Annotated in this window: 100 protein-coding genes, 1 tRNA gene, 2 pseudogenes and 1 riboswitch; of the genes and pseudogenes, 88 read left to right on the forward strand and 15 right to left on the reverse strand. The window is 62.2% G+C overall.

Annotated features, from left to right (window positions below; all coding sequences use genetic code 11):
• The 32 genes from tuf to dsbD form a co-directional block, all read left to right on the forward strand.
• A partial coding sequence (gene tuf, locus ACE3UG_RS17500) for an elongation factor Tu (protein WP_374626208.1) occupies positions 1–953 on the forward strand: 953 nt, incomplete at its 5' end.
• Positions 954–1067: 114 nt separating this feature from the next.
• A complete protein-coding gene (gene rpsJ / locus ACE3UG_RS17505) occupies positions 1068–1379 on the forward strand; it encodes a 30S ribosomal protein S10 (RefSeq protein WP_010804138.1) in 312 nt (103 codons plus the stop codon).
• A 205-nt stretch (positions 1380–1584) separates the two neighbouring features.
• Complete coding sequence (gene rplC / locus ACE3UG_RS17510) at positions 1585–2241, forward strand: 50S ribosomal protein L3 (protein ID WP_150613589.1); 657 nt, start codon at positions 1585–1587, stop codon at positions 2239–2241.
• A 2-nt stretch (positions 2242–2243) separates the two neighbouring features.
• Positions 2244–2864 carry a 50S ribosomal protein L4 gene (rplD, locus tag ACE3UG_RS17515; RefSeq protein ID WP_374626212.1) on the forward strand — a complete coding sequence of 207 codons (621 nt, stop codon included), beginning with the start codon at positions 2244–2246 and terminating at the stop codon, positions 2862–2864.
• Positions 2861–3175 carry a 50S ribosomal protein L23 gene (gene rplW / locus ACE3UG_RS17520; RefSeq protein WP_374626214.1) on the forward strand — a complete coding sequence of 105 codons (315 nt, stop codon included), beginning with the start codon at positions 2861–2863 and terminating at the stop codon, positions 3173–3175. Before rplD ends, rplW begins: the two co-directional genes overlap by 4 nt.
• A 2-nt stretch (positions 3176–3177) precedes the next feature.
• Positions 3178–4005: a 50S ribosomal protein L2 gene (gene rplB / locus ACE3UG_RS17525; RefSeq protein WP_017235799.1), complete on the forward strand. Its 828-nt coding sequence runs from the start codon at positions 3178–3180 to the stop codon at positions 4003–4005.
• Positions 4006–4018: 13 nt separating this feature from the next.
• Positions 4019–4294, forward strand: a complete 276-nt coding sequence (gene rpsS, locus ACE3UG_RS17530; protein WP_374626216.1) for a 30S ribosomal protein S19 — start codon at positions 4019–4021, stop codon at positions 4292–4294.
• Positions 4295–4304: 10 nt separating this feature from the next.
• Positions 4305–4634, forward strand: coding sequence for a 50S ribosomal protein L22 (gene rplV, locus ACE3UG_RS17535; protein ID WP_039374941.1), 330 nt, complete (start codon positions 4305–4307; stop codon positions 4632–4634).
• 9 nt (positions 4635–4643) lie between these two features.
• Positions 4644–5447, forward strand: coding sequence for a 30S ribosomal protein S3 (rpsC, locus tag ACE3UG_RS17540; protein WP_374626219.1), 804 nt, complete (start codon positions 4644–4646; stop codon positions 5445–5447).
• Between the two features lie 2 nt (positions 5448–5449).
• Positions 5450–5866, forward strand: a complete 417-nt coding sequence (gene rplP / locus ACE3UG_RS17545) for a 50S ribosomal protein L16 (protein ID WP_010804130.1) — start codon at positions 5450–5452, stop codon at positions 5864–5866.
• 14 nt (positions 5867–5880) lie between these two features.
• Complete coding sequence (rpmC, locus tag ACE3UG_RS17550; RefSeq protein ID WP_010804129.1) at positions 5881–6075, forward strand: 50S ribosomal protein L29; 195 nt, start codon at positions 5881–5883, stop codon at positions 6073–6075.
• A complete protein-coding gene (gene rpsQ / locus ACE3UG_RS17555) occupies positions 6072–6344 on the forward strand; it encodes a 30S ribosomal protein S17 (protein WP_374626222.1) in 273 nt (90 codons plus the stop codon). Before rpmC ends, rpsQ begins: the two co-directional genes overlap by 4 nt.
• Before the next feature lie 265 nt (positions 6345–6609).
• Positions 6610–6978 carry a 50S ribosomal protein L14 gene (gene rplN / locus ACE3UG_RS17560; protein WP_010804127.1) on the forward strand — a complete coding sequence of 123 codons (369 nt, stop codon included), beginning with the start codon at positions 6610–6612 and terminating at the stop codon, positions 6976–6978.
• An 11-nt stretch (positions 6979–6989) separates the two neighbouring features.
• On the forward strand, positions 6990–7298 hold the full coding sequence (gene rplX, locus ACE3UG_RS17565; RefSeq protein WP_374626224.1) for a 50S ribosomal protein L24: 309 nt from the start codon (positions 6990–6992) through the stop codon (positions 7296–7298).
• Between the two features lie 19 nt (positions 7299–7317).
• A complete protein-coding gene (gene rplE / locus ACE3UG_RS17570) occupies positions 7318–7857 on the forward strand; it encodes a 50S ribosomal protein L5 (protein WP_374626226.1) in 540 nt (179 codons plus the stop codon).
• A 7-nt stretch (positions 7858–7864) separates the two neighbouring features.
• Positions 7865–8170: a 30S ribosomal protein S14 gene (rpsN, locus tag ACE3UG_RS17575; RefSeq protein WP_017235792.1), complete on the forward strand. Its 306-nt coding sequence runs from the start codon at positions 7865–7867 to the stop codon at positions 8168–8170.
• 13 nt (positions 8171–8183) lie between these two features.
• Complete coding sequence (gene rpsH / locus ACE3UG_RS17580; RefSeq protein WP_374626228.1) at positions 8184–8579, forward strand: 30S ribosomal protein S8; 396 nt, start codon at positions 8184–8186, stop codon at positions 8577–8579.
• 15 nt (positions 8580–8594) lie between these two features.
• Positions 8595–9128, forward strand: coding sequence for a 50S ribosomal protein L6 (rplF, locus tag ACE3UG_RS17585; protein WP_374626231.1), 534 nt, complete (start codon positions 8595–8597; stop codon positions 9126–9128).
• An 11-nt stretch (positions 9129–9139) separates the two neighbouring features.
• On the forward strand, positions 9140–9505 hold the full coding sequence (rplR, locus tag ACE3UG_RS17590; protein ID WP_374626234.1) for a 50S ribosomal protein L18: 366 nt from the start codon (positions 9140–9142) through the stop codon (positions 9503–9505).
• 13 nt (positions 9506–9518) lie between these two features.
• Entirely contained in the window at positions 9519–10037 is a 519-nt protein-coding gene (gene rpsE / locus ACE3UG_RS17595) for a 30S ribosomal protein S5 (protein ID WP_010804120.1), read from the forward strand.
• An 11-nt stretch (positions 10038–10048) separates the two neighbouring features.
• Positions 10049–10231 carry a 50S ribosomal protein L30 gene (gene rpmD / locus ACE3UG_RS17600; RefSeq protein WP_374626237.1) on the forward strand — a complete coding sequence of 61 codons (183 nt, stop codon included), beginning with the start codon at positions 10049–10051 and terminating at the stop codon, positions 10229–10231.
• A gap of 11 nt (positions 10232–10242) precedes the next feature.
• Positions 10243–10677, forward strand: coding sequence for a 50S ribosomal protein L15 (rplO, locus tag ACE3UG_RS17605; protein ID WP_374626239.1), 435 nt, complete (start codon positions 10243–10245; stop codon positions 10675–10677).
• A gap of 23 nt (positions 10678–10700) precedes the next feature.
• The gene (gene secY, locus ACE3UG_RS17610; RefSeq protein WP_374626241.1) at positions 10701–12038 is read left to right on the forward strand and encodes a preprotein translocase subunit SecY; all 1338 of its coding nucleotides are present in this window, start codon (positions 10701–10703) and stop codon (positions 12036–12038) included.
• 9 nt (positions 12039–12047) lie between these two features.
• The gene (gene infA, locus ACE3UG_RS17615) at positions 12048–12266 is read left to right on the forward strand and encodes a translation initiation factor IF-1 (RefSeq protein ID WP_007869286.1); all 219 of its coding nucleotides are present in this window, start codon (positions 12048–12050) and stop codon (positions 12264–12266) included.
• A 19-nt stretch (positions 12267–12285) separates the two neighbouring features.
• Positions 12286–12402: a 50S ribosomal protein L36 gene (gene rpmJ, locus ACE3UG_RS17620; protein WP_010804115.1), complete on the forward strand. Its 117-nt coding sequence runs from the start codon at positions 12286–12288 to the stop codon at positions 12400–12402.
• A 35-nt stretch (positions 12403–12437) separates the two neighbouring features.
• Positions 12438–12803, forward strand: coding sequence for a 30S ribosomal protein S13 (gene rpsM / locus ACE3UG_RS17625; protein WP_017235786.1), 366 nt, complete (start codon positions 12438–12440; stop codon positions 12801–12803).
• Between the two features lie 17 nt (positions 12804–12820).
• Entirely contained in the window at positions 12821–13225 is a 405-nt protein-coding gene (gene rpsK, locus ACE3UG_RS17630; protein WP_010804113.1) for a 30S ribosomal protein S11, read from the forward strand.
• 152 nt (positions 13226–13377) lie between these two features.
• Positions 13378–14001 (forward strand): 30S ribosomal protein S4, encoded by a 624-nt coding sequence (gene rpsD / locus ACE3UG_RS17635; RefSeq protein WP_374626246.1) that lies wholly within the window; start codon positions 13378–13380, stop codon positions 13999–14001.
• 103 nt (positions 14002–14104) lie between these two features.
• On the forward strand, positions 14105–15082 hold the full coding sequence (locus ACE3UG_RS17640; RefSeq protein ID WP_374626248.1) for a DNA-directed RNA polymerase subunit alpha: 978 nt from the start codon (positions 14105–14107) through the stop codon (positions 15080–15082).
• 155 nt (positions 15083–15237) lie between these two features.
• Positions 15238–15630, forward strand: a complete 393-nt coding sequence (gene rplQ / locus ACE3UG_RS17645) for a 50S ribosomal protein L17 (protein WP_150590313.1) — start codon at positions 15238–15240, stop codon at positions 15628–15630.
• Between the two features lie 192 nt (positions 15631–15822).
• Positions 15823–16155, forward strand: coding sequence for a divalent-cation tolerance protein CutA (cutA, locus tag ACE3UG_RS17650; protein WP_374626251.1), 333 nt, complete (start codon positions 15823–15825; stop codon positions 16153–16155).
• Positions 16148–18136 carry a protein-disulfide reductase DsbD gene (gene dsbD, locus ACE3UG_RS17655; RefSeq protein ID WP_374626253.1) on the forward strand — a complete coding sequence of 663 codons (1989 nt, stop codon included), beginning with the start codon at positions 16148–16150 and terminating at the stop codon, positions 18134–18136. Before cutA ends, dsbD begins: the two co-directional genes overlap by 8 nt.
• Before the next feature lie 231 nt (positions 18137–18367).
• Here dsbD and hemB read toward each other — a convergent pair whose 3' ends face one another.
• Positions 18368–19366, reverse strand: coding sequence for a porphobilinogen synthase (hemB, locus tag ACE3UG_RS17660; RefSeq protein ID WP_374626255.1), 999 nt, complete (start codon positions 19364–19366; stop codon positions 18368–18370).
• A 474-nt stretch (positions 19367–19840) separates the two neighbouring features.
• Positions 19841–20509: a ribosome biogenesis GTP-binding protein YihA/YsxC gene (yihA, locus tag ACE3UG_RS17665; protein ID WP_374626257.1), complete on the reverse strand. Its 669-nt coding sequence runs from the start codon at positions 20507–20509 to the stop codon at positions 19841–19843.
• Between the two features lie 298 nt (positions 20510–20807).
• Between yihA and ACE3UG_RS17670 the strand changes: the two genes are divergently transcribed.
• From ACE3UG_RS17670 to msrQ, 5 genes are all read left to right on the forward strand, one after another.
• A complete protein-coding gene (locus tag ACE3UG_RS17670; protein ID WP_374626259.1) occupies positions 20808–21464 on the forward strand; it encodes a cytochrome c in 657 nt (218 codons plus the stop codon).
• A 166-nt stretch (positions 21465–21630) separates the two neighbouring features.
• The gene (locus tag ACE3UG_RS17675) at positions 21631–23766 is read left to right on the forward strand and encodes a cytochrome c biogenesis protein ResB (RefSeq protein WP_374626261.1); all 2136 of its coding nucleotides are present in this window, start codon (positions 21631–21633) and stop codon (positions 23764–23766) included.
• An 11-nt stretch (positions 23767–23777) separates the two neighbouring features.
• Positions 23778–24962 carry a c-type cytochrome biogenesis protein CcsB gene (ccsB, locus tag ACE3UG_RS17680; protein WP_374626263.1) on the forward strand — a complete coding sequence of 395 codons (1185 nt, stop codon included), beginning with the start codon at positions 23778–23780 and terminating at the stop codon, positions 24960–24962.
• A gap of 198 nt (positions 24963–25160) precedes the next feature.
• Positions 25161–26159, forward strand: coding sequence for a protein-methionine-sulfoxide reductase catalytic subunit MsrP (gene msrP, locus ACE3UG_RS17685; RefSeq protein WP_374626265.1), 999 nt, complete (start codon positions 25161–25163; stop codon positions 26157–26159).
• Between the two features lie 26 nt (positions 26160–26185).
• Positions 26186–26956, forward strand: a complete 771-nt coding sequence (msrQ, locus tag ACE3UG_RS17690; RefSeq protein WP_374626385.1) for a protein-methionine-sulfoxide reductase heme-binding subunit MsrQ — start codon at positions 26186–26188, stop codon at positions 26954–26956.
• On the opposite strand, the gene lysA is transcribed toward msrQ, so the two are convergent.
• Both lysA and ACE3UG_RS17700 read right to left on the reverse strand, forming a co-directional pair.
• Positions 26884–28152 (reverse strand): diaminopimelate decarboxylase, encoded by a 1269-nt coding sequence (lysA, locus tag ACE3UG_RS17695; RefSeq protein WP_374626267.1) that lies wholly within the window; start codon positions 28150–28152, stop codon positions 26884–26886. The genes msrQ and lysA overlap by 73 nt on opposite strands.
• Before the next feature lie 94 nt (positions 28153–28246).
• The gene (locus ACE3UG_RS17700; RefSeq protein WP_374626269.1) at positions 28247–28474 is read right to left on the reverse strand and encodes a lipoprotein; all 228 of its coding nucleotides are present in this window, start codon (positions 28472–28474) and stop codon (positions 28247–28249) included.
• Between the two features lie 57 nt (positions 28475–28531).
• On the opposite strand from ACE3UG_RS17700, the gene cyaY reads away from it, so the two are divergent.
• The gene (cyaY, locus tag ACE3UG_RS17705) at positions 28532–28855 is read left to right on the forward strand and encodes an iron donor protein CyaY (protein WP_374626387.1); all 324 of its coding nucleotides are present in this window, start codon (positions 28532–28534) and stop codon (positions 28853–28855) included.
• A 93-nt stretch (positions 28856–28948) separates the two neighbouring features.
• On the opposite strand, the gene ACE3UG_RS17710 is transcribed toward cyaY, so the two are convergent.
• Positions 28949–31396 carry a penicillin-binding protein 1A gene (locus ACE3UG_RS17710; protein ID WP_374626271.1) on the reverse strand — a complete coding sequence of 816 codons (2448 nt, stop codon included), beginning with the start codon at positions 31394–31396 and terminating at the stop codon, positions 28949–28951.
• 244 nt (positions 31397–31640) lie between these two features.
• Between ACE3UG_RS17710 and ACE3UG_RS17715 the strand changes: the two genes are divergently transcribed.
• The 6 genes and pseudogenes from ACE3UG_RS17715 to ACE3UG_RS17740 all read left to right on the forward strand — a co-directional run bounded on the left by ACE3UG_RS17715 (position 31641) and on the right by ACE3UG_RS17740 (position 39198).
• Complete coding sequence (locus ACE3UG_RS17715) at positions 31641–32690, forward strand: hypothetical protein (RefSeq protein WP_374626273.1); 1050 nt, start codon at positions 31641–31643, stop codon at positions 32688–32690.
• Positions 32687–33352 (forward strand): PilN domain-containing protein, encoded by a 666-nt coding sequence (locus ACE3UG_RS17720; RefSeq protein WP_374626275.1) that lies wholly within the window; start codon positions 32687–32689, stop codon positions 33350–33352. Before ACE3UG_RS17715 ends, ACE3UG_RS17720 begins: the two co-directional genes overlap by 4 nt.
• A gap of 40 nt (positions 33353–33392) precedes the next feature.
• A complete protein-coding gene (gene pilQ, locus ACE3UG_RS17725) occupies positions 33393–36305 on the forward strand; it encodes a type IV pilus secretin PilQ (protein WP_374626277.1) in 2913 nt (970 codons plus the stop codon).
• Positions 36211–36729 (forward strand): annotated as a pseudogene (locus ACE3UG_RS17730) (shikimate kinase); the annotation flags it as partial. The gene pilQ and the pseudogene ACE3UG_RS17730, both read left to right, overlap by 95 nt.
• A 239-nt stretch (positions 36730–36968) precedes the next feature.
• The gene (aroB, locus tag ACE3UG_RS17735; RefSeq protein WP_374626389.1) at positions 36969–38045 is read left to right on the forward strand and encodes a 3-dehydroquinate synthase; all 1077 of its coding nucleotides are present in this window, start codon (positions 36969–36971) and stop codon (positions 38043–38045) included.
• 16 nt (positions 38046–38061) lie between these two features.
• Positions 38062–39198, forward strand: coding sequence for a deoxyguanosinetriphosphate triphosphohydrolase (locus ACE3UG_RS17740; protein WP_374626279.1), 1137 nt, complete (start codon positions 38062–38064; stop codon positions 39196–39198).
• Between the two features lie 139 nt (positions 39199–39337).
• Here the strand turns inward: ACE3UG_RS17740 and ACE3UG_RS17745 are convergent, their stop codons facing one another.
• The 3 genes from ACE3UG_RS17745 to ACE3UG_RS17755 all read right to left on the reverse strand — a co-directional run bounded on the left by ACE3UG_RS17745 (position 39338) and on the right by ACE3UG_RS17755 (position 41851).
• Entirely contained in the window at positions 39338–39715 is a 378-nt protein-coding gene (locus tag ACE3UG_RS17745) for a YqjD family protein (RefSeq protein WP_374626281.1), read from the reverse strand.
• A gap of 270 nt (positions 39716–39985) precedes the next feature.
• Entirely contained in the window at positions 39986–40735 is a 750-nt protein-coding gene (locus tag ACE3UG_RS17750; RefSeq protein ID WP_374626283.1) for an OmpW family protein, read from the reverse strand.
• A 267-nt stretch (positions 40736–41002) separates the two neighbouring features.
• On the reverse strand, positions 41003–41851 hold the full coding sequence (locus tag ACE3UG_RS17755) for an OmpW family protein (protein WP_374626285.1): 849 nt from the start codon (positions 41849–41851) through the stop codon (positions 41003–41005).
• Positions 41852–42050: 199 nt separating this feature from the next.
• Between ACE3UG_RS17755 and ACE3UG_RS17760 the strand changes: the two genes are divergently transcribed.
• The 6 genes from ACE3UG_RS17760 to ACE3UG_RS17785 all read left to right on the forward strand — a co-directional run bounded on the left by ACE3UG_RS17760 (position 42051) and on the right by ACE3UG_RS17785 (position 53290).
• Positions 42051–42752 carry a transposase gene (locus tag ACE3UG_RS17760; protein ID WP_374626287.1) on the forward strand — a complete coding sequence of 234 codons (702 nt, stop codon included), beginning with the start codon at positions 42051–42053 and terminating at the stop codon, positions 42750–42752.
• A gap of 469 nt (positions 42753–43221) precedes the next feature.
• The gene (locus tag ACE3UG_RS17765) at positions 43222–47877 is read left to right on the forward strand and encodes a glutamate synthase-related protein (protein ID WP_374626391.1); all 4656 of its coding nucleotides are present in this window, start codon (positions 43222–43224) and stop codon (positions 47875–47877) included.
• A gap of 97 nt (positions 47878–47974) precedes the next feature.
• On the forward strand, positions 47975–49441 hold the full coding sequence (locus ACE3UG_RS17770) for a glutamate synthase subunit beta (RefSeq protein ID WP_374626289.1): 1467 nt from the start codon (positions 47975–47977) through the stop codon (positions 49439–49441).
• A gap of 524 nt (positions 49442–49965) precedes the next feature.
• Positions 49966–51276 (forward strand): MFS transporter, encoded by a 1311-nt coding sequence (locus ACE3UG_RS17775; protein WP_374626291.1) that lies wholly within the window; start codon positions 49966–49968, stop codon positions 51274–51276.
• 230 nt (positions 51277–51506) lie between these two features.
• Positions 51507–52331 carry an NAD-dependent epimerase/dehydratase family protein gene (locus ACE3UG_RS17780; RefSeq protein ID WP_374626293.1) on the forward strand — a complete coding sequence of 275 codons (825 nt, stop codon included), beginning with the start codon at positions 51507–51509 and terminating at the stop codon, positions 52329–52331.
• A complete protein-coding gene (locus ACE3UG_RS17785) occupies positions 52328–53290 on the forward strand; it encodes an SMP-30/gluconolactonase/LRE family protein (protein ID WP_374626295.1) in 963 nt (320 codons plus the stop codon). The genes ACE3UG_RS17780 and ACE3UG_RS17785 overlap by 4 nt, the downstream gene beginning before the upstream one ends.
• Here ACE3UG_RS17785 and ACE3UG_RS17790 read toward each other — a convergent pair.
• The 3 genes from ACE3UG_RS17790 to ACE3UG_RS17800 all read right to left on the reverse strand — a co-directional run bounded on the left by ACE3UG_RS17790 (position 53218) and on the right by ACE3UG_RS17800 (position 57305).
• Positions 53218–54468, reverse strand: coding sequence for an MFS transporter (locus tag ACE3UG_RS17790; protein WP_374626297.1), 1251 nt, complete (start codon positions 54466–54468; stop codon positions 53218–53220). The two genes, ACE3UG_RS17785 and ACE3UG_RS17790, sit on opposite strands and share 73 nt — an antisense overlap.
• A gap of 105 nt (positions 54469–54573) precedes the next feature.
• Positions 54574–55374 carry an SDR family NAD(P)-dependent oxidoreductase gene (locus tag ACE3UG_RS17795; RefSeq protein WP_374626299.1) on the reverse strand — a complete coding sequence of 267 codons (801 nt, stop codon included), beginning with the start codon at positions 55372–55374 and terminating at the stop codon, positions 54574–54576.
• A gap of 164 nt (positions 55375–55538) precedes the next feature.
• A complete protein-coding gene (locus ACE3UG_RS17800) occupies positions 55539–57305 on the reverse strand; it encodes an ABC transporter ATP-binding protein/permease (protein WP_374626302.1) in 1767 nt (588 codons plus the stop codon).
• Between the two features lie 261 nt (positions 57306–57566).
• Positions 57567–57696: riboswitch (TPP riboswitch) on the forward strand.
• Positions 57697–57853: 157 nt separating this feature from the next.
• Between ACE3UG_RS17800 and ACE3UG_RS17805 the strand changes: the two genes are divergently transcribed.
• From ACE3UG_RS17805 to ACE3UG_RS17820, 4 genes are read left to right on the forward strand one after another with little or no spacing between them, the layout of a single operon-like run.
• Positions 57854–58975 carry an FAD-dependent oxidoreductase gene (locus ACE3UG_RS17805; protein ID WP_374626304.1) on the forward strand — a complete coding sequence of 374 codons (1122 nt, stop codon included), beginning with the start codon at positions 57854–57856 and terminating at the stop codon, positions 58973–58975.
• 16 nt (positions 58976–58991) lie between these two features.
• The gene (thiS, locus tag ACE3UG_RS17810; RefSeq protein ID WP_374626306.1) at positions 58992–59189 is read left to right on the forward strand and encodes a sulfur carrier protein ThiS; all 198 of its coding nucleotides are present in this window, start codon (positions 58992–58994) and stop codon (positions 59187–59189) included.
• 1 nt (position 59190) lies between these two features.
• Complete coding sequence (locus ACE3UG_RS17815; protein ID WP_374626309.1) at positions 59191–60033, forward strand: thiazole synthase; 843 nt, start codon at positions 59191–59193, stop codon at positions 60031–60033.
• Positions 60030–61223, forward strand: a complete 1194-nt coding sequence (locus ACE3UG_RS17820) for a thiamine phosphate synthase (protein WP_374626311.1) — start codon at positions 60030–60032, stop codon at positions 61221–61223. The genes ACE3UG_RS17815 and ACE3UG_RS17820 overlap by 4 nt, the downstream gene beginning before the upstream one ends.
• A 22-nt stretch (positions 61224–61245) precedes the next feature.
• On the opposite strand, the gene ACE3UG_RS17825 is transcribed toward ACE3UG_RS17820, so the two are convergent.
• The gene (locus tag ACE3UG_RS17825; RefSeq protein ID WP_374626313.1) at positions 61246–61740 is read right to left on the reverse strand and encodes a GNAT family N-acetyltransferase; all 495 of its coding nucleotides are present in this window, start codon (positions 61738–61740) and stop codon (positions 61246–61248) included.
• A 341-nt stretch (positions 61741–62081) separates the two neighbouring features.
• Here ACE3UG_RS17825 and ACE3UG_RS17830 point away from each other — a divergent pair, with 341 nt between their 5' ends.
• The 27 genes from ACE3UG_RS17830 (at position 62082) to tatC (ending at position 80865) form a co-directional block, all read left to right on the forward strand.
• The gene (locus ACE3UG_RS17830) at positions 62082–62900 is read left to right on the forward strand and encodes an ABC transporter ATP-binding protein (RefSeq protein WP_374626315.1); all 819 of its coding nucleotides are present in this window, start codon (positions 62082–62084) and stop codon (positions 62898–62900) included.
• Positions 62897–63664 (forward strand): lipid asymmetry maintenance ABC transporter permease subunit MlaE, encoded by a 768-nt coding sequence (gene mlaE / locus ACE3UG_RS17835; RefSeq protein ID WP_374626317.1) that lies wholly within the window; start codon positions 62897–62899, stop codon positions 63662–63664. The genes ACE3UG_RS17830 and mlaE overlap by 4 nt, the downstream gene beginning before the upstream one ends.
• 53 nt (positions 63665–63717) lie before the next feature.
• Entirely contained in the window at positions 63718–64245 is a 528-nt protein-coding gene (gene mlaD, locus ACE3UG_RS17840) for an outer membrane lipid asymmetry maintenance protein MlaD (protein ID WP_374626319.1), read from the forward strand.
• Positions 64246–64251: 6 nt separating this feature from the next.
• Positions 64252–65121: a VacJ family lipoprotein gene (locus tag ACE3UG_RS17845; protein ID WP_374626321.1), complete on the forward strand. Its 870-nt coding sequence runs from the start codon at positions 64252–64254 to the stop codon at positions 65119–65121.
• A gap of 189 nt (positions 65122–65310) precedes the next feature.
• A complete protein-coding gene (locus ACE3UG_RS17850; RefSeq protein WP_374626323.1) occupies positions 65311–65931 on the forward strand; it encodes a phospholipid-binding protein MlaC in 621 nt (206 codons plus the stop codon).
• 4 nt (positions 65932–65935) lie between these two features.
• Positions 65936–66193: a lipid asymmetry maintenance protein MlaB gene (locus ACE3UG_RS17855; RefSeq protein WP_199065073.1), complete on the forward strand. Its 258-nt coding sequence runs from the start codon at positions 65936–65938 to the stop codon at positions 66191–66193.
• A 327-nt stretch (positions 66194–66520) separates the two neighbouring features.
• Positions 66521–67447 (forward strand): ABC transporter ATP-binding protein, encoded by a 927-nt coding sequence (locus ACE3UG_RS17860; protein ID WP_374626325.1) that lies wholly within the window; start codon positions 66521–66523, stop codon positions 67445–67447.
• Positions 67444–68199, forward strand: a complete 756-nt coding sequence (locus tag ACE3UG_RS17865) for an ABC transporter permease (protein WP_374626327.1) — start codon at positions 67444–67446, stop codon at positions 68197–68199. The genes ACE3UG_RS17860 and ACE3UG_RS17865 overlap by 4 nt, the downstream gene beginning before the upstream one ends.
• Before the next feature lie 18 nt (positions 68200–68217).
• Positions 68218–68457: a BolA family protein gene (locus ACE3UG_RS17870; protein WP_374626329.1), complete on the forward strand. Its 240-nt coding sequence runs from the start codon at positions 68218–68220 to the stop codon at positions 68455–68457.
• Positions 68454–69818, forward strand: coding sequence for a UDP-N-acetylglucosamine 1-carboxyvinyltransferase (gene murA, locus ACE3UG_RS17875; RefSeq protein WP_374626331.1), 1365 nt, complete (start codon positions 68454–68456; stop codon positions 69816–69818). The genes ACE3UG_RS17870 and murA overlap by 4 nt, the downstream gene beginning before the upstream one ends.
• Positions 69815–70495 (forward strand): ATP phosphoribosyltransferase, encoded by a 681-nt coding sequence (gene hisG / locus ACE3UG_RS17880; protein WP_374626333.1) that lies wholly within the window; start codon positions 69815–69817, stop codon positions 70493–70495. The genes murA and hisG overlap by 4 nt, the downstream gene beginning before the upstream one ends.
• Complete coding sequence (hisD, locus tag ACE3UG_RS17885) at positions 70492–71814, forward strand: histidinol dehydrogenase (RefSeq protein ID WP_374626335.1); 1323 nt, start codon at positions 70492–70494, stop codon at positions 71812–71814. The genes hisG and hisD overlap by 4 nt, the downstream gene beginning before the upstream one ends.
• 1 nt (position 71815) lies before the next feature.
• Positions 71816–72421 (forward strand): hypothetical protein, encoded by a 606-nt coding sequence (locus ACE3UG_RS17890; RefSeq protein ID WP_374626337.1) that lies wholly within the window; start codon positions 71816–71818, stop codon positions 72419–72421.
• A 29-nt stretch (positions 72422–72450) separates the two neighbouring features.
• Complete coding sequence (gene hisC, locus ACE3UG_RS17895; RefSeq protein ID WP_374626339.1) at positions 72451–73515, forward strand: histidinol-phosphate transaminase; 1065 nt, start codon at positions 72451–72453, stop codon at positions 73513–73515.
• A 27-nt stretch (positions 73516–73542) separates the two neighbouring features.
• Positions 73543–74130 (forward strand): imidazoleglycerol-phosphate dehydratase HisB, encoded by a 588-nt coding sequence (gene hisB / locus ACE3UG_RS17900; RefSeq protein WP_374626342.1) that lies wholly within the window; start codon positions 73543–73545, stop codon positions 74128–74130.
• 102 nt (positions 74131–74232) lie between these two features.
• The gene (locus ACE3UG_RS17905; protein ID WP_374626344.1) at positions 74233–74859 is read left to right on the forward strand and encodes a MarC family protein; all 627 of its coding nucleotides are present in this window, start codon (positions 74233–74235) and stop codon (positions 74857–74859) included.
• The gene (gene hisH, locus ACE3UG_RS17910) at positions 74856–75494 is read left to right on the forward strand and encodes an imidazole glycerol phosphate synthase subunit HisH (RefSeq protein WP_374626346.1); all 639 of its coding nucleotides are present in this window, start codon (positions 74856–74858) and stop codon (positions 75492–75494) included. Before ACE3UG_RS17905 ends, hisH begins: the two co-directional genes overlap by 4 nt.
• Positions 75482–75640 carry a hypothetical protein gene (locus ACE3UG_RS17915; protein WP_374626348.1) on the forward strand — a complete coding sequence of 53 codons (159 nt, stop codon included), beginning with the start codon at positions 75482–75484 and terminating at the stop codon, positions 75638–75640. The genes hisH and ACE3UG_RS17915 overlap by 13 nt, the downstream gene beginning before the upstream one ends.
• Positions 75641–75687: 47 nt before the next feature.
• Positions 75688–76437, forward strand: a complete 750-nt coding sequence (hisA, locus tag ACE3UG_RS17920) for a 1-(5-phosphoribosyl)-5-[(5-phosphoribosylamino)methylideneamino]imidazole-4-carboxamide isomerase (protein ID WP_374626350.1) — start codon at positions 75688–75690, stop codon at positions 76435–76437.
• Positions 76438–76475: 38 nt separating this feature from the next.
• On the forward strand, positions 76476–77249 hold the full coding sequence (gene hisF, locus ACE3UG_RS17925; protein WP_374626352.1) for an imidazole glycerol phosphate synthase subunit HisF: 774 nt from the start codon (positions 76476–76478) through the stop codon (positions 77247–77249).
• A gap of 17 nt (positions 77250–77266) precedes the next feature.
• Positions 77267–77665: a phosphoribosyl-AMP cyclohydrolase gene (hisI, locus tag ACE3UG_RS17930; RefSeq protein WP_374626354.1), complete on the forward strand. Its 399-nt coding sequence runs from the start codon at positions 77267–77269 to the stop codon at positions 77663–77665.
• Positions 77666–77670: 5 nt separating this feature from the next.
• Entirely contained in the window at positions 77671–78027 is a 357-nt protein-coding gene (locus ACE3UG_RS17935) for a phosphoribosyl-ATP diphosphatase (protein WP_374626356.1), read from the forward strand.
• A 55-nt stretch (positions 78028–78082) separates the two neighbouring features.
• Positions 78083–78505 (forward strand): DUF4870 family protein, encoded by a 423-nt coding sequence (locus tag ACE3UG_RS17940; RefSeq protein WP_374626358.1) that lies wholly within the window; start codon positions 78083–78085, stop codon positions 78503–78505.
• Between the two features lie 53 nt (positions 78506–78558).
• Positions 78559–78933 carry a histidine triad nucleotide-binding protein gene (locus tag ACE3UG_RS17945; protein ID WP_374626360.1) on the forward strand — a complete coding sequence of 125 codons (375 nt, stop codon included), beginning with the start codon at positions 78559–78561 and terminating at the stop codon, positions 78931–78933.
• Between the two features lie 278 nt (positions 78934–79211).
• Positions 79212–79457 (forward strand): Sec-independent protein translocase subunit TatA, encoded by a 246-nt coding sequence (tatA, locus tag ACE3UG_RS17950; protein WP_374626362.1) that lies wholly within the window; start codon positions 79212–79214, stop codon positions 79455–79457.
• Between the two features lie 12 nt (positions 79458–79469).
• On the forward strand, positions 79470–80012 hold the full coding sequence (gene tatB / locus ACE3UG_RS17955) for a Sec-independent protein translocase protein TatB (RefSeq protein ID WP_374626365.1): 543 nt from the start codon (positions 79470–79472) through the stop codon (positions 80010–80012).
• A gap of 61 nt (positions 80013–80073) precedes the next feature.
• A complete protein-coding gene (gene tatC / locus ACE3UG_RS17960; RefSeq protein WP_374626367.1) occupies positions 80074–80865 on the forward strand; it encodes a twin-arginine translocase subunit TatC in 792 nt (263 codons plus the stop codon).
• A 220-nt stretch (positions 80866–81085) separates the two neighbouring features.
• On the opposite strand, the gene ACE3UG_RS17965 is transcribed toward tatC, so the two are convergent.
• Positions 81086–82336 (reverse strand): Do family serine endopeptidase, encoded by a 1251-nt coding sequence (locus ACE3UG_RS17965; protein ID WP_374626369.1) that lies wholly within the window; start codon positions 82334–82336, stop codon positions 81086–81088.
• Between the two features lie 18 nt (positions 82337–82354).
• On the opposite strand from ACE3UG_RS17965, the gene ACE3UG_RS17970 reads away from it, so the two are divergent.
• Complete coding sequence (locus tag ACE3UG_RS17970; protein ID WP_374626371.1) at positions 82355–83104, forward strand: Nif3-like dinuclear metal center hexameric protein; 750 nt, start codon at positions 82355–82357, stop codon at positions 83102–83104.
• A gap of 50 nt (positions 83105–83154) precedes the next feature.
• Here the strand turns inward: ACE3UG_RS17970 and mscL are convergent, their stop codons facing one another.
• Positions 83155–83595: a large conductance mechanosensitive channel protein MscL gene (gene mscL / locus ACE3UG_RS17975; RefSeq protein WP_374626373.1), complete on the reverse strand. Its 441-nt coding sequence runs from the start codon at positions 83593–83595 to the stop codon at positions 83155–83157.
• A gap of 416 nt (positions 83596–84011) precedes the next feature.
• Here mscL and petA point away from each other — a divergent pair, with 416 nt between their 5' ends.
• The 6 genes from petA (at position 84012) to ACE3UG_RS18005 (ending at position 88198) form a co-directional block, all read left to right on the forward strand.
• The gene (gene petA / locus ACE3UG_RS17980; protein WP_374626393.1) at positions 84012–84626 is read left to right on the forward strand and encodes a ubiquinol-cytochrome c reductase iron-sulfur subunit; all 615 of its coding nucleotides are present in this window, start codon (positions 84012–84014) and stop codon (positions 84624–84626) included.
• Positions 84627–84628: 2 nt separating this feature from the next.
• The gene (locus tag ACE3UG_RS17985) at positions 84629–86014 is read left to right on the forward strand and encodes a cytochrome bc complex cytochrome b subunit (protein WP_374626375.1); all 1386 of its coding nucleotides are present in this window, start codon (positions 84629–84631) and stop codon (positions 86012–86014) included.
• A gap of 31 nt (positions 86015–86045) precedes the next feature.
• Positions 86046–86765, forward strand: coding sequence for a cytochrome c1 (locus ACE3UG_RS17990; RefSeq protein WP_374626378.1), 720 nt, complete (start codon positions 86046–86048; stop codon positions 86763–86765).
• Positions 86766–86848: 83 nt separating this feature from the next.
• The gene (locus tag ACE3UG_RS17995) at positions 86849–87460 is read left to right on the forward strand and encodes a glutathione S-transferase N-terminal domain-containing protein (RefSeq protein ID WP_374626380.1); all 612 of its coding nucleotides are present in this window, start codon (positions 86849–86851) and stop codon (positions 87458–87460) included.
• Positions 87461–87536: 76 nt separating this feature from the next.
• A complete protein-coding gene (locus ACE3UG_RS18000; protein ID WP_374626383.1) occupies positions 87537–87998 on the forward strand; it encodes a ClpXP protease specificity-enhancing factor in 462 nt (153 codons plus the stop codon).
• A 124-nt stretch (positions 87999–88122) separates the two neighbouring features.
• Positions 88123–88198: transfer RNA gene (locus tag ACE3UG_RS18005), tRNA-Thr, on the forward strand.
• Between the two features lie 179 nt (positions 88199–88377).
• Here ACE3UG_RS18005 and ACE3UG_RS18010 read toward each other — a convergent pair.
• A pseudogene (locus ACE3UG_RS18010) lies at positions 88378–89443 on the reverse strand (IS3 family transposase).
• Positions 89444–89564 lie beyond the last annotated feature (121 nt).

Consider the following 89564-nt stretch of genomic DNA (forward strand, 5'->3'; position numbering starts at 1 on the left):
CCGACTACGTCAAGAACATGATTACCGGTGCTGCCCAGATGGACGGCGCGATTCTGGTTTGCTCGGCAGCCGACGGCCCGATGCCGCAAACGCGCGAGCACATCCTGCTGGCGCGTCAGGTTGGCGTGCCGTACATCATCGTGTTCCTGAACAAGTGCGACATGGTCGACGACGCCGAGCTGCTCGAGCTGGTCGAAATGGAAGTTCGCGAACTCCTGTCGAAGTACGACTTCCCGGGCGACGATCTGCCGATCATCAAGGGTTCGGCCAAGCTGGCGCTGGAAGGCGACAAGGGCGAACTCGGCGAAGTGGCCATCATGGCCCTGGCTGACGCCCTCGACACGTACATCCCGACGCCGGAGCGCGCCGTGGACGGCACGTTCCTGATGCCGGTGGAAGACGTGTTCTCGATCTCGGGTCGCGGTACCGTTGTGACCGGTCGTATCGAGCGCGGCGTGATCAAGGTCGGCGAAGAAATCGAAATCGTCGGTATCGCCATGGACGGCGACAAGCCGAAGATCGACAAGACGACCTGCACGGGCGTCGAAATGTTCCGCAAGCTGCTCGACCAAGGTCAAGCAGGCGACAACGTCGGTATTCTGCTGCGCGGCACGAAGCGTGAAGATGTTCAGCGTGGTCAGGTTCTGGCCAAGCCGGGTTCGATCAAGCCGCACCGCAAGTTCTCGGGTGAGGTCTACATCCTGTCGAAGGACGAAGGCGGCCGTCACACCCCGTTCTTCAACAACTACCGTCCGCAGTTCTACTTCCGTACGACGGACGTGACGGGCTCGATCTCGCTGCCGGAAGGCAAGGAGATGGTCATGCCCGGCGACAACGTGTCGATCAGCGTTGAACTGATTCAGCCGATCGCCATGGAAGAAGGTCTGCGTTTTGCAATCCGCGAAGGTGGCCGTACCGTCGGCGCCGGTGTGGTTGCCAAGATCGAAGCGTAATGATGTTTTGACGGACAGCGGGTGCGCTTGCGCACTCGCTGCCGAAGCGGTGTTTGCTCTTTGTGATTGACCCGGCACCCGAACGAGGGCTGCCACGCTCTTTGGAGAATTTCCATGCAGAACCAAAAGATTCGCATCCGCCTGAAGGCGTTCGACTACCGCCTGATCGACCAGTCGGCGGCCGAAATCGTTGAAACCGCCAAGCGTACCGGCGCGATCGTCAAGGGCCCGGTGCCCCTGCCGACCCGCATCGAGCGTTTCGACATCCTGCGCTCGCCGCACGTCAACAAGACCTCGCGCGATCAGCTCGAAATTCGCACGCACCAACGTCTGATGGACATCGTCGATCCGACGGACAAGACGGTCGACGCACTGATGAAGCTGGATCTGCCGGCTGGCGTCGATGTCGAGATCAAGCTGCAGTAAGGCTTGTGAGCGACTTTTCGCTCGAAAGCCCCGCCAATGCTGACTCGGCGGGGCTTTCGTTATGCGATTTGGCAGTACTTGTCAAGCGGTAAAAGTCCGTCTATAATGGCGGGCTCAAGCGTAGTTTTGAAAAGATGGCCCACGTCCGTGGACCATCCTTTTGTCATTTAGCCCCGGCCAATCGCAGTCGGGAATGGAGAAAATCATGAGCCTTGGCCTTGTCGGTCGCAAGGTTGGCATGACGCGTATTTTCACGGACGACGGCGATTCGATTCCCGTTACCGTGCTCGACGTGTCTAACAACCGCGTGACGCAAATCAAGACGGATGAAACGGACGGCTACACCGCCGTTCAAGTCACTTTCGGTAAGCGTCGCGCCACGCGTGTGACGAAAGCCGCCGCCGGTCACTACGCGAAAGCGGGTGTTGAAGCCGGTGAAATCCTCAAGGAATTCCGCGTCGATGCTGCCAAAGCTGCTGAACTGCAGCCGGGCGCAGCCGTTGGCGTCGATCTGTTCCAGGTAGGCCAGAAGGTCGACGTGCAAGGCGTGTCGATCGGTAAGGGCTACGCCGGTACCATCAAGCGCTACAACTTCGCTTCGGGCCGCGCTTCGCACGGTAACTCGCGTTCGCACAACGTGCCGGGTTCGATCGGTATGGCACAAGATCCGGGCCGTGTGTTCCCGGGTAAGCGCATGACGGGTCACCTGGGCGACGTCACCACGACGGTGCAGAATCTCGAAATCGCGCGCATTGACGCTGAACGTGGCCTGATCTTCGTGAAGGGTGCCGTTCCGGGCGCCAACGAAGGCAAGGTTTTCGTGACCACGGCAGTCAAGGCCAAACTCGCGAAGGGAGCGTAACAATGGAACTGAAGCTCCTGAATGAGCAAGGTCAGGAAGGCGCAGGGGTCAACGCGTCGGACGTCGTGTTCGGCCGTGACTACAACGAAGCGCTGATCCATCAGGTTGTGGTGGCTTATCAAGCCAACGCTCGCAGCGGCAACCGTGCGCAGAAGGACCGCGAACAGGTCAAGCACACGACCAAGAAGCCGTGGCGTCAGAAGGGTACGGGCCGTGCTCGTGCCGGTATGTCGTCGAGCCCGTTGTGGCGCGGCGGTGGCCGTATCTTCCCGAATTCGCCGGAAGAGAACTTCACCCACAAGGTCAACAAGAAGATGTACCGCGCCGGCGTGTGCTCGATTCTGTCGCAGCTCGCCCGCGAAGGTCGTCTGTCGGTCGTCGAGGACATCAAGCTGGATGCGCCGAAGACCAAACTGCTCGCTGAGAAGATCAAGGCCATGGGTCTTGAATCGGTGCTGCTGATTACGGATAGCGTGGACGAGAACCTGTTCCTGGCCTCGCGCAATCTGACTCATGTCGCCGTCACCGAGCCGCGTTTCGCCGACCCGTTGTCGCTCATCTACTTCAAGAAGGTGCTGCTGACGAAGGGCGCGATCGCCAAGATTGAGGAGATGCTGTCATGAGCGACGTGCGTAAAAACGACCATCGTCTGTACAAGGTCCTGCTCGCGCCGGTGATCTCCGAAAAGGCGACGCTGGTGGCCGACAAGAACGAACAAGTGGTGTTCCAGGTTGCACGCGACGCGAACAAGCAAGAAGTGAAGGCTGCCGTTGAGCTTCTCTTCAAGGTCGAAGTCGAGTCGGTGCAAATTCTGAACCGCAAGGGCAAGCAAAAGCGCTTTGGCCGTTTCATGGGGCGTCGCGACCATGAGAAGAAGGCCTACGTTAGCCTGAAGCCGGGTCAGGAAATCAATTTTGAAGCGGAGGCCAAGTAATCATGGCACTCGTCAAAACGAAACCGACGTCGCCGGGCCGCCGTTCGCTGGTCAAGGTCGTCAACAAAGATCTGCACAAGGGCAAGCCGTTCGCCCCGCTGCTCGATACCAAGAGCAAGACCGCTGGCCGTAACAACAACGGTCACATCACCACCCGTCATATGGGTGGCGGTCACAAGCAGCACTACCGTATCGTCGATTTCCGTCGCAATAAAGACGGCATCACGGCGAAGGTCGAGCGTCTGGAATACGATCCGAACCGCAGCGCGAACATCGCCCTGCTGTGCTACGCCGATGGCGAGCGTCGTTACATCCTTGCACCGAAGGGCATGACCGTCGGCCAGCAAGTGGTGAGCGGCTCGGAAGCGCCGATCAAGTCCGGCAACACGCTGCCGATCCGCAACATTCCGGTCGGTACCACGATCCACGGCATCGAACTGCTGCCGGGCAAGGGGGCGCAAATCGCCCGTGCCGCCGGTACGTCGGCAATGCTGCTGGCTCGCGAAGGCACGTACGCTCAGGTGCGTCTGCGTTCGGGTGAAGTTCGTCGCGTGCACATCGAGTGCCGTGCCACCATCGGTGAAGTCGGTAACGAAGAGCACAGCCTGCGCCAATTGGGCAAGGCCGGTGCGAAGCGTTGGCGCGGTATTCGCCCGACCGTTCGCGGTGTGGCGATGAACCCGGTGGATCACCCGCACGGTGGTGGTGAAGGGCGTACGGCGGCTGGTCGTCATCCGGTCAGCCCGTGGGGTCAGCATACCAAGGGTAAGCGTACCCGCTCGACCAAGCGCACCGACAGCATGATCGTTCAGCGTCGCAAAAAGCGTTAATTGGAGCTAGCAAATGACTCGTTCTGTTAAAAAAGGTCCGTTTTGCGACGCTCATCTGCTGAAAAAAGTGGAAGCGGCGGCTGCATCGCGTGACAAGAAGCCGATCAAGACCTGGTCGCGTCGTTCGACCGTTCTGCCCGAATTCATCGGTCTGACGATCGCTGTGCATAACGGCCGTCAACACGTGCCCGTGTACGTGACGGAAAACATGGTCGGCCACAAGCTGGGTGAGTTTGCGCTCACCCGTACCTTCAAGGGCCATGCGGCCGACAAGAAGGCGAAGAAATAAGGGGCCGACCATGGAAGTGAAAGCAATTCATCGCGGTGCACGTATCTCGGCGCAAAAGACGCGTCTGGTCGCTGACCAGATCCGCGGTCTGCCGCTGGAGCGTGCGCTCAATGTCCTGACCTTCTCGCCGAAGAAGGCCGCGGTCATCATCAAGAAGGTGCTCGAGTCGGCCATCGCCAACGCCGAGCACAATGAAGGTGCTGACATCGACGAACTGCGCGTCAAGGGCATTTTTGTCGACAAGGGCACCTCGCTCAAGCGTTTCACGGCGCGTGCTAAAGGCCGTGGTAACAAGATCGAGAAGCAAACCTGTCACATCACTGTGACGCTGGGCAACTAAGGGGTCACGATGGGACAGAAAATTCATCCGACTGGCTTCCGTCTGGCGGTCAGTCGTAACTGGGCTTCGCGTTGGTACGCCAACAATCAGAATTTCGCGCAGATGCTGAAGGAAGACATCGGCGTTCGCGAATATTTGAAGAAGAAGCTGAAGAACGCTTCGGTGGGTCGTGTCATTATCGAACGTCCGGCCAAGAACGCTCGTATTACGATTTTCAGCTCGCGTCCGGGGGTTGTGATCGGCAAGAAGGGCGAGGACATCGAAATCCTCAAGGCCGAGCTGCAAAAGCGCATGGGCGTGCCCGTGCACGTGAACATCGAGGAAATCCGCAAGCCGGAAACCGATGCGCAGCTCATCGCCGATTCGATCGCGCAGCAACTCGAGCGCCGTATCATGTTCCGTCGCGCCATGAAGCGTGCGATGCAGAACGCGATGCGTCTGGGTGCCCAAGGCATCAAGATCATGAGCTCGGGCCGTCTGAACGGTATCGAAATCGCCCGTACCGAGTGGTACCGCGAAGGCCGTGTGCCGCTGCATACGCTGCGTGCTGACATCGACTACGCAACTGCGGAAGCGAAGACGACGTACGGCATCATCGGTATCAAGGTGTGGGTGTACAAGGGTGACACGCTGGGCCGCAACGACGCTCCGGTGGCTGAAGAGCCGGCCGAAGAAAAGCGTCCGCGCCGCAACGCGCGTCCGGGCGATCGCCGTCCCCGTCGTGACGATGCTGGCGACAAGGCCGGCGCGAAGCGCGGTGGTGCACGCCGCCCGGCTGGCAAGCCTGAAGGCGACGCCAAGACTGGAGAATAATCATGCTGCAACCGAAACGCAGAAAGTATCGCAAAGAGCAGAAGGGCCGTAACACTGGCGTTGCCACCCGTGGCAATGAAGTGTCGTTCGGCGAATTCGGCCTGAAGGCGGTCGGTCGTGGACGTCTGACGGCTCGTCAAATCGAAGCCGCGCGTCGTGCCATGACTCGCCATATCAAGCGCGGTGGCCGTATCTGGATCCGTATCTTCCCGGACAAGCCGATTTCGCAAAAGCCGGCAGAAGTGCGTATGGGTAACGGTAAGGGTAACCCGGAGTACTACGTCGCCGAGATTCAACCGGGCAAGATGCTGTACGAAATGGACGGTGTGGATGAAGCGCTGGCGCGCGAGGCGTTCCGCCTGGCTGCTGCCAAGCTGCCGATTCAGACGACGTTCTTCGTACGTCGCCTTGGCGCCTGAGGGGAGAATTTGAAATGAAAGCATCCGAACTTCGTGCCAAGGATGTCGACGGCCTCAACAAGGAACTGTCGGATCTGCTGAAGGCCCAATTCGGTCTTCGCATGCAAGCGGGCACCCAACAGCTGAGCAATACCAGCCAGCTGAAGAAGGTGCGCAAGGACATCGCGCGTGTGCGTACCGTGTTGACTGAGAAGGCGAGCCAGAAATGAACGATACCGCTAAGACCTCGCTGAAGCGTACCCTCGTGGGTAAGGTTGTCAGCGACAAGATGGACAAGACGGTGACCGTGCTGATCGAGCGTCAAATGAAGCATCCGCTCTACGGCAAGTACATCGTGCGCTCGAAGAAGTACCACGCGCACGATGAGGCTAACCAGTACAAGGAAGGCGACATGGTCGAGATTCAAGAATCCCGTCCGCTGTCGAAGACCAAGGCCTGGACGGTCTCCCGTCTCGTGGAAGCCGCCCGCATCATCTAAAGCGCGCTGAAGCGAAGGCTTGACTTGCAAGTCCGGAATTATCGTTGTATAATTCCGGACTTTCCGCTTCTTTCGCTAAAACCGGTCTTTGGTTTCGCAAGGGAGTGGATGGCTTCCGAAGCCGATTCGTATCCTCTACGAGTCAGGTTGAGGTAGCAAGGTTGTCCACTTTTGAACGACTCAACCCAAACAGCACTCTTTGGTGCTGACGGGGACCAAGACTGACCGACGCCTATGTGTCGGATTAAGTTGGGAAGATAACACCATGATTCAAACTGAAACCCGGCTCGAAGTAGCCGACAACACCGGTGCGCGTGAAGTGATGTGCATCAAGGTGCTGGGCGGCTCCAAGCGTCGCTACGCCGGCATTGGCGACATCATCAAGGTCAGCGTGAAGGATGCTGCTCCGCGTGGTCGCGTCAAGAAGGGCGAAATCTACAACGCAGTGGTCGTGCGCACCGCCAAGGGCGTGCGTCGCCAGGACGGCTCGCTGGTCAAATTCGACGGCAACGCCGCCGTGCTGCTTAACACCAAGCTTGAGCCGATCGGCACCCGTATCTTCGGGCCGGTTACGCGGGAACTGCGTACCGAACGCTTCATGAAGATCGTGTCGCTGGCCCCGGAAGTGCTGTAAGGAGCCGACACATGAACAAGATTCGTAAGGGTGACCAAGTCATCGTGCTGACGGGTAAGGACAAGGCCAAGTGTGGCACGGTCCTGGCCGTTGATGGCGACAAGTTGGTCGTCGAGGGCGTGAACGTTGCCAAGAAGCACGTCAAGCCGAACCCGATGAAGGGTACGCAAGGTGGCGTGGTCGACAAGACGATGCCGATCCACGTGTCGAACGTGGCGCTGGTGGATGCCAATGGCAAGCCGTCGCGCGTCGGCATCAAGGTCGAAGACGGCAAGAAGGTCCGCTTCCTCAAGACGACCGGTACGGTCGTCGGTGCCTAAGTCGCAGGGAGTATAGATAATGGCCCGTTTGCAAGAATTCTATAAGGACAAAGTTGTTGCCGATCTGACTAAACAGTTCGGTTACAAGTCTGTCATGGAAGTGCCGCGCATCACCAAGATCACCCTGAACATGGGCCTTGGTCAAGCCGTCGCTGACAAGAAGATCATTGAACACGCCGTTGGCGACCTGACGAAGATTGCCGGTCAAAAGCCGGTGGTGACGAAGGCTCGCAAGGCTATCGCCGGTTTCAAGATCCGCGAAGGTTACCCGATCGGTACGATGGTGACGCTGCGCGGCGAGCGTATGTTCGAATTCCTGGATCGTTTCATCACCGTGGCCCTGCCGCGCGTGCGTGACTTCCGCGGTATTTCGGGTCGTGCGTTCGACGGTCGTGGCAACTACAACATCGGTGTGAAGGAACAGATCATCTTCCCCGAAATCGAGTACGACAAAATCGACGCGCTGCGTGGTCTGAACATCAGCATCACCACGACCGCGAAGACTGACGAAGAAGCCAAGGCTCTTCTGTCGGCGTTCAAATTCCCGTTCCGTAACTGAGGTAATCGTGGCTAAACTGGCACTTATCGAACGCGAAAAGAAACGCGCCCGTCTGGCGCAGAAATTTTCTGCCAAGCGCGCCGCCCTCAAAGCGACCATCGAAGACACCAGCAAGTCGGAAGACGAGCGTTATGAAGCACGCCTGGCGCTGCAACAGCTGCCGCGTAACGCCAACCCGACGCGTCAACGCAATCGTTGCGACCTGACCGGCCGTCCGCGCGGTACCTTCCGCAAATTCGGCCTGGCCCGTAACAAGATCCGTGAAATCGCCTTCCGTGGCGAAATCCCGGGCGTGACCAAAGCAAGCTGGTAATAGGAGAAGCACCATGAGCATGAGCGATCCTATCGCCGATATGCTGACTCGCATCCGCAACGCTCAGATGGTTGAGAAAGCATCGGTGAAGATGCCCTCGTCCAAGCTGAAAGTCTCGATCGCCAAGGTCCTCAAGGACGAAGGCTACATCGACGACTTCGCGGTTGAAGCAGAAGAAACGAAGCCGGTGCTGAACATTGCACTGAAGTACTACGCTGGCCGTCCTGTGATTGAGCGCCTTGAGCGCGTGTCGCGTCCGGGTCTGCGTGTGTACAAGAGCCGCAACGACATTCCGCAGGTCATGAACGGCCTCGGCGTTGCTATCGTCTCGACCCCGAAGGGCGTGATGACCGATCGCAAAGCACGCGCCACTGGCGTGGGCGGCGAAGTCATCTGCTACGTGGCCTAACCGAGGAGAGTTGAAATGTCTCGAGTAGGTAAGAGTCCCATTGCACTGCCGAAGGGTGTTGAAGCAACGCTGGCTGGCAATGTGCTGACGATCAAGGGCGCCCTGGGTTCACTGACCCGCGGCATCAACCCCCTGGTGATCGTCAAGATCGATGACGGCACCGTCACCTTCGCACCGGCCGACGAAAGCCGCGAAGCGAATGCGCTGTATGGTACCGAACGTGCACTGGTCGCCAACATGGTGACGGGTGTGAGCAAGGGTTTCGAAAAGAAGCTGCAACTCGTTGGCGTGGGTTACCGTGCCAAGGCTGAGGGTAACAACCTGAAGCTCGAGCTGGGTTTCTCGCACGATGTTGTGCATGCCATGCCGGAAGGCGTGAAGGCCGAAACTCCCACGCAGACTGAGATCATCATCAAAGGCGTTGATAAGCAACGCATCGGACAAGTGGCTGCGGAAGTTCGCGGTTACCGTCCGCCCGAGCCTTACAAGGGCAAGGGTGTCCGCTATGCGGACGAGACGGTGATCCTCAAGGAAACCAAGAAGAAGTAAGGGTGCGAAACATGGACAAGAAAACATCTCGTGTGCGCCGCGCTCGCCAGACTCGTATCAAGCTGGCAGCGCAGAAGGTGCATCGCCTTTCCGTGCATCGCACCAACGTGCACATCTACGCGCAAGTTTTTTCGGAAGACGGCACGCAAGTGCTGGCCAGCGCTTCGACGCTGGAAGCCGAAGTGCGCAAAGAACTGGGCGACAAGGAAGGCAAGGGCGGCAACGCTGCTGCTGCTGCGTTGATCGGTCGCCGTATCGCCGAGAAGGCGAAGGCTGCCGGCATCGAAAGCGTGGCTTTCGACCGCTCGGGCTTCCGCTATCACGGTCGCGTCAAGGCTCTGGCCGACGCTGCCCGTGAAGCCGGCCTCAAGTTCTAAGTAAGGATCCGTCATGGCAAAGATGCAAGCGAAAGTTCAGGCTGACGAACGCGACGACGGCCTTCGCGAGAAGATGATCGCGGTCAACCGTGTCACGAAGGTTGTGAAGGGTGGCCGTATTCTCGGATTTGCCGCGTTGACCGTGGTTGGTGACGGCGATGGCCGCATCGGCATGGGCAAAGGCAAGGCGAAGGAAGTCCCGGTTGCCGTTCAAAAGGCAATGGAACAAGCCCGCCGCAATATGTTCAAGGTGCCTTTGAAGAACGGCACCCTGCAACACAACGTTCTCGGCCAGCATGGCGCCTCGCGCGTCCTGATGTCGCCGGCGAAGGACGGTACCGGCGTGATTGCCGGTGGCCCGATGCGCGCGGTGTTCGAGGTGATGGGCGTGACCAACGTGGTGACGAAGAGCCTGGGCTCGACGAATCCGTACAACCTGGTCCGCGCCACGCTCGATGGCCTGAAGAAACAATCGACTCCTGCTGACATCGCCGCCAAGCGTGGCAAGTCGGTGGAAGAGATCCTCGGCTAAGGGTGATCAATATGTCGCAGCAAACTGTGAAAGTTAAGCTGGTCAAGAGCCTGATCGGTACGCGTGAAGAACATCGCGCGACCGTCAAGGGTCTGGGCCTGCGTCGCCTCAATTCGGTCAGCGAGTTGCAGGATACGCCCGCTGTGCGGGGCATGATCCACAAGGTTTCGTACCTTGTGAAGATCGTTGACTGAGCGAGGGCAAAATGGAATTGAATTCGATTAAGCCGGCAGAAGGCGCCAAGCACGCCAAGCGCCGCGTTGGCCGTGGCATCGGTTCGGGTCTGGGTAAAACCGCCGGCCGTGGTCACAAGGGTCAGAAGTCGCGTTCGGGCGGCTTCCACAAGGTGGGCTTCGAAGGCGGTCAAATGCCGCTGCAACGTCGTCTGCCGAAGCGTGGCTTCAAGTCGCTGACGCGTCGTTTCGTGGGCGAAGTTCGCCTGTCGGACCTGAACAACCTGCCGGTCGACGAGATCGATCTGTTGGTTCTGAAGCAGGCCGGTCTGGTGAGCGAGCTGTCGCTGTCGGCCAAGATCATCGCCTCGGGCGAGATCAGCCGCAAGGTTGTCGTGAAGGGTCTGGGTGTCACCAAGGGTGCGCTCACGGCAATTCAGGCGGCCGGCGGTTCGGTCGCTGAGTAAGTTAGGACATCCCGGAGCCAGCATTGGCCAAGTCTCCTAATCTCGCTAAGCCTGGTACGCAGGGCCCGAAGTATGCGGATCTGCGCCGGCGGCTGGTTTTCCTGCTGCTGGCGTTGATCGTCTACCGAATTGGTGCGCATATCCCGGTACCGGGCATCGACCCCGATCAGCTGGCGCAGTTGTTCCAGCGCCAGTCGGGCGGGATCCTGGGCATGTTCAACATGTTCTCGGGTGGTGCGTTGTCGCGTTTCACGATCTTCGCACTGGGGATCATGCCGTACATTTCGGCGTCGATCATCATGCAGTTGCTGGCGATGGTTTCGCCGCAGTTGGAAGCGTTGCGCAAGGAAGGCCAGGCCGGACAGCGCAAGATCACGCAGTACACCCGGTATTTCACGGTGGTGCTTGCGCTCTTCCAGGCAGCGGCGATCGCAGTGACGTTGGAGAGCGAGCCGGGACTCGTCGTCGATCCAGGCATGCTGTTCCGTCTGACGACGGTCATCACGCTCGTGACCGGCACGATGTTCCTGATGTGGCTCGGTGAGCAGATCACCGAACGCGGCCTCGGTAACGGTATTTCGATCATCATCTTTGGTGGTATCGCTGCCGGTTTGCCAAACGCTGTGGGCGGTCTGTTCGAGCTCGTCAGCACCGGTTCGATTGGTCCGTTCTCGGCCATCGTGATCTGTGCCCTCGTGGTGCTCGTGACGTTCTTCGTCGTGTTCGTCGAACGGGGTCAGCGCAAGATCCTCGTGAACTATGCCAAACGGCAGGTCGGCAACAAGGTGTACGGTGGTCAGGCATCCCACCTGCCGCTCAAGCTGAACATGGCAGGCGTGATTCCGCCGATCTTTGCATCGTCGATCATCCTGTTCCCGGCAACGATCGCGAATTGGTTTGGCGCTGGTGACAGTACGCGCTGGCTCAAGGACATCGCGGCAAAATTGTCGCCGGGTCAGCCGATTTACGTGATGCTCTACGCACTGGCGATCGTGTTCTTCTGCTTTTTCTACACCGCTCTGGTGTTCAACAGCAAGGAGACGGCCGAGAACCTGAAGAAGAGCGGTGCGTTTGTGCCGGGTATCCGTCCGGGCGACCAGACGGCAAGGTATATCGACAAGATCCTGACACGCCTGACGCTCGCCGGCGCAGCTTACGTCACCCTGGTGTGTTTGCTGCCTGAGTTCCTGGTGTTGCGCTGGAATGTCCCGTTCTACTTCGGTGGAACCTCACTGCTGATTATCGTGGTGGTGACGATGGACTTCATGGCGCAGGTGCAGTCGTATGTGATGTCGCAACAGTATGAATCGCTGCTTCGTAAGGCGAATTTCAAGGGCGGCAATAACATGACGGTTCGCTGATCTGGGATCATGTCGAAAGACGACGTAATTCAAATGCAGGGTGAGGTCGTTGAAAACCTCCCCAATGCCACCTTCCGGGTAAAGCTGGAAAATGGCCATGTAGTACTCGGACATATTTCCGGCAAGATGCGGATGCATTACATCCGCATCCTTCCCGGAGATAAGGTGACGGTAGAGTTGACGCCCTACGATCTGTCGCGTGCGCGGATCGTCTTCCGGGCGAAGTGATTAGAGAGAGGGAATTGTCATGAAAGTTTTGGCATCGGTTAAGTGCATCTGCCGTAATTGCAAGTTTGTGAAGCGCAAAGGCGTGCTGCGCGTGATCTGCAGTTCGGATCCGCGTCACAAGCAACGTCAGGGCTAATCGGCCTTTAACGCTATTTAGTTGGGGAATTACGAATGGCTCGTATCGCAGGGGTTAACATCCCGAACCACCAGCACACCGCAATCGGCCTGACGGCCATTTACGGTGTCGGCCGCACGCGCGCTCGCCAGATTTGCGACGCCGCCGGTGTGCCGTTCTCGAAGAAGGTCAAAGACCTCGACGACGCTGATCTCGAAAAGCTGCGTGATCAAGTCGGTCAACTGACGGTCGAAGGCGACCTGCGCCGTGAAGTGACCATGAATATCAAGCGCCTGATGGATCTGGGCTGCTATCGTGGTATGCGTCACCGCAAGGGCTTGCCGCTTCGCGGTCAGCGCACCCGTACCAATGCGCGTACCCGCAAGGGCCCGCGTAAGGCCGGCGTCTCGCTGAAGAAGTAACCAGAGGATAGGAACTCATGGCTAAGCAACAGAACAACGCCGCTTCGCAGCGCGTTCGCAAGAAGGTCAAGAAGAGCGTTGCAGAAGGCGTCGTGCACGTCCACGCTTCGTTCAACAACACCATCATTACGATCACCGATCGTCAGGGCAACGCGCTTGCATGGGCGACCTCGGGTGGCCAGGGCTTCAAGGGTTCGCGCAAATCGACCCCGTTCGCTGCCCAGGTTGCTGCCGAGTCGGCTGGCCGTGTGGCACTGGAATACGGCGTGAAGAACCTGGAAGTTCGCATCAAGGGCCCGGGCCCGGGTCGCGAATCTGCGGTTCGTGCACTGAATGCGCTGGGCATCAAGATCACGGCCATCTCGGACGTGACGCCGGTCCCGCACAACGGTTGCCGCCCGCCGAAGCGTCGTCGTATCTAAGACGCAGAAGCAAATCCTGCTATAATCGCGGGTTCGCGCACGACCTTGGTCGTGCGCGTAGCAATTTCTAAGACCACCGTCCGGTACATCGGTGCCGGACTTGCGTGGTGGACAAAGTCCGCCGCGTCAGATTTTGAGATAAAGGAACAACCGTGGCACGTTATATCGGCCCGAAGGCCAAACTCTCCCGTCGTGAAGGTACTGACCTTTTCCTGAAGAGCGCACGTCGCTCGCTCGCCGACAAGTGCAAGCTGGATAGCAAGCCGGGTCAACATGGCCGTACGTCGGGTGCTCGTACGTCGGACTATGGCAACCAGCTGCGCGAAAAGCAGAAGGTCAAGCGTATCTACGGCGTGCTTGAGCGTCAGTTCCGTCGCTATTTCGCGGAAGCCGACCGCGTCAAGGGCAACACGGGTGAGAACCTGCTGCAGCTGCTTGAGTCGCGCCTGGACAACGTCGTGTACCGCATGGGCTTTGGCTCGACGCGCGCTGAAGCGCGCCAGCTGGTCGGCCATAAGGCGATCGTGCTGAATGGGGTTGTGTCCAACATCCCGTCGATCAAGGTCAAGGCCGGTGACGTGATCACCGTGCGTGATTCGGCCAAGAAGCAAGTGCGTATTCAAGAAGCGCTGTCGCTGGCCGAGCAAGTCGGTTTCCCGATCTGGGTTTCGGTTGACGCCAAGAAGATGGAAGGCACTTTCAAGGCACTGCCGGAACGTAGCGATATCGCGGGCGACATCAACGAAAGCCTGATCGTCGAATTGTATTCGCGTTAATCCGTATGCTGACGCGCCTCACGGCGCGTTTTTGCGTTCCGTGCAGGTTGTCACCCATCAGCCTTATCGGTGTAACGAGCCGAGGGTATTGAAAAGGAAACCTATGCAAACCAGTTTGTTGAAGCCCAAGATCATTGCGGTTGAGCCGGTCGGTGAGCATCACGCCAAAGTCGTGATGGAGCCGTTCGAACGTGGCTACGGCCACACCTTGGGTAACGCGCTTCGCCGCGTGCTGTTGTCGTCGATGCCGGGCTATGCCCCGACCGAAGTGACGATCGCCGGCGTTGTGCATGAATACTCCACCATCGATGGTGTTCAGGAAGACGTCGTCAACCTCCTTCTGAACCTGAAAGGTGTGGTGTTCAAGCTGCATAACCGTGACGAAGTCACCGTTACGCTGCGCAAGGAAGGTGAAGGTGTGGTGCGCGCTTCGGATATCGAAGTGCCGCATGACGTGGAACTGATCAATCCGGACCACGTGGTTGCGCATCTGGCCAAGGGCGGTAAGCTCGACGTCCAGATCAAGGTCGAGAAGGGTCGTGGTTATGTCCCGGGTAACGTGCGTCGTTACGGCGACGATTCGGCCAAGGTGATCGGCCGTGTCGTTCTCGATGCGTCGTTCTCGCCGGTCAAGCGTGTGAGCTATGCGGTCGAATCGGCCCGTGTGGAGCAACGTACGGACCTGGACAAGCTCGTGATGAACATCGAAACCAACGGTGTGGTGTCGCCGGAAGAAGCGATCCGTCAATCGGCTCGCATCCTCGTCGACCAACTGTCGGTGTTCGCCGCGCTGGAAGGTACGGAAGCCGCCAGCGAAGCGCCGTCGCGTGCGCCGCAGATCGATCCGATCCTGCTGCGTCCGGTGGACGATCTCGAGTTGACGGTGCGTTCGGCCAACTGCTTGAAGGCCGAAAACATCTATTACATCGGCGATCTGATCCAGCGTACCGAGAACGAATTGCTCAAGACCCCGAATCTGGGTCGCAAGTCGCTCAACGAGATCAAGGAAGTGCTCGCCTCGCGTGGTCTCACGCTCGGCATGAAGCTCGAAAACTGGCCGCCGGCCGGTCTCGAGAAGTAATGTGTGGTGACATGGCCGCCCTCGGGCGGCCATGTGGCTACGTAAGTGCGGCGCGTCGGAGGGTTCCGATACGGCCGATAGCGAAGGTACCGGCCCGCGGTGTTTGTCACCGATAGAAGAGCTTGGTCGAAAACTCTGTTTAAAGGAAAGTTGAAATGCGTCACCGTCATGGTCTTCGTAAACTGAACCGTACCAGCAGCCACCGTCTGGCAATGCTGCGCAACATGTCGAACTCGTTGATCCAACACGAAGCGATCAAGACCACGCTGCCGAAGGCCAAGGAGCTGCGTAAGGTCGTTGAGCCCCTCATCACGCTCGGCAAGAAGGACTCGGTTGCCAATCGCCGTCTGGCATTCAACCGCCTGCGTGATCGTGACATGGTCACGAAGCTGTTCAACGAACTCGGCCCGCGTTTTGCCAACCGTCCGGGTGGCTACCTGCGCATCTTGAAGATGGGTTTCCGCGTGGGCGATAACGCACCGATGGCTTTCGTCGAACTGCTGGATCGTCCGGAAGTCGACACGGAAGCGCCGGAAGTCGCTGAGTAAGCGATTCGCGCAACGGCCGATTCAAGGCCGTCAGCCGTCAGAAGAAGCCAGGTCGACGACCTGGCTTTTTTCTTTTAGGGTGTTGTCCGACGCAGGATTGGCCTCGCTCTGGAAATGACGGCCGATTGCCCATGTTTCGCGGTGTCGGTGTACAGTGAGCGATCCTCACGCCTGAACGGTACAGCGCATATCATGGATGCCCTTCTTATCGTCATGACAACGTTTCCCGACGAGTCCAGCGCCGAAGCTGCCATCGACGGCATGCTGACCGAGCGGCTCGCGGCGTGCGTGCAACAAATGCCGCCCGTGCGTTCAAGTTATCGTTGGCAAGGCAAGCGCGAGACGAGCGTGGAGGTGCCGCTCATGATCAAGACCACTGCCGCGCGTTATAGCGCGCTTGAGCAATACATCAAAGAACATCATCCTTACGACACGCCCGAGATCGTTGCATGGCCCGCGTCGGCCGCGTTGCCTGCCTACGGGCGCTGGGTCGAGAACGAGACGCGGGGGAAATTGCATGTCTGAAGTGAAGGCGATGACGCAACAGGCGATCGCGAAAGCCAGTGTCGGCGCGCCGGCGTCGATACGACATCGAGCCTTGCAGATCGGGTCGTTCGCGCTAATGGCCGTGGCCGTGGTGCTTTCGCTGCTGGCGGGACACGCCCGTGCCGCCGACGACTTTCTCGATCCGGACGCGGCCTTCAAGGTATCGAAGACAGAGCAACCGGGCGAAGTGGTGCTGCATTTCGACGTTGCCAAAGGCTATTACCTATATCGTGAGCGGTTTGCCTTCGCACCCGACAATCCCGGCGTCACGCTCGGTACGCCGGTATTTCCGAAGGGAGAAGTCAAACACGATGAAACCTTCGGCAAAGACATGGAGGTGTATCACGAGCCCATCGATGTCCGCGTGCCCGTCAGCGGGGCCCGTGCTCCGTTCACGCTGAACGTCACCATGCAGGGCTGCGCGGAAAAAGGGCTGTGCTATCCCCCGATGGACAAGCCGCTGAAGATTTCCGCGGCCGCCATTGGCGGCGCACCCGGCGGGAATTCGAGCGCCGTGCCCCCCTCCGGGTTAGCGGCACAAGCATTGCTCGGTGGCAATCCGCCATCGCCGAGGGGCGCGGCTGATAGCGCGGCCGCGCCGGCCTCGCCATCTGCCAGCACAGCCCGCGGATGGCTATCGGCACGAGAGGACTACAGCGAGGCCGAGCGCATTCTCTCCGGGGGCAGCTTCGCGCTGGCCCTGGCAATTTTCTTCGTGCTGGGTGTCGCGCTCGCGTTCACGCCGTGTGTGTTGCCGATGGTGCCGATTCTCCTGTCGATTGTCGCGGGGCAGGGGGCAGGCCGAAGCAAGGCCATTCGCCTGGCGATTGCCTATGTGCTTGGCATGGCGCTGGTGAATACCGTCATTGGCGTCGCCGCGGGATTGTTGGGGCAGGGTCTCATCGCCTTCCTGCAGGCACCGTGGGTGCTGGTCCTGTTTGCGCTGCTGATGGTCATGCTGTCGCTGTCGATGTTCGGGATGTATGAAATCCAGTTACCGTCGGCATTGCGTGCTCGAATCGACGATGCCGCCCGCAAACAGAAGTCCGGTCAGTGGATCGGTGCGGCCATGATGGGCATTCTGTCGGGGCTGATCGTCAGCCCCTGTGTGACCGCCCCGCTGGCGGCCGCGCTCGCCTTCATTGCAAAGACAGGTGATGCGGTCTTTGGTGGCGCGACGCTCTTTGCATTGTCCCTTGGCATGGGATTGCCGCTCGTGATCCTTGCCGGCGGTGGCGGCGCGTTGCTACCGCGCGCCGGGGCATGGATGGACGGCGTGAAGCGTTTCTTCGGCTTCCTGCTCCTCGGCGTGGCACTGTGGATCGTGCGGCCGTTGCTGGCGACACCTGTCTTGTTGCTGGGATGGGGCATCCTGCTGTTGGTCGCGGCCACATTCGCGCGCGCGTTCGACGACCTGCCCGATGACGCGCGCGGTGCACGACGCCTTCTCAAGGGACTCGGCGTTGCCGGTGCCCTGCTTGGCGCTGTGGCGCTCGTCGGCGCAGCGGCTGGCGCGCGAGATCCGCTGGCCCCCCTTGCCGGGTTGACAACGGCAGTGTCGGGGAACGCCAACGGCAGCGCTTCAGTGTCCGAGGGCATCGGGTTTCGGCGGGTGCGAAGCGTTGCGGAGCTCGACCAAGCGATTGCGACGGCCGGGCGTCCAGTGATGTTCGATTTCTACGCGGACTGGTGCATTAGCTGCAAGGAAATGGAGCGATTCGTCTTCACGGATCCGCGTGTGAAGGCGCGCCTCGATCGGATGGTGCTGCTGCAGGCCGACGTCACGGCCAACAATGCAGACGATCAGGCGTTGCTCAAGCGCTTCGGGCTGTTCGGCCCACCAGGCATCGTTTTCTTCGACGGCGATGGCAAAGAGGTGCCGGGTACGCGCGTGATCGGCGCACAGTCGGCGGACCAGTTCCTGCGCAGCCTGGACAAGGCCTTCGGCCCCGGCGCCTGAGCTTGAACGGAGATCCGCCGCAGGCTCGCACGGCCTGATGCAGACGTTGCGGACGATGCCGACAATGTGGGCCTGCGCCGGAGTCCATCCTCGATGCAAAAACGGCCAGCCTGGATCAGGCCGGCCGTTTTCATGTTTGAGACAAGGCGCTGGCTGGGCGCGGACGCCATAGCTACCGCGATGCCACGACCTGCTCCATCCCGCGCGCCGATCTCAACGTTTGCGTACCGCTCAGGCTTGTGCGCGGATCAGGCGCGCCGCGTCGAGCGCGAAGTACGTCAGGATGCCATCGGCACCAGCGCGCTTGAAGGCAAGCAGCGACTCCATCATGACCTTGTCGTGATCGAGCCAGCCGTTTTGCGCGGCGGCCTTGAGCATCGCATACTCGCCGCTGACTTGATACGCGTACGTGGGGAAGCGGAACTCGTCCTTGACGCGGCGCACGATATCCAGATACGGCATGCCGGGCTTGACCATCACCATGTCGGCACCCTCCTCGATGTCGAGCGCCACTTCACGCAGCGCTTCGTCCGAGTTGGCAGGGTCCATCTGGTACGTCATCTTGTTGCCTTTGCCCAGGTTGGATGCCGAACCGACGGCGTCGCGGAACGGACCATAGAAGGCGGACGCGTATTTGGCCGCATACGCCATGATCCGCGTGTGGATATGACCTCCAGCTTCGAGGGCTTCACGAATCGCGCCGATGCGCCCGTCCATCATGTCGGACGGTGCGACGATGTCCACCCCAGCGTCTGCCTGCGTGAGGGCCTGCTTCACGAGTATGCTGGTCGTCAGGTCGTTGATGACATATCCGTGTTCGTCGAGTACGCCATCCTGACCGTGGCTCGTGTACGGGTCGAGGGCAACGTCGGTCAATACGCCGAGATCGGGGAAGTTGCGCTTGATTTCACGTACGGCGCGGGGAATCAGACCGTCGGGATTTGTCGCTTCGATGCCGTCAGGGGTCTTGAGGGATGTCTCGATGTTCGGGAACAACGAGATGACGGGGATGCCGAGCGTGACGCAGGTGTCGGCTACGCGCAGCAGTTCGTCGACCGAGACGCGTTCGACGCCAGGCATCGACTCGACGGGTTCGCGACGATGTTCGCCTTCGAGCACGAACACGGGATAAATGAGGTCGTCGCAAGTCAGGCGATTTTCGCGCATCAGACGGCGCGAGAAGTCATCGCGTCGCATGCGGCGCGGGCGAAGCAAGGGGTAGGAACTCATGCGATCGGTCCTTTGGACGAAGAATGGCGCGTCGAACCTTCCCGTGATATCGGTCGTGCGGACGTCCCGAATACGCGGCGTCGTTGCGGCTGGGGCAACGTTTCCGTCAGCGGGAAGGTGCGCAAAAAGCGGCACTTGCCGGGAAACTTTCGAACGCATGGTATATCATACCAACCGGATGTTCGCACTGCGTGCGAGGTCCCCCGCTTCTCCTCCCTGAGCGGGCGCCTGTCGTTCTACGATAAGGCTTATTTGAACCCGCCGTGCCTACACGGCGGTTTTTTTATGTGCGCGCGAATCGTCGCGACAAGCCTCGGAGGGCCGCGCCCTCAGGCGGATTCGAGCCCCCTCGTCCGTTCGGACGAGGGGGGCTTCACCGCTGTCTTCTGGTGCATACGCCCGATTCACCACAATTTCATGAAACGCCGCCGCCGCTTGCCGCGACGATTTGCCGCGCCCAATCTCCAGGCTGCGTCACTTCTTTGCCGTGCCGCGTGCCGGAATGGCGAGCCAGTCTTCGAGCCTTTGTTGTGCGGCATCGACACCGGTGCGATCGAGCGACGAGAACAACTGGGCGGTGAATTGCGGCGGGGTCGCGGGATCGTCGGACGGCAGACCGTCGGTGCGCGCCAAGCTCGACAGGCGCTTTTGCGTCTCGCGCAGCACGATCGTCGATTGCTGGCGTGTGAGCTTGTCGACCTTGGTCAGCAATACATGAATGGGACGTCCCGTTGGCAAGAACCAGTCGATCAACTTGCAATCGAGATCCGTAAACGGTCGACGGGAGTCCATCAAGAGAACGAGGCCGCGCAACTGCGGACGCTGCACCAAATATTCCCCGAGCAATTGCTGCCAGTGTACTTTCACGCCACCGCCAACTTCGGCGTAGCCGTATCCCGGCAGGTCGACGAGATAGCCGTACAGCGTGTCGAGATGCGCGATCTCGAAGTAGTTGATATGCTGCGTGCGGCCCGGCGTCTTGCTCGAGAACGCCAGCCGCTTCTGGTTGCACAGGATATTGAGCGCGCTGGACTTGCCCGCGTTCGAGCGACCCGCGAAGGCGACCTCCGGCACGGCTGTGGGGGGCAGGTCGCGCAGGTGATTGACGGTCGTAAAGAAGCGAGCTTGATGAAGTAGGGACATGGCGTACACCGGGGGAGCGCCGCAGCCACGGGAATCGGGCTGCAACGCGGGCGGAGGCACGCAAAACGGTGAGTTCGCAGCCCACCGGCGATAGCCCGGGAAGCCCCGTTCTGCGGCCTTCTACATGGAAATCCCCTAAAGTCGGGGAAAAACTTTATTGTACAATATGAAAGTTAACCTTGGCCTCGCCAAGGCTTGTCCGAACGTCTCGCGCGCCGTGAGGTTGGAGGAGAAACACGGTGCCGGACGGTGAGTTCGAACGACCGATTTCCCGACAAAACAGATATAAGGTGTGCGAATGAACCGAGGAGTGTGGAAGTCTCTCGCTGCAACACCGTTGGCGCTGGCATGCTGGCTTATGAGCGGTGCAGGACAAGCCGCCGAGGTTCAGGCGCCGGCCAAACCAGACCTGAACCGGGGACAGGCGATTGCCAGTCAGGTGTGTGCCTCCTGCCATGGGGCAGACGGCAATAGCACCGGCGGGGCTTATCCGAAGCTCGCGGGGCAGCACGCCGAATATCTCTACAAGCAACTCACCGAATTCAAGGCCCAGCCCGGCAAAACGCCCGCGCGTAACAATGCCATCATGGCGGGCATGGTCGCCGCGCTCTCCGAACAGGACATGCGCAACGTGTCTGCCTATTTCGCGTCGCAGACCGCCAAGCCGGGTGCCGCACACAACAAGGACACGGTGCCGCTGGGCGAGAAGATCTATCGCGGCGGACTGGCCGAAAAGGGCGTTCCCGCCTGCGCGTCATGCCATGGTCCGACCGGCGCCGGCATGCCGTCGCAATATCCTCGTCTGTCCGGCCAATGGGCCGAATATACCGCAGCTCAGTTGGTGGCCTTCCGGGACGAGACCCGCAAGAACAGCGCGCCGATGCAGACGATAGCCTCGCGTTTGTCGGACAAGGAAATCAAGGCAGTCGCCGATTACGTTGCCGGATTGCGCTGATCGGCAGCCCCGTCCTGACATCATGTGAACGTCAGAGTATATTCGCTGACTTATAACGAAACCAGCCGCGGCGCCGCAGAGCGACCGGATCGAACTGGTTTAGCATACACAGGGTGGCGGGCGCGTGCGATACGCGTCCCCGCCCTTTTTTGTTGTCGGACACAGGATGACCATCAGTACTTCCGGAATGCAGATCAAGGGTGCGCAACGCTGGGTGCGCGACGGCGTCGAGCTGGTCAGCTCGATGCGTTTCGCCATCAGCCTGCTGACGGTGCTCGCGATCGCCAGCATCGTCGGCACCGTGCTCAAGCAGGGTGACCCTTACCCCAATTACGTCAACCAGTTCGGTCCGTTCTGGGCCAGCGTGTTCCGTTCGCTCGGGCTGTACACCGTGTACAGCTCGTGGTGGTTCCTGTTGATCCTCTTCTTCCTGATGGCGTCGACGACGCTGTGCATCGTGCGCAATGCGCCGAAGATGATCGCTGACATCCGCAACTGGCGCGATCAGGTTCGCGAGGGCAGCCTGCGCGCTTTCGGCCACAAGGGCGAGTTCACCGGACCGACGTCGCGTGCCGAGCTCGTGCCGCGCCTTACGGGCTACCTCGGCCGCCGAGGCTACCGCTTCGTCGTGCGCGAGCGCGACGGGGCGACGCTGGTTGCAGCTAAGACGGGCGCGATCAACAAGATCGGCTACATCTTCGCCCACAGCGCGATCGTCATCATCTGCCTGGGCGGACTGGTCGACAGCGACCTGCTGATTCGCGTTCAGATGGCGCTGTTCGGCAAGTCGCCGATGCAGGGCAACGCGGTGATCGCACAAATTCCGCCGACACATCGCCTCTCGCCCAACAACCCGGCGTTTCGCGGTTACGCATTCGTGCCGGAGGGCGGCAAATCGACTACCGCGATTCTGACGTTCCAGGATGGCTCGGTGGTGCAGGACCTGCCGTTCTCCATCGAATTGAAGAAATTCCATGTCGACTATTACTCGACGGGCATGCCCAAGCTGTTTGCGAGCGACATCGTGGTTAGCGACCCCGAGACCGGCAAGTCGGTAAGCGCAACGGTGAAGGTCAACGAGCCGTTCGTCTATAAGGGCGTGGCGATCTATCAGTCCAGCTTTGAGGACGGCGGCAGCAAACTGAAGCTGACCGGTTATCCCATGCGCGGTGCGTCGGATCGGACGTTCGCGTTCTCGGGGGACGTGGGGGCTTCGACACAACTGCGTGGCGGCGCTGCCGGAAAGGACGAATACACCGTCGAATTCAGCGATTTCCGCGCGATCAACGTAGAGAACATCAGCAACGGCGGCGGCGAGCGCGACGTGCGCGGCGTGGCCCGCAAATCGCTGCGCGACGATCTGAGCGCACAACTGGGCTCGGGCGCGCGCACCGATCTGGGCAAGGATCTGCGCAACGTCGGGCCGTCGGTGCAGTACAAGGTGCGCGATCGCAGTGGGCAGGCGAAGGAGTACCGCAACTACATGTTGCCGATTCTGGTCGGCGACGGCGAGCGGGTCTTCATGACCGGCGTGCGCGATACGCCGGACGGACCGTTCCAGTACCTGCGTATTCCGGCGGATGCGGACGGCTCGGTCAAGCAATGGATGTTGCTGCGTGCCGCCCTCCAGGACGACGGCGCCCGTACCGAAGCGGCTCGCCGGTTCGCCGCGCAATCGCTGACGTCGCAAACGTCGGACGCGTTGCGAAACCAGTTGCAGGAGAGCGCCAAACGCGAACTGGATCTGTTTGCGGGTGCCATTCCGGCCAGCAAAACCAGCCGGGCGAAGGGCGGTCTGCAGGCGATTGCGGAGTTCGTCAACGAGAAAGTGCCGCAGGACCAACAGTCGAGCGCGGCAGATATGTTCCGGCGCATTCTCGATGGCACGGTCTGGCAACTGTGGCAGGTCGCCCGCGAGCAGGCTGGGCAGCCTGCGGTGGCCCCCACGCCTGAGAACGAGCGTTTCGTGCATTCGGCCACCAATGCGCTGTCCGATAATTTCCTGTACGACGCGCCGGTCTTCCTCCAGCTCGATTCGTTCGATCAGGTTCAGGCGAGTGTCTTCCAGCTCACGCGCTCGCCGGGTAAAAAGATCGTGTATCTTGGCAGCTTGCTGTTGGTGTTGGGCATCTTCTCGATGTTCTATGTGCGCGAGCGGCGGCTGTGGCTGTGGTTGAAGGACACGCCGGACGGTGGCAGTTCGGTATTGATGGCGGTGTCGACCACGCGCCGCACACTGGATTTCGAAAAGGAATTCGCCCGTACGAAGGCGGAGATGGACGAGATCGTCACAAAACGATGAGGGTGAGACAGATGGAGTTATCGCAAAGCTATTCGGAAGTCTCGTGGCTGCGCCGCCGCAGTGTCGGCGACTGGCTGTTCGCGCTGGCGCTGGCGATCGGTGCGGGCCTTGCCCTCAATCGCTATGGCCACTACATGGATTACTACGAGCACACGATTCTCGTGCTCTGCGTCCCGGCCTTTGCACTGCTTGGCTGGCACTGGCGTGCCGTGCGGTGGCTGATGGCCGGGATCGCAATCCTCGCACTCTCGGGCATCGGGCTATATCACCACGATCTGGCGCGCGCCGATCAGGTGTTTCTCCTTAAGTACTTCCTGTCGAGTCAGTCGGCCATCCTTTGGATGAGCGCGTTGTTCTTCCTGTCGACGATCTTCTACTGGGGCGGTTTGGTCGCGCGCTCGCCCTTCGGCGCGAGCGTCGGCTCGACGTTGTGCTGGGCGGCGGTGTTGCTCGGGTTCACCGGCATGATGGTGCGTTGGTACGAGTCGTATCTGGTGGGCGCTGACGTCGGCCATATCCCGATTTCGAATCTGTACGAAGTCTTCGTGCTCTTTTGCATGATCACGGCCCTGTTCTACCTGTATTACCAGCATCATTACGAAACGCGCTCGCTTGGGCCGTTCGTGCTGCTCGTGATCAGTGCGGCCGTGGGCTTCAATCTTTGGTACAGCGTGGCGCGCAGTGCTTATGAGATCCAGCCGCTGGTGCCGGCGTTGCAAAGCTGGTGGATGAAGATCCACGTGCCCGCGAACTTCATCGGTTACGGCACGTTCGCGCTTGCCGCGATGGTTGCGGTGGCATATCTGCTCAAGTCGGGCGAGAACAAGCGCCTGGCGGCGGCCGGCCGGCCGCTCGACACCGGATTCTTCTCTTCACGCCTGCCGTCGCTCGAATTGCTCGACGACGTGATGTACAAGGCGATTGCCGTCGGATTCGCGTTCTTCACGATCGCCACGATTCTTGGCGCGCTGTGGGCGGCCGATGCGTGGGGCGGTTACTGGAGCTGGGACCCGAAGGAGACGTGGGCGCTGATCGTCTGGCTGAACTATGCGGCGTGGTTGCACATGCGTCTGATGAAAGGCTTGCGTGGCGCGGTGGCGGCGTGGTGGTCGCTGACCGGCTTGTTGATCACGACGTTCGCATTCCTCGGCGTCAATATGTTCCTCTCGGGTTTGCACAGCTACGGTCAGCTTTGAGACGGATGGCCGCGCCGGGTCGGCTCGGAAAGCCGCCGCACTCCGGTGCCGGCGGCTTTTTTCATCGTGCCGTATGATTTCTCGCACCGGCACGGTGGGAACGACGCCGTGCCGGCGCCAGTCTCAATCGACAACAGCATCTGCAACGCTGCGGACTCGTCAACAGTGACAGAACGGGCAGGTTAGGAGGGACGCATCATGAGCACGAGCAAGTCGAACTTGCGTGGGGCGGACATTCCGTCGAGCGACATTACGCCGCGTGAGATCGTGACCGCGCGGCGGCGCTTCCTGCGCGCGTCCGGCGTTGGATTGACGGGGCTGGGCGGCGCTGCGCTCGGTGTGCTGCCGCAAACGGCTGCCTTCGCGGCGGACAGTCCCGGCACCGGTCTGGCGAAGCTGACGGCTGTGCCCAACACCCGTTACGTCGTTCCGGACAAGCCGACCCCCGTCAAGGATGTCACCACGTACAACAACTTCTACGAATTCGGCACTGACAAGTCCGATCCGTCGCGCAGGGCAAGCACGCTCAAGCCGCGCCCGTGGCAGGTCGCCATCGAGGGCGAAGTCAAGCAACCGAAGGTCTACGACATCGATGCGCTGCTCAAGCTTGCGCCGCTCGAGGAGCGCGTGTATCGCCACCGATGCGTGGAGGGCTGGTCGATGGTGATCCCTTGGGTCGGCTACTCGCTCTCCGAACTCATCCGACAGGTGCAGCCGACGGGCAACGCCAGGTATGTGGAATTCGTCACGCTGGCCGACCCGAAGCAGATGCCGGGGCTGTCGTATCCGGTGCTGAGTTGGCCGTATGTGGAGGGGCTGCGCATGGACGAGGCGATGCATCCGCTTGCCCTGCTGACATTTGGTTTGTACGGCGAGGTGCTGCCGAACCAGAACGGCGCGCCGGTGCGCATGGTCGTGCCGTGGAAGTATGGGTTCAAGAGCGCCAAATCCATCGTCAAGATTCGCTTCGTCGAGAAAATGCCGCTCACGAGCTGGAATCGTGCGGCGCCCGACGAGTACGGTTTCTATTCGAATGTGAATCCCGATGTCGATCATCCTCGCTGGAGTCAGGCGACCGAGCGTCGCATCGGCGACGGCGGCATTTTTACGCCCAAGCGCAAGACGCTGATGTTCAACGGCTACGGAGATCAGGTTGCCCGGTTGTATCAGGGCATGGATCTGCGCAAGTTCTTCTGAGCTGACGCGTCGCGCCGATGCCGATGATGCCACCCGATCCACACAACGCGCCCGCTGGGGGGGCCGGGGCGTCGGGGCTCGCACCCGATACCGTCGTGCGACATGCCCGTCGTCCAATGGAGCGTCGGCAACGCTGGCTGCCCTGGGCGAAAATCGCTGTTTTTCTGCTGGCGCTCGCGCCATTGTTGCGGCTTGTCGTGTATGGGCTGACGGACCGGTTGGGTGCGAATCCGGTCGAATTCATCACCCGTTCGACGGGCACCTGGACGCTGGTCATGCTCTGTGTCGTGCTCGCGATCACGCCGGTGCGCCGGTGGTTCGGGCAGTCATGGCTGCTGCGGTTTCGCCGCATGCTTGGCCTCTTCGCGTTCTTTTATGGCGCGTTGCATTTCGCGACGTATGTCTGGCTCGACCAGTGGTTCGACTGGATGAGCATGCTGCACGACGTGTCGGGCAAGCGGCCGTTCATTACCGTGGGGTTTGCAGCGTTTGTGATGATGATCCCGCTGGCGCTCACTTCGCCGCACGTCGTGGCACGACGCATGGGCGGGCGGCGCTGGCAGCGGCTGCATCGCCTGATCTATGCGACGGCAGTGCTGGCGATCCTGCACTATTGGTGGATGAAGGCGGGCAAGAACGATCTTGCCCAGCCGGCGATCTATGCGATCGTGATGGCAGGCCTGCTCGGCGCCCGTGTTCAATGGGCGCTTCGCCGGCTGCGGACTCAGGCGCTCTCGGGCAGCAGCCGTTCGCCAGCGAACAGCGACTCGACCGTTTCACGTTCGCGAACGAGGTAGGCGTCATTGCCGTCGACCATGACTTCGGCGGCGCGCGGACGGGTGTTGTAGTTGGAACTCATCGTGAAACCGTAGGCACCCGCCGAGCGAATCGCGAGCAGATCGCCAGGGGCGATGGCCAACGTGCGCTCACGGCCGAGCCAGTCCCCGCTTTCACACACAGGGCCCACGATGTCGTAGGTCGTTGCATTGGTGGCACGACGCTCGACCGGATCGATGGCGTGAAAGGCCTCGTACATCGCCGGACGCGCCAGATCGTTCATCGCCGCATCGACGATGGCGAAGTTCTTCGTTTCACCGTGCTTGAGAAATTCCACGCGGGTGAGCAGCACGCCGGCATTTCCGACGAGCGAGCGGCCCGGCTCGAACAACACTTGACGATGACCATGGCCGCGCTCGGCAATGCGATCGAGCAATGTGGTGGCGAACCCCGTGATGTCGGGCGGGGTCTCGTTCGTGTAGGTAATGCCCAGGCCGCCGCCGACATCGATGTGATGAAGCGAGATACCTGCGGCATCGAGCTTTTCGACGAGATCGAGAACCTTGTCGGTGGCGTCGAGATAGGGCGAAATTTCCGTGATTTGCGAGCCGATATGGCAGTCGATGCCGACGACTTCGAGGTTCGGCATGGCGGCGGCGGCGAGATAGGCGTCGAAGGCTTCTTCGTAGGCCACGCCGAACTTGTTGCCGCGCAGACCCGTGGAAATATAGGGGTGGGTCATGGCGTCGACGTTGGGATTCACGCGAAGCGATACGCGAGCGCGTTTGCCCGCCAGCCCGGCGACTTCATTGAGGCGGTCGAGTTCCGGACGCGATTCCACGTTGAAGCAGAAAACATCCTTTTCCAGCGCATAGCGCATTTCGTCAGCGTGCTTGCCGACACCTGAGAACACGGCGCGCTTCGGATCGCCACCTGCGGCGATCACGCGGGCCAGCTCACCGGCCGACACAATGTCGAAGCCCGCGCCAAGCTTGGCGAATACGCCGAGCACGGCGAGATTCGAGTTGGCCTTGGCAGCGTAGTGCACGGCAGCATTACGGCCCTCACAGGCCTTGGCGTAGGCGAGATAAGCGCTGGTGAGCGCCGCTTTCGAATAGACATACAACGGCGTGCCGAAACGCTCGGCGAGGGTGGGCATAGCAACGCCCTCTGCGTGGAGTACGTCGTCGCGGTAAGTGAAGGTGGCGTCGGACATTGCAGAAACTCGGTAATCAATTAGGGTAGGCCGATGCGGCCGATCTGCGCCGGCCCATTCAGGCCTGTTCCGGCATGTGCTGACCTATTCCGACCTATTCCGGCTTTGCGGCGGGCAAGGAAGCGGCTGGCGGCACGTCGACCGACGGTCCGCGTTGTGGCTCGGGCACGAGCGGCGGCGCAGGCAGCGGTGCGCCCGGAGGCGGCGTCGGCTTTATCGGACGCGCTGGAATGTAAAGCGGCCCGGCCTGGCCGCAGCCGGCCAATACGCTCAAAAGGGCAATCGACGCTACAATCGCGCAGGTTCGAATAGGGGCAGTCATGGGGATATCGCCGCGTGGTGCGGCATGCAAACGATGACGCAAACGATGGAGTTTAGCATGACCGAAAGTGAATTCCTGGCGCTCGCCGAAGCGGTGCTGGCGCGCGTGGAGGCAGCTGTCGAAGAGAGCGAAGTGGACATCGATTGCGAGCGGACGGGCAATGTTCTGACGCTTGAATTCGACGACGGCAGCAAGATTATCGTCAATCTGCAGACGCCGATGAGCGAAATCTGGGTGGCCGCCCGCTCAGGTGGCTACCATTTCCGCCTCAAGGGCGACGAGTGGCGCGACACGCGCGACGACGCCGAACTGTTCGGCGCCCTGTCGCGCTTCGCGTCGCAGCAGGCGGGCGAAACGGTGACGCTGCAGCCCAACGGATAGGAAAGCCCCAGCGCAGGGCCCTCGACATCAGTGAGGGCGCTGCGCAGCCGCGCGATCGTGCACCTTCGTGGAGCGACGGCTCACGCTGGCCCGTCAGGGCTTGTTGTTGAACATGTCCAGGATGCGCTGGCGCTCCTGACGGTCCACCGGTGCCGGCATCGGATTCGACTGGGCGGGCATCTGGCCGGGAAGTCCTCCTGCCGACGGACCAAGGGCAGCAGAGCCCTCCGGGGCGGTATCGGCACTCAGTCCGACGGTACTCACCGCGCGTCCCGGCGGATAGTCATCGTAAAAGTAATCGCCGTTGGCCTGAATGACCCCCGGCGGCATCGCACGGGGCGATTCCGGCACGCCGCGCAAGGCTTTCGACATGTAGTCGATCCAGATGGGCAGCGCCAGACCGCCCCCGGTTTCGCGATCGCCCAGATTGCGCGGCTGATCGAAGCCGATCCATGCCACACCGACCAGCTGCGACTGATACCCGGCGAACCAGGCGTCGTGCGAGTCGTTCGTCGTTCCCGTTTTGCCTGCCAGATCGGTCCGCTTGAGCACGTTCGTCTTGGCCGCAGTGCCGCGCGTTGCGACGTCGTGCAGCATCGAATTCATAATGAACGCGTTGCGCGCCGAAATGGCTCGGATCGACTCGTCGCCCGCCGTGGACGGTTTCTCCTCCATGAGGACGTTGCCCTTCGAGTCGGTGATGCGTGCCACGATGAACGGATTCACGCGGAAGCCACCGTTGGCAAACACGGCGTAGGCGCCGGCCATCTGCAGTGGCGTGACCATGCCGGCCCCTAACGCCATGGGGAGATAAGCCGGATGTTTGTCTGCTTCGAAGCCGAAGCGTCCGATGAACTTCTGGGCGTAGCCGGGTGTGATGCTCTGCAGAATACGGATCGACACAAGATTTCGCGAGCGCATCAGGGCCACGCGCATTGGCATCGGCCCTTCGAAGCCGCCACCGTAATTCTTCGGCTCCCACGGCTGACCGCCCGTCTGCGCCGCCGTAAAGTAAAGCGGTGCGTCATTGATGATCGTCGCCGGCGCGAAGCCCTTCTCGAGCGCGGCCGAATAGATGAATGGCTTGAAGCTCGAGCCCGGCTGGCGCCACGCCTGTGTGACGTGGTTGAACTTGTTCCGATTGAAGTCGAAGCCGCCGACGAGCGAACGAATGGCGCCGTTCTGCGGATCGAGCGAGACGAACGCCGCTTCGATATCGGGCATCTGCACGATCCGCCAGTTATCCTTTGCGTCCTTGGTCACCCGAATCACGGAGCCCTGGCGAATCTTCTGCTTCGGCTGGGCTTTTGCGCTCAACCCGGCGGCGGCAAAGCGCAGGCCTTCACCGGTCACGGTGACGTCGTCGCCGTTCAGGAGCACCGCTTTGACCTGCTGCGGCGAAGCGGAAAGCACCACGGCGGCCACCAAATCGCCGCTGTCCGGATGCTCGACCAGCGTTTCGTCGATCAACTGCTCACGCTCGTCCTGGTCGTTCGGCAGGTCGATATTGGCTTCTGGCCCGCGATAGCCGTGACGCAATTCGTAGGACATGACGCCCGCGCGCAGCGCCTCGTAGGCGGCTTCCTGATCGGCCGAATTGATGGTCGTGTAGACGTTGAAACCGCGTGTATAGATCTCGTCCTTGAACTGGGCGTAGAGCAACTGGCGAACCATCTCGGCCACGTACCCGGCATGCACGCTGAACTCGCTGCCCAGTCCGCGAACCACCAGTTCCTGTGCCATCGCCTGGTCGTACTCGCTTTTCGAGATATACCCGAGGTCGTACATTCGTTTGAGAATGTACTCCTGACGCACGCGGGCGCGCTTGTAATTGACGATCGGGTTATACGCTGACGGCGCCTTCGGCAGACCGGCGAGCATGGCGGCTTCAGCGAGCGTGATGTCCTTCAGGTCCTTGCCGAAATAGACGCGTGCGGCGCTCGCGAAGCCGTAGGCGCGTTCTCCGAGATAGATCTGATTCATGTACAGCTCGAGAATCTGATCCTTCGTGAGTCGCGATTCGATCTTGTAGGCGAGCAGGGCTTCGTAAATCTTGCGCGTGTAAGTCTTCTCGCTGGACAGGAAGAAGTTGCGCGCGACCTGCATCGTGATGGTACTGGCGCCCTGCGACGAACCGCCGCGCGCGACGTTGGCGATGCCGGCTCGGAAGATGCCAATGAAGTCGACCCCGCCGTGCTGATAGAAGCGGTCGTCCTCGATCGCGAGCACGGCTTTCTTCATCACGTCGGGGATATCGGCGAAGCGCACCAGATTGCGACGCTCCTCACCGAATTCGCCAATCTGGATTTCGTCGGCGGTGTAGATGCGCAGCGGAATCTTCGGCCGGTAGTCGACGATCGTGTCGAGCGAGGGCAACTGAGGTGTCATCACCACCAGGACGTACCCCGCGAGCAACGCGCCGCATACGCCCATCGCCGCGACCAGGCCAACGAACCACAGCGCGATGCGCAGCCAGAGAGCGCGGCGCGGTTTGGGTCGTCGCTTGTCGCGGGGTGTCTCGGTTTGGGGTGTGCTTGCCATGGGGGAACCGGAGAAATCGATGGGCCAATTATAACGAACGACCCGAACCCTCCCGCCGAGGCTCCCCGAAATCGGAGTTCTCGCCTAAGGGCTATAGGCGTAGGACGAGAAAAAAACGGCACCGATTCCTAAACCGCATCTCGTTGGCCCCGCCGTCGCCCTGATTCGGACTGGTCCGATTGGGCGCGCACGCCGTGCTGGATAGCATCCATGACATCGACAAGTTGAGAGACGGGAGGACGTCATGATCGAAGCAGTCCTGCGCGGCGTACGCCACATGGGAAATCAACTGGCGGCGGTGCTGCCGCGTACCGGGGGTGGCGGTTGCGGTATTCATTTCGACGCTGGCGGCGTGCATTTCGTTCGCCTGCGGCGCGTGGCCGGCCTTGCGCGGTTGCGCCTGGACGCCTATGGGAGCGTTGTGCTCGACGACGACATCTTGCGCGGGGCGCTGATCGTCAAGCCGGAGGCTGCGGCGCGACGTTTGGGAGAGTTGCTCGAGCGGATCGGCATCAATGCACAGGAATTGCAGGGCGACACGATTGTGCTTGCACTCCCCGCCCATGGCCTCAAAACACAAGTCGTCGATTGTCCGGAGGACCTGCCACCACGCGCCCCGCGTGCGTGGTGCGAGCGGCGCGCCGCCCTGCTATTGCCCGGCGACGGCGATCCGGCCCAGCGAAATCGTGTGGGAGTGGCTTGGGCCGACCGAGGCAATCATCGTCTGCGTTTGTACGCCTGTGAGGCCGAATTGGTCGATGGCCGTGTCGGCGTGCTCGAGATGTTGGGGCTTCGGGCGCATGCGATCGATGCGGCGCACGAGGCCGGCCGACGAGCGTTCCGGTGGGCATGGCCGGCCGACGGTGACACCTGCACGCCGAAGCGCACTGATCTGCCCACCGCGCTGTTGCAGGTCGACGCCCAGGATCTCGATCTGGCGGTGTTCGACGCAAACACCTGTGTGGCCGATGTGCGAGAGCGTTTCGACGGTGTTGGCGGCCATCCAGACGCGTTGGCAAGCGTAGTGCGTGAATGGGCCGCCAAGGTGCCAACCGCCCCAGGCGTCCTGTACGTCGCTGCCCAAGGGGCAAGCCCCGGCGGACTCGTGGCGATCTGCGACGCTCTCGGTGCGGCGTGCGGTATTCCTGTACGGCCATTCGATCCCTTGCGGCGATTCGAAACATCGAGTCAGGTTGGGCCACAACGTCACACTTTTGCGCAGCGCTCGGCGCTTGCGGTGCCATGCGGGCTCGCGCTGCGCGCAATGGCAATGCAGGGGGTGACATGCGAATGAGCGTGGAATTTGCGCCACTCGACTTCCTTCCCACGCTGGCCCAGCGTCGGCGGCGCGAGTTCCGGCGGCAATGGCGCATATGGGCATGCGTGGCTGCGTGCGGCGCACTGGCGGCGCTGGCGCCAATCGCATATGACGTCTACCAGCGCCAGGAAGCGAAGGCGCACGTGGCGGCGTTACACGCGGCGAGCGAGCGGCTGAGCGGCGAGGTGGCAGCGTTCGACATGACCGCGCGCAAACTCGCCATCATGGACGCACATCGCCGGGCGGCAACCGCATTGATCGAGCGTCGGCAACCCGTGGCGAATCGATTGCTGGACATCATGCGCGCCTGTGCCGACGGCGTGCGATTGACGTCCGTGAAGGCTGGCGAGGATCAACTGCGTATCGAGGGCTACGCAACGACCCAATCGCGCGTGCGAGAAACGCAGAAGCGAATCAGGGCGCTGCCGTGGGTGCGCAAAGTCGCGGAAGTCGAATCGAGCGTGGTTCCGGAGAGCGTCAGGCGGCAGTGGGTGGACGGCGCGATGCAGGCCTCCGTGCCGAACGTTCGCCGTTTCACCTTGCGTATCGAACTGAAGCCGGTACCGAAGCCTGTCGCACGGATGGTCGATGTGGCCAACGAGGTGCTGTCGATCGAAGAGGTGCCGGATGTACGTTGAACGCTCTGCGCCTGACGACGTCCGGGACATTTTCCGCGATGTGACAGACCGCTGGCGCGCGCGGTGGGCGGCATGGACATCGGTTTCGCCGATCGAATGGACACCGTCGGTGCGTTGGGGGCTGGCAACGCTGGCCGCGCTGATCGGTCTCGTGACGGCGTGGTCGATCTGGTGGCTGGTGGACTTGCCCGCGCGGGCGACGTTGCGGAAGGACCTCGGCGTCGAGCAGCAAACATTGGTTCGGGCCCAGGACGCGTCGCGTCGTTTGCCTGCCTTGATGACCGCACTTCGTGACGCAGAGGCCGAGACGACGGCGTGGCATCGCTTATTGCCGCTCGCCGACACGGGCGAAGGACGAGAAGGAAGCGAGGGCGGCGCGGACGGCGATAAGGTTGAGGCGGCAGAGAAAGGTGAGAAAGGTGAGAGAGGTGAGAGAGGTGAGAGAGGTGAGAGAGGTGAGAGAGGTGACATAGGCAAGGACGCTGAGGGACGCGACGCGTTGTTTCCGGACCACCGGGAGGTTTCGCTGTCCGACTCTGCCGACGACGTGCATGCGGTGTGGCGCGCGGATCTTGAACGGCTCGTGGCGCGCACTGGCCTGACGCTGGAGGCTGCTCGACCGGGGCCTTCCGCATCTGGGGGGAATGTCGACGTCGAGCGTGCCGAAATGCGCGTCAGAGGGACCGTTGCAGATCTACTCGGCTGGCTCGCCGAGATTGACGCAATGCCGCGACATCTGGCAGTCGAACGTCTGTCGCTTCAGGGGCCGAGCATGGCGACGCAGGGTGCCGTAGAGACGGGCGAAGCCGAGGCTGTACTCACCGTCACGGTGGCGGCCTACCTCTGGCGCCGTCCCGCCAGCCTGCCCAGTGCGCCAGCCGCGCAACCCTTGCCCACGTTACCCGTGTCGGCTCCGCGCTGGCACATGCCCGTGGACACGATCGATGTATTTCGTACACCGCTCACGCGTCGGTCCGCCCAGGATGCCGTGACGATCGGCGTGTCCAGGGCGCAGGCGCCGGTCGACGATGGGGCGCCCGTCGGATCGATGCGCGCGGGATCGAGGCAAGTCGTTTTTCGCCGGACGCCGTCTGCCGGCTTGGCGGCGACTTGGAGTGACGTGCCGTCGCGACGGGGAAGCACCGCCGGAAGTCTGGACGCTGCGAACGTTGACGTAACGCTTCACAGCGTCGAGGCAGCGGATGCGTTGCGGGCGTTCGCGCGCCTGACAGGGCGCAGCGTGGTGATCGGCGAGCGCGTTGTCGGGCGTCTCGACATGGACGTCCAGGGCGTGTCGCCGGCTACGGCGTTCGACGTCATGATCCGGAGCGCGGGTCTTGGTGTTCACGCCATGAACGGAATCGACTGGATTGCGCCGCGTGCCGACCTGTTGGCCGACGAGCGGACGCAACTGGAGGCTGCCGCGAAGCGCGAGGCATTGCTCCCATTGGCTAGCCGTCGCTTCGTGCTGAACTATCCGCGTGCGTTGGCGCTACGGGAAATCATCATGGGCGAGAAGGACAGCAGGGGACAGCGACTGTTGTCCTCACGAGGCAGTTTGATTGCCGATCCGCGTACGAACCAGTTGTTCGTGACCGACTTGCCGGAAAAGCTCGATGCGCTTGACTCGTTCATTGCGCGGATCGACGTACCCGTGCGACAGGTGTTGATCGAAGCGCGCATCGTCGAGGTCGACGATCGGTTCAGTGAATCGCTAGGGGTGAGGCTTGCTGGATTCAATGGACGCGGCGAAGGCGCGAAGCAAAACGGCAAGCGGTCTGCGGTGGGGGATTCGCGCGGGCCCACAGACGCGAAGTCAGGGCTTGAGGCGCCATCGGGCAGCACGCTCGACATCGGATTGCCTGCGGCGGCGCTGGCCGGTGTGGTGCCGCCCAGTCTGGCGATCACGCTCTTCGGTCGCTCGGCAACGCGCTTTCTGCAACTGGAACTCTCGGCGCTGGAGACCAGCGGGCGCGGGCGTGTCGTGTCGCGCCCTCGTGTGGTCACGGCGGACAAGATTCAGGCGCTCATCGAGCAGGGCACGGAGTTGCCATACCTGACCCGAAACGATCGCCGCAGCGGGACGTCCGTCCAATTCCGCAAGGCCACCTTGAGACTCGAAGTGACGCCACTGATCACGCCAGACGGTCAGGTGATTCTGGACGTCGACGTGCGCAAGGACAGTGTCGGGCAGGCAGTGACGCAAGGATTTGCCGTGGACACACGGCACGTGAAAACGCAGGTGCAGGTCGAGAACGGCGGGACGGTCGCTATCGGCGGGATCTACCAGGAAGAGCGACGTGACAGCCGTGCCGGCGTGCTATGGCTGGGTGAGTTGCCTTTGCTGGGCGCGCTGTTTCGTAATCGCGCCAACGAAGACCGACGCACGGAGCTGCTGGTGTTTCTGACACCCAGCGTGGTGCCCGAGGGTGCAACTGAGGCCACCGCCACCACCGCCACCACCGCCACCACCGCCACCACCGCCACCACCGCCACCACCGCTGACACGGCTGACACGGCTGACACGGCTGACACGGCTGACACGGCTGACACGGCTGACACGGCTGCCTCGCCATCGTCTGACGGCGGCGAGCAAGCGGTGCCTGCCGAAGCGCCTCCGACGCGCGAGCCGGTCCGGGTGTCGGGGCCGACGCAAGCGCTGGCCCCGAATATCGTGCGTCCTCGCGCCGCGCCGCAGGTGCCCGGCACGTCGCCGGAAGTGTCTCCGGTGCCTGCAAATAACGATGGGCCGTCAGGCCATCCCCGGCTCACGGGGGTCTTCCCTGAGTTGACGCGTTCCGCACGCCCGACGCATATCCCGGTATCATCAGGGGCTGGAACCCAAATATCAGCGATTTATGCTGGAAAACGTAATACTTGTCGGACTGATGGGGGCGGGCAAGACCACGGTTGGACGCGCAGTGGCACGACGTCTCGGACGGCCGTTCTATGACTCCGACCATGAAATCGAGGCCCGCACGGGCGTGCGCATCCCTATCATCTTCGAGCACGAAGGCGAAGACGGCTTTCGTCAGCGCGAAGCCCAGACCATCGACGAACTCACCCAACGCCGCGCAATCGTACTCGCCACTGGCGGGGGGGCTGTGCTGCGCGCGGAAAATCGCGAGCACATCAAGGCTCGCGGCACGGTGGTCTATTTGCGCGCCACTCCGCACGATCTTTGGCTGCGCACGCGTCGTGACAAGAACCGCCCGTTGCTGCAAACCGCTGATCCGCGCGCGCGTCTCGAGCAGTTGTTTCGGGAGCGCGACGCGCTTTATCGCGAGTGCGCCACCTTTGTCATTGAAACTGGCCGCCCGAGTGTCAACGCGCTCGTCAATATGGTGATGATGCAACTGGAGGTCGCGGGTATCGTTCCCAATGCCGCCGGGGCGTCTCCCGAGGCGCCGGACGTGCCGGAGAACTTGCCAGCCGGTGCTCCCGAAGGCACGAATGAAGCCGCAGACCCGGCGAGCGGTGGCGGCGAGGATCTGACGCAAGCCGTTCGCGATGACGCCATGCAGACAACGCCCGTGCGTGTTGTCGGCACGTGATACCTTTCCTCGCTGATATCGGTTGAGATCAGCCGATATCGATGAACATGACAACCAGCGGCATGATTACCCTCAAACTCGATCTGGGCGAGCGCGCCTATCCGATCCACATTGGCACCGATCTGCTCACGCAGGAGGCCTTGTTTGCGCCGCACGTGCGCGGCACGCACGCCGTGATCGTGACGAATACGACCGTCGCGCCGCTTTACGCGGAGCGCGTCAAGGCAACGCTTGAGCGGCTCGGCAAGCGCGTGGTCACTGTCGTGCTGCCCGATGGCGAGGCGCACAAGAACTGGCAAACGCTCAATCTGATTTTCGACGCACTGCTCGGCGCACAGGCTGATCGCAAGGCGACGCTGATTGCGCTGGGCGGGGGCGTCGTCGGCGACATGGCAGGGTTCGCTGCCGCTTGCTACATGCGCGGCGTCCCCTTCGTGCAAGTGCCGACGACGTTGCTCGCGCAGGTGGATTCGTCGGTCGGTGGCAAGACCGGGATCAACCATCCGCTTGGCAAAAACATGATCGGCGCATTCTGGCAGCCGAGTGCCGTACTCGCCGACATTGGCACACTGTCCACGTTGCCTGATCGCGAGTTGGCGGCAGGGATGGCGGAAGTGATCAAGCATGGCGCGATTGCCGACGAGAAGTACTTCGACTGGATCGAAGCACATATGTCGGCATTGAATGCCCGTGACACGGCAGCACTCTCGTACGCCGTGCAACGGTCGTGCGAAATCAAGGCGGCCGTCGTCGCCAGCGACGAGCGCGAACAAGGCGTGCGCGCCACGCTGAACTTCGGTCATACCTTCGGCCACGCCATCGAAGCGGGACTTGGGTACGGCGAATGGCTGCACGGCGAAGCCGTGGGGTGCGGTATGGTGATGGCGGCCGATCTGTCCGCGCGGCTGGGTTTCATCGATGAAGCGTTCGTGAATCGCATCAAGGCGCTGATCGCATCGGCCAAGCTGCCGGTCACAGGGCCGGATCTCGGCGAGGATCGCTATATCGACCTGATGCGCGTCGACAAGAAGGCGGAAGGCGGGGACATTCGCTTTGTGCTGCTCAATCGGCTGGGGCAGGCGTTCATGACGAGCGTTCCCGACGCCGAGCTTCGCGCCACTTTGCGCGCCAACGTCTGAGGAAGGAGGGCTGGCGATGATCGATTATGAAGCGTCGCTTGCTCCCTACGCGGCGCGCTCAAGCGCGTCACGCGGACGGCGGTTCGCAGAGCCCGCGCCCGCAACGCGCTCTGAATTCCAGCGAGACCGCGACCGGATCATTCATTCGACAGCGTTTCGCCGGCTCGAATACAAAACGCAGGTTTTCGTCAATCACGAAGGCGATCTGTTCCGCACGCGGCTGACACACAGTCTGGAAGTGGCTCAGATCGGCCGGTCGATCGCGAGAAATCTGCGCGTCAGTGAAGACCTCGTCGAGGCGATTGCATTGGCCCATGATCTGGGGCACACGCCTTTCGGCCACGCCGGGCAGGACGCACTCAACACCTGCATGCGGGACTACGGCGGGTTCGAGCACAATCTGCAGAGCCTGATCGTCGTCGACGAGCTTGAAGAGCATTACGGGGGCTTCAACGGACTGAACCTCTGCTTCGAGACGCGCGAAGGCATTCTCAAGCACTGTTCTCGCGCGAACGCGCGAGGACTCGGAGAGCTTGGCGAGCGATTTCTCAAGGGGCGGCAGCCTGGTATCGAAGCGCAGATTGCGAATCTTGCGGACGAGATTGCCTACAACAATCACGATATCGACGATGGTGTGCGTTCCGGCTTGCTCTCGCTCGACCAGCTCGAGGACGTGCCGCTCTGGAAGCGCTATTGCGCAGAGGCTCGCCTCGCATGGCCGGAGATCTCCGGACGGCGTCTGGTGCACGAAACAACGCGGCGGATTATCAATGCGCTGATCGTCGACCTGATCTCGACCACTCGGCAACGTGTGGCAGACGCTTCGCCATCGTCGATGGACGACGTGCGCAGCGCAGGGCCGCTGGTGGCCTTCAGCGCAGAGATGCGAGAGCAGGCGGGACAGCTCAAGCGGTTTCTGTTCGATAACCTGTACCGGCACTATCTCGTGATGCGTATGGCGGCGAAAGCGCAACGCATCGTCCAGGAGCTGTTCGACGTATTTCTCGCCGATCCGCGCCTGCTGCCACCCAACTATCGGACCGAGAACGCGGCAGATCAGCCGCGTTGGATTGCGCACTACGTCGCCGGGATGACGGATCGCTATGCCATCAAGGAGTACCGCCGGCTCTTTACCATCGAGCCGACGCTCTGAGGCATCCGTTGGGGTTGGGACGAAGCAGCCGGCACTTGCCGGCTGCTTTCATTTCGAGCGTGGCGACCAAGGGGCAGATGCCGTCGTCTGCCAAACGCAAGGTCGGGTCGGGACGTGCCAATGGCACGTCGGCGGGGACTTAGCTGCGGCCCGCAATGAAGCCGAGCATCAGCGCAACGGCTGCCACGGTGCCAAGGGTTTGCCATGGGCGCTCGTGAACATAGCCGTCGGCTTCTTCCCAGACTTCGTTGGCGCGGCGGCGCAGGTTGGCCCGAGCATCGCCGAATTCGCTGCGTGCCTGACGCAGCTTGTCGCCGATCTCGGCGCGTAGGGCCTCAACGTCTGAAGCCGACTTCGCGTTGGACAGCGCGTGGTCCAGATCGTCGAGCAGATCATGGACCCGCGACGAGACGTCGCTACCCGCCAGACGTGCGGCGCGTGCCGTACGCCGGCCAGCGAAGCGTGCGTCTTCCAGGCCGCTGTTGAGTGCGGTTTCCGCTTTCGAGGTAATTCCCATTTTCAGACTCCCAAAAGGTGGTATTGAAATGCGGCGTCCGTTGGACCCGGGGGAGACCGACGCCGGTGGAACCCTGAGGCGAGCGGCCATTATGGCGCGACCGTTCGCGTGCGTACACACTTAGAGACCTTGGGAGAAGAAAGAAAGTTGCGGTGTGTTGGCGGAAGATCGGGTAGGAATGCGCCGACTTCGATGCGGGAAACGCGAAAACGCCGCACGAGGCGGCGTTTTCTGGATTGCGTGGTGCGCGTTTCGTCGCGCCGAGGCGGGTTAGAAGCGGTAACCGAGCGACAGGAACGTGACCACCGGGTTCAGCTTGACCTTGGCTTCGCTGGTGGTGGTGATCGGGCCGCGGGTCGTCGTCAGCTTGGCCGTGGTGCTGACCGGGATATACGACACGGAGAGCGCGAGCGTCCAGTGCTTGTCCATGTTGAAGTTGATACCGGCATTGAACACCGGCGCCCACGAGTTGGTCAGCTTGGCCGTCGTGTTGCCGCCCGGGCCACCCGTCAGCGCGTTGCTGGCCAGCGACTGGAAGCCGGGCGTCAACTCGATGTTCGAGTAGAAGAAATAGCTGGCACCGATACCCACGAACGGACGCCACTTATCGTTGGCCTGTCCGAAGTAGTACTTCAGCAACAGTGCGGGGCTCCACTGCTTGGCCGATGCCAGCGAGCCGCCACCGGGCAGCGCGAGATTGCCCTGACCGTAGAGGCGGAATTTCGGCGGAATACCGAAGACGCCTTCGACAGCGATGTTGTCAGTGAAAAAGTGTGCGAAAGTCAGGCCCAGCGTGTCGGCGTCGTCAACTTGCGCGCCTGTGTTGCCAAGGCGGCTGTTCACCAGCGCAGGCAGGCCCGGAACGTTCGATCCGGTGACATGGAGCGGGTCGCTCGAAACCTGGGGCGAGAGGTGGAACCAGCCAAGATTGACAACGTTATCGCCGGCTTGCTGTGCAAACGCGGCCCCCGATGCCGTCAACATGGTCACGGCAGCAATCGTCAAATGCTTCAACTTCATCGATTCGTCTCCTGCTCAAGATTCTTTATTGTCGAGAATTTCGGTAAATGAAATTCAGGGTCATTATGCCGACGGTGCAAAGTGGCGGATAGCAAGAGTCTGGAGGCCGCGCTCTAAAGGTGTTGTTTCCATGCATCGGTTCATGGAATGCCCTAAGACGAAAGCGCTGGACGAAAGAAAAGCGCACCTTTATGTATCAGGCGCGCTTTTAGGAATTCACTGCGGAGTCCGATATGCCGGACGTATTATGCGTCCCGCACGTTGAGTTTAGAACTTGTAGCCGAGCGACACGAAGGTCACAATCGGATTCAGCTTGATTTCGGCGTCGGACGACGAGAGGACGGTTCCGTCCTGCGCCTTGATCTTGATGTTCGCCGTGGTCTTGAGTGGCAGGTAGGAGACCGAGGCGCTTGCGACCCAGTGCTTGTCGAAGGCATAAGAAAAGCCCGCATTGAACACCGGTTGCCACGACGCCGACGATTTTGCTTCAACGGTCGTCGGTCCGTTATGTCCGGAGGTAAAGGCAAGCACACTGCCGAAATTCTGATTGAGGGCCGCTTCGAAATTCGGATTCAGACTGACGTTCGTGAAGAACGTATAGCTCACGCCGACCCCCAGAAAGGGGCGCCATGCGGAATTGGCGTGTCCGAAGTAATACTGCAGCAGGAGCGCCGGGCTCCATTGGCGGACGCTTTGCACGATCGGATTGTTTTGCGAGGCGCCGAGGTCGATGCTGGTGAGCGCGCCGGCCAGACCCGGCGGCGCGATGACGCCCTCTCCGGTAAGCTTGAACTTGGCGGGAACGCCTGCCACCGTCTGCACGGCGATGTTGTCGGTGAAGAAGTGGGTGACAACGAGGCCGAGCGTGTCGGCGTTACTGACCTTCGCGCCGCTCCCGGGGGATGTGAAGTTCGACGGCACCAGGCCGGGGGTCAGCCCCTCCTGTGTGACGCTGGTGGTCATCGGCTTGCTGGAGTCCTGCGGCGCGATGTGAAACCAACCGAGGTTGACGACGTTGTCGCCGGCTTGTTGAGCGCTGGCGCTGGTGGACGCCAGGGAAATGCCGAGTCCGAGCGCGCACAAGCACGCCGCGGACCGATAGGTCCGAGTTGCCATTTGTCTATCCTCCCAAGATTATTTATTTATTTTTCGATGCATTATGCGCTTGGGATTTCGCGACGCAATCGTCGGATCTAGAGTTTTTGTACGAATCAACGGGGTTTGGCTAGATATCAGTATTTAAAGAGATTTTCCATGGGGAAACCCTCTCGCCGATCGTGATATCGAGCTCTAAAAGAATTACATTTGAATCCGCATGGCCCGATTACCGCGACTTTATATTCCGCGCCAACCGCAGCACGTGATCCTGCGCGGCAACAACCGGCAGGCGATCTTCGTGGACGACGAAGACAGGCGCGTATTTCACGACCGACTGCGCGAGGCATCGCGCGCCAACGGACTGGCGATCCACGCGTGGTGCATGATGCCGAACCACCTGCATCTGGTCGCCACACCGTCCGACGAGCGTAGCCTTCCTGCAACGTTGCAGGCGGTGGGTCGCTATTACGTGCTGTATTTCAATCGGCGCCACCAGCGTACCGGCACCCTATGGGAGGGCCGATATCGCGCAACCGTGATCGAGGCCGAACACTACCTGCTGCTCGCCAGCAGGTACGTCGAGCTCAATCCGGTGCGCGCGGGACTGGTGGACGCGCCGGGTCGTTATGTGTGGTCGAGTTACAACCATCACGTCGGCCTCACGGTCGACAGCCTGGTGACAGACCACGCGCTGTACTGGGCGCTCGGCAATACGCCTTTCGAGAGGCAACGTGCCTACGCGGAGGGGTTCTCGATTCCGCTGCCGGCGCACGAAGTCGACGCACTGCGTACAGCAACGCAGAAGGGCTGGCTACTCGGCGGGCCGGACTATCAAGCGCGCATGTCGCTCGCTGCCAATCGGCGAGTGAGTCCGCTGACCCGCGGACGTCCCCGCAAACAGGTGTCCGACGCCTTCTGAGGTGTTCACACAGCGGGCCGACTCCGGCCTGCTGTCGGTCTTCTAAGTCTCTGAAATTAAAAATTTTCCCGGCCGGATGCGGTTGCGCGCCGTTAATCTGACCCTAATAAAATCAAGCATCGTTTCAGTGTGGTTTTTAATGTGTATCTGACCCCATTAAAATATTTTGTCATTGTGAATTTCATGGCGTATATTCCAACTTCGGCCGATTGGTGCGATGCGCAAAAGCGTGCGCGCTGAGTCGACCGCTGTGGCAACGCCGAAGCGCGATCTTCGGCGCGCGCGAAAGCGCGGCCCTGCGCAGCCCTGGCCCACCCGGCCGCCCCCCACTTAACCCGGTCGACCGCGACGAGCATGCGCGCGGCGGCCTCGCCAAGAGACGGTGTAACTCGTGGAAAAGAAACAGCAACCGATAGCGACGGCAGCAGCGCTGCCGGGTGAGGCGTACTTGGCGCCGGACGCGCAAGGCATGTATGACCCGGCCAACGAACACGATGCCTGCGGCGTCGGTTTCGTGGCCCACATCAAGGGCGTGAAGAGCCACGCCATCGTCGAGCAGGGTCTGAAGATCCTCGAAAATCTCGATCACCGGGGCGCCGTCGGTGCCGACCCGTTGATGGGCGACGGTGCCGGTATCCTGCTTCAGATTCCCGATCAGTTCTATCGCGAAGAGATGGCCAGGCAGGGCGTGACTTTGCCGCCTGCGGGCGAATACGGCGTCGGCATGATTTTCCTGCCGAAGGAGCACGCGTCGCGTCTGGCCTGCGAGCAGGAGCTGGAGCGCACCGTGAAGGCCGAGGGGCAGGTCGTGCTGGGCTGGCGCGATGTCGCGATCGATCGCGACATGCCGATGTCGCCCAACGTGAAGGCCACCGAACCGGTGATCCGCCAGATCTTCATCGGCCGCGGCCAGGACATCATGGTGACGGACGCCCTCGAGCGCAAACTGTACGTCATCCGCAAGACCGCCAGCCACCGCATCCAGGCACTCAAGCTCAAGCACGGCAAGGAGTACTTCGTCCCCTCGATGTCGGCGCGCACCGTCGTCTACAAGGGGCTGCTGCTGTGCGATCAGGTGGGACGCTACTACCGCGATCTGGCCGACCCGCGCACTGTCTCGGCGCTCGCCCTGGTTCACCAGCGTTTCTCGACGAACACCTTCCCCGCATGGGAGCTGGCGCACCCATACCGCATGGTGGCGCACAACGGTGAAATCAACACGGTGAAGGGCAACGTCAACTGGATCAACGCCCGCACGGGCGCGATCTCGTCGGCGGTGCTCGGCAGCGATCTGCAGAAGCTGTGGCCGCTGATCTATCCGGGCCAGTCGGACACCGCATCGTTCGACAACTGCCTCGAAATGCTGACGATGGCCGGCTATCCGCTCGCCCATGCCGTGATGATGATGATCCCGGAAGCCTGGGAACAGCACACGCTGATGGACGAGAACCGCCGCGCATTCTACGAATACCACGCTGCGATGATGGAGCCGTGGGACGGTCCTGCCGCCATCGCGTTCACCGACGGCCGTCAGATCGGTGCGACGCTCGACCGCAATGGCCTGCGCCCGGCGCGCTTCGTGATTACCGACGACGACATGGTCATTCTCGCGTCGGAGTCGGGCGTGCTGCCGATTCCGGAGTCGAAGATCGTCAAGAAGTGGCGTCTGCAGCCGGGCAAGATGTTCCTGATCGACATGGAACAGGGCCGCATCATCGACGACAAGGAACTCAAGGACAACCTCGCCAACGCGAAGCCGTACAAGAGCTGGATCGACGCCGTGCGCATCAAGCTCGACGAGATCGAGCCGAAGGTCGAAGAGGCGGGCGTGCATCACGACACGGCCACGCCGCTGCTCGACTTGCAGCAGGCGTTCGGCTACACGCAGGAAGAAGTGAAGCTGCTGATGACGCCGATGGCGATCAACGGCGAAGAAGCCGTGGGCTCGATGGGCAACGACAGCCCGCTCGCGGTCATGAGCAACAAGAACAAGACGCTCTACCACTACTTCCGCCAGCTCTTCGCTCAGGTGACGAACCCGCCGATCGATCCGATCCGCGAGAACATGGTGATGTCGCTGGTGTCGTTCATCGGCCCGAAGCCGAACCTGCTCGACACCAACAACATCAACCCGCCGATGCGTCTCGAGGTGTCGCAACCGGTTCTGGACTTCAAGGAAATCTCGAAGATCCGCCACATCGACAAGTACACCGGCGGCAAATTCCGCTCGTATGAGTTGAACATCTGCTATCCGGTCGCCTGGGGCAAGGAAGGTATCGAAGCGCGCCTCGCGTCGCTGTGCGCCGAGGCCGTCGATGCGGTGAAGTCGGGCTACAACATCCTCATTGTCTCGGACCGGCTGACGAATCGCGAGCAAGTCGCGATCCCGGCGTTGCTCGCCACGTCGGCCGTGCATCAACATCTGGTCGCGCAAGGTCTGCGCACCAGCACCGGCCTCGTGGTGGAGACCGGCTCGGCGCGTGAAGTGCATCACTTTGCATTGCTTGCGGGCTACGGCGCGGAAGCCGTGCACCCCTACCTCGCGATGGAGACGCTCGCACAGATCGCCCGCAAGCAGGGCGGCGACCTGACGCCGGAGAAGGCGATCAAACACTTCGTCAAGGCGGTGGGCAAGGGGCTGCACAAGGTCATGTCGAAGATGGGCATCTCGACGTACATGTCGTACACGGGGGCGCAGATCTTCGAGGCCATCGGCCTGTCGCAGGAACTGGTCAAAAAGTACTTCCAGGGCACGGCGTCGAACGTCGGCGGTATCGGCATCTTCGAGGTGGCTGAAGAGGCGGTGCGTCTGCATCGCGACGCCTTCGGCGACAACCCGGTGCTCGCCAACATGCTCGACGCCGGTGGCGAATACGCGTTCCGCATTCGTGGCGAGGACCACATGTGGACGCCGGACGCCATCGCCAAGCTCCAGCACTCGACCCGTTCGAACTCGTACCAGACGTACAAGGAATACGCGAACCTTATCAACGACCAGAGCAAGCGCCACATGACGCTGCGCGGTCTGTTCGAGTTCCGTGTCGATCCGCAGCGTGCCATTCCGCTCGATCAGGTGGAATCGGCCAAGGACATCGTGAAGCGTTTCGCCACTGGCGCCATGTCGCTCGGCTCGATCTCGACCGAAGCACACGCCACGCTGGCGGTTGCGATGAACCGTATCGGCGGCAAGTCGAATACGGGTGAGGGCGGCGAAGATCCGCGCCGCTATCGCAACGAGCTCAAGGGCATTCCGATCAAGAAGGGCGAATCGCTCGCATCGATCGTTGGGCGTGATGTCATCGAGTCCGACATCGAACTTCAGGACGGCGACTCTCTGCGCTCGAAGATCAAACAGGTCGCGTCGGGCCGCTTCGGCGTGACTGCCGACTACCTGGTTTCCGCCGATCAGATCCAGATCAAGATGGCGCAGGGCGCTAAGCCGGGCGAAGGCGGACAGTTGCCGGGTCACAAGGTGACGGAATACATCGGCAAGCTGCGTTATTCGGTGCCGGGTGTGGGCCTGATTTCGCCGCCGCCGCACCACGACATCTACTCGATCGAGGATCTGGCGCAACTCATCCACGATCTGAAGAACGTGAACTCGTCGTCGTCGATTTCGGTGAAGCTCGTGTCCGAAGTCGGCGTGGGTACGGTCGCCGCCGGTGTCGCCAAGGCCAAGGCCGATCACGTGGTGATCGCCGGTCACGACGGTGGCACGGGGGCATCGCCGCTGTCGTCGGTGAAGTATGCCGGCACCCCGTGGGAGCTGGGTCTGGCAGAAACGCAGCAAACGCTGGTGCTCAACCGTCTGCGGGGTCGCATCCGCGTACAGGCCGACGGTCAGATGAAGACGGGCCGCGACGTGGTGATCGGTGCGCTGCTCGGCGCAGACGAGTTTGGCTTCGCGACGGCGCCGCTCGTCGTCGAGGGCTGCATCATGATGCGCAAGTGCCACCTGAACACCTGCCCGGTGGGCGTGGCAACGCAAGATCCGGTGCTGCGCAAGAAATTCCAGGGCAAGCCGGAACATGTCGTCAATTACTTCTTCTTCGTGGCCGAGGAAGTGCGCGAGATCATGGCGCAACTGGGCATCTCGAAGTTCGACGACCTGATCGGCCGCGCCGATCTGCTCAACACCCGTGCCGGCGTGGAGCATTGGAAGGCGAAGGGTCTCGACTTTGCGCGCATCTTCTATCAACCGGAAGTGGCCGCCGACGTGCCGCGTATGCATGTGGAGTCTCAAGATCACGGTCTGGCCGCCGCACTCGATCACGCGCTGATCGAGAAGGCGCTGCCGGCGCTCGAGAAGGGCGAGCATGTCTCGTTCATCCAGCCGGTGCGCAACCGTAATCGTACGGTCGGCGCGATGCTCTCGGGCGAAGTGGCCAAGCGTTACGGTCACGACGGTCTGCCGGACGACACGATCCATGTGCAGCTCAAGGGCACGGCGGGGCAGAGCTTCGGCGCGTTCCTGGCGCGCGGCATCACGCTCGATCTGGTGGGCGACGGTAACGACTACGTGGGCAAGGGCCTATCGGGCGGGCGCATCATCGTGCGTCCGACCAATGACTTCCGTGGCAACGCCGAAGACAACATCATCGTGGGCAATACCGTGATGATTGGCGCCATCGAAGGCGAGGCTTTCTTCAACGGTGTGGCTGGCGAACGCTTTTGCGTGCGCAACTCAGGCGCAACTGCCGTGGTGGAAGGGACGGGCGATCACGGTTGCGAATACATGACTGGCGGTACGGTGGTCGTGCTGGGCGAGACCGGCCGTAACTTTGCGGCGGGTATGTCCGGCGGGGTGGCGTACGTGTACGACGCCGACGGTTCGTTCGCCGCCAAGTGCAACACGGCGATGGTCGCACTCGATCCGGTGCTGCCGCACGGCGAGCAGGAACGCACGGTGAGCCAGGGGCTGTGGCATCGCGCTCAGACGGATGAAGCGCAACTTCGCGACATGATCGAGCGTCACTTCCAGTACACGGGCTCGACGCGCGCGAAGGCGCTGCTCGAAGACTGGGACGGCGCGCGCCGCAAGTTCGTGAAGGTGTTCCCGAGCGAATACAAGCGCGCCCTGGGCGATATGGCCAAGGCCAACGACAAACAAGCACTGGCGGCCTGACGCCGTTAGCGCGGCAGCGCCACGGGGTGAGGGCCCTGCTGGCGCTGCCGCGCGCGGGCGAGGCACGGTAACCACAAAACTTTCCGGCTGAAGAAACATGGGCAAGGTCACAGGTTTTCTCGAATTCGAGCGCCAGAGCGAGTCGTACGAAGCGCCGCTGGCACGCGTGAAGCATTACAAGGAGTTTGTGCTCGCACTCTCCGACGAACAGGCAAAGGTGCAGGGCGCACGCTGCATGGACTGCGGCATTCCGTTTTGCAGCAACGGTTGCCCCGTCAACAACATCATTCCCGACTTCAACGATCTCGTGTATCGCCAGGAGTGGAAGTCGGCGATCTCCGTGCTGCACTCGACGAACAACTTCCCGGAGTTCACGGGCCGCATCTGCCCGGCGCCGTGTGAAGCCGCCTGTACGCTGAACATCAACAGCGACGCAGTGGGCATCAAATCGATCGAGCACGCGATCATCGACAAGGCGTGGAGTGAAGGCTGGGTCGAGCCGCAACCCGCGAAGCACAAGACCGGCAAGACGGTCGCCGTTGTCGGTTCGGGGCCGGCGGGCATGGCCGTGGCGCAGCAGCTCGCGCGCGCCGGTCACGACGTGACGGTGTTCGAGAAGAACGATCGCGTGGGCGGTCTGCTCCGCTACGGCATTCCCGATTTCAAGCTGGAGAAGTGGCTGATCGATCGCCGCATGCGCCAGATGGAAGCCGAGGGCGTGACGTTCCGCACGGGGGTCTACGTTGGCAAGGAGGCGCCCGAAGCGCACATCAATAACTTCTCCAAAGAGACGATCTCGCCGGAGCAGTTGCAGGCGCAGTTCGACGCCGTGGTGATCGCGGGCGGTGCGGAGCAGCCGCGCGATCTGCCGGTGCCGGGACGCGAGCTGGACGGCATTCATTTCGCGATGGAATTCCTGCCGCAGCAGAACAAGGTCAACGCGGGCGACAAGCTGGCGAATCAGACGATGGCCACGGGCAAGCACGTGATCGTGATCGGCGGCGGCGATACCGGCTCCGATTGCGTGGGCACGTCGAACCGGCACGGTGCGAAGAGCGTGACGCAGTTCGAGTTGCTGCCGCAGCCGCCCGAGCAGGAAAACAAGCCACTGGTGTGGCCATACTGGCCGACCAAGCTGCGCACGTCGTCGAGTCACGACGAGGGTTGCGAGCGTGACTGGTCGGTGGCGACGAAGCGCTTCGAAGGCAAGAACGGCAAGGTCGAGAAACTGATTGCCGTGCGACTTGAGTGGAAAGACGGCAAGATGCAGGAAGTGCCGGGTTCGGAATTCGAACTCAAGGCCGATCTGGTGCTGCTCGCCATGGGCTTCGTCTCGCCGGTCCAGACAGTGCTCGAGGCGTTCGGCGTCGACAAGGATGCGCGCGGCAACGTGCGCGCCACGACCGACGGCGAACGCGCCTACACGACGAACCTGCCGAAGGTGTTCGCGGCCGGCGACGTGCGTCGCGGTCAGTCGCTGGTGGTGTGGGCAATTCGTGAAGGCCGTCAGTGTGCCCGTGCGGTCGACGAGTTCCTGATGGGATACTCGGAACTGCCGCGCTGAGCACGACGGCACGCGCGCCTCGGGCGCGCACCAGGCGATTGGGTTGCGCCTGCCAAAACCACAAATACGGGGTTGAGAGGAGGGGGCGCGGAGGTAGGCGTCTGCGTCACCGTGAAGAAACCGTCCGGACGGCAACGTCCGGGCGGTTTTTTCTTGCCTTCCCGATCTTCCCGATCTTCCCGATCTTCCCGATCTTCCCGATCGTCGCGATCGTCGCGATTCACAGGCAGCGGCCCAAGCCGCATCCGACGAGCGGCCATGAAACATCGGTAGCTCTCAAATATGTGACATCCTACAACATGGGTGTTCATATTTCGCAAGCACGCGATGAAACGGTCGCGGCACGCGTAAAAGTTAATGTATATAAGCCTTAAACGTCGGAAGGGATCGGCCTCGAAGCCGTCAGGGATTCCCCGTAAACCGCGCAATCGACCCTTGTCATCGTACATCATCTAACGTAGGATGCCTCTCCATGCGAGGCCACGCACTCGCAATAAAAGCATTGATGGAGAGAGACGACCCTCATGGCACTGAAGATCAAAGGCCTTCGTTGGTGGATGATCGGCCTGCTGACGCTCGGCACGGTCATGAACTACCTTGCGCGCAGCTCACTTGCCGTTGCGGCTCCCACGGTAATGAGCGATCTCCACATTACCACGCAGCAATATGGCTGGATCACCGGCGCGTTCCTCGTGCTGTATCCGATCGGCGGTCCCGTGACCGGATACCTGATGGACCGCATCGGTCTGCGCACGGGCTTCTTGCTGTGCGGTGTGATGTGGTCGGTGGTGTGCATGCTGCACGGCCTCGTGCACGGCTGGATCGGTCTGTTCGTTTTGCGCGGCCTGCTGGGTCTGGCCGAAGCGTCGTTCATCCCGGCCGGCATGCGCGCCGCCGCATTCTGGTTTCCGTCGAAGGAGCGTGCGCTCGCGGCGGGCATCTTCAACGTTGGCACGTCGGTGGGAGCGATTCTTGCGCCGCCGCTGATCGCTTGGTCGATCATGCGTTACAACTGGGAGACGGCGTTCGTGATCGCCGGGGCGCTCGGGCTCGTGTGGGGCGGGCTGTGGTTCGCGTTCTACCGTCACCCGACCGACCATCCGGCGCTCACGAAAGCGGAGTCCGACTATATCAACGAGGGCCATGTCGTCGACGCGGCGGCAGATGCGCGTGCGCCGAATCTGATCTCGATCTTGCGCCAGCGCAATTTCTGGGGCATTGCATTGCCGCGTTTCTTCGCCGACCCCGTGTGGGGCACCATCGTGTTCTGGATGCCGCTGTACCTCAGTCAGGCGCGCGGTTTCGATCTGAAGACGATTGCGGCGACGGCATGGCTGCCGTTCGTGGCGGCAGACATCGGGTGCCTGATGGGCGGCACGATTTCCGTGTGGCTGAACAAGCATTTCAGGATCACGCTCTTCAACGGCAAGCGCGTCGTGTTCACGATCGGCGCCATCATCATGACGGCGATGTGCGGCGTGGGTTTCGTCAAAGATCCCATGATGGCGATCTTCCTGCTGTGCCTTGGGGGCTTTGCCCATCAGACACTCTCGATCAGCGTGATCTCGATGTCCGCCGATTTGTTTCCACGTAACGAAGTGGCGACCGTCACCGGTTTGGCGGGGCTGTCTGCCGGTATCGGCAATCTGCTCTTCACGCTGGTGATCGGCACCTTCGTGACGGTGGTCGGTTACGCCCCGTTCTTCGTGGCCCTTGGCGTGGGCGACCTGATCGGCGCGGCGATTCTGTGGGCCGTGGTCAAGCCCGGCTTCACGGGCGCGGGCGTACGCTCGTCGCTCAAGCGTGTCGATGCGACGCACACCGCCAAGGCGTAGCGGCAACTGCAGACATCGAGCGTATCCGACGCGTGTCGCATGCTCGACGCCGTGGACCGTGGACCGTGGACCGTTGGACGTGGCTTGGCTTGGCGATGCGGGACCGCGCGCCGCCCGATGATTTGACCTACGACGCGTGGCATCCCCCGAGCCGGGGCGGCGCGTCGCCGGCTTTGTTGTCGCGATGCATCGCTGCATGCATTGCGATCTACCGATGAACAAGGAGTGACATGAGCCAGACCTCAGGCAAACCCTTCCGCCGGCTGTTGCTGACCGGCGCCGCGGGTAATTTGGGCAAGCAATTGCGGGGCAAGCTCGCCGAATGGGCGGACATCGTACGCGTGAGCGACATCGCGCCGATCACGGCCGACGCGCCACACGAAGAAGCGATGCAGGTCGACCTCGCGGACCGCGCAGCAGTACACGCGCTGCTCGAAGGCGTCGACGCGCTGGTGCATCTGGGCGGCATCTCCGTCGAAGCGCCCTTCGACGACATTCTGCAAGCCAACATTCTCGGCGTGTACAACGTCTACAGTGCGGCGCAGAAGCAGGGCGTGAAGCGTATCGTCTACGCCAGCTCGAATCACGCGGTTGGCTTCCATCCGGTCACGCAAGTGCTCGACGTGGACACGCCACACCGTCCCGATGGCATGTACGGCATCTCGAAATGTTTCGGCGAAGACCTGTCGCGATACTACTTCGATCGCTTCGGTCTCGAGACCGTGTGCCTGCGCATTGGCTCGTCGTTCGAGCAGCCGAAGAATTCGCGCATGATGGTGACGTATCTGAGCTATCGCGATTTCGTTGAACTCGTACGTTGCTCGCTGTTCACGAACCGGGTGGGACACGCCATCGTCTACGGGGTGTCGAACAATCCCACGCTGTGGGTCGACAACACCAAGGCGGCGTTCCTCGGCTATCGTGCGCAGGACAGCTCTGCCGAATTTGCGGACCTGTTTCCGCTGCGGGCACCTGATCCGCAAACGGACGATGTGACGCAGCGCTACCAGGGCGGGCCGTTCGTATTGATGGGGCCGATGGAGTCCAAGGCATGAGCGTGTCCATCGAGCGCCTCGAGCCGTCGCGCGAAGCGCCGCATGCCGTCGGTGAAAGCCCGCTGTGGCGCGCGGACGAACAGGCGCTCTACTGGGTCGACATTCCTGCGAAGCAACTGCATTGCGTGACGCCGGCCGACGGCGCGCATCGCCAATGGACATTCCCGGAGCAGGTCGCGTGCTTTTCGTTCGACGCATCGGGCGCGTTGTTGGCGGGCTGCGAAACGGGGTTGTTCTCCGTGCGGCTGGGTCAGCCCGGCACGGTCGCGCCCGACGAGTGGCGGCGCGTGGCTGCGCCGATGTTTCCGGCGGCGGGCATGCGCTTCAACGACGGACGCTGCGACCGCCAGGGCCGCTTCTGGGCGGGCACGATGGTGCAGGACATGTCGCTCGCGAGCGACGCGGGGGCGCTCTTTTGTCTCGACGAGCAAGGCGGTCTCTCCGCCCCGCTTGTCGAAGGCCTTGTTACACAGAACGGTCTGGGTTTCTCGCCCGATAGCCGCACCCTGTATCTGAGCGATTCACACCCCACGCGCCGTCGCGTGTGGGCGTTCGACTTCGATGCCGAGAGCGGCGCGCTCAGCGCGCGGCGGTTGTTCGTCGACATGAATCAATACCCTGGCCGCCCGGACGGTGCCGCGGTCGACGCCGACGGCTGTTACTGGACCTGTGCCAACGACGGCAGCCGGTTGCTGCGCTTCACGCCCGCTGGAACGCTCGAGCGTGAGATCGTGCTGCCGGTGTCGAAGCCGTCGATGTGCGCATTCGGCGGACGAGACTTCGACACCTTGTTCGTCACGTCGATTCGTCCCGGGGCGGGCGCGAATGCGCATGACGGCCACGTCTTCGCCGTTCGTTGCGGCGTGCAGGGACTGGCAGAGGCGCCCTATGCCGGCTCGGTGAGCGACCTGCCGCGCGTCTCGGGGAGCAGCAGCGCACAGACGACCACGAGCAAATAGCCACCGCCCGCGACCATGCCGATGGCCTTCACAAGTGAGCCGGTCTGGGCAAGCATGCCGACCCCGATGGGGAAGAAGGAGCCGATGCCGCGCCCCAGGTTGTAGCAGAAGCCTTGCCCGGAGCCGCGAATGTGGTTCGGATAAAGCTCCGTCAGATACGCACCGATGCCCGCGAAAATACCTTGCACGACGATGCCGAGCGGGAAGCCGAGCAGCAGCATCGCGCTGTCGGTGATCGGTAGCATCGTGTAGACCATGCCGAGCACGAACGAGGCGATGGCGAAGAAGACGAACGTGCCGCGCCGTCCGAGCTTGTCCGAGAGGATCGCGCCGACGATGTACCCCACGAACGACCCGACGATCAGCACGATCAGGTAGGCGCTCGTGTTGAACACCGAGAGGCCGCGCACCGTCTTCAGATAGGTCGGCAACCAGGTGGTGATCGCGTAGTAGCCACCGAGCATGCCGGAGCACAACAGGCTGCCGAGGACGGTCGTCTTCAAATGCTCGGGGGCGAAGATCTGCATGAAATTGCCGTTCAGTTTGCCCTCGGCCATCTTGCGGCGGGTCTGCGTGAAGATCTCCGGATCCGACACGTTACGTCGCACGTAGGTGATCCATAGCGCCGGCACGATGCCGATCCAGAAGCACGCGCGCCACGCGGTGCCTTCGTCGAGCGTGGCAAAGAAGAACCAGTACAGTAGCGCCGCAGCGGCCCAGCCAACCGACCAACTGCTTTGCACCGTGCCGACCGCCTTCGCGCGATGTTGCGGCGAGCGGATCATCTCGCCCATCATCATGGTGACGACCGTCCATTCACCGCCGAAGCCGATGCCCTGCAACGTTCGCGTGATGAGCAACTGCCAGAACGAGTTCGTGAAGCCCGAGAGGAACGTGAACAGGCAGAAGGTGGCAATCGTCCACTGCAACACGCGCACGCGACCGAAGCGATCCGCGAGAATGCCGGCGAGCCATCCGCCCACGGCCGATGAAATGAGCGAACTGGTTGCAATCATGCCCGCTTCGCTCTTCGTCATTCCCCATGCAGCGATGAGCGTGGGAATCAGGAACGAATAGATCATGAAATCGAACGCGTCGACGGCATAGCCGCCGAAGCCCGCGTACAGGGCCTTGCGCTCCTTGGTGTTGAGTTCCTTGAACCAGGAAAAAAATGCCATGAAGACTCCTCGATGGATCGTGCGCTCGTCGTTGTGTTTGTGTTGCGTGGTTTTATTGATTGTCCGGATTGTCCGGATTGCCCGGACGGCCACCCCGCGCAGGGTTCAGAGCGTCAGGCCGCCGTCGACGTGAATCACCTGCCCGGTGATCTGCCGCGCGTGAGGCCCGAGCAGAAACGCGGCGAGTGCGGCGATGTCGTCGGGTTCGCAGAGGCGTCCGGTCGGCGTGGCTTCGGCTGCGCGTTGCCATGCGGCGGGATCGATAGCCGAGTGGCCGCTGTCTTTTCTCGTATAGCCGGGGGCGACGCAATTGACCGTGACGCCCGCGCGCGCGTATTCGGCGGCGGCGCTCTTCGCGAGCGCTTCGATGGCGGCTTTGGCGGCGGCAGTCGCGGGAAAGCCTGGCTGGTTCGGCGCGAACCGATGCGCCACGAAAGAGCTGACGGCGACGACGCTGGCCTGTGCCGAGCGCTGCAAATCGGGTAACGCACAGCGCAGCAGCGCGGCAAACGCCCCCGGCATCGCCGCGAGCGTGCGTGCGAAGGTGTCGTCGTCGATGTCCGCAACGCGCTGGCGTGTCGCGAACCCGGCATTGCTCACGAGTTGATCGATGGGGCCGAAAGCGTCGCGGGCGGCGTCGATCAGACGCGCGGCAGACGACGCCTGAGCAAGGTCGCCGAACCAGACGGCGCACTGCGCACCAAAGGCCTCGCACGCGTGACGCACATCGGCCAGCCGCGCCTGACTCGCGTCGGACACGCCACGCGTATGCAGCAGCAATCGAGTCTCGGGGGACGCCAGCCGGCGGGCGATCGCGGCGCCGATGCCAGAGGCGGCGCCGGTGACGACGATCGTGCGTCCGGCACGGAGCTGGGCCTGGCCTGACGAGGAAGAGAGAGTAGTCACAATGAGCCCGACCGTGGCAAAGGAAGCGTAGGGTGTTTGTGATTATGCCAAACGCCCTACGGGCCGGGACAGGTGCGTCAATATTATTTAGGAGGTGAATGAATTGGCGGGCGCCGGCGCCTCACGTCCGCTTCAGCGCCGCTTCATTGCCGCTACAGTTCCCGCTAGGCCGCGCCGACCATCTGTGCCGGCTCGACCTCGCTCGCCGCATGTAACGTCATGGTGTGCTGATGGAAGCTGCCGAGCGTCTCGCGATGGGCGACGCTCACGAGGGTCGTGCCGGGCAGACGTGTGTGCAGCGCTCGATAAACGGCTTCTTCGGTCTCCACGTCGAGCGCGCTGGTCGCTTCGTCAAGAAACAGATAATCCGGCTTTTGCAGCAAGGCGCGCGCTGCTGCGAGCCGTTGCTGCTCGCCGCCCGAGAGTCGCCGCGCCCAGTGCGCCACCGTTTGCAGTTCGTCGCCGTATTGGCTGAGATTGACGGCCGTTAGTGCGTCGCGGCATTCGGCGTCGGTAAATGTGTCGGCAGACGACGGGAATGCGAGCGCGGCCTTGAGCGTGTCGATGGGGAGGTAGCTTTGTTGCGGGAGGAACAGCACCCGGGCATTGGGCGGCACTTCGATGCGTCCGCTGCCGAACGGCCACAAGCCCGCAAGTGCGCGCAGCATGGTGCTCTTGCCGCAGCCCGAGCGCCCGCGTATGAGCCAGCGCGAGCCGGGCGCGAACGTGAACGACCCCGCCACCGCGAGCGGTGCGCCGTTCGGCAGCGCGAGTCGCAAATCCGTCGCGGTGTAGGCCGCGCCGGGCGCGTTGCCGGCCGTCACGAGGGTGATACCGCCTTTACGGGGGACCTGCGGGAGTTCGTCGATCACCCGCGCGAATTCGCGCAGACGGTTGATCGTCGCTTTCCAATCGGCGAGCGTCGAGAAGCTGTTCACAAACCACGAGAAACCGTCGCTCACCTGCCCGAACGCACCGATGATCCGCATGAGCACGCCAAGCGTGAACGCGCCCGCGAAGTAGCGGGGCGCGGCCGCCATGATCGGGAAGACGATGGCGATTTGCCCGTAGATCGAGTTCGCGAAGATCAGGCGCTTCGTCACGACCATGATCTGCCACCAGTTCTCTCGTACGGCACTGAACGCCGACTTCAGACGCGACAACTCGGCCGCTTCGCCGCGATAGAGGGCGACCTGCTCGGCCGATTCGCGCAGACGCACCAGCAGAAAACGAAAATCCGCTTCCACCTGCTGCTGACGATAGCTCAACCCGACGAGCGGGCGGCCGACCTTGAAGATGAAGAACGAACCCACGAGCGCGTAGAGCGCGGCGACCCAGACCATATAGCCAGGAATCGTCACGTTCATGCCGCCCAGCGCAAACGACACTGCGCCCGAGATCGTCCACAGAATCGTGACGAACGAGAACAGCGAGACCAGCGTCGTGAGCAGATCGAGCGATAGCGCCAGCGATGAACTCACGAGCGTGCGGATATCTTCCGAAATACGTTGGTCGGGGTTGTCCGCCAGATGGTCGCGCTCGATGCGGTAGTACGCCTGATGGGCGAACCACTTCGCAAGGTTCGTATCCGTGACCCACTGCCGCCATCTGATTTCCAGCATCTGGCGGAAATAGGTGCGGAATGTCGCGATGACGATGTAGCTGAACGCGAGCACGGCGAATTCGGCCAGCGATGACTTGAAGACCGGCCAGTTGCGCTTGTCGAGCGCATCGTAAAAACCGGCATTCCACGCGTTCAGGCGCACATTGATGAACACGACCGCAAGGTTGAGCGCCACGACGAGCGCGAGCAACCGGCGTCCCTGCCAGCGCTGCTCCGACACCCAGTAGGGCCGGATCAACTGCCAGGCGCTCGGGTGCTTCGGGGGTCTCGGGGCGGGGGCGCCGGTCGGCGGCGTTTCGGGGGGCATGGAAGACATCGGCGTGTGGACCATGGTCGTCTGGCGGGGCTGCCGCGGTGATGCAACGTGTTTTTGGGGAGATGGGACATTTGACCGCAGTTCCGGCGCGGGCGTTGCACGAATTCCGCTCCGAAACCCGCGTCACGTCGGAATTCAGTTTACGTCCGGTTACAAGGCCCGAGGGATTCGTCAAAAAACGAGACGCAAGGAGAGTGTCACCGTTCACGAGCCCAGCTTGCACGGGCGTTGGCATCTATGTTGTAATGGCTGCGGGCGAAACAGGGGTGCTCCGTGTCGAACGCAGTTGTTGACCATGCGTGACGATGTAACACGGGGCTGAGAGAGACCCTTAGCACCCGACCCGGGTAATACCGGCGTGGGAAGTTTCCGACTCCTCCAGTGGGGTAAGGTGTCCAACACCGTTTCGTCCTTTTGCGTTCATGAGGAAAGGACCCCATGCGTTGTCTTGCGCAGATCCCTGCGATTATTCCTTCGATTATTCCTTCGATGACCTCCGAGTGCCCGCGCGCCGTCCTGGCTTGCGCGGCGGTGCGTGTATGAGCGCTTCGACTTCGCGTGCCGACGTCGCCGTGCTTGGCGGAGGGCTGTCCGGCCGCCTGCTCGCGTGGCAACTGATTCGCGACGGTGCGCGCGTGGCGCTCTACGAGCGCGGTGACGCCGACGGGTCGTCCGCCGCCGGCTGGGTGGCCGCGGCCATGCTCGCGCCGCTGGCCGAAGCGGCCGTGGCCGAACCCAGCATCGTCGAAATGGGTGCCGTCGGCCTGACGCGTTGGCCGGCATTGATCGACGGCCTGCCGGAGCATGTCTTTTTCCAACGTAATGGCACGCTGGTCGTGTGGCATCAGCCCGATCGCGCCGAAGCCGTGATGTTCGAGCGGCGCATGCGGGCGAATGCTCCGCCTGCGTTGTTGCGCGATGGCGTCGAACGGGTGACGGGGGCGCAATTGGCCGATGTCGAGCCCGCGCTCGCGGGGCGCTTCCAGGAAGGCTGGTTGTTGCCGAACGAAGGTCAGCTCGATAACCGTCAACTGTTGCGCGCGCTGGCGGCCGGTCTGGCGAAGGCCGGGGCCGAACTGCATTGGCATACCGAGATCGCGGAAGGGGCGTATCCCGATGCCGGTCTCGTCGTCGATTGCCGTGGACTGGGCGCGCGCGCGGTGCTCACGCAATTGCGCGGCGTGCGCGGCGAGGTGGCGCGAATTCACGCGCCGGGCATCGGGCTGCGCCGGCCGGTGCGCCTGTTGCATCCGCGCTATCCGATCTACATCGCGCCCAAGGAAAACGATCTGTATGTGATCGGCGCGACCGAAATCGAGTCGGACGATATGTCGCCGATGACCGTGCGCTCGGCGCTCGAACTGCTCTCGGCGGCGCACTCGTTGAACCCGGCCTTCGGCGAGGCGCGCATTGTCGAGCTGAACGTCAACTGCCGTCCGGCGCTGCCCGACCATCTGCCGCGTGTGCAGTGGGACGGTGCTCGGCTGCTGCGCGTGAACGGCCTGTACCGGCACGGCTATCTGCTCGCGCCGGCAGTCACGGGAGAGGCCTGCGCGCTGGTGCAGGCGTTGATGCAAACGACGGGCGCGGCACCGCACGCGTTCGACTGGGAGACGTGGCGAGCCAGCCGGCCGTGGCCGGACCTGTTCCGTCAGGCATGAGAGGGAGTGGTAGGCGATGGACATCCATATCAATCAACAGACGCTGAACGTGGGCGAGGCGGCGACGCTTGCCGAAGCGCTTGCCGCTTATGGCGCCAAGCCCCCGTTCGCGGCGGCCATCAATGGGCAATTCGTGCCCAAGACCCAATACGCTGCGCGAACGCTCGCACAGGGCGACAAGGTCGACGTGGTGCAACCGGTGGCGGGAGGCTGACATGAACGCATTCACCGAATCGTCCAACCTGGCCGCCGGCGGCACGCGCGACGCGCTGACGTTGTACGACACCCGCTTCGGCAGCCGCTTCCTGCTGGGCACGGCGCGCTATCCGTCGTTGCAGGCACTCAACGATTCGATCGACGCCGCCCGCCCAGGCATGGTGACGGTGGCGCTGCGCCGCCAACTCTCGGGCGCCGGGGCGCAGGCGTCGGAGGGGCATTTCTGGGACACGCTGCGCCGGCTCGCGGTGCCGGTGCTGCCCAACACCGCCGGCTGCCACTCGGTGCAGGAAGCCGTGACGACGGCGCAAATGGCACGCGAAGTCTTCGAGACCGACTGGATCAAGCTTGAACTGATCGGTGACGATTACACGCTCCAGCCCGATCCCTTTGGCCTCGTGACGGCCGCCGAGCAACTGATTCGCGAAGGCTTCAAGGTGCTGCCTTATTGCACGGAAGACTTGGTGCTGTGCCGTCGTCTGCTCGACGTCGGTTGCCAGGCGTTGATGCCGTGGGGCGCGCCGATCGGCACCGGTAAGGGCGTCATCAATCCGTACGGCTTGCGGCTGCTGCGAGATCGTCTGCCCGACACGCCGCTCATCGTCGACGCGGGCCTGGGCCTGCCGTCGCACGCGTGTCAGGTGATGGAGTGGGGCTACGACGGCGTGCTGCTCAATACGGCCGTGGCGCTTGCTGCCCAGCCGGTGGAGATGGCCGGCGCGTTCGCCGCCGCGATCAAGGCGGGCCGCGCAGCCTGGCTCGCCGGGCCGATGGCCGAGCGCGAGAGCGCCCAGGCCAGCACGCCGGTGGTCGGGGTGCCGTTCTGGCATCAGACGTCGTGACCTCGCACACCGGCGCCGCCACGCTGACGCATGTGCAATGCCTGCCTGCGGACGCACCCCTCGCAGCCGCATGGCGGCAAGCCGCCGCCGAACTCCGCGCGCGTCTCGCGCCGTGGCCGCCGGACCCGACAGCAGCTCACTGGCGTGTGCATGCGCAAACACCCGGTGCCGTCGGTAAGGGGGACGTGATCTGGTGGCCACTCTCGCCGTCGGGCGTGCCGGGAACGGCCGCATCCGCGCAGATCGACGCATGGCGCGCGGCGGGTGCCGTCGTGCTTTGCTCGCATGCGCTCGCCCAAGGGCGGGTGGAAGACACGCTGTATACGCGCGATGCCGTTTATCGCGTGGCGGGCGCGGACGATGCGGCCTTCGTCCCTGCGTTCATCGCATTTCTCGACTGCGGGTTTGCGCCGCATGACGCGCTCGTTCTCGCTCGCGCCTGGCGTACCGACGGCAGCCACGCTCGCGCGGAAGATGCCGACGCGCTCGGGGCATGGCCGACGGTGCTCGAAACATTCCCCATGGTGCTCGGACAGGTGCCGTCGCCGGGGCGCTTCCCGCCGTGCCCGTCGCGCCTCGGTCTATACCCGGTGCTACCGAGCGCGGACTGGTGCGAGCGCATGGCCGAACTTCAGGTCGGCACCGTGCAGTTGCGCATCAAGGATCACGCGTATCCGACGCTGCGCTCCGAGATCGAGCGGACGGTGGCGGCGGGGCGACGCGTGACGCACGACAGCGCATGGTTCATCAATGACCATTGGCGCGAGGCGGCGCAGGCGAAGGCGTACGGCGTGCATCTCGGACAGGAGGACATGGCGGCGCTCACGGCCGACGAGGTCGCGACGTTGTTTGCCACCGGCATGCGGCTGGGCATCAGCACACATGGCTATTACGAGATGTTGGCGGCGCATCACTTCCGACCCAGCTATCTGGCCGTTGGGGCCGTTTTCCCGACGACGACCAAGGTGATCGCAACCGCGCCTCAGGGACTGGCGAAGCTCGCACGGTATGTGAAGCTCGTCTCGCCGTATTACCCGCTCGTCGCGATTGGCGGCATCGACGAGGCCAATCTCGCCCAAGTGCTCGACACCGGGGTGGCGTGCGCCGCCGTGGTGCGTGCCGTGACGCAAGCGGCGGATGTAGGCGCGGCGGTGCAACGGATGCAACGTGAGTTTGCGCAACGCGGGTGATGCCCGCAGCACGGGTGTGCGGTTACAAGTCGCGGGTCATGAATACGGCGCCGTCGCCGTATCCGGCCAGCTTGGCGGCCATCGACGGCGAGACGTCCGCTGACGTCACATAGCCGAAGCGTGCCCAGAACGTCTGCGATTGCTGCACTGCCACCAGCGCCGACGTTCTCATCCCCAATGATTGTGCCGAAGCCAGGGCTGCCGCATAGAGCTGGCCGGCCACGCCTGCGCCGCGCGTGCGGGGGGCGAGCGCCATGTCGTGCACGTACCAGCAGTCGGGCACGTCGGGCAGCGCGTCAAGGACGGTGTCCAGCGGCGGCGGGGCGCCGATGCGCCAGGGGTGCGTCAACAGATAGCCGGCCACGCCCGCCCGTGCCGAGCCCGCATCGACTGCGACCCAGCAGGTGCGCGGCGACAGCGCGCAGCGCGACGCGAGCGCAGCTTCCGACTCGTGCATGGGATCGCGATATGCCTGTGCCTGAATCGTCAAGACGTGGGGAATATCGCCAGCTTGCATCGGACGAATCCGAAATTTTGGCGTGCCCGTAGATTGCGGCAGAAGGGAGCGGAAAGGCGTTTGCACGGGGCGGGACATCCGGGTCAATGATTAATTGCGTGAAACGCCGTATTGTAGCAACGGCACAACATCCATACTCGGGCAGGTCCCGGTAAGTCCTTGCTGTCGTTACGTTTTTCGTTCGTTACGTCCATTGGAACGCCGCAGGGGGAATGGGCGCAGGCCCTGTAGAATGCCGCAGGGCAGCGCCGATCCTCGGTTTCACGCACTGTCCGTGGGCGGCATCGATCGGCATTCCCCCCTATAATTGGCGTTTTGCGCCGCACTATAAGACCCGAAACGTGCCTACCCCGAATCCGGAAAATTTGCTCGAATTGCGCGATGTCAGCTTTGGTTATGGCGAGCGGCTGGTGCTTTCCGGGCTGAATATGCGGTTTGCCCGCGGCAAGGTCGTTGGGGTGATGGGCGGTTCGGGCTGCGGCAAAACGACCGTGCTGCGCCTGATCGGGGGCCTCGTCCATGCCAGCCGCGGCACCATTGAATTCGACGGGACCGACGTCGCTTCGCTCGATCGCGACGGCTGGTACCGGTTGCGCCGCCGCATGGGCATGCTGTTCCAGTTCGGCGCGCTCTTTACCGACATGACGGTGTTCGACAACGTGGCGTTTCCGCTGCGCGAGCATACCCGGCTCGACGATGTGCTCATTCGCGATCTCGTCCTGATGAAGCTTAACGCGGTGGGCCTGCGAGGCGCGCGCGACATGAAGCCGGCCGAGATCTCGGGCGGGATGGCGCGCCGTGTGGCGCTCGCGCGAACGATGGCGCTGGACCCGGACCTCATCATGTACGATGAGCCGTTCACCGGTCTGGATCCGATCTCGATGGGCATCACGGCGAACCTGATCCGCAAGCTCAACGACGCGCTGGGTGCCACGTCCATCATTGTTTCGCACGATGTTGCGGAGACGTTTACCATCGCCGATTACATTTATTTCATCAGCGAGGGCCGCATCGCCGCCGAGGGTACCCCTGAGGCGCTGCGTGCCTCGAGCGACGCGACCGTGCGCCAGTTCATCGACGCGCAGCCGGACGGGCCCGTGAAGTTTCAATATCCCGCGCCGCCCCTTGCAGAAGATTTCGGCATTGGAGCGTCGGCATGATCACGGCCATTGGCAGTTTCGCCCGCCGGCATGTCGAGCGCCTGGGGTACGCCGCGCGTATGTTTTTGCGTATGCTCGCGTCGAGTGGCGCGCTGCTGCGCCGGCCGCGTCTGGTGACCGATCAGATTCACTTTGTCGGCAACTATTCGTTCGTCATCATTGCCGTCTCGGGTTTGTTCGTCGGTTTCGTGCTGGGCCTGCAAGGCTATTACACGCTCAACAAGTACGGCTCGGAGCAGGCGCTGGGGCTGCTTGTGGCGCTCTCGCTGGTGCGTGAACTGGGCCCGGTGGTCACCGCGCTGCTGTTCGCGGGACGCGCCGGCACGTCGCTGACGGCCGAAATCGGGCTGATGAAGGCGGGCGAGCAATTGACCGCCATGGAGATGATGGCGATCGATCCGATCGCACGTGTGGTGGCCCCGCGCTTCTGGGCGGGCGTGATTGCCATGCCGATTCTCGCGGCGATCTTCTCGGCAGTGGGTGTTTTTGGCGGCTATCTGGTTGGCGTGAAGCTGATTGGGGTGGACCCCGGCGCGTTCTGGTCGCAGATGCAAGGCGGCGTGGACGTGTGGGCGGACGTCGCCAACGGCGTCATCAAGAGCATCGTGTTCGGCATTGCCGTCACGTTTATCGCCCTGTATCAGGGGTTCGAGGCGCACCCGACACCGGAAGGCGTGTCGCGTGCCACGACACGCACGGTGGTACAGGCGTCGCTTGCCGTGCTCGCCCTCGACTTCCTGCTCACGGCCCTCATGTTCAGCTGACGGGCCGATGTGCCCGTCAAGACATAGACAGACAGTTTGCGCATACTGACACAATGAAAAAACACCCCCTCGACTTCTGGGTTGGCCTGTTCGTGGTTCTCGGCTTCGCAGCGCTGCTGTTCCTTGCGCTCAAGGCGGGCAACATGAGTTCGCTGTCGTTCTCGAGTACGTATCCGGTGACGGTGCGCTTCGACAACATTGGCGGCCTCAAGCCGCGCGCGCCCGTCAAGAGCGCGGGCGTGGTGGTCGGTCGCGTGGCGTCGATCAAGTTCGATGACAAACGTTACGTGGCCGACGTGACGCTCAATATCGAATCCCAGTATCAATTCCCGAAGGACTCGTCGGCGAAGATCCTGACGTCGGGTCTGCTGGGGGAGCAGTACATCGGGCTCGACGCCGGCGGCGACGATCAGATGCTCAAGAGCGGTGATACGATCACGCTCACGCAATCCGCGATCGTGCTGGAGAATCTGATCGGCCAGTTCCTGTACAACAAGGCGGCAGATGCCGGGGGCGCCCAGGCGGGCGGCGCATCGGCCGCACCAGCCGCCGGGGCAGCACCGGTAACCCAAGGGAAATAAAAGAAAATGACCAGCTTCCGAACTTCGGCAGTGCTGGCCGCTGGCGCGATGGCGCTGGCAGGTTGCGCCACTGTCACGAATCCGAATCCCGCCGACCCCATCGAAGGTTTCAACCGTTCGGTGTACACGTTCAATGACACGCTCGACAAGACGGTCATGACGCCGGTGGCAAAGGGCTACCGCTTCGTAGTACCGGAACCCGCTCGTGACATGGTCACGAACTTCTTCTCGAACGTGGGCGACGTGTACAACTTTGCCAACAACCTGTTGCAGTTGCAGGTCACGGCGGCCGCGCAGGATTTGATGCGTTTGACGATCAACACGGTGTTTGGCATCGGCGGTCTGGTCGACTTCGCGACACCCGCCGGGCTCCCCAAGCACAGTCAGGACTTCGGCGTGACGCTCGGCAAGTGGGGCCTGCCGGACGGCCCGTACCTCGTGCTGCCGTTGTTCGGGCCGAGCACGGTGCGTGACACCGTCGGGATGGCCGGCAACATGTTCATCGACCCGACGTCTTACATCAAGCCGGACTGGGTGAGCTATTCGATCTTCGGCGTTCGCCTGGTGAACACGCGGGCGAACCTGCTCGATGCATCGAACCTGCTCGAAGCCGCTGCGCTCGATCCGTATTCGTTCACGCGCGATGCTTATCTGGCGCGTCGCAAGTACCTGATCAACGGCGGTGCGTCGGGCAACGCTGCGCTGCCGAATTACGAAGACGACGGGGGCGCTGCCGGTGCCGCCGGCGGCGCCGCGACCGATGGCACGAGCGCTCAGCCGATGCCTGCTTCCGGCGTTCAAGCCGAACCGGATGTGCCGCAGGGTTCGCCGGTTCCGGGCAAGATCGTGCCGGGCGGTCTGCCGTTCCGCCGTTGATCGGCGAGCGTCGCGCACCGTACGGCATCGATATCGTCAACATGACAGTGCGCCCCGCTCGACGGGGCGCTCGCGGCAGGGGTTTCGGGCAACAGTTTGTTACACGACACTGCCGTCATTCCGAGAACTCACGACGCAACGCGGGTATCCAAACTCGCAACACTCGTCACTCGAAAGAGGAAGTCCACAATGAAGAAGTTCTGGCTCATTCCCGTCATGGCTTTTATGACATACACCGCCGCCGGGTCTGCCATGGCGCAGGCTCAGGCACCGGATGCACTGGTCAAGCAGACCGTGACCGAAGTGATGGCGGCGGCCAAGTCCGATCCGAACATCCAGAAGGGTGATCTGAACAGCATCACAAAGCTGGTCGAGCAGAAGATCCTGCCGCACGCCGACTTCGCCAAGACGACCCAACTGGCGACCGGCGCCGCATGGCGCAATGCCACGCCGCAACAGCGGCAGCAACTGACCGAACAATTCAAGACGCTGCTGCTGCGCACGTATGCGGGCGCCATCGCGCAGATTCGTGACCAGGAGGTCAACTACAAGCCGTTCCGTGGTCAACCGGGCGATTCCGATGCCGTGGTCTACACAGATGTCCTCAACAACGGTCAGCAGATCGAACTCGATTACCGTCTGTACAAGACCGCCAGCGGCGAATGGAAACTGTATGACCTGAACGTGCTGGGCGCGTGGCTCATCCAGACCTACCGCAACCAATTCGCCGAGCAGGTGAACAAGTCGGGCGTCGATGGCCTGATTCAGTTCCTGACGCAGCGCAACCAGCAACTGGCTGGCGGCAAGTAAGCGCATGCTCGCGTTGCAGACCGACCTCACGCACGACACCGCCGGCGACGTCCTCGCGCAGGCCATCGATCGCATCGACGCGGGCGAGACCCAGATCGATTGCGCCGGGCTGAAGCATTTCGATTCGTCGGCGCTTGCCGTATTGCTGGCCCTGCGCCGCCACGCGGTCCGGCGTGGTGCGACGTTGGCGTTCACTAACTTGCCAACGGGGCTGGCCAGTCTTGCGCTGGTGTACGGTGTGGACCATCTGCTCTCGAGCTGACGCGTCTGGCCGGACTGCCGCCCCCGTGAAAGCGCCGTCTCACCGGCGCTTTTTTTGTGGGCGATGCGGTGACGCGCGCCAGCCGCCATGCGCTACAGGGGCCCATGGCCGGGAAGGCGCGCCAGGGCCGCTCGGCCGACACGCAGCACGGCCGCCATCGGCTTCCTTTATAATCCGGGGTTTTCTGCCAACTTTTGGGCAGTTACCCCCATCCGGGCATCGTCGTTGCCGACATGGCTGCTGCCGCAATCTCAGCGGTCTGCGCATACGGCTGGCCGTGGCCGGAAAATACAATGGCGTACCCGCCACGGCGGGTGCGTGCAGTCCATGGCCGCCATCGAAATCCGTAACGTCAAAAAACGCTATCAAGCGTTGCAGGCGCTCAAAGGCGTCAGCTTTTCGATCGAAGAGGGGGAATTCTTCGGTCTGCTCGGTCCCAACGGCGCAGGCAAGACCACGCTGATCAGCATTCTCGCGGGCCTCGCGCGCGCGGATGCGGGCAGCATCAGTGTGCTCGGCCACGACGTGGTGCGCGACTACCGCAATGCCCGCCGCAAGCTCGGCGTGGTGCCGCAGGAACTCGTCTTCGATCCGTTCTTCTCAGTGCGCGAAACGCTGCGTATCCAGTCCGGCTATTTCGGACTTGCGCGAAACGACGACTGGATCGACGAAGTGATGGCTAACCTCGATCTGACCGACAAGGCCGACGCGAACATGCGTCAGCTCTCGGGGGGGATGAAGCGCCGCGTGCTTGTCGCGCAGGCGCTCGTGCACCGCCCGCCGGTGATCGTGCTCGACGAGCCGACCGCCGGGGTCGATGTCGAGCTGCGCCAGACACTCTGGAAATTCATTTCGCGTCTGAACCGCGAAGGCCACACCATCGTGCTGACCACGCATTATCTCGAGGAAGCGGAAACGCTGTGCGACCGCATTGCCATGCTCAAGCGCGGCGAAGTCGTGGCGCTCGAGCGCACCGCTGCCTTGCTGCAGCGCTTCGCGGGCACACGTCTCGTGCTGCGCTTCAGGCAAGGCACACTGCCCGACGCGCTGCGCCCGTTGCTGGTCGACGCTCAGAACGCAGACGGGCACCAGTTCGCACTGCGTTTGGCCGGGTGCGACGAGGTGGAGTCGATTCTCGCCACCTGCCGGGCCGCGGGCTGCATCGTCGAGGACATCGATATTCAGAAGGCCGATCTCGAGGACGTGTTCGTGCAGATCATGTCCGGTTCGCGCGCGCAAGAGGTGACTGCATGATCGGCTTTCGTACGCTGTTCTACAAGGAAGTGCTGCGTTTCTGGAAGGTCAGTTTTCAGACCGTGGCGGCGCCGGTGCTGACCGCGCTGCTGTATCTGATGATCTTCGGCCACGTGCTCCAAGACCGCGTGAAGGTCTACGATCAGATCGCGTATACGTCCTTCCTCGTGCCGGGTCTGGTGATGATGAGCGTGTTGCAGAACGCGTTCGCCAATAGCTCGTCGTCGCTGATCCAGTCCAAGATCACGGGTAACCTCGTGTTCGTGCTGTTGCCGCCGCTTTCGCACTGGGAGATGTACGGCGCGTACGTGCTCGCCGCCGTCGTGCGTGGGCTGTGCGTGGGCTTGGGGGTGTTTGTCGTGACGGTCGTGTTCACCCATCTGACGTTTGCCGCACCGCTGTGGATTCTCGGCTTCGCGTTCCTTGGGGCGGCGATTCTCGGCACGTTGGGATTGATCGCGGGCATCTGGGCGGAGAAGTTCGACCAACTCGCGGCGTTCCAGAACTTCCTGATCATGCCGGCGACGTTCCTTGCGGGCGTGTTTTACTCGATTCATTCGCTGCCGCCGATTTGGCAAGCGGTCTCGCACTTCAACCCGTTCTTTTACATGATCGACGGGTTCCGTTACGGCTTCTTCGGCGTGTCCGATGTGGCTCCGCAGACCAGCCTTGCCGTCGTGGGTGCGACTTTTCTGATACTCGCAACCGTGGCGTTGAATCTGCTGCGCCGCGGGTACAAACTGCGTCACTGAACTTCTCTAGGATCGGCAATGCTGCCTACCCCCGAACAAATCAAACAGTACATCGAAGCCGGTCTGGCTTGCGAACATGTCGCCGTCGAAGGCGACGGCCAGCACTTCTTTGCGACCATCGTGAGCGCGCAGTTCGATGGCAAGCGTCTCATCGCGCGTCATCAACTCGTATACGCCGCGCTGGGCGATCGCATGAAGGCGGAAATTCACGCGCTGTCCATGAAGACCCTCACGCCCGCGGAGTATCAGGCGCAATGAGGATTACGCAAGAAAGCGCTGGCGCAGCCGTAGCCGCAGCCGTAGCCGTATCCGGTAACGGCGAGGCGCTCGCCGGCGAGCGCGCGGGCGCAGAGCACCTCGAGATCGAGGGCGGCGAGCGGTTGGCCGGCGAGATGACCGTCTCGGGGGCCAAGAACGCGGCCCTGCCGATTCTGTGTGCCAGCCTGCTGACGGCCGAGCCGCTGGTGCTGGGGAACGTTCCCGATCTGCACGACGTGCGCACCATGCTGACGTTGCTCGCGCGCATGGGTGTGAAGGTCGAGCGTCGTGGCGAATCGGTGACGCTCGACGCGTCGCAGATCGCCGAGCCGGCGGCTCCGTACGAACTCGTGAAGACCATGCGGGCGTCGATTCTCGTGCTGGGCCCACTGCTGGCCCGCTGCGGCGAGGCGCGCGTGTCGCTGCCGGGGGGCTGCGCGATCGGCGCGCGGCCTGTCGATCAGCACATCAAGGGCCTGCAGAAGATGGGCGCCGAGATCACGCTGACGCATGGCGACATCGTCGCAAGGGCGTCGCGCCTGCGCGGTGAGACGCTCGTGACCGACATGATCACCGTCACCGGCACCGAAAACCTGCTCATGGCGGCGGTGCTTGCCGACGGCGTCACCGTGCTGGCCAACGCCGCGCGCGAGCCCGAAGTGACGGATCTGGCCCATCTGCTGGTGAAGATGGGGGCGAAGATCGCGGGCATCGGCACGGAGCGCCTGGTGGTGACCGGTGTGCCGCGCCTGCACGGGGCCACGCACGACGTTGTCCCCGACCGGATCGAGGCCGGCACATTCCTGTGTGCTGCCGTGGCAACGCGTGGTGACATCACGCTGCATCGCGTGGTGCCGGCGACGCTGGACGCCGTGATCGAAAAGCTGCGTGAAACCGGCGCGAACGTGAGTGCCGGTGCGGATTGGTTGCGTGTGACGATGGACCGGCGCGCGCGGGCCGTCAGTTTCCGGACGTCGGAATATCCGGCATTCCCGACCGACATGCAGGCCCAGTTCATGGCATTGAACTGTGTGGCCGAAGGGGCGTCGCAGATCGTCGAAACGATTTTCGAGAACCGCTTCATGCACGTGCAGGAGTTGTTGCGTCTGGGTGCGAAGATCGGCATCGACGGCAACACGGCGCGCATTTCCGGCGTGGATCGTTTGTCGGGTGCGCATGTGATGGCGACCGACCTGCGCGCTTCCGCCAGCCTGATTGTCGCGGGCCTGACGGCCGACGGCCGCACGCGCGTCGACCGCATCCACCATCTCGATCGCGGCTATCATCGTATCGAGGCCAAGTTGCGCGCCGTGGGCGCGCGAATCCGGCGTGTCGAAGCACGCCAGGGAGACATTGCATGAGTTCCGCCAAGCCGGCCCAGCCGCTCACTCAACCGCTGACGCTGGCGCTCTCGAAAGGGCGTATCTTTACCGAGACGCTGCCGTTGCTGGCGGCCGCCGGTATCGAAGTCACGGAAGACCCTGAGACCTCGCGCAAGCTGATTCTGCCGACCACAGACCCGAACCTGCGCGTTATCGTCGTGCGCGCGACCGACGTGCCGACCTACGTGCAATACGGTGCGGCCGACTTCGGCGTGGCCGGCAAGGATGTGCTCATCGAGCACGGCGGCGGTGGGCTCTATCAGCCGATCGATTTGAACATTGCGCGTTGCCGCATGTCTGTCGCTGTACCGAAGGGCTTCGATTACGCGAATGCGGTACGTCAGGGCGCGCGCCTGCGTGTGGCGACCAAGTACGTGCAGACGGCGCGCGAGCACTTCGCGGCCAAGGGGGTGCACGTCGACCTGATCAAGCTGTACGGCTCGATGGAGCTGGGTCCGCTCGTGGGCCTGGCCGACGCCATTGTCGATCTGGTGAGTACCGGCGGCACGCTGCGGGCCAACAATCTGGTGGAGGTGGAAGAGATCATGGATATCTCGTCGCGCCTCGTGATCAACCAGGCTGCACTCAAGTTGAAGCGCGAGTCGTTGCAGCCTATTCTGGAAGCCTTCGAGCAGGCCTCCCGGCAAAACGCATGAAACTCGATATTCGCAAACTCGATTCCTCTGCCGACGGCTTCGCGACGCAACTGCGCGAGGTGCTGGCGTTCGAGGCGAGCGAAGACGCCGCCATCGATCGCGCGGCGGCCGAAATTCTCGCCGACGTGAAGGCACGCGGCGATGCGGCCGTCATTGAATACACCAACCGGTTCGACCGTCTGAGCGCGCCCGATATGGCGGCGCTGGAGCTGCCGGCCGAAGCGCTGGCCGCCGCGCTCGAGAGTCTCGAGCCGAAACGGCGCGCCGCGCTCGAAGCGGCGGCGGCGCGCGTTCGGGCCTATCACGAGAAGCAACGCATCGAATGTGGCAGCCATAGCTGGCAATACACCGAGCCGGATGGCACGGTGCTGGGCCAGAAAGTCACGCCGCTCGATCGCGTGGGCATCTATGTGCCGGGCGGCAAGGCGGCGTATCCGTCATCCGTGCTGATGAACGCCATTCCGGCGCGGGTCGCGGGGGTGAAAGAGATCATCATGGTGGTGCCCACGCCGGATGGGGTGCAGAACCCGTTGGTGCTCGCCGCAGCGCATATCGCCGGCGTGGACCGCGTATTCACCATCGGCGGCGCACAAGCGGTCGCAGCGCTGGCCTATGGCACCGGAACGGTGCCAGCGGTCGACAAGATCGTCGGCCCGGGCAACGCCTTCGTGGCAGCCGCCAAGCGCCGTGTGTTCGGCACCGTCGGCATCGACATGATCGCGGGGCCTTCCGAAATTCTCGTCATCTGCGACGGTACGACCGAGCCCGACTGGGTCGCCATGGACCTGTTCTCGCAGGCCGAACACGACGAGCTCGCGCAGTCGATCCTGTTGTGTCCGGACGCCGGGTACATTGCGCGCGTGCATGCGTCGTTGGAGCGTCTGATCGACGAAATGCCGCGTCGCGATGTGATCGCCGCGTCGTTGCGAGGCCGTGGCGCGCTGGTCAAGGTGCGTGACATGACCGAGGCGTGCGAGATCGCCAACGTGATCGCCCCGGAGCACCTCGAAATCTCGGCCGAGTCGCCGCAGCAGTGGGGCGACAAGATCCGCCACGCCGGCGCCATCTTCCTCGGCAAGTACACGAGCGAGAGCCTGGGCGATTACTGCGCGGGCCCCAACCACGTGCTGCCGACGTCGCGTACCGCACGTTTCTCGTCACCGCTGGGCGTGTACGACTTCATCAAGCGTTCGAGCCTCATCGAAGTGAGCGAGGGCGGCGCCCGCATGCTCGGCGAGATCGCCGCAGAACTCGCTTACGGGGAAGGCCTGCAAGCGCATGCGCGCAGCGCCGAATACCGTTTGCATCACCAGTCCTGACATGCGCGACGACGCCCTGCGGCCCGCGTATCGTCCATCGACGCCGGCCTCCGGCTGGCGTCGCATCCGCGCAAACGCGGCGTCTGCGTTGGCCGTTGCGTTTTTGCGCTCGCGTTTGTTTTCGCATTCGATTTCGATTTCGCTTTCGCTGCCAGCCCGCCTCGCGCGGGCTGCGTTGGGCGCTGCCGCCGTGCTCGCCCTGGCGGTGACGGTCAGTTCCGCCGCCCACGCCGCCAGTAACTATTGCCAGCGTGCCACGTTCGATGGCGCGTCCAGCGAGCGCATGACCGTGTGTGTGCACCGTCAGGCGTTCGATAACGACATCTACGTGCTGCGTCTCGGTGGCAGGACCGCGCTGCGCGGCACGGACGACGAAGTCGCCCACGGTCTGTTCGGACGTGTTGGCAACCGGCTGGTGGCCATGCGCTGCGAGGTCGAGGCGTCGCCCGCGCACGTCAGTCCGGCAGTGGCGCAAGCGCTGTCGTGGCAGACCGGCGTGCGGTTGCAGCGCATTACCGATGCGCTCGGCAGCGTCGAGACCGGCCGCCGGTGCACCGTCAAGATCGACGGGGCCGACGCCGGACTGCTGACGTTCGTCTTTAACTGATCCGTTTCGCACGATCCTCATCCATTGCCATGTCCGTCGACCAAGTGATCCGCCCCGATGTGCTCGCCATGAGCACTTACCTCGTGCCCGACGCCAGCGGCTTCTTCAAGCTCGACGCGATGGAGAACCCCTACGGCCTGCCGGACGCGCTGCGCAGTGCGCTGGGGCAGCGTCTGGCCGACGTGGCGCTCAATCGTTACCCGGCGCCGCGTGCGCAGGCGTTGCTCGAAAAGCTCGCTCGCACCATGGCGGTGCCTGCCGGGGCCAGGCTGCTGCTGGGCAATGGCTCGGACGAGATCATCAGCATGATCGCGATGGCCACGGCCAGGCCGGGCGCCGCCGTGATCGCACCGATGCCGGGCTTCGTGATGTATGAAATGTCGTCGCGCTTTGCGGGCATCGAGTTCGTTGGCGTGCCGCTGCGCGCCGACTTCTCGCTCGACATGCCGGCGATGCTGGCCGCCATCGCGGCGCATCCGGGCGCGGTGGTTTATCTGGCGTATCCGAACAACCCGACGGGCAATCTGTTCGCCGACGACGATATCGAGACGCTCGTGCGCGCCGCCAGCCACGGCCTCGTGGTGATCGACGAGGCGTATCAGCCGTTCGCGCAGAGGACTTGGATGCCGCGGCTGCCGGAGTTCGCCAACCTGCTGGTCATGCGGACCGTCTCGAAGCTCGGTCTGGCGGGCATCCGGCTGGGCTATGTGGCGGGCAGTGCGGAATGGCTCGACCAGATCGACAAGGTGCGTCCGCCCTACAACGTGAATGTGCTCACGCAAGCGTGCGCCGAGTTCATGCTCGATCACCTCGACGTGCTCGACGCGCAAGCGGCCGACTTGCGGGCCGAACGCACGCGGCTGGCCGCCGCCGTGGCGGCGCTGCCTGGGGTGACCGTGTTCCCGAGCGATGCGAATTTCCTGCTCGTTCGCGTGCCGGATGCCGACAAAACCCACGCTGGCTTGCTCGCGCATAAGGTGTTGATCAAAAACGTGGGTAAAATGCACGTATTGCTGGCCAATTGCTTGAGATTGACGGTCGGCACCCCCACGGAGAATGCGGCCATGGTCACGGCCCTGACCGCATCGCTCTAACAAGCCATACGACGAGAACTCACCATCATGCGCATTGCGGAAGTCGTTCGCGATACCAGCGAAACGCAAATACGCGTCAAGATCGACCTGGACGGCACCGGCCGCAAGACGCTCGATACCGGCGTGCCGTTTTTGGACCACATGCTCGACCAGATCGCGCGCCACGGCCTGATCGACATGGAAGTCGAGGCCCGCGGCGACACCGTCATCGACGATCACCACACGGTGGAAGACGTCGGCATCACGCTGGGCATGGCAGTCGCCAAGGCCATCGGCGAGCGGAAGGGCATCGTGCGCTATGGTCACAGCTATGTGCCGCTCGACGAAGCGCTCTCGCGCGTGGTGATCGACTTCTCGGGCCGCCCCGGTCTCGAATTCCACGTGCCGTTCACGCGTGCGCGTGTGGGCAATTTCGACGTCGACCTGACCATCGAGTTTTTCCGTGGCTTCGTCAATCACGCGGGCGTCACACTGCATATCGACAATCTGCGCGGCATCAACGCCCACCACCAGTGCGAAACGGTGTTCAAGGCGTTCGGCCGCGCGCTGCGCATGGCGGTCGAGATCGATCCGCGTGCGGCAGGTGTCGTGCCGTCCACGAAGGGAAGCCTGTAACGCGAGACTGGCCGGCGTTGTCTGCCGGATAGCCCGTCGGCCCGCAAGGCCGGCGCTCCTGCGACGAATCGACCGGCCGGACGCCGGCGCCGTGTGCCCCCTATGACGCTCGACGCCTTCAAGTTCTTCATTTCGCTGCTGGCCCTGATCAATCCGCTCGGGGCGATTCCGCTATTCATCAGCCTGACGTCTTCGCAGACGCGCGAAGAAAAGCGCCATACGATCAAGGTTGCGGCGATTGCCGTTACCCTGGTGGTCGCGGTTTCTGGACTGTTCGGTGAAGCCATCATTCGCTTCTTCGGCATTTCGATTGCATCGCTGGAAGTCGGTGGCGGGATCATCATGTTGCTCATGGCGGTGAACATGATCAACGCGCAGACCGGTAACACACGCTCGACGGCGGAAGAGCGCGACGAAGCGGAGGAGCGGCCGAATATCGCCGTGGTGCCGCTCGCGATCCCGCTGCTGACCGGGCCGGGTACGATCAGTACCGTGATCATTTACTCGGGCCGTGCGCACGGCTGGGCGCAGATTCTGTCGCTCATGGCGATCGGCGTGGGCCTGGGCGTCGTGTGCTGGGTGGCATTGCGCAGCGCGGGGCGCATTGAAGGCTGGCTCGGGCGTACGGGCATCAATATCGGCACGCGGCTGATGGGGTTGATCCTCTCGGCGCTGGCCGTGGAATTCATGATCGATGGTTTGAAAATACTGCTGCCGGGTTTGAGATGAACAAGATTGCGATTGTCGACTATGGAATGGGCAACCTGCGCTCGGTCTATCAGGCGCTGCGTGCGGCTGCGCCGGAGGCCGACGTGAGCATCAGCAGCGACGCCGCCGAGATTCGCGCCGCCGACCGCGTGGTGTTGCCGGGGCAGGGCGCGATGCGCGACTGCATGGGCTGTCTGAACGAGTCCGGCCTGCGCGAAGCCGTGGTCGACGCTGCGGCCACCAAGCCGATGTTCGGCGTGTGCGTGGGCGAGCAGATGTTGTTCGACGTGTCGGACGAGGGCAACACACCCGCGCTCGGTCTGCTGCCGGGGCGCGTAGTACGCTTCGATCTCGAGGGCCAGGTGCAGGACGACGGCTCGCGCTTCAAGGTGCCGCAGATGGGCTGGAACCGTGTGCGCCAGACGCATCGCCACCCGATCTGGGCCGGCGTGCCCGACGACAGCTACTTTTACTTCGTGCACAGCTATTACGTGGTGCCCGCCAAGCCCGAACTGACGGTTGGCGAGACGGTCTACGGCGTGCCCTTTACCTGTGCGGTGGCCCAAGATAATATCTTTGCCACCCAGTTCCACCCGGAAAAGAGCGCTCAGGCCGGCCTTGCCCTGTATCGGAATTTTGCGCAGTGGAAGCCCTGAACGCCGCCCGTTGGATGCCTTTGCTTCAGGGTGTCGCGCAGAGCGTGCCCGCCGTCCCGGCTTATACTGTGAACGATGTTGATGAATCCGATCCCGAGGTGCCGATGCCCGGCAAGGCAGGGATCGGTTTTGCGTTATCCGCGTAATTTGCGAATCCCTTTTACTTCCCACTAGCGACGTTTCACGATTGCCTATGCTGCTCATTCCGGCCATCGACCTTAAAGACGGTCAATGTGTTCGCCTCAAACAGGGCGACATGGATCAAGCCACCGTATTCTCGGAGGACCCCGCCGCCATGGCTCGACATTGGGTCGAGCAAGGCGCGCGCCGCCTCCATCTGGTGGACTTGAACGGCGCATTCGTCGGCAAGCCGCGCAACGAAGCGGCCATCCGCGCCATCATTCAGGAAGTCGGGGCCGATATTCCGGTGCAACTGGGGGGCGGCATTCGCGACCTGGCCACCATCGAGCGGTATCTCGACGACGGCCTGTCCTACGTCATCATCGGTACGGCGGCGGTGAAGAATCCCGGTTTCCTCCGGGACGCGTGCAGCGCTTTTGGCGGGCACATCATCGTCGGCCTCGACGCCAAGGACGGCAAAGTCGCCACTGACGGCTGGAGCAAGCTCACCGGCCACGAAGTCGTGGATCTGGCGCGCAAGTTCGAGGACTACGGTGTCGAGTCGATCATCTACACGGATATCGGCCGCGACGGCATGCTCCAGGGCATCAATATCGAGGCGACCGTGCGGCTCGCGCAGGCGGTGACCGTGCCGGTGATCGCGAGTGGCGGGCTGTCGAATCTGGCCGATATCGATGCGTTGTGCAGCGTCGAAAAGGAAGGCATCGAAGGCGTCATCTGCGGCCGCGCGATCTACTCGGGCGACCTGAATTTCTCGGCGGCGCAAACGCATGCCGACGAGCTTTTGCAAGGAGCGGCATAAGCGAGACTGCGGCTTCGGCCGGCTCGCCTGCCAACATCATGGCTCTCGCTAAACGCATCATCCCGTGTCTGGACGTGACGGCCGGTCGTGTGGTCAAGGGCGTCAATTTCGTCGAACTTCGCGACGCGGGCGACCCCGTCGAGATCGCCCGCCGCTATGACGAGCAGGGTGCTGACGAACTGACGTTCCTCGACATCACGGCGACCTCCGACGGGCGCGACCTCATTTTGCCGATCATCGAGGCCGTGGCCGCGCAGGTCTTCATTCCGCTGACGGTGGGCGGTGGCGTGCGCGAGGTGGCCGATGTGCGCCGCCTGCTCAATGCCGGTGCCGACAAGGTCAGCATGAATTCTTCCGCCGTGGCGAACCCGCAACTGGTAGCTGACGCGGCGGCCAAGTACGGCGCGCAGTGCATTGTCGTGGCGATCGACGCCAAGCGTGTTTCGGCCGATGGCGAAGCGCCGCGCTGGGAAGTTTTCACGCACGGCGGCCGCAAGGGCACCGGGCTCGACGCGGTGGCCTGGGCCAAGCAGATCGAAGCCCTTGGCGCGGGCGAAATCCTGCTGACGAGCATGGATCGCGATGGTACGAAGAGCGGCTTCGACCTGGCGCTCACGCGCGCGGTGTCCGACGCCGTGAGCATTCCCGTGATCGCCTCCGGCGGCGTGGGATCGCTGGCCGATCTGGCGAACGGCGTGACTGAAGGCCACGCAGATGCCGTCCTCGCCGCGAGTATCTTCCACTACGGCGAGCACACCGTCGGCGAGGCCAAGCGCTTCATGGCCGATAAGGGCATTTCGGTGCGGCTCTGAACGGGAATCGACGGATCATGACGCAGGATTGGCTGGACAAGGTGAGTTGGGACGCGCAGGGCCTCGTGCCCGTCATCGCGCAGGAGCTCGGCAGCAACGACGTGTTGATGTTCGCCTGGATGAACCGTGAGGCGCTCTCGCGCACGGTCGAGACCGGCGAGGCCGTCTACTATTCGCGCTCGCGCAAGCGCCTGTGGCACAAGGGCGAGGCGTCGGGGCATGTGCAGAAGGTGCACGAGATTCGTCTGGATTGCGACGAAGACGTGGTGTTGCTCAAAGTGGAACAGATCGACGGCATTGCCTGCCACACCGGCCGACATTCCTGTTTCTTCCAGAAGTTCGAGGGCAGCGCCCACGATGGCCGTTGGGCCACGGTGGAGCCGGTGCTCAAGGACCCGCACGAAATCTACAAGTGAGTCCCATGAACGATACGCTTGAGCGTGTTGCCGAAGTGATTGCGTCGCGCAAGGGGGGAGACCCCGACAAGTCGTACGTCGCGCGTCTGTTCCACAAGGGTGACGACGCCATCTGCAAGAAGATCGGTGAAGAGGCCACGGAAGTGGTGCTCGCGGCGAAGGACATTCGCATTGGCGGGGCCGAAAACCTGCGTCAGAAGCTCGTCAACGAGACCGCCGACCTGTGGTTTCACTGCATGGTGCTGCTCGCGCACCACGACCTCGGCCCGAGCGAGGTGCTTGCCGAGCTGGCACGCCGCGAAGGGTTGTCGGGGCTCGTCGAGAAGGCGCAGCGCGGCACGCGCGGCGAGCACGCCGACTGATGCCCTTGCCCGTTATGGTTGAATGGCCGTGCAAGCTTACGCGAGGAGACGCCTCATGAACGATCCGCAGCCCCCCGGGGCTACCGGCTCGCCCGGCAGCTCGGGCAATCCGTACGTCATCGACGCACCGCTTGGACTCAGTGCCGAGCAGGAGCGTGCGTTGCGCAAGCTCACGCATGTGCTCTACGCGCTTTATGCGCTGTTCTGGCTCACAGGTGGTGTGACCGCCGTCGTGGCGATCATCATCAACTACATCAAGCGCGACGACGCGGTCGGCACGCTCTACGCCTCGCATTTCACCTGGCAGATCCGCACTTTCTGGTGGTCGGTGGCCTGGGGCGTGCTCGGCGTGGCGCTGGCCGTGGTGATGGTCGGCTTCGCGATTCTCTGGGTGCTTGGCATCTGGACGCTGTACCGAATCGTCAAGGGCTGGCTCTATTTGAACGATAACAAGCCGATGTACGCCGCGCGCGCCTGAACACCTTCAGGCCGCGTGCGATGCATTGGCGCACGCGAGAGGAAGACACACGCATGACGCATGACAACTGTATCTTCTGCAAGATCATTGCCGGACAGATCCCGAGCGCGCAGGTCTATGCCGACGACGATGTCGTGGTGTTCAAGGACATCAATCCGGCCGCCGACCTGCACCTGCTCGTGGTGCCGCGCAAGCATATCGCGACGCTGCAGGAATGCCAGCCGGAAGATCAGGCGCTGCTTGGCAAGATGATGCTGCTCGCACCGAAGCTGGCGGCCGACCAGGGCTACCGGTTTGACGGCGATGCGTCGAACATCGACGGCAACGGGTTCCGGGTTGTCATGAACACTGGGCCGGGCGGGGGGCAAGAGGTTTATCATCTTCACATGCACATTCTGGCCGGACCGCGGCCGTGGAAACGCATGTGACTGCCGGTGCCGGGACGGCCTGACGATTTGCCGCGTCGTGCCGTTGAATCGTGCAAGCGTTGCGCATTGGGATAGTTTTCACGAAACATTTATTTCTACCCGGTGCGCAGCCCGGTTACGATGCAGGACGTGACGCGCGATGTGCCACAATGGGGCATGTTGCTGCGGATACGTAGGCAAATAGAGAGCGCAGTCCTGGGCTGAGACGCCGGGGCAATGAGGCTGGACAGGACCCTGTTGCGATGCGGCAGGGGTGGGGAAACGCAAGGAGAGTGGTCATGGGTTCGTTGAGTATTTGGCACTGGCTGATCGTGCTGGTGATCGTGATGATGGTTTTCGGCACCAAGAAGCTGCGTAACATCGGCAGCGATCTGGGAGGGGCCGTCAAGGGGTTCAAGGAAGGCATGAAGGAGGGCGAAGGCGCCCCGGCCGCCAAGGAAGACCCGACTGCTGCCAAGGAACTGCGCGATTCGACGACCATCGACGTGCAGGCCAAGGACGCGAGCAATCAGAAGCAAGGCTAAGCCGGCGTCGACATGATCGATCTCGGTCTTTCCAAACTGATGTTGATCGGCGTTGTCGCGCTGGTCGTGATCGGTCCTGAGCGCTTGCCCAAGCTGGCCCGTACGGCGGGTGCGCTCTTCGGTCGCGCACAGCGCTATATCAACGACGTGAAGGCCGAGGTGAGCCGCGAGATGGAGCTCGACGAGCTGCGCAACATGCGCACTCAGTTCGAGGACGCGGCCCGCAGCGCCCAGAACACCATTCAGAAGCAGTTGCACGAGCAGGAAGCGTCGCTCAACGACGCTTGGGCGAGTGCCACGGGGACATCGACTGGCGAAATCGCCGGCGGCGGCACAGATGCTGCCACCGGATATTCCGACAGCTATCTCGCCACGCCGATGGTGACGTCGGGGATACGCGCATCGACCAAGCGCCGCAATTGGCGCGTGCGCCGGGCCGCCACGCCGATGTGGTTCAAGCAGGCCAGCACCACGCGCACGCGAGTGCAGTCGGGGGCGGCGCGTGTGGCGCGCCACACGCCGGCCAAGCTGCGTCGGCCCGTCAAGTTCTTCTGAGGCGCTTGCGCCCCCCTTCCTGCCATCAGGCACTGTGCCGGCCATTCCTGGATAAGTCGACGTGAGCGACGACAAGCAAAGCCCCGAAGGGGGCACCGAAGAGACCTTCATCTCGCATCTCATCGAGTTGCGCAACCGCATCATTCGCGCGGGTGCGTCGGTGATCGTGGTGTTCCTCTCGCTGGTCTACTGGGCGCCGGACATCTTCCGTCTGCTCTCCCGGCCGCTGATGCAATCGCTGCCTGCGGGCGGCAAGATGATCGTTACCGACATTACCGGCTCGTTTTTCGTGCCCATGAAGGTCACGATGATGGTGGCGTTCGTCGTTGCGTTGCCCATCGTCCTGTATCAGGCATGGGCGTTCGTGGCGCCGGGCCTGTATCAGCACGAGAAGAAGCTGGTGATACCGCTGGTCGTCAGCAGCTACACGTTGTTCCTCCTCGGCATGGCGTTTGCCTACTTCCTGGTGTTCCCGACCGTGTTTCACTTCATGGCGCATTACAACGCGCCGTTGGGCGCGGAGATGAACACCGATATCGACAATTATCTGAGTTTTGTGCTCACGATGTTCCTATGCTTCGGGGTGACCTTCGAAGTGCCGGTCGTTGTCGTGGTGCTTGCGCGCATGGGGGTGGTCAGCATCGAGAAACTCAAGCAGGTGCGTCCGTACGTGGTGGTGGGTGCCTTTGTGCTGGCCGCCGTCGTCACCCCGCCGGACATGCTCTCGCAACTGATGCTGGCCATTCCGCTCTGTATTCTTTATGAGCTTGGCCTGATCGCGGCGCGCCTCTTCGTCAAGCAAGGACGGCCGGAGGGTGAGGAGAGCGAGGGGAATGGGCAAGCGGCGCCGTAACTTGACATGATCCGCCGCAGGGCAACCGGCTGGCGCTAGCGCTAGCGGTAGACGCAGCCACAAAAAAGCACGGGCCGAAGCCCGTGCTTTTTTGTGGGTCGCCTTCGATGACAATCGACGGGCGGGGTGCGATGACGGGCATCTTGCCGACGAAATCGGTCGCGCCGAGAAGCGTAGCCGCGCTGTCGCGCTGTGTTTGCCGGCACCCGACCCGATGCGCTCAGTAGGCGTTGCTCCCGTCGGTGCCGTCGCCACCGTCTGTGCCGTCGCCACTGCCACCGCTACCGTCGTCCTGCACCGGTCGCTTGGGGGGCGGGGGTCGCTTACCGATCGTCACGGTGAGATCCATGCCTTTCTGCTTGCGCGTGACATTCAGCTTGGCTTGGGTGCCCGGCTTGATCTGGGCGATGACGTTGAGCAGTTCGGTCGTGTCGCGAATCGACTCGCCGTTCACCTTGGTCAGGATATCGCCGGGCTGGACGCCCGCCTTGTCGGCCGGCCCACCCTGTACGACGCCTGCGATGATGACCCCCGAATCCTGCTGCAAGCCAAACGACTCGGCGATATCCGAGGTGATGTCCTGCGGCTCGACCCCGACCCAGCCACGGGTGACCGTGCCGGTGGTGATGATGCTCTCGAGCACCGAGCGGGCGGTCGACACCGGAATCGCGAAGCCGATGCCCATATTGCCGCCGCTGCGCGAGTAGATCGCGGTGTTGATGCCCAGCAGGTTGCCGTTCACGTCGACCAGCGCGCCGCCCGAGTTACCCGGGTTGATGGCGGCATCCGTCTGAATGAAGTTCTCGAACGTGCTGATATCCAGGTGATTGCGGCCCAGCGCGCTGATGATGCCCATTGTGACCGTCTGGCCGACGCCGAACGGGTTGCCGATCGCGAGCACCACGTCGCCCACGCGCACCTGTTCCATCCGGCCAAGCGTGATCGTGGGCAGATTGTCGAGCGTGATCTTGAGAACGGCCAGATCGGTCTCGGGATCGCTGCCGACCAGCTTGGCGCGGGCTTTGCGGCCGTCGGCGAGCGCGACTTCGATCTCGTCGGCGCCGTCCACCACGTGATGATTCGTGAGAATATAGCCGTCGCTGCTCACAATCACGCCCGAGCCGAGGCTCGACACCGGGTCTTGCCGCACCGTGCCGCCGCCGTCGCCGAAGAAATAGCGGAACAGCGGGTCATCGAGACGCGGATCGCGATTCTGCTTTTGCTCCTTGCTGGAAAAAATGCTGACGACCGCAGGCATGGCCTTTTGCGCGCCATCCGCATACGAGCCGGCGGCCGGCTTGTCGGACAAACTCGGCGCGACTTCCTGCAGCGCGATGATCGGATTGGCCAGTTGCTTGCCGAACGAACCCTGGCGTTGCAGCCACTGAGGCTTGAGGGTGGCGACGATGAAGAGCAACGCAAGCAGCACGGTGACCGCTTGCGCGAACAGTAGCCAGAAGCGTCTGAGCATGAAAGAGCGAGGCCTTATATGAATCGTGTTGAACTCGAATTGTATCTGAACGATACCCTGCAAATCGCGCAATTTCGCGATTACTGCCCGAACGGCCTACAGGTCGAAGGGCGCAGCGGCATCGAGAAAATCGCCAGCGGCGTGACCGCCAGCCTGGCCTTCCTCGAAGCCGCCCGAGATTGGGGCGCCGATGCCGTGCTCGTCCATCACGGCTACTTCTGGAAGAGTGAAGATGCCCGAATTACCGGCATGAAGCGACGCCGGCTAGGGGTGCTGATCGGAAACGACATCAACTTGTTCGCCTATCACCTGCCGCTCGATGCGCATCCGGAACTGGGCAACAACGCGCAGCTCGGGAAGTTGCTGGGTTTCGTCGACGATGGCGGCCGTTTCGGGCCTGATCAACTCGGATGGCTTGGCAAGCCCCCTGAGCCGACGACGTTGGCAGCGCTCGCAGGGCACGTCCGGGCGAAGCTGGGCCGCGACCCGCTGATACTGGGCGAGCCGAGCCGCGAAGTGCGCCGTGTGGCTTGGTGCACCGGCGGGGCGCAAGGCTTCTTCGAGGCGGCCATCGCGGCCGGGGCCGATGTGTATATCAGCGGTGAAGTCTCCGAGCCGACCCAGCACCTTGCGCTCGAGAGCGGGGTCGGCTATCTGGCCGCGGGGCATCACGCAACGGAGCGCGGTGGCGCCAAGGCCGTTGGCGAACACATTGCCGCGCGGTTCGGGCTTGAGCATCGATTCTTCGATATGCCGAACCCGGCCTGACCTGCGGTGCGAGCGAGCGGGGCGGCGTACGGTCCGCCCTGTGTTCGACGTTACCCGTTCTGCTTCTTGAGGCTGTCGCGGATTTCGCGCAGCAAAACAATATCTTCCGGCGTTGCCGCCGGGGCAGCCGGTGCGTCCGGGCGCTTGAGCCGATTGATCTGCTTGACCATGAAGAAGATGATGACGGCCAGGATCAGGAAGTTGAGGGCGACGGTAATGAAGTTGCCGTAACCGAAGACGGCTACGCCGGCTTTGGTGAGATCGGCGTAGGACGTCGGATTGCCCTTGAAGTCAGGCGGAACCGTGCCGAGCAGAATGAACTTGCTCGAGAAGTCGAGGCCACCGAAGATGGCGCCGACGATCGGCATGATCAAGTCTTTGACGACCGAATCGACGATCTTGCCGAAGGCCCCGCCGATAATCACACCGACGGCCAGATCGATCACATTGCCTTTGACGGCAAATTCCTTGAATTCCGACATGAAGCTCATGCCATTCCTCCGCTGTTTTGATGAGTGGTCAGGCGGAACATTGCTGCGCCGGCCCTCACGAATGGGTATGGATTGACCGGCAGTGCCATGCGGGCCATGCGGCGGCTGCGTCGGTCGCGTCGATCAATGTCACGCGATTGCCACCGTCCGTGCGCGATGTTACTTGGATGAGACAACGGAAATGATGACTAAATGTCGTGCATACGTCAACGAAAGCGGCGATCATAGCGGTTCTCGTGCAGCATCCCAGAAGCGAAACCCCGGGTGAGCGCTAGCCACCCGCAGGGTACGTTAATCCTTTGAAAATACGCGAAAACCACTAGGAGACTGGGGCGTTTTGCCGTTGTTTCAGGCATTTGCGCTCGCGTATGATTTAAGGTTGACGGAAATACCAATTCAACCGTGTGGGGCTTGTGATGAGTGACAATCAAGAAAAGGCCGTCGACAGTAGCCGCCGGAATCTGTTGATTGCAACGTCCGTAGCTGGAGGCGTGGGCGGCGTTGCAACACTGGTTCCTTTCGTCAGTTCGCTCGAACCCTCGGAGCGCGCCAAGGCAGGCGGGGCGCCCGTCGAGGCCGACATCAGCAATCTCAAGCCGGGCGAGAAGATGACCGTAGCCTGGCGCGGCCTGCCGGTGTGGATCGTGCGCCGTACGCCGGAAGAGATGGCTTCGCTGTCCAAAGTGACGTCGGAGTTGGCTGATCCGGACTCCAAGGAAACGTTTTCCTACCCGATGCCCGACTACTGCAAAAACGCGTTCCGGGCGCGTGCCGAGCACAAGGATCTGCTCGTGGTGGTCGGCATCTGCACGCATCTCGGCTGCATCCCTTCCGGCCCTTACGAGGCAAATACCAACGCTGCGCTGGGTGTCGACCCGGGCTTTCTGTGCCCGTGTCACGGTTCCACCTACGACATGTCGGGGCGCGTGTTCAAGAACAAGCCGGCGCCAAAGAATCTCGACGTTCCTCGTTTCATGTTCGTGAACGACACCAAGGTCGTGATCGGTAAAGACGAAAAAGGAGAAGCGTAATCATGGCCGCCGACAAACAGGTCGACACGACGGGCTTGCTGGGCTGGATCGATCGCCGCTTTCCGCTCAGTCAGCTCTGGAAGGAGCATGCGTCGGAGTATTACGCTCCCAAGAATTTCAACTTCTGGTATTTCTTCGGATCGCTGGCCATGTTGGTGCTGGTGATTCAGATCCTCACCGGTATTTTCCTGGTGATGAACTACAAGCCCGACGCCAATCTCGCGTTCTCGTCGGTCGAGTACATCATGCGCGAAGTGCCGTGGGGCTGGCTCATTCGCTATATGCACTCGACGGGTGCGTCGATGTTCTTCGTCGTGGTGTACCTGCACATGTTCCGCGGGCTGTTGTACGGTTCGTACCGCAAGCCGCGGGAGCTCGTGTGGGTGTTCGGGTGTTTGATCTTTCTGTGCCTGATGGCAGAAGCGTTCATGGGTTATCTGCTTCCCTGGGGGCAGATGTCGTATTGGGGGGCGCAGGTGATTGTGAACCTGTTCTCCGCGATCCCGTTCATCGGTCCGGACCTGTCGTTATGGATTCGCGGCGATTACGTCGTGTCGGATGCCACGCTCAACCGGTTCTTCGCCTTCCACGTGATTGCGATTCCGCTGGTGCTCATTGGGTTGATTGTCGCGCACATCATCGCGCTGCACGAAGTGGGATCGAACAACCCCGACGGTATCGAGATCAAGGACAAAAAAGACGCCAACGGCCGGCCGCTCGACGGTATTCCGTTCCATCCGTATTACACCGTGCACGACATCATGGGCGTGGGGGTGTTTCTGATGGTGTTTTCGGCGATCGTGTTCTTCGCGCCGACAATGGGCGGTTACTTTCTGGAAGCGAACAACTTCATTCCGGCCGATTCGCTCAAGACGCCGCCGCACATTGCGCCGGTGTGGTACTTCACGCCGTTCTACTCGATGCTGCGCGCCACGACCGATGACTTCAAGCATGTGCTCATGGGGCTGGCGGTGATCGTCACGGCGATCTGGTGGATCAAAGGCAAAGCGGCGGCTACTACGAAGGTCGCGGCGTCTGGCGGCGTGGTGCTGCTACTGTTGGCGATGTATCTCACTGAGGCCAAGTTCTGGGGCGTGGTGGTGATGGGTGGCGCGGTGGTCACGTTGTTTTTCCTGCCGTGGCTGGACCATAGCCCGGTGAAGTCGATTCGATACCGTCCTGGCTTCCACAAGGTGCTATTGGGTATTCTCGTCGTCGTTTTTGCTGTGCTGGGGTATCTGGGAATCCAGGAGCCGACGCCCGTGAAGACCGCGATCTCGCAGGTCGGCGCGCTGTATTACTTCGGATTTTTCTGGCTGATGCCGCTCTGGAGCAAACGGGGCACTTTCAAGCCGGTGCCGGAGCGCGTGACCTTCGCGGCGCATTGAGCGAACGCAAACGACGACTAGGGATATCAAGATGAGAAAACTGCTGCTTATCCTGGCGCTCTTGAGTGGTTTCGCGGCGCCGGCCTTCGCTGAAGAGGGGGTGACGCTCGACACGGCGCCCAATCGAATCGACGATCTCGCATCGCTGCAACGGGGCGCGAAGCTGTTCGTGAATTACTGCTTGAATTGCCATTCGGCGTCGTCGATGCGGTATTCGCGCCTGAAGGATCTCGGATTGTCGGACGCCGAGATCAAGAGCAATCTGCTTTTCACGACGGACAAGATTGGCGACACGATGACCGTGGCCATGCGCGCGGCGGACGCCAAGGAGTGGTTCGGGGCGGCACCGCCGGATCTGTCGGTCGAGGCGCGGGCGCGGGGTACGGACTGGCTGTACACCTACTTGCGTACGTTCTATCGGGATGGCACGCGTCCGACGGGGTGGAACAATTTGGCGTTTCCTAATGTGGGGATGCCGAATCCGTTCTGGCAGTTGCAGGGACAGCGCGAATTGAAGCATGTGGACGGTGCGGAGCATGGTGCTGCGCAGTTCGTGCAGATTACGCAGGGGACGATGAAACCGGTGGAATTCGATGCTGCCGTGGCTGATCTGGTATCTTATCTGGATTGGATGTCGGAACCGGCGCAACGCACGCGTCGGCAGTTGGGTGTCTGGGTTTTGTTGTTCTTGGGACTCTTTACGGTACTTGCCTGGCGCCTGAATGCGGCCTATTGGAAGGACGTGAAGTAAAATAACGTCTGTACGACGGGGCCAGGGTTTGGGAAGCGTCGATTTCCCGCCCCGGCCCCGTTGGTTTTTAAGGAAGACGCGCTATGATGGTTTTGTACTCGGGCACTACGTGCCCCTTCTCCCAGCGTTGCCGGCTGGTTCTGTTCGAAAAGGGCATGGATTTTGAGATCCGTGACGTCGATCTGTTCAACAAGCCGGAAGACATTGCGGTGATGAACCCGTACGGTCAGGTGCCGATTCTTGTTGAGCGCGACCTGATTTTGTACGAATCGAACATCATCAATGAGTACATTGACGAGCGGTTCCCGCATCCGCAGTTGATGCCGGCCGATCCGGTGCAGCGTGCGCGTGCGCGGTTGTTCCTGTTCAATTTCGAGAAAGAGTTGTTCGTGCATGTGAGCGCGCTCGAGAACGAGAAGGGCAAGGCGGCGGAGAAGACGCACGAGAAGGCGCGTGCGTCGATTCGCGATCGTTTGACGCAGCTTGCGCCGATTTTCGTGAAGAACAAGTACATGCTGGGCGAGGATTTCTCGATGCTCGACGTGGCGATTGCGCCGTTGTTGTGGCGGCTGGATCACTATGGCATTGAGTTGTCGAAGAATGCTGCGCCGTTGATGAAGTATGCTGAGCGGATCTTTAGCCGCCCGGCGTACATTGAAGCGCTGACGCCGTCCGAAAAGGTCATGCGTCGCTAATGCGTTGATTTACCCGCTGGCGAGGCTGGCCTGCCGATGATGGGGGGCGGGTTTCGCGGCGGGGCGAGTTGGTCATATGCCTGAAACATCTACCAAGCCTTACCTACTGCGCGCGCTGTACGAGTGGTGTACCGACAATGGGTACACGCCGTATTTGGCCGTGCATGTCGATGCCAAGACACGCGTTCCGCGAGAGTTTGTGAAAGACGGGGAGATCGTGTTGAACATCAGCTTTGACGCCACGAGCGGATTGCAGATGGGCAACGACTGGATTGAATTTAGCGCGCGTTTCGGCGGCATTTCCCAGAAGGTGGAAGTGCAGGTGCCGAACGTGTTGGCGATTTATGCTCGCGAGAACGGTCAGGGGATGGCGTTCCCGGTCGACAAGCAGGCGTCTGCGGACGAGGGGGGCACCGAGTTGGAAGCGGTGCCGTCGGCGCCGGCGTCGGGTGATGACGATCCGGACCCGACGCGACCGGGTGGCAATGGCGCAGTTGGCGGCAGCGCCGGCCGTGCCCGTTTGAAGGTGGTGAAGTAATTCGCGACAGCGGGCGAACGGGCGGTGTCGTTTAAGCATTGCCCTGAGTGCCTGCGTCGAGGGATGATTTTGCACCGTCAGACAGTCGCCAGTGACTGACGAATCGGATACAATACACGACTTCGCCGGCTTAGCTCATCTGGTAGAGCAGTTGATTTGTAATCATCAGGTGGCGGGTTCGAGTCCTGCAGCCGGCACCAAATCCCATGCGGGTCCCAGAAACGGGACCCGTTTTTTTTTGTTCTCCAAATCAAGCGCAGTACTATAAAAAATCTAGTTGCGTGCCCGCGATATCGCATCGGGGATATCAACCATGACCTCCGCCCCCTGGATAACAGAGCACTTTGGCCTAGAGATTCCCGGCTTCAAGGTGGGCAAGTCAGAACGCATCCGGAGTCAAATCGCCTAGCGAACTCTGGGGTCTGAAGTCGTTGTAATCCTGTCGCTAGCCTTCGATCTTTTCTCGGGCATCGGCCAGTGACAGAAGCCAGTGCACGTTCAGGCATTCATCCCGAAGACTACCGTTAAGTGACTCGATGAACGGATTGCCCGTGGGTTTGCCGGGACTGGAGAAGTCCAACGTTATGCCATTTTCATACGCCCAGTGATCCAGCGCATGAGAAATAAATTCGCTCCCATTATCGACCTGTGTCCGTTTCGGGGTACCTCTCAGCGCATTTAGATGTCCCATCGTTGCCACCACATCGGCAGCCTTCAAAGCGTAATCGACGGTAATCGCCAAGCTCTCCCGACTAAAGTTATCGACCACAGTTAAGGCCCGGATTTTCTGCTCGTTGAACAACTGATCGGCCACGAAATCCATGCTCCAGCACGTATCCACCGTAGAGATTTCGGGGCGCTCCATACGGTGTGCGGCAGCGACACGACGGCGAGGCCGCTTGCGCCTCAGGTTCAGCCCCTCTTCACAGTAGATTCGGTAGGTCATCTTGTGATTGATCAACCAGCCTTCGCGTCGCAGTAGAACGTGAATGCGCTCTACGCCCTAGCGTATCCGAGTTTCGGCAATCTCCCGGATGCGCCGACGCTCAGCACGGTCATCACGCGGGCTCGGCACATAGAAGTGCGTGGCCTGGCGTAGCTGCAATAGTGCTGTGGCACGCCGGATGCTCACCCGATACGCTTGAATCATAAAATCAGCCAACTCGCGCTTATGGGCTGGCTTCACAGCTTTCTTGCACCACCTCCTGAAGCATTTGCTTGTCGAGGCTTAGGTCGACCACCATGCGATTGAGTCGGGCGTTCTCCTCTTTGAGTTGCTTTATGCGCCGCAACTCGGAAACCCCGAGGTCGCCGTACTTCTTCTCCCAGTTGTAGAGCGTGGCGTCGCAAATACCCATCTTCCGACACACTTCCGCCACCGTGGTACCCAGTTCGGCCTGCTTCAGCGCAAACGCGATCTGCTCTCCCGTGTACCTAGATGTCAACGCCGGTTCAAATCTGACCCACCTTCCGGCATATCGCCGAAGTAAATCTGACCCACCCGGGCTTCGTATCATACGGCGGCTTTCGCGCCGGCCCGCGTGGTTTGTCCAGCCTTCCGTTTGT

This window comes from Pandoraea sp. (genome assembly GCF_041919235.1).
Classification (GTDB): domain Bacteria; phylum Pseudomonadota; class Gammaproteobacteria; order Burkholderiales; family Burkholderiaceae; genus Pandoraea.

Coding starts and splice junctions, on each gene's coding strand:
- cutA (WP_374626251.1), top strand. CDS start 15,823: ATGGATGCCCTTCTTATCGTCATGACAACGTTTCCCGACGAGTCCAGC.
- rpsS (WP_374626216.1), top strand. CDS start 4,019: ATGACTCGTTCTGTTAAAAAAGGTCCGTTTTGCGACGCTCATCTGCTG.
- rpmC (WP_010804129.1), top strand. CDS start 5,881: ATGAAAGCATCCGAACTTCGTGCCAAGGATGTCGACGGCCTCAACAAG.
- ACE3UG_RS17890 (WP_374626337.1), top strand. CDS start 71,816: ATGCGCGACGACGCCCTGCGGCCCGCGTATCGTCCATCGACGCCGGCC.
- ACE3UG_RS17845 (WP_374626321.1), top strand. CDS start 64,252: ATGACCAGCTTCCGAACTTCGGCAGTGCTGGCCGCTGGCGCGATGGCG.
- ACE3UG_RS17720 (WP_374626275.1), top strand. CDS start 32,687: ATGAGCGTGGAATTTGCGCCACTCGACTTCCTTCCCACGCTGGCCCAG.
- rplC (WP_150613589.1), top strand. CDS start 1,585: ATGAGCCTTGGCCTTGTCGGTCGCAAGGTTGGCATGACGCGTATTTTC.
- ACE3UG_RS17670 (WP_374626259.1), top strand. CDS start 20,808: ATGAACCGAGGAGTGTGGAAGTCTCTCGCTGCAACACCGTTGGCGCTG.
- ACE3UG_RS17710 (WP_374626271.1), bottom strand. CDS start 31,396: ATGGCAAGCACACCCCAAACCGAGACACCCCGCGACAAGCGACGACCC.
- ACE3UG_RS17700 (WP_374626269.1), bottom strand. CDS start 28,474: ATGACTGCCCCTATTCGAACCTGCGCGATTGTAGCGTCGATTGCCCTT.
- ACE3UG_RS17785 (WP_374626295.1), top strand. CDS start 52,328: ATGAGCGTGTCCATCGAGCGCCTCGAGCCGTCGCGCGAAGCGCCGCAT.
- ACE3UG_RS17780 (WP_374626293.1), top strand. CDS start 51,507: ATGAGCCAGACCTCAGGCAAACCCTTCCGCCGGCTGTTGCTGACCGGC.
- rplQ (WP_150590313.1), top strand. CDS start 15,238: ATGCGTCACCGTCATGGTCTTCGTAAACTGAACCGTACCAGCAGCCAC.
- rpmJ (WP_010804115.1), top strand. CDS start 12,286: ATGAAAGTTTTGGCATCGGTTAAGTGCATCTGCCGTAATTGCAAGTTT.
- msrP (WP_374626265.1), top strand. CDS start 25,161: ATGAGCACGAGCAAGTCGAACTTGCGTGGGGCGGACATTCCGTCGAGC.
- ACE3UG_RS17675 (WP_374626261.1), top strand. CDS start 21,631: ATGACCATCAGTACTTCCGGAATGCAGATCAAGGGTGCGCAACGCTGG.
- aroB (WP_374626389.1), top strand. CDS start 36,969: ATGATTACCCTCAAACTCGATCTGGGCGAGCGCGCCTATCCGATCCAC.
- ACE3UG_RS17755 (WP_374626285.1), bottom strand. CDS start 41,851: ATGGCAACTCGGACCTATCGGTCCGCGGCGTGCTTGTGCGCGCTCGGA.
- rpsH (WP_374626228.1), top strand. CDS start 8,184: ATGAGCATGAGCGATCCTATCGCCGATATGCTGACTCGCATCCGCAAC.
- ACE3UG_RS17940 (WP_374626358.1), top strand. CDS start 78,083: ATGAACGATCCGCAGCCCCCCGGGGCTACCGGCTCGCCCGGCAGCTCG.
- ACE3UG_RS17640 (WP_374626248.1), top strand. CDS start 14,105: ATGCAAACCAGTTTGTTGAAGCCCAAGATCATTGCGGTTGAGCCGGTC.
- hisA (WP_374626350.1), top strand. CDS start 75,688: ATGCTGCTCATTCCGGCCATCGACCTTAAAGACGGTCAATGTGTTCGC.
- hisD (WP_374626335.1), top strand. CDS start 70,492: ATGAAACTCGATATTCGCAAACTCGATTCCTCTGCCGACGGCTTCGCG.
- hisC (WP_374626339.1), top strand. CDS start 72,451: ATGTCCGTCGACCAAGTGATCCGCCCCGATGTGCTCGCCATGAGCACT.
- tatA (WP_374626362.1), top strand. CDS start 79,212: ATGGGTTCGTTGAGTATTTGGCACTGGCTGATCGTGCTGGTGATCGTG.
- ACE3UG_RS17865 (WP_374626327.1), top strand. CDS start 67,444: ATGATCGGCTTTCGTACGCTGTTCTACAAGGAAGTGCTGCGTTTCTGG.
- hisB (WP_374626342.1), top strand. CDS start 73,543: ATGCGCATTGCGGAAGTCGTTCGCGATACCAGCGAAACGCAAATACGC.
- rpsK (WP_010804113.1), top strand. CDS start 12,821: ATGGCTAAGCAACAGAACAACGCCGCTTCGCAGCGCGTTCGCAAGAAG.
- murA (WP_374626331.1), top strand. CDS start 68,454: ATGAGGATTACGCAAGAAAGCGCTGGCGCAGCCGTAGCCGCAGCCGTA.
- mlaE (WP_374626317.1), top strand. CDS start 62,897: ATGATCACGGCCATTGGCAGTTTCGCCCGCCGGCATGTCGAGCGCCTG.
- hemB (WP_374626255.1), bottom strand. CDS start 19,366: ATGAGTTCCTACCCCTTGCTTCGCCCGCGCCGCATGCGACGCGATGAC.
- rplB (WP_017235799.1), top strand. CDS start 3,178: ATGGCACTCGTCAAAACGAAACCGACGTCGCCGGGCCGCCGTTCGCTG.
- rpsC (WP_374626219.1), top strand. CDS start 4,644: ATGGGACAGAAAATTCATCCGACTGGCTTCCGTCTGGCGGTCAGTCGT.
- hisI (WP_374626354.1), top strand. CDS start 77,267: ATGACGCAGGATTGGCTGGACAAGGTGAGTTGGGACGCGCAGGGCCTC.
- ACE3UG_RS17855 (WP_199065073.1), top strand. CDS start 65,936: ATGCTCGCGTTGCAGACCGACCTCACGCACGACACCGCCGGCGACGTC.
- ACE3UG_RS18000 (WP_374626383.1), top strand. CDS start 87,537: ATGCCTGAAACATCTACCAAGCCTTACCTACTGCGCGCGCTGTACGAG.
- ACE3UG_RS17750 (WP_374626283.1), bottom strand. CDS start 40,735: ATGAAGTTGAAGCATTTGACGATTGCTGCCGTGACCATGTTGACGGCA.
- rplR (WP_374626234.1), top strand. CDS start 9,140: ATGGACAAGAAAACATCTCGTGTGCGCCGCGCTCGCCAGACTCGTATC.
- ACE3UG_RS17850 (WP_374626323.1), top strand. CDS start 65,311: ATGAAGAAGTTCTGGCTCATTCCCGTCATGGCTTTTATGACATACACC.
- ACE3UG_RS17990 (WP_374626378.1), top strand. CDS start 86,046: ATGAGAAAACTGCTGCTTATCCTGGCGCTCTTGAGTGGTTTCGCGGCG.
- yihA (WP_374626257.1), bottom strand. CDS start 20,509: ATGTCCCTACTTCATCAAGCTCGCTTCTTTACGACCGTCAATCACCTG.
- ACE3UG_RS17770 (WP_374626289.1), top strand. CDS start 47,975: ATGGGCAAGGTCACAGGTTTTCTCGAATTCGAGCGCCAGAGCGAGTCG.
- petA (WP_374626393.1), top strand. CDS start 84,012: ATGAGTGACAATCAAGAAAAGGCCGTCGACAGTAGCCGCCGGAATCTG.
- ACE3UG_RS17985 (WP_374626375.1), top strand. CDS start 84,629: ATGGCCGCCGACAAACAGGTCGACACGACGGGCTTGCTGGGCTGGATC.
- mscL (WP_374626373.1), bottom strand. CDS start 83,595: ATGAGCTTCATGTCGGAATTCAAGGAATTTGCCGTCAAAGGCAATGTG.
- ACE3UG_RS17715 (WP_374626273.1), top strand. CDS start 31,641: ATGATCGAAGCAGTCCTGCGCGGCGTACGCCACATGGGAAATCAACTG.
- rpsJ (WP_010804138.1), top strand. CDS start 1,068: ATGCAGAACCAAAAGATTCGCATCCGCCTGAAGGCGTTCGACTACCGC.
- rplE (WP_374626226.1), top strand. CDS start 7,318: ATGGCCCGTTTGCAAGAATTCTATAAGGACAAAGTTGTTGCCGATCTG.
- ACE3UG_RS17935 (WP_374626356.1), top strand. CDS start 77,671: ATGAACGATACGCTTGAGCGTGTTGCCGAAGTGATTGCGTCGCGCAAG.
- rplD (WP_374626212.1), top strand. CDS start 2,244: ATGGAACTGAAGCTCCTGAATGAGCAAGGTCAGGAAGGCGCAGGGGTC.
- ACE3UG_RS17965 (WP_374626369.1), bottom strand. CDS start 82,336: ATGCTCAGACGCTTCTGGCTACTGTTCGCGCAAGCGGTCACCGTGCTG.
- ACE3UG_RS17945 (WP_374626360.1), top strand. CDS start 78,559: ATGACGCATGACAACTGTATCTTCTGCAAGATCATTGCCGGACAGATC.
- ACE3UG_RS17970 (WP_374626371.1), top strand. CDS start 82,355: ATGAATCGTGTTGAACTCGAATTGTATCTGAACGATACCCTGCAAATC.
- rplW (WP_374626214.1), top strand. CDS start 2,861: ATGAGCGACGTGCGTAAAAACGACCATCGTCTGTACAAGGTCCTGCTC.
- ACE3UG_RS17860 (WP_374626325.1), top strand. CDS start 66,521: ATGGCCGCCATCGAAATCCGTAACGTCAAAAAACGCTATCAAGCGTTG.
- rplP (WP_010804130.1), top strand. CDS start 5,450: ATGCTGCAACCGAAACGCAGAAAGTATCGCAAAGAGCAGAAGGGCCGT.
- ACE3UG_RS17825 (WP_374626313.1), bottom strand. CDS start 61,740: ATGCAAGCTGGCGATATTCCCCACGTCTTGACGATTCAGGCACAGGCA.
- ACE3UG_RS17800 (WP_374626302.1), bottom strand. CDS start 57,305: ATGCCCCCCGAAACGCCGCCGACCGGCGCCCCCGCCCCGAGACCCCCG.
- hisG (WP_374626333.1), top strand. CDS start 69,815: ATGAGTTCCGCCAAGCCGGCCCAGCCGCTCACTCAACCGCTGACGCTG.
- hisF (WP_374626352.1), top strand. CDS start 76,476: ATGGCTCTCGCTAAACGCATCATCCCGTGTCTGGACGTGACGGCCGGT.
- ACE3UG_RS17805 (WP_374626304.1), top strand. CDS start 57,854: ATGAGCGCTTCGACTTCGCGTGCCGACGTCGCCGTGCTTGGCGGAGGG.
- lysA (WP_374626267.1), bottom strand. CDS start 28,152: ATGTCCGACGCCACCTTCACTTACCGCGACGACGTACTCCACGCAGAG.
- rpsM (WP_017235786.1), top strand. CDS start 12,438: ATGGCTCGTATCGCAGGGGTTAACATCCCGAACCACCAGCACACCGCA.
- mlaD (WP_374626319.1), top strand. CDS start 63,718: ATGAAAAAACACCCCCTCGACTTCTGGGTTGGCCTGTTCGTGGTTCTC.
- cyaY (WP_374626387.1), top strand. CDS start 28,532: ATGACCGAAAGTGAATTCCTGGCGCTCGCCGAAGCGGTGCTGGCGCGC.
- hisH (WP_374626346.1), top strand. CDS start 74,856: ATGAACAAGATTGCGATTGTCGACTATGGAATGGGCAACCTGCGCTCG.
- rpmD (WP_374626237.1), top strand. CDS start 10,049: ATGTCGCAGCAAACTGTGAAAGTTAAGCTGGTCAAGAGCCTGATCGGT.
- ACE3UG_RS17790 (WP_374626297.1), bottom strand. CDS start 54,468: ATGGCATTTTTTTCCTGGTTCAAGGAACTCAACACCAAGGAGCGCAAG.
- rplX (WP_374626224.1), top strand. CDS start 6,990: ATGAACAAGATTCGTAAGGGTGACCAAGTCATCGTGCTGACGGGTAAG.
- tatB (WP_374626365.1), top strand. CDS start 79,470: ATGATCGATCTCGGTCTTTCCAAACTGATGTTGATCGGCGTTGTCGCG.
- ACE3UG_RS17745 (WP_374626281.1), bottom strand. CDS start 39,715: ATGGGAATTACCTCGAAAGCGGAAACCGCACTCAACAGCGGCCTGGAA.
- rplV (WP_039374941.1), top strand. CDS start 4,305: ATGGAAGTGAAAGCAATTCATCGCGGTGCACGTATCTCGGCGCAAAAG.
- thiS (WP_374626306.1), top strand. CDS start 58,992: ATGGACATCCATATCAATCAACAGACGCTGAACGTGGGCGAGGCGGCG.
- infA (WP_007869286.1), top strand. CDS start 12,048: ATGTCGAAAGACGACGTAATTCAAATGCAGGGTGAGGTCGTTGAAAAC.
- dsbD (WP_374626253.1), top strand. CDS start 16,148: ATGTCTGAAGTGAAGGCGATGACGCAACAGGCGATCGCGAAAGCCAGT.
- ACE3UG_RS17740 (WP_374626279.1), top strand. CDS start 38,062: ATGATCGATTATGAAGCGTCGCTTGCTCCCTACGCGGCGCGCTCAAGC.
- ACE3UG_RS17760 (WP_374626287.1), top strand. CDS start 42,051: ATGGCCCGATTACCGCGACTTTATATTCCGCGCCAACCGCAGCACGTG.
- ACE3UG_RS17995 (WP_374626380.1), top strand. CDS start 86,849: ATGATGGTTTTGTACTCGGGCACTACGTGCCCCTTCTCCCAGCGTTGC.
- rpsQ (WP_374626222.1), top strand. CDS start 6,072: ATGAACGATACCGCTAAGACCTCGCTGAAGCGTACCCTCGTGGGTAAG.
- ACE3UG_RS17765 (WP_374626391.1), top strand. CDS start 43,222: ATGTATGACCCGGCCAACGAACACGATGCCTGCGGCGTCGGTTTCGTG.
- ACE3UG_RS17905 (WP_374626344.1), top strand. CDS start 74,233: ATGACGCTCGACGCCTTCAAGTTCTTCATTTCGCTGCTGGCCCTGATC.
- rplN (WP_010804127.1), top strand. CDS start 6,610: ATGATTCAAACTGAAACCCGGCTCGAAGTAGCCGACAACACCGGTGCG.
- msrQ (WP_374626385.1), top strand. CDS start 26,186: ATGCCACCCGATCCACACAACGCGCCCGCTGGGGGGGCCGGGGCGTCG.
- rplO (WP_374626239.1), top strand. CDS start 10,243: ATGGAATTGAATTCGATTAAGCCGGCAGAAGGCGCCAAGCACGCCAAG.
- rplF (WP_374626231.1), top strand. CDS start 8,595: ATGTCTCGAGTAGGTAAGAGTCCCATTGCACTGCCGAAGGGTGTTGAA.
- ACE3UG_RS17775 (WP_374626291.1), top strand. CDS start 49,966: ATGGCACTGAAGATCAAAGGCCTTCGTTGGTGGATGATCGGCCTGCTG.
- ACE3UG_RS17870 (WP_374626329.1), top strand. CDS start 68,218: ATGCTGCCTACCCCCGAACAAATCAAACAGTACATCGAAGCCGGTCTG.
- ACE3UG_RS17815 (WP_374626309.1), top strand. CDS start 59,191: ATGAACGCATTCACCGAATCGTCCAACCTGGCCGCCGGCGGCACGCGC.
- ccsB (WP_374626263.1), top strand. CDS start 23,778: ATGGAGTTATCGCAAAGCTATTCGGAAGTCTCGTGGCTGCGCCGCCGC.
- rpsE (WP_010804120.1), top strand. CDS start 9,519: ATGGCAAAGATGCAAGCGAAAGTTCAGGCTGACGAACGCGACGACGGC.